Source organism: Flavobacteriales bacterium (genome assembly GCA_016716605.1).
Lineage (GTDB): Bacteria > Bacteroidota > Bacteroidia > Flavobacteriales_F > PHOS-HE28 > PHOS-HE28.
In genome coordinates this window covers 2,617,042-2,732,384 of record JADJWA010000001.1, presented here as the reverse complement: position 1 = coordinate 2,732,384, position 115,343 = coordinate 2,617,042, and the positions used below count along the sequence as shown (strand labels likewise).

Annotated in this window: 91 protein-coding genes and 2 pseudogenes (2 of these 93 only partly in view); 43 read left to right on the top strand and 50 right to left on the bottom strand. The window is 62.3% G+C overall.

The window, feature by feature from the left end:
• Positions 1–1,137 carry the 5' portion of a hypothetical protein gene (locus IPM12_11000; GenBank protein ID MBK9148326.1) on the bottom strand. Its footprint begins 948 nt before the window's first position, so only the first 1,137 of its 2,085 coding nucleotides appear in the window; it begins with the start codon at positions 1,135–1,137; its stop codon lies beyond the left edge, outside the window.
• A 354-nt stretch (positions 1,138–1,491) separates the two neighbouring features.
• On the opposite strand from IPM12_11000, the gene IPM12_10995 reads away from it, so the two are divergent.
• Positions 1,492–1,806, top strand: a complete 315-nt coding sequence (locus IPM12_10995) for a nucleotidyltransferase family protein (protein ID MBK9148325.1) — start codon at positions 1,492–1,494, stop codon at positions 1,804–1,806.
• 37 nt (positions 1,807–1,843) lie between these two features.
• Positions 1,844–2,131: a DUF86 domain-containing protein gene (locus IPM12_10990; protein MBK9148324.1), complete on the top strand. Its 288-nt coding sequence runs from the start codon at positions 1,844–1,846 to the stop codon at positions 2,129–2,131.
• 83 nt (positions 2,132–2,214) lie between these two features.
• Here the strand turns inward: IPM12_10990 and fabG are convergent, their stop codons facing one another.
• From fabG to IPM12_10965, 5 genes are all read right to left on the bottom strand, one after another.
• A complete protein-coding gene (gene fabG, locus IPM12_10985) occupies positions 2,215–2,964 on the bottom strand; it encodes a 3-oxoacyl-[acyl-carrier-protein] reductase (protein ID MBK9148323.1) in 750 nt (249 codons plus the stop codon).
• Between the two features lie 75 nt (positions 2,965–3,039).
• Entirely contained in the window at positions 3,040–4,233 is a 1,194-nt protein-coding gene (locus tag IPM12_10980) for a GlmU family protein (GenBank protein ID MBK9148322.1), read from the bottom strand.
• Positions 4,234–4,263: 30 nt separating this feature from the next.
• Positions 4,264–5,397 (bottom strand): inorganic phosphate transporter, encoded by a 1,134-nt coding sequence (locus tag IPM12_10975; GenBank protein ID MBK9148321.1) that lies wholly within the window; start codon positions 5,395–5,397, stop codon positions 4,264–4,266.
• Positions 5,398–5,401: 4 nt separating this feature from the next.
• The gene (locus tag IPM12_10970; protein MBK9148320.1) at positions 5,402–6,049 is read right to left on the bottom strand and encodes a DUF47 family protein; all 648 of its coding nucleotides are present in this window, start codon (positions 6,047–6,049) and stop codon (positions 5,402–5,404) included.
• Between the two features lie 95 nt (positions 6,050–6,144).
• The gene (locus IPM12_10965) at positions 6,145–7,308 is read right to left on the bottom strand and encodes a porin (protein ID MBK9148319.1); all 1,164 of its coding nucleotides are present in this window, start codon (positions 7,306–7,308) and stop codon (positions 6,145–6,147) included.
• Positions 7,309–7,451: 143 nt separating this feature from the next.
• On the opposite strand from IPM12_10965, the gene IPM12_10960 reads away from it, so the two are divergent.
• The 3 genes from IPM12_10960 to IPM12_10950 all read left to right on the top strand — a co-directional run bounded on the left by IPM12_10960 (position 7,452) and on the right by IPM12_10950 (position 10,388).
• Positions 7,452–8,045 carry a transferase hexapeptide repeat family protein gene (locus IPM12_10960; protein MBK9148318.1) on the top strand — a complete coding sequence of 198 codons (594 nt, stop codon included), beginning with the start codon at positions 7,452–7,454 and terminating at the stop codon, positions 8,043–8,045.
• A 156-nt stretch (positions 8,046–8,201) separates the two neighbouring features.
• Entirely contained in the window at positions 8,202–8,909 is a 708-nt protein-coding gene (locus tag IPM12_10955) for a C40 family peptidase (GenBank protein MBK9148317.1), read from the top strand.
• A 51-nt stretch (positions 8,910–8,960) separates the two neighbouring features.
• The gene (locus tag IPM12_10950; GenBank protein ID MBK9148316.1) at positions 8,961–10,388 is read left to right on the top strand and encodes an MBL fold metallo-hydrolase; all 1,428 of its coding nucleotides are present in this window, start codon (positions 8,961–8,963) and stop codon (positions 10,386–10,388) included.
• Positions 10,389–10,442: 54 nt separating this feature from the next.
• Here IPM12_10950 and IPM12_10945 read toward each other — a convergent pair whose 3' ends face one another.
• The 7 genes from IPM12_10945 to IPM12_10915 all read right to left on the bottom strand — a co-directional run bounded on the left by IPM12_10945 (position 10,443) and on the right by IPM12_10915 (position 22,429).
• The gene (locus IPM12_10945; protein MBK9148315.1) at positions 10,443–10,862 is read right to left on the bottom strand and encodes a hypothetical protein; all 420 of its coding nucleotides are present in this window, start codon (positions 10,860–10,862) and stop codon (positions 10,443–10,445) included.
• A gap of 79 nt (positions 10,863–10,941) precedes the next feature.
• The gene (locus tag IPM12_10940) at positions 10,942–13,266 is read right to left on the bottom strand and encodes a TonB-dependent receptor (GenBank protein ID MBK9148314.1); all 2,325 of its coding nucleotides are present in this window, start codon (positions 13,264–13,266) and stop codon (positions 10,942–10,944) included.
• Between the two features lie 127 nt (positions 13,267–13,393).
• On the bottom strand, positions 13,394–15,490 hold the full coding sequence (locus IPM12_10935; protein MBK9148313.1) for a hypothetical protein: 2,097 nt from the start codon (positions 15,488–15,490) through the stop codon (positions 13,394–13,396).
• Positions 15,474–16,523: a FecR domain-containing protein gene (locus IPM12_10930; GenBank protein ID MBK9148312.1), complete on the bottom strand. Its 1,050-nt coding sequence runs from the start codon at positions 16,521–16,523 to the stop codon at positions 15,474–15,476. Before IPM12_10930 ends, IPM12_10935 begins: the two co-directional genes overlap by 17 nt.
• A gap of 36 nt (positions 16,524–16,559) precedes the next feature.
• The gene (locus IPM12_10925) at positions 16,560–17,123 is read right to left on the bottom strand and encodes an RNA polymerase sigma-70 factor (GenBank protein MBK9148311.1); all 564 of its coding nucleotides are present in this window, start codon (positions 17,121–17,123) and stop codon (positions 16,560–16,562) included.
• Between the two features lie 20 nt (positions 17,124–17,143).
• A complete protein-coding gene (locus IPM12_10920) occupies positions 17,144–22,147 on the bottom strand; it encodes a gliding motility-associated C-terminal domain-containing protein (GenBank protein ID MBK9148310.1) in 5,004 nt (1,667 codons plus the stop codon).
• A 78-nt stretch (positions 22,148–22,225) separates the two neighbouring features.
• A complete protein-coding gene (locus IPM12_10915; GenBank protein MBK9148309.1) occupies positions 22,226–22,429 on the bottom strand; it encodes a hypothetical protein in 204 nt (67 codons plus the stop codon).
• A gap of 221 nt (positions 22,430–22,650) precedes the next feature.
• On the opposite strand from IPM12_10915, the gene clpB reads away from it, so the two are divergent.
• The 6 genes and pseudogenes from clpB (at position 22,651) to IPM12_10885 (ending at position 27,425) form a co-directional block, all read left to right on the top strand.
• Positions 22,651–25,293: an ATP-dependent chaperone ClpB gene (clpB, locus tag IPM12_10910; protein ID MBK9148308.1), complete on the top strand. Its 2,643-nt coding sequence runs from the start codon at positions 22,651–22,653 to the stop codon at positions 25,291–25,293.
• A gap of 228 nt (positions 25,294–25,521) precedes the next feature.
• Positions 25,522–25,962 carry a hypothetical protein gene (locus tag IPM12_10905; GenBank protein ID MBK9148307.1) on the top strand — a complete coding sequence of 147 codons (441 nt, stop codon included), beginning with the start codon at positions 25,522–25,524 and terminating at the stop codon, positions 25,960–25,962.
• 122 nt (positions 25,963–26,084) lie between these two features.
• On the top strand, positions 26,085–26,489 hold the full coding sequence (locus IPM12_10900; GenBank protein MBK9148306.1) for a hypothetical protein: 405 nt from the start codon (positions 26,085–26,087) through the stop codon (positions 26,487–26,489).
• Positions 26,490–26,513: 24 nt separating this feature from the next.
• The gene (locus IPM12_10895; GenBank protein MBK9148305.1) at positions 26,514–26,813 is read left to right on the top strand and encodes a hypothetical protein; all 300 of its coding nucleotides are present in this window, start codon (positions 26,514–26,516) and stop codon (positions 26,811–26,813) included.
• A 104-nt stretch (positions 26,814–26,917) separates the two neighbouring features.
• Positions 26,918–27,151 carry a hypothetical protein gene (locus IPM12_10890; protein MBK9148304.1) on the top strand — a complete coding sequence of 78 codons (234 nt, stop codon included), beginning with the start codon at positions 26,918–26,920 and terminating at the stop codon, positions 27,149–27,151.
• Positions 27,152–27,183: 32 nt separating this feature from the next.
• Positions 27,184–27,425, top strand: a pseudogene (locus tag IPM12_10885) (cell filamentation protein Fic).
• Between the two features lie 99 nt (positions 27,426–27,524).
• Here IPM12_10885 and IPM12_10880 read toward each other — a convergent pair.
• A complete protein-coding gene (locus tag IPM12_10880) occupies positions 27,525–28,109 on the bottom strand; it encodes a hypothetical protein (protein MBK9148303.1) in 585 nt (194 codons plus the stop codon).
• A gap of 93 nt (positions 28,110–28,202) precedes the next feature.
• Entirely contained in the window at positions 28,203–29,300 is a 1,098-nt protein-coding gene (locus IPM12_10875) for a choice-of-anchor L domain-containing protein (GenBank protein MBK9148302.1), read from the bottom strand.
• Positions 29,301–29,596: 296 nt separating this feature from the next.
• Here IPM12_10875 and IPM12_10870 point away from each other — a divergent pair, with 296 nt between their 5' ends.
• The 3 genes from IPM12_10870 (at position 29,597) to IPM12_10860 (ending at position 33,344) form a co-directional block, all read left to right on the top strand.
• Positions 29,597–31,300: a peptide MFS transporter gene (locus IPM12_10870; protein MBK9148301.1), complete on the top strand. Its 1,704-nt coding sequence runs from the start codon at positions 29,597–29,599 to the stop codon at positions 31,298–31,300.
• Between the two features lie 42 nt (positions 31,301–31,342).
• On the top strand, positions 31,343–31,918 hold the full coding sequence (locus tag IPM12_10865; protein ID MBK9148300.1) for a thioredoxin family protein: 576 nt from the start codon (positions 31,343–31,345) through the stop codon (positions 31,916–31,918).
• 136 nt (positions 31,919–32,054) lie between these two features.
• Positions 32,055–33,344, top strand: a complete 1,290-nt coding sequence (locus IPM12_10860; protein MBK9148299.1) for a citrate synthase — start codon at positions 32,055–32,057, stop codon at positions 33,342–33,344.
• A gap of 82 nt (positions 33,345–33,426) precedes the next feature.
• Here the strand turns inward: IPM12_10860 and IPM12_10855 are convergent, their stop codons facing one another.
• Both IPM12_10855 and IPM12_10850 read right to left on the bottom strand, forming a co-directional pair.
• Positions 33,427–34,650, bottom strand: coding sequence for an NAD(P)/FAD-dependent oxidoreductase (locus IPM12_10855; protein ID MBK9148298.1), 1,224 nt, complete (start codon positions 34,648–34,650; stop codon positions 33,427–33,429).
• 73 nt (positions 34,651–34,723) lie between these two features.
• Positions 34,724–35,069, bottom strand: a pseudogene (locus IPM12_10850) (ribose-5-phosphate isomerase).
• 185 nt (positions 35,070–35,254) lie between these two features.
• On the opposite strand from IPM12_10850, the gene IPM12_10845 reads away from it, so the two are divergent.
• Positions 35,255–36,235: a c-type cytochrome gene (locus IPM12_10845; GenBank protein ID MBK9148297.1), complete on the top strand. Its 981-nt coding sequence runs from the start codon at positions 35,255–35,257 to the stop codon at positions 36,233–36,235.
• Positions 36,236–36,315: 80 nt separating this feature from the next.
• Here IPM12_10845 and IPM12_10840 read toward each other — a convergent pair whose 3' ends face one another.
• Complete coding sequence (locus IPM12_10840; protein ID MBK9148296.1) at positions 36,316–37,134, bottom strand: SDR family oxidoreductase; 819 nt, start codon at positions 37,132–37,134, stop codon at positions 36,316–36,318.
• Between the two features lie 111 nt (positions 37,135–37,245).
• On the opposite strand from IPM12_10840, the gene IPM12_10835 reads away from it, so the two are divergent.
• From IPM12_10835 to IPM12_10825, 3 genes are all read left to right on the top strand, one after another.
• Positions 37,246–40,782, top strand: a complete 3,537-nt coding sequence (locus IPM12_10835; protein ID MBK9148295.1) for a hypothetical protein — start codon at positions 37,246–37,248, stop codon at positions 40,780–40,782.
• Positions 40,783–40,812: 30 nt separating this feature from the next.
• Positions 40,813–43,491, top strand: coding sequence for a trypsin-like peptidase domain-containing protein (locus IPM12_10830; GenBank protein MBK9148294.1), 2,679 nt, complete (start codon positions 40,813–40,815; stop codon positions 43,489–43,491).
• Between the two features lie 119 nt (positions 43,492–43,610).
• The gene (locus IPM12_10825) at positions 43,611–45,962 is read left to right on the top strand and encodes a hypothetical protein (protein MBK9148293.1); all 2,352 of its coding nucleotides are present in this window, start codon (positions 43,611–43,613) and stop codon (positions 45,960–45,962) included.
• On the opposite strand, the gene recN is transcribed toward IPM12_10825, so the two are convergent.
• The 5 genes from recN to bamD are packed head-to-tail and all read right to left on the bottom strand — an operon-like array spanning position 45,959 to position 51,022.
• Positions 45,959–47,611, bottom strand: coding sequence for a DNA repair protein RecN (gene recN, locus IPM12_10820; protein ID MBK9148292.1), 1,653 nt, complete (start codon positions 47,609–47,611; stop codon positions 45,959–45,961). The two genes, IPM12_10825 and recN, sit on opposite strands and share 4 nt — an antisense overlap.
• Positions 47,612–47,652: 41 nt before the next feature.
• Complete coding sequence (locus IPM12_10815) at positions 47,653–48,546, bottom strand: DUF4835 family protein (GenBank protein MBK9148291.1); 894 nt, start codon at positions 48,544–48,546, stop codon at positions 47,653–47,655.
• Positions 48,547–48,549: 3 nt separating this feature from the next.
• The gene (gene coaBC, locus IPM12_10810; GenBank protein MBK9148290.1) at positions 48,550–49,761 is read right to left on the bottom strand and encodes a bifunctional phosphopantothenoylcysteine decarboxylase/phosphopantothenate--cysteine ligase CoaBC; all 1,212 of its coding nucleotides are present in this window, start codon (positions 49,759–49,761) and stop codon (positions 48,550–48,552) included.
• A gap of 23 nt (positions 49,762–49,784) precedes the next feature.
• Positions 49,785–50,135: a DNA-directed RNA polymerase subunit omega gene (locus IPM12_10805; protein MBK9148289.1), complete on the bottom strand. Its 351-nt coding sequence runs from the start codon at positions 50,133–50,135 to the stop codon at positions 49,785–49,787.
• Positions 50,132–51,022, bottom strand: a complete 891-nt coding sequence (gene bamD, locus IPM12_10800; protein ID MBK9148288.1) for an outer membrane protein assembly factor BamD — start codon at positions 51,020–51,022, stop codon at positions 50,132–50,134. The genes IPM12_10805 and bamD overlap by 4 nt, the downstream gene beginning before the upstream one ends.
• 121 nt (positions 51,023–51,143) lie before the next feature.
• Here bamD and IPM12_10795 point away from each other — a divergent pair, with 121 nt between their 5' ends.
• Complete coding sequence (locus IPM12_10795; protein ID MBK9148287.1) at positions 51,144–52,388, top strand: aminotransferase class I/II-fold pyridoxal phosphate-dependent enzyme; 1,245 nt, start codon at positions 51,144–51,146, stop codon at positions 52,386–52,388.
• Between the two features lie 6 nt (positions 52,389–52,394).
• On the opposite strand, the gene IPM12_10790 is transcribed toward IPM12_10795, so the two are convergent.
• A complete protein-coding gene (locus tag IPM12_10790; protein ID MBK9148286.1) occupies positions 52,395–53,543 on the bottom strand; it encodes a prolyl oligopeptidase family serine peptidase in 1,149 nt (382 codons plus the stop codon).
• Between the two features lie 76 nt (positions 53,544–53,619).
• Here IPM12_10790 and IPM12_10785 point away from each other — a divergent pair, with 76 nt between their 5' ends.
• Together IPM12_10785 and IPM12_10780 are read left to right on the top strand one after the other, a co-directional pair.
• On the top strand, positions 53,620–54,153 hold the full coding sequence (locus tag IPM12_10785) for a TIGR00730 family Rossman fold protein (protein ID MBK9148285.1): 534 nt from the start codon (positions 53,620–53,622) through the stop codon (positions 54,151–54,153).
• Between the two features lie 64 nt (positions 54,154–54,217).
• Positions 54,218–55,771 carry a T9SS type A sorting domain-containing protein gene (locus tag IPM12_10780; GenBank protein MBK9148284.1) on the top strand — a complete coding sequence of 518 codons (1,554 nt, stop codon included), beginning with the start codon at positions 54,218–54,220 and terminating at the stop codon, positions 55,769–55,771.
• Positions 55,772–55,831: 60 nt separating this feature from the next.
• On the opposite strand, the gene IPM12_10775 is transcribed toward IPM12_10780, so the two are convergent.
• The 3 genes from IPM12_10775 to IPM12_10765 form a co-directional block, all read right to left on the bottom strand.
• Complete coding sequence (locus tag IPM12_10775; GenBank protein MBK9148283.1) at positions 55,832–56,935, bottom strand: DGQHR domain-containing protein; 1,104 nt, start codon at positions 56,933–56,935, stop codon at positions 55,832–55,834.
• 88 nt (positions 56,936–57,023) lie between these two features.
• A complete protein-coding gene (locus IPM12_10770) occupies positions 57,024–59,786 on the bottom strand; it encodes a VCBS repeat-containing protein (GenBank protein ID MBK9148282.1) in 2,763 nt (920 codons plus the stop codon).
• Positions 59,787–59,856: 70 nt separating this feature from the next.
• Positions 59,857–60,645: a universal stress protein gene (locus IPM12_10765; GenBank protein ID MBK9148281.1), complete on the bottom strand. Its 789-nt coding sequence runs from the start codon at positions 60,643–60,645 to the stop codon at positions 59,857–59,859.
• A gap of 133 nt (positions 60,646–60,778) precedes the next feature.
• Here IPM12_10765 and IPM12_10760 point away from each other — a divergent pair, with 133 nt between their 5' ends.
• Positions 60,779–63,154: a choice-of-anchor B family protein gene (locus IPM12_10760; protein ID MBK9148280.1), complete on the top strand. Its 2,376-nt coding sequence runs from the start codon at positions 60,779–60,781 to the stop codon at positions 63,152–63,154.
• On the opposite strand, the gene IPM12_10755 is transcribed toward IPM12_10760, so the two are convergent.
• The 5 genes from IPM12_10755 to IPM12_10735 all read right to left on the bottom strand — a co-directional run bounded on the left by IPM12_10755 (position 63,151) and on the right by IPM12_10735 (position 67,139).
• Positions 63,151–64,122 carry a tetratricopeptide repeat protein gene (locus tag IPM12_10755; GenBank protein ID MBK9148279.1) on the bottom strand — a complete coding sequence of 324 codons (972 nt, stop codon included), beginning with the start codon at positions 64,120–64,122 and terminating at the stop codon, positions 63,151–63,153. The genes IPM12_10760 and IPM12_10755 overlap by 4 nt on opposite strands.
• A 42-nt stretch (positions 64,123–64,164) precedes the next feature.
• Entirely contained in the window at positions 64,165–64,944 is a 780-nt protein-coding gene (locus IPM12_10750; protein ID MBK9148278.1) for a TPM domain-containing protein, read from the bottom strand.
• The gene (locus tag IPM12_10745) at positions 64,941–65,387 is read right to left on the bottom strand and encodes a TPM domain-containing protein (protein MBK9148277.1); all 447 of its coding nucleotides are present in this window, start codon (positions 65,385–65,387) and stop codon (positions 64,941–64,943) included. The genes IPM12_10750 and IPM12_10745 overlap by 4 nt, the downstream gene beginning before the upstream one ends.
• Entirely contained in the window at positions 65,384–65,968 is a 585-nt protein-coding gene (locus IPM12_10740) for a LemA family protein (GenBank protein ID MBK9148276.1), read from the bottom strand. The genes IPM12_10745 and IPM12_10740 overlap by 4 nt, the downstream gene beginning before the upstream one ends.
• Positions 65,969–66,083: 115 nt before the next feature.
• Positions 66,084–67,139 carry a T9SS type A sorting domain-containing protein gene (locus IPM12_10735; GenBank protein MBK9148275.1) on the bottom strand — a complete coding sequence of 352 codons (1,056 nt, stop codon included), beginning with the start codon at positions 67,137–67,139 and terminating at the stop codon, positions 66,084–66,086.
• Between the two features lie 89 nt (positions 67,140–67,228).
• On the opposite strand from IPM12_10735, the gene IPM12_10730 reads away from it, so the two are divergent.
• Entirely contained in the window at positions 67,229–67,849 is a 621-nt protein-coding gene (locus IPM12_10730; GenBank protein ID MBK9148274.1) for a carboxypeptidase-like regulatory domain-containing protein, read from the top strand.
• Positions 67,850–67,856: 7 nt separating this feature from the next.
• Here the strand turns inward: IPM12_10730 and IPM12_10725 are convergent, their stop codons facing one another.
• The 5 genes from IPM12_10725 to IPM12_10705 form a co-directional block, all read right to left on the bottom strand.
• Entirely contained in the window at positions 67,857–68,537 is a 681-nt protein-coding gene (locus IPM12_10725) for a hypothetical protein (protein ID MBK9148273.1), read from the bottom strand.
• 210 nt (positions 68,538–68,747) lie between these two features.
• Positions 68,748–70,715 (bottom strand): VCBS repeat-containing protein, encoded by a 1,968-nt coding sequence (locus IPM12_10720; protein ID MBK9148272.1) that lies wholly within the window; start codon positions 70,713–70,715, stop codon positions 68,748–68,750.
• Positions 70,716–70,819: 104 nt separating this feature from the next.
• Positions 70,820–71,683 carry a hypothetical protein gene (locus IPM12_10715; protein ID MBK9148271.1) on the bottom strand — a complete coding sequence of 288 codons (864 nt, stop codon included), beginning with the start codon at positions 71,681–71,683 and terminating at the stop codon, positions 70,820–70,822.
• Positions 71,680–73,548, bottom strand: a complete 1,869-nt coding sequence (locus IPM12_10710; GenBank protein MBK9148270.1) for an LTA synthase family protein — start codon at positions 73,546–73,548, stop codon at positions 71,680–71,682. Before IPM12_10710 ends, IPM12_10715 begins: the two co-directional genes overlap by 4 nt.
• A 23-nt stretch (positions 73,549–73,571) precedes the next feature.
• Complete coding sequence (locus IPM12_10705) at positions 73,572–75,035, bottom strand: hypothetical protein (protein MBK9148269.1); 1,464 nt, start codon at positions 75,033–75,035, stop codon at positions 73,572–73,574.
• A gap of 138 nt (positions 75,036–75,173) precedes the next feature.
• Here IPM12_10705 and IPM12_10700 point away from each other — a divergent pair, with 138 nt between their 5' ends.
• The 7 genes from IPM12_10700 to IPM12_10670 all read left to right on the top strand — a co-directional run bounded on the left by IPM12_10700 (position 75,174) and on the right by IPM12_10670 (position 82,329).
• Positions 75,174–77,222 (top strand): dehydrogenase E1 component subunit alpha/beta, encoded by a 2,049-nt coding sequence (locus IPM12_10700; protein MBK9148268.1) that lies wholly within the window; start codon positions 75,174–75,176, stop codon positions 77,220–77,222.
• A gap of 184 nt (positions 77,223–77,406) precedes the next feature.
• Positions 77,407–77,811 carry a TfoX/Sxy family protein gene (locus tag IPM12_10695; protein ID MBK9148267.1) on the top strand — a complete coding sequence of 135 codons (405 nt, stop codon included), beginning with the start codon at positions 77,407–77,409 and terminating at the stop codon, positions 77,809–77,811.
• A 9-nt stretch (positions 77,812–77,820) separates the two neighbouring features.
• Positions 77,821–78,681 carry a lamin tail domain-containing protein gene (locus tag IPM12_10690; protein ID MBK9148266.1) on the top strand — a complete coding sequence of 287 codons (861 nt, stop codon included), beginning with the start codon at positions 77,821–77,823 and terminating at the stop codon, positions 78,679–78,681.
• Positions 78,682–78,755: 74 nt separating this feature from the next.
• The gene (locus tag IPM12_10685) at positions 78,756–80,258 is read left to right on the top strand and encodes a serine hydrolase (protein MBK9148265.1); all 1,503 of its coding nucleotides are present in this window, start codon (positions 78,756–78,758) and stop codon (positions 80,256–80,258) included.
• Positions 80,259–80,316: 58 nt separating this feature from the next.
• Positions 80,317–80,631 (top strand): hypothetical protein, encoded by a 315-nt coding sequence (locus IPM12_10680; GenBank protein MBK9148264.1) that lies wholly within the window; start codon positions 80,317–80,319, stop codon positions 80,629–80,631.
• Between the two features lie 4 nt (positions 80,632–80,635).
• On the top strand, positions 80,636–81,601 hold the full coding sequence (locus tag IPM12_10675; protein MBK9148263.1) for a DUF368 domain-containing protein: 966 nt from the start codon (positions 80,636–80,638) through the stop codon (positions 81,599–81,601).
• Complete coding sequence (locus IPM12_10670) at positions 81,598–82,329, top strand: shikimate dehydrogenase (protein ID MBK9148262.1); 732 nt, start codon at positions 81,598–81,600, stop codon at positions 82,327–82,329. The genes IPM12_10675 and IPM12_10670 overlap by 4 nt, the downstream gene beginning before the upstream one ends.
• A gap of 243 nt (positions 82,330–82,572) precedes the next feature.
• Here IPM12_10670 and IPM12_10665 read toward each other — a convergent pair whose 3' ends face one another.
• Together IPM12_10665 and IPM12_10660 are read right to left on the bottom strand one after the other, a co-directional pair.
• On the bottom strand, positions 82,573–82,734 hold the full coding sequence (locus IPM12_10665; protein MBK9148261.1) for a hypothetical protein: 162 nt from the start codon (positions 82,732–82,734) through the stop codon (positions 82,573–82,575).
• A 197-nt stretch (positions 82,735–82,931) separates the two neighbouring features.
• Positions 82,932–84,317, bottom strand: a complete 1,386-nt coding sequence (locus IPM12_10660; GenBank protein MBK9148260.1) for an MATE family efflux transporter — start codon at positions 84,315–84,317, stop codon at positions 82,932–82,934.
• Between the two features lie 216 nt (positions 84,318–84,533).
• Here IPM12_10660 and scpA point away from each other — a divergent pair, with 216 nt between their 5' ends.
• The 5 genes from scpA (at position 84,534) to IPM12_10635 (ending at position 91,877) form a co-directional block, all read left to right on the top strand.
• Positions 84,534–87,689, top strand: a complete 3,156-nt coding sequence (gene scpA / locus IPM12_10655; GenBank protein MBK9148259.1) for a methylmalonyl-CoA mutase — start codon at positions 84,534–84,536, stop codon at positions 87,687–87,689.
• Between the two features lie 37 nt (positions 87,690–87,726).
• Entirely contained in the window at positions 87,727–89,145 is a 1,419-nt protein-coding gene (locus IPM12_10650) for a T9SS type A sorting domain-containing protein (GenBank protein MBK9148258.1), read from the top strand.
• A 385-nt stretch (positions 89,146–89,530) separates the two neighbouring features.
• Positions 89,531–89,896: a helix-turn-helix transcriptional regulator gene (locus IPM12_10645; protein ID MBK9148257.1), complete on the top strand. Its 366-nt coding sequence runs from the start codon at positions 89,531–89,533 to the stop codon at positions 89,894–89,896.
• Entirely contained in the window at positions 89,890–91,200 is a 1,311-nt protein-coding gene (locus tag IPM12_10640; protein MBK9148256.1) for a type II toxin-antitoxin system HipA family toxin, read from the top strand. The genes IPM12_10645 and IPM12_10640 overlap by 7 nt, the downstream gene beginning before the upstream one ends.
• A gap of 128 nt (positions 91,201–91,328) precedes the next feature.
• Positions 91,329–91,877 (top strand): hypothetical protein, encoded by a 549-nt coding sequence (locus IPM12_10635; GenBank protein ID MBK9148255.1) that lies wholly within the window; start codon positions 91,329–91,331, stop codon positions 91,875–91,877.
• Here the strand turns inward: IPM12_10635 and IPM12_10630 are convergent.
• The 5 genes from IPM12_10630 to IPM12_10610 are packed head-to-tail and all read right to left on the bottom strand — an operon-like array spanning position 91,874 to position 98,330.
• Positions 91,874–92,179, bottom strand: a complete 306-nt coding sequence (locus IPM12_10630; protein MBK9148254.1) for a hypothetical protein — start codon at positions 92,177–92,179, stop codon at positions 91,874–91,876. The two genes, IPM12_10635 and IPM12_10630, sit on opposite strands and share 4 nt — an antisense overlap.
• Positions 92,179–92,454 (bottom strand): hypothetical protein, encoded by a 276-nt coding sequence (locus IPM12_10625; GenBank protein MBK9148253.1) that lies wholly within the window; start codon positions 92,452–92,454, stop codon positions 92,179–92,181. The genes IPM12_10630 and IPM12_10625 overlap by 1 nt, the downstream gene beginning before the upstream one ends.
• A complete protein-coding gene (locus tag IPM12_10620; protein ID MBK9148252.1) occupies positions 92,454–93,854 on the bottom strand; it encodes a radical SAM protein in 1,401 nt (466 codons plus the stop codon). The genes IPM12_10625 and IPM12_10620 overlap by 1 nt, the downstream gene beginning before the upstream one ends.
• Positions 93,855–93,899: 45 nt before the next feature.
• Entirely contained in the window at positions 93,900–94,622 is a 723-nt protein-coding gene (locus tag IPM12_10615; GenBank protein MBK9148251.1) for a prolipoprotein diacylglyceryl transferase, read from the bottom strand.
• A gap of 15 nt (positions 94,623–94,637) precedes the next feature.
• Positions 94,638–98,330, bottom strand: a complete 3,693-nt coding sequence (locus IPM12_10610) for a gliding motility-associated C-terminal domain-containing protein (GenBank protein ID MBK9148250.1) — start codon at positions 98,328–98,330, stop codon at positions 94,638–94,640.
• 62 nt (positions 98,331–98,392) lie between these two features.
• Here IPM12_10610 and IPM12_10605 point away from each other — a divergent pair, with 62 nt between their 5' ends.
• Positions 98,393–98,728 carry a DHCW motif cupin fold protein gene (locus tag IPM12_10605; GenBank protein ID MBK9148249.1) on the top strand — a complete coding sequence of 112 codons (336 nt, stop codon included), beginning with the start codon at positions 98,393–98,395 and terminating at the stop codon, positions 98,726–98,728.
• Positions 98,729–98,804: 76 nt separating this feature from the next.
• Here the strand turns inward: IPM12_10605 and IPM12_10600 are convergent, their stop codons facing one another.
• On the bottom strand, positions 98,805–99,887 hold the full coding sequence (locus IPM12_10600; GenBank protein MBK9148248.1) for an iron-containing alcohol dehydrogenase: 1,083 nt from the start codon (positions 99,885–99,887) through the stop codon (positions 98,805–98,807).
• Positions 99,888–99,981: 94 nt separating this feature from the next.
• Here IPM12_10600 and IPM12_10595 point away from each other — a divergent pair, with 94 nt between their 5' ends.
• The 5 genes from IPM12_10595 (at position 99,982) to IPM12_10575 (ending at position 108,726) form a co-directional block, all read left to right on the top strand.
• Positions 99,982–102,393 (top strand): CotH kinase family protein, encoded by a 2,412-nt coding sequence (locus tag IPM12_10595; protein ID MBK9148247.1) that lies wholly within the window; start codon positions 99,982–99,984, stop codon positions 102,391–102,393.
• A 108-nt stretch (positions 102,394–102,501) separates the two neighbouring features.
• On the top strand, positions 102,502–104,547 hold the full coding sequence (locus IPM12_10590) for a dihydrofolate reductase (protein ID MBK9148246.1): 2,046 nt from the start codon (positions 102,502–102,504) through the stop codon (positions 104,545–104,547).
• An 868-nt stretch (positions 104,548–105,415) separates the two neighbouring features.
• Positions 105,416–106,033: a fibronectin type III domain-containing protein gene (locus IPM12_10585; GenBank protein ID MBK9148245.1), complete on the top strand. Its 618-nt coding sequence runs from the start codon at positions 105,416–105,418 to the stop codon at positions 106,031–106,033.
• 299 nt (positions 106,034–106,332) lie between these two features.
• The gene (locus IPM12_10580; GenBank protein ID MBK9148244.1) at positions 106,333–107,514 is read left to right on the top strand and encodes a site-specific integrase; all 1,182 of its coding nucleotides are present in this window, start codon (positions 106,333–106,335) and stop codon (positions 107,512–107,514) included.
• Positions 107,515–107,850: 336 nt separating this feature from the next.
• Positions 107,851–108,726, top strand: a complete 876-nt coding sequence (locus tag IPM12_10575) for a hypothetical protein (protein MBK9148243.1) — start codon at positions 107,851–107,853, stop codon at positions 108,724–108,726.
• Positions 108,727–109,010: 284 nt separating this feature from the next.
• Here IPM12_10575 and IPM12_10570 read toward each other — a convergent pair whose 3' ends face one another.
• Positions 109,011–109,685 carry an aminotransferase class III-fold pyridoxal phosphate-dependent enzyme gene (locus tag IPM12_10570; protein MBK9148242.1) on the bottom strand — a complete coding sequence of 225 codons (675 nt, stop codon included), beginning with the start codon at positions 109,683–109,685 and terminating at the stop codon, positions 109,011–109,013.
• A gap of 379 nt (positions 109,686–110,064) precedes the next feature.
• Between IPM12_10570 and IPM12_10565 the strand changes: the two genes are divergently transcribed.
• Complete coding sequence (locus IPM12_10565; protein ID MBK9148241.1) at positions 110,065–110,445, top strand: four helix bundle protein; 381 nt, start codon at positions 110,065–110,067, stop codon at positions 110,443–110,445.
• Positions 110,446–110,579: 134 nt separating this feature from the next.
• Positions 110,580–111,920 carry a signal recognition particle protein gene (gene ffh, locus IPM12_10560; protein MBK9148240.1) on the top strand — a complete coding sequence of 447 codons (1,341 nt, stop codon included), beginning with the start codon at positions 110,580–110,582 and terminating at the stop codon, positions 111,918–111,920.
• 396 nt (positions 111,921–112,316) lie between these two features.
• Here the strand turns inward: ffh and IPM12_10555 are convergent, their stop codons facing one another.
• From IPM12_10555 to IPM12_10540, 4 genes are all read right to left on the bottom strand, one after another.
• Complete coding sequence (locus IPM12_10555; protein ID MBK9148239.1) at positions 112,317–112,643, bottom strand: multidrug efflux SMR transporter; 327 nt, start codon at positions 112,641–112,643, stop codon at positions 112,317–112,319.
• Between the two features lie 4 nt (positions 112,644–112,647).
• Entirely contained in the window at positions 112,648–113,343 is a 696-nt protein-coding gene (gene lepB / locus IPM12_10550) for a signal peptidase I (protein ID MBK9148238.1), read from the bottom strand.
• A complete protein-coding gene (locus tag IPM12_10545) occupies positions 113,343–114,482 on the bottom strand; it encodes a hypothetical protein (GenBank protein ID MBK9148237.1) in 1,140 nt (379 codons plus the stop codon). The genes lepB and IPM12_10545 overlap by 1 nt, the downstream gene beginning before the upstream one ends.
• Before the next feature lie 106 nt (positions 114,483–114,588).
• On the bottom strand, positions 114,589–115,343 hold the 3' end of the coding sequence (locus IPM12_10540) for a hypothetical protein (GenBank protein MBK9148236.1). 859 nt of this gene lie beyond the right edge of the window; the window shows 755 of its 1,614 coding nt (coding positions 860–1,614); the start codon falls outside the window, past its right edge; it ends in the stop codon at positions 114,589–114,591.

The following is a 115,343-nucleotide window of genomic DNA, read 5'->3' as shown; positions in this document are numbered from 1 at the left end:
CATGCCGATCACGTGCAGCAGGGGGATCCCTTTCGCCTGCGCGCTGGCGATGAAAGCGCCCGCATCGGCCTTGTTGCCGGGCAGCTGGTGCAGCACGATCAGGTCGTACGCCGCAGCGGCGCCGTTGAATCCGTCGGCGTAGGCCAGCTCCACCTCATGGCCTTCCACACCGCTGAGGGCGGCGCGCAGGGCGGCGAGGTCGGGGTGCGGCGCGGCGGCCAGGATCAGCAGCTTCTGCCGCGCATCGAGCACTTCGATGAAGAAGTCCTGCTCGTTGTTCGCGCGGCCGCTCTCCCCATCGACGGCTTCGGCCTCCACGGTATAGCGCTGCGTGCCGGGCTTGTCGGCCTTCACGCTGAAGGCGACCTCGGTCACGAAAGGGTCGGTTGTGATGGCCAGGGACTGGCTGGCCAGCACCTCGCCGCCGCGCTTGATCAGCACGCGGGAGCCTGCGCCCTTCAGGTGCTGCGCCGTGAGGCGCACGCGCACGGGGAACTCATTGCCCAGGAAGCAGATGCGGTTGTGCTCCACGGACCGCACGGCCAGATCGGGCCGCACGGTGGTATCGCCCAAGGCTATGGTGAAGACCGGCACCTGCAAGCGCTCGGCATCGTAGCGCGGGTCGCGGCCTCGGTTCACGATGCCATCGCCATCGAGGATCACGGCGGCGAGGTCGGGTCCGCTGAAGCGGTCGTAAAGCTCGCGCAGCGCCTGGCTCAGGTCGGAGGCCGTGCCGCGCTGCTCCAGGTCGAGGCCCTCGGTGACCTGATCGCCGTAGGTGAAGGCGCGCACGGTGAAGCGCTCGCCCAGTTCGGACTCCAGGCGCTTGAGGCGCTCCGCATAGGATCCGCGCAGCGCGGCCGTATCGCCGGCGAGCAGCAGCGATCGCGAGCCGTCGTGCAGCAGGGCCACCACCGGCTTGCGCACCTCGCGCACCAGGATGCGCAGCATGGGCTCCAGCAGGAAGAAGGCGATGATGGCCACGGCCACCGCGCGCAGCACGGCCAGCAACCAGTTCACGCGCGGCGGGAAGCCCTCCTTCCCTTGCTGCCTGCGGTACAGGCACCACGCCAAGGCCGCGCCCAGCAGCACGCACAAGGGCGCGAGCCAGAGGGAATGGGCCGTGGTGAGGTGCATGGGGCGCGAAGATGGGAAGCGGAAGGGCGGCCGGTAGTGTCTCAGTTTGCGAAGGCTCAATGCCGAGTCTCATTTCCACCTTTCCCTTGATGGAAAGGTGGAGCCATCCCTTCGCCTGCGGCTCGGGAGCGACCACGGCCAAAGCCGCAGTCCCGGCTCGCACAATGCCCTCGGCACAGGCTGTCCGAGCCGGGCGCGGCCCTGCCTACCGCAGGCAGGCGCGCTGGCCGTGAACACCTACCGCACGTGGTTTCTGAACCGCTCTACCCTTGCCGCTAGCTGGTCTGCATCAACCCTGCGATTGGCTCGAACTGAGACACTACCAACCAAACACTCGCCCCCTACCTTCGCCACATGCCCACCGTGCACAACCGCGCTGAGTTGCTCCAGGCCTTGCAGGCCAACGCTACGCAGATACAAGGCTATGGTGTTGCGCGACTCGGCGTATTCGGCTCATTTGCGCGTGATGCCGCCACCCCGCACAGCGATGTGGACCTCTTCGTGGAGTTCGCACCTGAGCGCAAGACCTTGAAGAACCTGGTGGGCCTATCGCGCTTCTTAGAGTCCCAGTTGGGCCGCAAGGTGGAGCTGGTCACGCCCGCTTCGCTGAATGCCTTCATCGGCAAGCACATCCTGCAAGAAGTGCAATATGTCGCCCTCGCTGCTTGATTTCCTGCGGCACATCGCGCACGAGTGCGTTTAGCTGATGGCCTTGAAAGAAGGCAAGGGCTGGACTGAATTATTGGACGACCCTACGAACAGCCGCGCCATTGTGCGCAGCTTGGAGGTGATCGGCGAGGCCGTAAAGAAGCTGCCACATGAATTGCGGGCTAAGTATCCGCAAGTGGTCTGGTCTGACATGGCCGGCATGCGCGATGTGCTGATCCACCACTACTTCGGGATCGACTATGACATCGTGTGGGGCGTGCTCCAGAACGAGATCCCGACGCTGAGCCATGAGCTCCGCCGCATCATTGCGCTTGAAGGCGGGTAGGTCGTGCCATCCACCAAGCAACCTGCGGCACTGCACAGAGGCAAGTCGTTGAGCGCTGCGCACTCCGCGCGTCGTCCTCCCCCCTACGTCGTCATCCCCCCGCACACATGCAATGTCTGTCCGGTGATGTAGCTGCTGAGGTCGCTGCCGAGGAAGACGCAGGCGTTGGCCACATCGGTGGGGGTGCCGCCGCGCTTCAGGGGGATTCCTTCGCGCCATTGCTCCACCACCTTGGGGTCGAGGGCGCCGGTCATCTCCGTTTCGATGAAGCCGGGGGCGATGGCGTTGCTGCGGATGCTGCGGCTGCCGAGCTCCAGGGCCACGCTCTTGGTGAAGCCGATGATGCCGGCCTTGCTGGCGGCGTAGTTGGCCTGTCCGGCGTTGCCCTTCACCCCCACCACGCTGCTCATGTTGATGATGCTGCCGCTGCGCTGCTTCAGCATGGTGCGCATCACGGCCTTGGTCATGTTGAAGACGCTCTTGAGGTTGGTGGCGATCACCGCGTCCCAATCGGCCTCGCTCATGCGCATGAGCAATTGGTCCTTGGTGATGCCCGCGTTGTTCACCAGCACATCGAGCCTGCCCCAGGCGGCCACCACCTGGTCCACGGCGGCCTGGGCGCTGTTGAAGTCGGCGGCATCGCTCTGGATGGCGAGCACCAGGCGGCCGCTCTTCGCCTTCAGCTCCTCGGCCACGGCGTTGGCTTTGTCGGGGCTGCTCACGTAGGTGAAGGCCACGTCGGCGCCTTCTTCCAGGAAGCGTTCCACGATGCCGCGGCCGATGCCGCGCGAACCGCCGGTGATGAGGGCGGTTTTTCCGGTAAGTAGTGCCATGCGGCGAATGTAGAAGCACCTTTCCTATTCCCCGTGGGGCTGCGCATCCGATGCCCAAGGGCAGCCGATCAGCGATCAGCCCCCGCCCTGCTCCAGCGCGAACACATGCCGCAGGATGGCTTCGGCTGGCGCGGTGAGCACTTGATCGCGACGCGCCAGCACGCGTTTGGCGGCATCGATGGCCCGCTCGATGTCGTAGGTATCGAGGCCATCGGCCCCGCCCCATGCGAACGAGGGGATGCGCTTGGGCGGAAAGCCGCCGCCGAATACGTTGGCCGATACGCCCACCGCCGTGCCCGTATTGAACATGGTGTTGATGCCGCTCTTGCTGTGATCGCCCATGAAGAGCCCGCAGAACTGCAGGCCCGTGCCCACCTCCTGGCCTTCGGCGTGGCTGTACACCTTCACCTCGCCATAGGTGTTCTTCAGGTTGCTGTTGTTGGTGTCGGCGCCCAGGTTGCACCATTCGCCCAGCACGCTATTGCCGAGGAAGCCATCGTGGCCCTTGTTGCTGAAGCCGAACATGACGCTGTTGTTCACCTCGCCGCCCACGCGGCATTCGGGCCCGAAGGCTGATGGGCCATAGACCTTCGCGCCCATCTTCAGTTGGGCGTGATTGCCCAGCGCGATGGGTCCGCGTAGCAAGCAGCCCTCCATCACTTCCGCGCCGCGACCGATGTAGATGGGGCCTCCCTTGGTATTGAGGATGCTCGCCTCGCACACGGCGCCTTCTTCCAGGAAGATGAGCGAGGGGTCACCGAGCACCGTATTCAAGGCGCTCAGCGGCTGTGATCGCCTTCCTTCGGTGAGCAGTTGGAAGTCGTGCGCGATGGCTTGGCCGCACTGCTGGAAGAGATGCCAGGGCCGCGTGAAGGAGATCACCTCACCCGCGAATGGGACTTGCTGCTCATAGGCCGGCGGGTTCGACCAAGCGGCGGCATCCGGCGCTTCACTCCCGGCGATGCCGAAGGCCAGGGCGCGACCGTCCTTGACCAGCGCTTCGCCCGGCTTCAGATCCAGCACGGCTTCCACCAGATCATCCGTGGGGAACAAGGTGCCGTCCACTTCATAGCGCGGGCCTTCACCGGCGAGCAAGGGGAAGCCCGCCTGCAGGTAGCTCTCCGTGCGATAGCCGATGGGCAGCTCGCTGCGCAATTGCCAGCCCTCGCTGATGCGCAGGATGCCGGGGCGCAGCTGCGCCACCGGACGCGTGAAGGTGAGGGGCAGCAGGTGCGCGTGATGGCCCGCGTCGGAAAGGATGATCGCCATGCGGACGAAGGTAGAAGAGCGCTGGCAGCGCTACTCCATGCCGAAGAGGCCGCACACCCACCAGGCCAGGGCCGCGAGCACAGCGCTCACCGGGATGGTGAGGATCCAGGCCCAGAGCAGGCGCACGGTCACGCCCCAGCGCACGGCGCTCACGCGCTTGGTGGTGCCCACGCCGATGATGCTGCCGGTGATGGTGTGCGTGGTGCTCACGGGGATGCCCATCTGCTCGGTCATGTAGAGCGTCATGGCACCGGCGCTCTCGGCGCACACGCCTTCGAGCGGGCTCACCTTGGTGATGCGCGTGCCCATGGTCTTCACGATCTTCCAGCCGCCGCTGAGCGTGCCCAGGCCGATGGCGGAATAGCAGGCGAGCGGGATCCAGGCCGGCATGTGATCGAGGCCCTCTGCCTGTCCGCTGGCCACCATGGCCACCATGATGATGCCCATCACCTTCTGCGCATCGTTGCCGCCGTGGCCGATGCTGAACGCAGCGGAACTCAGCAGTTGCAGCCGTTTGTAGAGGTTGGACGTGCGCAGCGCGCTGGGTGCCTTGCTCAGGTCAACGGCATAGGTGAGCATGAACACGAGCGAGAACAGCGCCAGGCCGATGCGCAGATCATTGTTCTTCAGGATGAAGATGCTGGTGATGGCCGTGGCCAGGGCGATGATGAGCAGGCGCAGCCAGAGCTTGCTCACGAGGGTGACCAGCGTGATGAAGATGCTGATGATCATACCGACCACCGGGGCCAGGAGGATGAACGCGGCCACCAGTCCGATCTTGGAGAGGTTCACGCTGCCCAGGTCGAAGCCAGCGCCGGCCAAAGCGGCCCCTGCGAATCCGCCGATGAGGGTGTGCGAACTGCTGCTGGGGATGCCGTACCACCAGGTGAGCAGGTTCCAGGCGATGGCGGCGATGAGGCCCGCGAGCACCACGCGCAGGGTGATGAATTCCTCGTGCACCGTCTTGGCCACCGTGTTCGCGACGTGATGGTCGCTGAAGATGAAGAAGGCGATGAAGTTGAAGGCCGCGGCCCAGATCACGGCCTGCACGGGCGTGAGCACCTTGGTGCTGACGATCGTGGCGATGGAGTTCGCCGCGTCGTGGAAGCCGTTGATGTAGTCGAAGATCAGCGCTAACGCGATGATCACGATGAGCAGCGTCATGGGCTCAGGCGTACTTGAGCATGATGGACTCGAGCACATTGCCCACGTCCTCGCACTTGTCCGTGGCCAATTCCAAGGTGCTGTACAGGTCGCGCAGCTTGATCAGCGCGATGGGATCCTTCTCATTGGCGAAGAGCTTCTGGATGGCCCGGTCATAGACCTCATCGGCCTGATTCTCCATGCTGTTGATCTGCACCACGAATTCCATGTGGGCATTGCTCTTATGCATGCGCCGGAGGTTCTGCACGGCCAGCTGCACGATGTGAGCACCCTCGTTCACCAGTCGGGCCAGCTCGGAACAGGTCTGGTCGGGCTTGCCGATGCCGAAGAGCTCGAGGTTCTTGGCGCTGGCCAGGATGAAGTCGGCCACGTCGTCGAGGCTGGTGGCCAGGCTGTGGATGTCTTCCCGGTCGATCGGCGTGATGAAGTTGCGCGCCAGGTCGGTGAAGATGGTGTGCGTGAGGTCGTCGTTGGCGCGCTCGGCGATCTCGAGCCGCTCCAGCAAGGCGGTGCGCTGTGAGCCCGGCTCGGTTTGCATGATGGCCATCAGGTCCTCGCTCATCTTGAGCACGTTCGCGGCACTGGCCTCGAAATGGTAGAAGAACACGCGGTCTCGTGGCTTGAAGATGCTCAGGAGTTGGTCGAGCGCCATGGGGCTTTGATTGGGGTGGGCAAATGTATCCGGGGAGCTTAGCGCGAAGCTGCTCTTGCGGATTGGTAACCCTAGGTTAACATGATCATGGATCGTCAGATCCCGAACTCAACTTGGAACAAGGTGGTCCAACTGTTCCCATTGTGATCGAAGGCGGCCATGCCATCAATCCAGCGGTAGCCTGCGTACCACTGCAGCTTGATACGATGGCCGTTGAGGTAGCGATTGATCCCGAGCAGGGACTCCTCGGTGCGAGCGCGCAGTAAGGTCACTTCGCCGGTAGGCCGGACAATGGTGTAGCGCGATGCGATTTCCCAGTGGCTGCGGAAATGCTTGCTCAATTGCACATTCAGCCCTTGTCCAGCGGTCACGAAGCGCACCGCGCCCGCTTCACTGGTGGTTATTGGCCTGTCGCTGTCGCGCTGGAAAGCTTCGGCAGACAGCGCCCAACCTTGATACTTGAGGACCGCATCGGCGATGAAGGTGCCTATATCCGTTGGCGCGAAGAGCTCCGTCCCCAATTGGCCGCCCGTTCGCATAGCGCCATCGTTGTACGAATAACCCGCTGCCACCGAGAGCCTCGGGCGCGATTCCATCTCCAGATCGCCCTCGCTGAAGTCGCCGCTGTTCGCGAATGCCCCGAACGGCAACCACTCCAAACGGCTGGTGTAGCAGATGCCATTGTTGCCCACCAGCGCGCCCCTTCCCTCGCCGCTGGTCAGCGCGCCTTTCAGTTGAACGAGCTGCTCACCGAGGGGGATGGTCCAGTATGCGAACATGCCCACATCACGGTCCAAGGTGAAAGCTGCATTGGCGATGGAACGGTCGGGGAACTGCTGATTGCCGGAGCTGATCACCCGTTGGCGATTGCCAGGCAGCTTGCCCTGCCCGAAGCCCACATACAAGTTCGGGTTGAAGTAGTAGTAAACCAAGGCGTCGCGCAGGGGCTGAGCGATCACATCCCCCTCCAGGTCCAAGTCCGCGCGGCTGAAATTGAGTTGCACATAGTACCGGAGCTTACGCGCGAGCACGTGGCCGTCGAGCCGGAGCCGGAGCCTGCGGATGCGCAGATCCACGGCATCCACGCTCAAGTCGTCACCGCCTGCGGTAGTGATTCCCGCACGGCTCTGCATGCGGAAGCGCAAGTTCAGGGCGAATACCGAATCCTTGGAGAATGAAAGGCCATTGCGCACATCGATCAAAGGAGCCTCGTCTCGCTCGTTCTGAGCGAACAGCAAGGCAGGCACAGCGAGCAGCATGGCTGCCGCCAAGCATCGTGGTAGTCTCCGGTACATCGCGGCGCGAAGCAGCGTTCGACCTGTTAATTGAATGTTACCATGCCGGAAACTGACCTTGAACGTTATGAAGAATCAGGAATGCACCTTTGCGGCGAAACGGGAACATGCTTTACGAATTCAATGGTTATCGGCCGGTTGTGCACCCCACGGCCTTCGTGCATCCGCAAGCAGCGGTTACGGGCAACGTGGTCATCGGGGCGGACGTGTACATCGGTCCCGGCGCGGCGCTTCGCGGAGATTGGGGCGAGATCGTGGTGAAGGACGGCTGCAACGTGCAGGAGAATTGCACCATCCATATGTTCCCCGGGGTGAAGGTGGTGCTGCACCCCGGCGCGCACATCGGGCACGGCGCCATCATCCACGGCGCCACCATCGGACCCAACTGCCTGGTGGGCATGAATGCGGTGATCATGGACGATGTGCAGCTCGGCGAGGGCTGCATCGTAGGCGCTCTGGCCTTCCTGCCCGAAGGGAGCATCTGGGAGGCCCGGCAGGTGATCGTGGGCAATCCGGCCAAGGCGGTGAAAGCGGTAAGCGATGAAATGCTTGCTTGGAAGTCCGAAGGCACGCGTCTTTACCAATCACTTCCTGCGCAATTGCACGCGACGCTCAAGCCCTGCGAGCCGCTGCGCGAAGTGGATCGCAGCAGGCCGCCCATCACTGCGGCATACAGCACGTGGAAGAGAACGCGCAGTTGAATCGGAGCCTACCTTCGGCCACGAGAACCCTGCGACTCCCTAACCCAGCGCCTCCGCGAAGGCACTCAACCTTCAACCTTCCGACCCATCGTGAACGCCGTCATCTGCCCCCTCTCCATCGTCCCCGTGCGCGCCGAGCCGAGCGATCGCGCCGAGATGGTCACCCAATGGCTCTTCGGCGAGACCGCGCAAGTGGTGGACACCGAAGGCAACTGGAGCCGTTTGCGATTCGACCACGACGGGTATGAAGGCTGGGTGGACCAGAAGCAGCTCGCCCCCTGCCCCACGCCCAACTTCGATCCCGACCTGCGCGTGATCGATCAGAGCACCATCGTTGATCTCGGCGAGCGGCAAGTGCCCCTCACCTATGGCGCCGTGCTGCCGTTCTACGAGGAGGGCACGATCCTCTGGGGCAAGCATCGCGTGCCGGTTCAGGCCGTCACCAACCACAAGCCCGATCTGGAGCGCGCCGAGCTGCTCGAGCTCTACATGCATCCCTTCCTCGGGGCGCCCTACCTCTGGGGCGGCCGCACGCCATGGGGCGTCGATTGCAGCGGGCTCGTCCAGATGATCTTCATCCTCATGGGGATCTACCTGCCGCGCGATGCGGGCCAGCAGGCCGAGGAGGGCGACATGGTGGAGCTGCTTGACCTGTGCGAGCCCGGCGACCTGGCTTTCTTCGACAACGCTGAGGGACGCATCACGCACGTGGGGATCGTCCTCACCCGCAATGAGGACGACGACCTTCGCATCATCCACAGCAGCGGTCGGGTGCGCATCGATAAGCTCGATCAACAGGGCATCTACAACGCCGAGGAGGCGCGCTACACGCACAAGCTGCGGCTGATGCGACGGGTGCTCTGAGAACGACGAACCGATCTCGAGCGCCCCGCCCGACCTTTGCGGCGCATGCCCATCGCAATCACCTTTCACGGCGCCGCCGGAACCGTTACCGGAAGCAAGCACCTGCTTGAACTCACACGCACCGATGGCAGCACCGCCCGCGTGCTGCTCGATTGCGGCATGTTCCAGGGCGAGGCCCTCGCGAACAGCAATGGGAAGGACCGCAACCGGCGCTTCGGCTTCGATCCAGAATCGATTGATGCCGTGGTGCTGAGCCATGCGCACATCGATCACAGCGGCCTGCTGCCCCGATTGGTGGCCGAGGGCTTCAAAGGCACCATCTGGAGCACGCCGGCCACCCGCGACCTCTGCGCCATCATGCTCGAGGACAGCGCGCGGATCCAGGAATACGACTTCACGGATGCGGTGCGACGCGCGGAGAAGCGCGGCAAGGCCGCTCCCACCGAAGGACCGCTGTACACCGTGGACGATGTGCAGCCCGCCATGGCGCTCTTCCAAACGGCGGCCTATCAGGAGCGCATCGAGGTCTTGCCCGGCATCGAGCTCACCTATTCCGATGCCGGGCATATCCTGGGAAGCGCGGCCGTGCACCTATCCATCGACGATGGCGAGCGCAGCCTGCGCCTCTCCTTCACCGGCGATGTGGGCCGATACGTGGACCGCTTACTGCCTGCGCCTGCACCTTTCCCGCAGGCCGATGCGATCATCTGCGAGAGCACCTACGGCGACCGCGACCATGCCGACATCGCCGAAGCCGAGGATGAACTGCTGCGGCACGTCACTGAGGTCTGCGTGAAGCGTCGCGGGCGATTGATCATCCCGGCGTTCAGCATCGGCAAGACCCAGGAGATCCTGTACACCCTGAACGCGCTCAGCAACGCCGGCCGCTTGCCGCGCGTCCCGGTCTTCGTGGACAGCCCCTTGGCCATCAGCGCCACTGATATCGTCCGCCGGCATGCTGCGCTCTTCCGGCCCGAAGTGCGCGAGGAATTGCATCGCGACCCCGACCTCTTCTCCTTTCCCGGAGTATCGTTCGTAAGGGAATCGGAGCAGAGCAAGCGCCTGAACGGATCGAAGGAGCCCTGCATCATCATCAGCGCCAGCGGCATGATGGAGGCCGGCCGCGTGCGCCACCACTTGCTCCATGCCCTGCCGAATGCGGACAACGCCGTGCTGGCGGTGGGCTTCTGCGCACCGGGAACACTCGGTCACGAACTGCTCAATGGCGCGCGCGAGGTGCGGATCTTCGGTGAGCATGTGCCGGTGAATGCCGAGGTGCTGCGCATGGAATTCTACAGCGCGCACGGCGACCGCAAGGAATTGCTCCATTATCTCGAATGCCAGGACCCCGCTCGCGTGCGCACCCTCTTCCTGGTGCATGGCGAGGAAGGGCCGCGCACGGCCTTGGCCGGGGAATTCAGGCAACGCGGCTTCGCTGACGTGAAGCTGCCGAAGCTTCGCGAGCGGTTCGAGCTGTGAGCGCCCCTTGGTGCAACCCGCATGCTGGCCCGATCAGCGCAGCGGTCAGCGCGATCAGCTCCCCGTGAGCGCGATCTCCTTCAATTGCGCTGCGAGCCAGGTGCGCGCCTCGGCCTCATCATCGGTCACGAGTATCCGCTGCAATTGCGGGAAGTAGGAGAAATAGAGCTTCGTCATCATCTCGATCATGCTGGCCTTCGCGACCACGGCGCTGGCCAGGACCTGGCTCTCCGTGCGGTCCGCTTTGCCCTGATCCACATGCATCGCCTCCATCCGGTAATCGACATCCTCCGGGATGACCGTGAGGGTCGCATAAGCGCGCGTGCCCATGACCTTGCGCCGCAGCATCTGCACTTCCGCCACACTCTTCAGGTCGAAGACGATGCCTTCGTGGTAGTGGATCTCCAGCAACTGGGGGGCGGCCACGATCAAGGTGGCGATGCTGGCGTGATGCTCCTGGGGCTCGATGGTCATGGCTTGATCCGTTACCGGAGGGGCAAGGTAGTCGAGCCCGCAACAGCCACGCCGCCCCAGCCCCTTGTGCCTCTCCGACTCAGAACCGCAGCGTGTACCCCATCACGGGCAGGATGGCCAATTGCGAGGCGCCTTCAATCCGCTTGATGCTGCTGTTGTAGTAGGAGTACACCACGGTCTGCGCGTTGAGCACGTTCTGCACATCGGCCTTGAACTCGTGGCTCACCTTGGCGCGGCCCACGCGGTATGCCAGCACCAGATCGAGCTTGTGGATGGGATCGCCCTTGAAGCTCATGAGCGCCGTGCTCTCCAACTCATAGCCAGCGGCGATGCTCGCTTCAGCATCAAGCGGTGTTTGCCATTGCCCACCCTGCACGCTGTAGCGTGCTCCGGTGGTGAGCACCTTATCCTTATCGGCCTTGCCCACCTTCCATTCCTTGCCTGCGAGCGCATTGGCCACCGCGCCCAAGCCGAAGCGCGCGTTGTACCAGGTGCCATCAGCCGCGCGGTAGCGCGACTCGAATACCGAGAGCGTGGCCAAGGCATGCCAGCCGCGCGTGAAGAACTTCTCGATGCTGATCTCCACGCCCGCATTATAGCCGATGCCCTTGCTCACCAACGGCTTGTCGGTGTACCACTCCTGCGTATTGCCGAGCCAGAACGCGCTGCCTGCCGCATCCTCCACGGGTTGGCTATAGAGGTACTGATGGTAAGCTTCGGCTTTGAACTGCACATCCTCCGTGATGAGCTGCTCATAGCCGAGCACCACATGCGCCGCGCGGCTGAGGCCCAGGCCCCGGTTGCGCTGCACGGTGCGGCCTTCGGCATCAGTGGTGCGCACCAGATGGTTCATCAGGCTCTCTGTCTTGCTGTGCAGGCCTGCGCCAAAGGTGAAGGCACGGGCAGGCGTGCGCTGGTAACGGAGCGCGGCGCGCGGTTCCACGCTGCTGGCTCCATTGAGCGCATAATGCAGGAAGTGGACTCCGCTGGTGAGGCTCCACTGCTCGTTCCAGCGCCACTTCCAGCTGGTGAAGGCCTGCACGGTCGTCGCCTCGCCCCGCTGGTCCAGGTTCACTTTCATCACGCTATCGGCGCGATCGAAGGTATTGGCGTACATCCGGAAGCGGTCGAGCGAGAAGATGACCCCGGTGCGCAGCTTGTGGCTGGCATTGATGCGCGTATTGAGCGTGGTCGAAGCGCGCAAGGTCGTCCGGGCGAAGTCGGTCTCATGCCGCATCACCAGCGGCGATTCGCCGGGCGCTGGCGATTCGAAGTAGTCCACGCCGCTGCCGTTGCCGCTGAGGCTGGCGGTGGTGTACAGGAAGTTGTTGCTTCCCAGCAGCAGCGTATGCGTGATGCCGGCGACGCCCATGCGCGACCCATACTGGGCCGTTGCGAAGAGCGTATCGCCCAATTCGCTCTCCTCCTTCTGGTCGATGCTGCTGCGCCCCCCGATGCCGAAGAGCGAGAAGGTGCCGGCCTTGGCCGTGGGGAGCTTGAGCTTGAAGGCGGCATCGGTGTACTTCGGGACACCCTGGTAATCGACGATGCCGGCTTGATCGAGCAGCGATAGCGTGCTGTAACGGTAGTTCGCCAGATAACTGCCGCCCTGCACACCGGGAACCGGTCCTTCGGCGGTGAGGTCGGTGCCGAGCACGCCGGCCTTCAATGTGTACTCCCGCTTGCGGTCATTGCCGTCGCGCAACTTCATGTCGAAGACCGCGCTGGTGACGTTGCCGTACTCGGCTGCGAAAGCGCCGGTGTAGAAATCGCTGTTGTCCACCACATCGCTGTTGAGCACGTTGATGGGGCCGCCCGTGGTGCCATCGTCGGCGAAGTGGTTGGGGTTGGGGATCTCCATGCCTTCGAGGCGCCAGAGCACGCCCTTGGGCGAGTTGCCGCGCACGATGATGGTGTTGTTGCCCGTGGGGTCGCCCGATACGCCGGGGAAAACGGTGACCATGCGCGCAGGATCGTTGATGCCTCCGGCGATGCGCGAGGTCTCTTCCACGCTGATCTTGCGCGCGCTCATCACGGCCATGTCGTTGCGCACTTCGCCGTGGCCCTTCTTCCCACTGACCTCCACCTCCTCAAGCTTCACGAGCGACTCCTGCAGGCGCACATCGAGCACCAGTTCCTTGGCTGAGTTCACCAAGAGGTTGGCGAGTGTCTGCTCCTCGTAGCCGAGCATGCGCACCTGAAGGGCGATGCGCCCTGCGGGGACCTTCTCAAGCATGAAGCGGCCATCGAGGTCGGTGGTGGCGCCGATCAGCGGGTCGCTGCCGATCAGGATCACGGTGGCGCCGATCAAGGGCTGGCGGGTGTCGGCATCGACGATGGTGCCGCGCACGGATTGGGTCTGCACCTGCGCCATGAGATGGCCGGCAAGGGCAATGAGCATCATGACGAATGCTGCACGAAGGCTGGCGGAATGCATGGGGAATCTGCTGTTGTTTCCCCTGTGACAGGGAACGCCTTCGATACCCCTATCCGGATCCATCAAAAAATGCGGCGGTGATCCCGGTTCCACCTCAGAACCGCACCCCCACGCTCGCCTTCCACCCCAGCCAACCGCTCAAGCGCAACTCATCCTCCTGGTGGGAGTAGGACAACTCCGACGGCGGAATCGCGCTCCTATACAGCCCGGTGAAGGCGTCGCGCCAATCGCTCACGAAGAGGTTCGCTAACGGTCCGGCGCTGATGGCGATGCGGTCCTTGATGAGCACGCCGGGCGCGATGCTGAAACGCCCGAGGATGTTCACGGCGTCCACCCATTCGCGCTGCTCCACGATCTGCTCCGCCGTGAGGTCGATGTTGGCGAAAAGGTGCTTCCCGAAGCGTGGCTCGAATCCGAAGCCATAGAGGAAGCCCCAACGCTCGGTGCTGTCAACCGGGGGTGAATAGCCCAGGATGTTGTGGAAGACCCGGGTGCCGGTGCGGAATTGCACGCTCAGCGGGATCACGTCACCGCTGACTGCATCGATGCGGTGATAGCCTTTCAGGGAAAACGAGAACAGGCCCACCGCTCCGCCGCTGAGCGAATCGCTGAGGTTGATGAATCCCACCTGCCCTCCGAATACTCGTCGGCCGAAATTGAGCGCGCCCACCTGGCCGCCTCGGACCGTGCCGGGCACCACGTTCAGTCCGAAGGAGAACTGACCGCCTTCCGCATTTCCAGCGTAATTCAATCCGAAGCCCACCTGCCCCTTCGACACCGAACCGGGCACCACGTTGGCGCCGAAGCTGAATTGACCACCGGTGACATGGCCTGCGTAATTCAAGCCGAAGCCCACCTGCCCACCGCTCACCGCGCCCGGCGCCACATTGGCCCCGAATGTCACCTGGCCGCCCGTGACGCTTCCCGCGTAGTTGGCACCGAAACCGACCTGCCCTCCGCCCACCTCGCCCAAAGAGACGTTCACGCCGCCGCTCACTTGGCCGCCTTTCACGGCTTTGGCGTAGTTGATCGCACCGCTCACTTGCGCCTTGTTCACCACGCCCGTAGCGGCATTCAATCCACCGCTCACCTGGACGCCATCGAGATCGCCGATGGCCACGTTGGCCGCACCGCTCACCTGGGTGCCCGCCATGCCGCGCTTCACCACGTTCACCCCGCCGGCCACCTGCACGCCGATCAGCGTATCCCAGACCGTGTTGCTGATGCCCGCCACCTGCATGCCCTTCATGGCGCGCATGCTGTGGTTCACGCCGCCCGCCAACTGCAGACCGCGCACCGTGCCGCCCACGAGATTGCCGATGCCCGCAACCTGCGCGCCTTTCATGTCGTGGCTGAGCACGTTGGCCCCGCCACCGATCTCCAGGCCGTCGAGCCCGCGCGCGTAGCCCGCAAGGATGTTCACGGAGACTTCATTCACCACCGCCCCGGCAATCGGACCATTGGTGCTCACGCCCGGCACCAGCGAGAGCTGGATCGCCCTTCGCTCCGCGTAGCCGAGGTTCTCCGCTAACTGCATGCGCGAAGCGGGCACGAGCAGCCGTGCCGTGCCGAGGTCCTCCACGCCGCAACGGTCCCACGCGCAGATGGGATCGATGCGCTCGATGGGCGGGATCGGTCGAAGCGCGATGCGCATCGCCTCTCCGCGTTCCACGAAGACCACGGTATCCTGGTATCCGCTGCGGGCGATGAGCAAGGGCGTGCGCTCCAACTCGCCGCTGAGCGCGATGCGGAAAGCGCCCTTCGCGTCGGTGGCCACCGCGTTGCTCTTGCGCAGCTCGAATACCGTTGCACCGGGAACAGGAACGCCGTTCGTTCCATCGCTGATCGCGCCCTCGATCTCGAAGCGCTGCTTTCGGCCGGGCGCTGCGGTGATGATGAGGTGATTGCCGCTCTCCTTCCACGGCAGGCCCTTCGGCAGAACGGTGCGCAGGGCGCGTTGCACGGTCCAATCAGCTGCGTGCAGGCTCACCGCGCTATCAGCCGGAACGGCAGCGGCGTTGTAGCTCATGCGGAAAGCGCCATCCTTCGCGATCAGCGTGAGCACATTGCCCAATCGCGCGTTCTCGGCATGCACGGTGATGCGGCGCTCGAGGATGCCTTGGGCGTTGGCGGCCCACGCTCCGAGCGAAAGGCACACGATCAGCGCGAAGCGCTCAGCACCCTTCTCCATCAAGTGCATAGCTGTTACCGTTGCGGGTGAGCGTTAGGCTGAAGGTGTCGGCGATCACGCCGAGGATGGCCTCGATGGGCTCATCGTCGAACTCGGCGGTGAGCGTGCAGCGCGCGAGACGGGGATTGGTGAAGACGACGTCCACCTTGTAGATGCGCTCCAATTGACGGGCGACCTCATCGAGCGGGGCGCGATCGAAGTGGATGATGCGCCAGCCCCAGACCTCTGCGGGCGGCGCCGGGGCGCGCTCGAGCACGTGCCGCGACTTCCGGTACCGCGCGTGCTGGCCGGCGCTGAGCGTGAGCGTGTCCATGCCCGCTTCCACATGCACGCGGCCGCTGCGCACGCGCACCTCCACGATGTCCGCCGTATCGTACGCCGACACGGTGAACGCCGTGCCCAGCACCGTGACCTGCACATCACCGGCGGCAATCACGAAGGGGCGGGCTTCATCGCGCCGCACATCGAAGTAAGCCTCGCCTTCCAGGTTGATGGCACGCGTCCGGCCCATGCGCGCCTCGATGGAGGAAGCGGGCGAAAGGGTCACGGAGCTGCTATCCTTCAGCCTCGCTTCCAGTACCTCGCCGGCGGATGCATAATGATCGGCCCTCGGCTGAATGAACCAGCGCGCGGCGAGGAGGACACCGCCCACGATCGCTGCTGCCGCTGCCCAGCGCTGCCAGCGGACCCTGTTCAATGGAATCACGCGCCCTTGTCCTTCAGCTTCAGCGATGTGGCCCTGCACCTTGGCCCAGGCGAGGTCTTCCATGAGCCGGGCCTGAGCTTCGGCCTCCGCTCCAATAGCCCAGGCACGACGCTCGGCCTCAGCGCCCTGCGCCCATGCCCGCTCTTCCGCAGCCTGAGCCTCAAAGCCCGCCACGCTGTACGACCAGATGCGCTGCCAGCGATCGAGCTCCTGCGCGTTCCCCGCGTCCATTCGCACCCAAGCCTCCACTTGAGCCCGCTGAAGCGCATTGGCCTCACCGGCCACGTACCGCGCCAACAGGTTGCTATCGATGCTGTTCTGATCCACGTTCCCGTAGTGTGACAACCGTGCCTACGAATACCCCTATCCGCCCCCATCGCTCAGCAAGAACAGCCAGGGCAGCAGAGGCACCAGGTCCTTCAGTTCGCTGCGCAGGGTCTTCAGCGCGCTGCCCATCTGGTTCTCCACGGTCTTCACGGAGATGCCCATCCGCGCGGCGATCTCGTGGTACTTCAGGCCTTCGTAGCGGCTCAGCTTGAAGACCTTCCTCCGCTCTTCCGGCAACGATTCGATCGCGGCCTGCACGCGCGCGATCCGCTCAGTGTGCTCATCCTCGGTGCGCTCCAACTCCTCCAAGCGATCGTCCACGTCTTCGTTCAACGCGCGCAGCTTGGCGCCGGACTTCATGGCATTGAGGCAGCGGTTGCGCACCGATGCATAGAGGTAGGCCTTCACGCTGGTGGTCACCTGCACCTTCTCGCGGTCGAGCCAGAGGCGGAAGAAGAGGTCCTGCACGAGGTCCTCGGCCTTGTCAGCATCCTTCAGGTAGCCGCTGGCGAATGCGCAGAGCGCGCGGTAGTGCAGGCGGAACAGGGCCTCGAAGGCCGTGCGGTCGCTTGCGGCGATGGGCGCGAATTCGGCGTGCATCGGCGCCGAAAGTAGAAGTGCTAGCGTTGAAGGGTCAGGTGGCCGGTGTAGGGCTTCACCGCACCGTTGGCGCGCGTGAGCAGCAACTCGTAATAGTAGGTGCCTTCGCTCAGGGGCTCTCCATTGCGGTGCTCGCCGCGGAAGGCGCCGCTGGTGGCATCGCCCTCCCAGACCAACTGCCCCCAACGGTTCCACACGCGCAGCTGTGCGCTCACATAGCCGCCCGAGGGCAACCTGAAGCCATCGTTCCAGCCGTCGCCGTTGGGGGTGATCACATTGGGGATCATTGGATCGCAATGCACGAGGTCGATCACCGCCGCAGCTGTGACCGCGCATCCTTGCGCATCGAAGGCGCTCAGCGACCAGGTGCCCGCGGTGAACACCGTGATGCTATTCCCCTCGGTTCCATCGCTCCAGATCACCGTGCTATATGCCGATGGGATGCCCAGCACGATGCTGCCGCCTTCGCACAGCGTGGTATCGGCTAGTGATGGCGGTTGTGGAGCGAGCACCTCGATGGTGATCGAAAGCGTGTCACCAGCGCAGGCGCCCAGGAAGGGCACCACGGTGTACATCCCAGCGCTTGCCCCAGTAGCAGATGCCACCTCGTAGGCGGGACCGGTGTAGTCGCCCAAAGGCGTAAGCCAAATGCCCGAGGGATCGCCCGTGCCCGTGAGCCACAGCCCGAACGGCGCGCCCAGGCAGACCGGGTCGGGCGCATTCAGCACCGCATCGTTCGGAACGGGCACCACATTCAGCGCTACAGGCACGATGGCCCCGCTGCAATCACCTTCGACCTGCTGCACATAGAAGATGGCGCTGTCCGCTGGCTGCGCGATCGACCAGGAATTCCCGGCATGCACCAGCTGCATCAACGATCCATCAGCGAACCAGGAGATCGTTCCCGAACCGTTGGCGAGGAGCAACGCATCCTGCCCCAGGCAGATGGTGGCGCCGGTCACGGTGAGCGGATCGGTGAATGCGAAGACCGAGACGAGCGCGGTATCGCTGGCAAAGCAGCCGGTGGCGTCGGAGGCGATCAGGATCACCTCGCCAGGGGAACCGGTGTTGAAGGTCGTTTGGGAGGATCCATCGGACCAGCTTGGTGACGCAAAGCCCGCAGGAACGGTGAAGGAGGCGGTGCCGCCCGGGCAGATCAAGGTGTCGTCGCCGATGAAGAGCGTGCCCGCCGCATTCACGGTGAACACGAAAGAAGCGCTCGTTGGCGCACAGCCGGGATTGACCGCCCACACGGTGTACTCGCCATCCGCAGCGAAGGTGACCGGATCGATCACGAGCGGATTCCCGGCCACAGTGCCCGTCGGAGTGGTCCACGAATAGAGCATGGCTCCCGGATTCACCGGAGCGATGCTGACGCTGTCGCCCACGCAGCCGCTGAACGGTCCGATGATCACCGGGACATCCGGTGGCTCGCTCACGATCAGGTTCACTTGAATCAATCCGCTTCCGCATTGCCCCACGATCTGCTCCACCCACACGGTCATGCCCTGTTGCGCGGTACCCAGGTTGAGCGTGTTGCCCGCGCCGATCACTTGCGTCTGTGCCGCGTCGGCGTACCACGTGATCTGCGGGACACCGCTCACTGCGGCGATCATGGGATCACCGGCGCAGAAAGCCGTGTCAACCAGTGCGAGCGCATCGAATTCCGGCAGCACCTCGACCGTGGTGTACAATGAATCGCGGCAGCCGTTGGGATCGGCCACCACCAGCAGGAAGGTGCCGGCGGTATCCACCGTGATGGACTGGCTGAAGATGAGCCCGGGCTCCCAGTAGTAAATGGCGTTGCCGCCGGTGGCCATCAAGGCGACCTCATCGCCGGGACAGAGGGTGAAGGGGCCGGGCACCACCAGGTCCGCGCTTGCCGTGTTGCCGTAGATCTCGACGCTGAGCACCGTGGTGATCCCGCATGCGTTCACCTCGCAGGTGTAGATACCGGGCTGCGTCACGGTCTGTTGGGTGGCGGTGCTGCCCGCGAAAGGCGCCCACCACTGCAGGGTGGACTCACTGGTGGTGACCACTTGAAGGGTGCTGGTCTCGCCGGGCTCGCAGATCACATTGTCCGGGATCACGTTCAGGAAGGGTGTTGCGTAATCGGTGACCAGGATCGGGTTGCTGGTGACGCGGCAGCCGAGCGTATCGGTCATCTCCAGGTAATAGAAGCCCTGCTGCGAGGTGTGGATGCTGTCGTTGTACTGGCTGAGCGGACCCAGCGGGCCGAACCATTGCCAATCGCTGCCGGGCGCATCGGTCCAGATGAGCGCCGAATCATCGGGGCAGATGATGCCGTCGAGCGGATCCACGAAGAGCGGCGGGAGCGGATTCCAGGACACGGCCACGCTGGTCTGGCCGAAGCCGATGCACCCTTGCGGGGAGATGGTGCTGCCCGTGTAGTAGTAATCGCCAGCCATCACCACCCAGGCGGTATCGCCGCTGAGGGCCACGATTCCGAGCCCGGTCCATGCGGTGGTGGTGCAATTCGCGCAGCTTCCCGTGATCGCGAGGGTATCGCCCGGGCAGATGAGGGCGCCGGGCGAGACATCGATCACCGGCTCGGTGCTCTCGTACGGGATCACATACACGCTATCGATGCCGGTCACGAACAGGGTATCCTCTCCGCAGGGCGCGTTGGTGAGCATGAACCCGAATTCGTTCACGTACCATCCTTCGCCCTGCACCGTGTAGTTGCAGTTGAAGCCCAGCAGATCGTTCACGGTCGGCGTCCAAGCCCCGGGCTGGGTGCACCGATAGAACGGCTTCACGCCGTAGGTGAGGCCCGACGGTTGTCCGTTCAGCGTGAGTTGCGCCTCCACCAGCAGCAGCAGGGACACTCCGGGGCACATGCTGATCGTATCGTTCTGGTCGATGTCCTGCGGGTAATTGGAGATCAGATCGATATCGAAGGGCGGCAAGGGCCCCACGGGATTGATCACTACGCTCACCGAAGCGAATCGTTGGCAGCCGTTGGGCGAAGTGGCGATCACCACATAGAGCCCGCTGGCCACGGCCTGCGCCGAATCGGAATCGGAGAGCACGCCGCCCTGCAGGATCCATTGCACCGTATTGCCCGGCTCCAGCCCGGTGGCCCAGAGCCAGGGCTGCTGCGGCTCGCACACTTCGATGGGCATCGCGTCGAAGGCTTCGGCGTTCACCACCACATCGTCGCTGATCAAGGGCTTGGGCGGATTGGGCTCCACGCTGATATGCACCGAATCGCGCCAGGTGTAGCACTGCAGCCCGATGCTCACATCGACCCAGTACCAGCCGCTGACCGAGGTGACGATCTCGTGCGTGGTGGCGCCCGTGCTCCAGAGGAAGCGGTAATCCGGCGCGTTGTGCCTCACCGAGGTATCGGGATCGAAGGCGGTGAAGGTGTGCGCCTTGAGCGTCGCCTGAACGCATGCATGGATCGAATCCGGGCCCAACTCGCCCTGCTCACCCCTGCGGATCACGGGCAGCCTGAAGCTGCGGTCGCAATCGGTGCCGCTGCGCTCATACGGATCGTGCGGCTCGCGTCCATCGAGGTAGGCGCGCGCGATGAAGCCGTCCTTGAGCGCTGAGCCGCGCAGGAAACTGTAATTCGGATAATTGGCATCGGTGCAATAGCCCGGTGGCGCCCCGGCCGATTCGCCGCCTGCGATGGGCCAGATGGAGAAAAGGCCATCCGAGGGGAGGCTCAGCACATGCTCGAAGGACCCCGCGAAGACCGGCTCCCCATCGCCAGCGTGAACGATGCCGCCGGGCACCTTCTCCCCGATGCCTGCGAACTGCTGGGCCTGCTTGAAGTCGAGGTCGCTGGTCTGGAAGCGCGCGATGTACAGGTCCCAGATGCCGGAGGAAAGGAAGCTGCTCTCACCGTACGGGCTGATGAAGCCGGTGAGCTGGCACGTGAAGCGGCCGAACACGGCCACATCCTCATCCTGCACGGAGAGCGCCCGCGTGTTCAGGGCATACTGGCTGCCCCAGGTGGTCTGCGCGATGAACTCGCCATCGAGGCCCACCTTCAGGAGAAAGGAGCTGCGCGGCTCAACCGGCGTGAAAAGGTCGGGCTGCGAATCGAGGAAGATCACCGTGCCTTGCACGTCGCCCACGAGCATCAGGTAACTGTCGGCCACCAACTGCATCTCGAACACCTGGTTGTAGGTGCCGCCACCGAATGCACGGAACCATTCCTCCTCACCCGACGGGCTGAATCGCGCGAGGAAGACCGCGCTGAACATGGCGTTCTCATGCACGTTGCCCGCCAGCGTCAGCGTATCGGTGAACTGGCCGGTGAGGTACACGTTGCCGTCCGCATCGTGCTCCACGTCCATGCCGCGGTCCGCGAACTCGGCGGCGCCATGCACGATCCAGAGCGGCGTGCCATCCCCCGCATAGTAGGCCAGGAAGATGTCCACGCTCGGCAGTCCGGTGTCCGGGTCCGTGGCGCTGGTGAGGCTGCCTTGATCGAATAACGCCGCGCCACGGAACTCGCCGGCCATCGCAATGCTGCCATCGGGGCCTACGCTCACGCCATTCGGCTGGTCCACGCCATCGGGACTTCCACCGCCGCGCGCCCAGATCACTGCGCCATCGCTCTGTGCGAGCTTCAGCACGAAGCAATCCTGCGTGCCGTTCTGCGAGACCAGGCCCGATCCGCCGAAATCCACCGCTCCCATGAACTGCCCTACCACGGCGAGGTGGCCATCGGCGGTGAGCTCCAGCTTGATCGCACGGTCGAGGCCAGCGCCTCCGAAGCTCTGCGCCCAGAGCAAGGATCCATCGGCGCTGTACTTCGCCACCACGGCATCGAGGCTCCCGTTGCTGATGAGCGTGGCGCCTGCCAGGTTGATGTTGCCGCCGAACTCGCCTGCCACATACAGATTGCCATCAAGGTCGACCGCAACATCGCTGAAGGCATCGTTGCTCCAGGCTCCCACGCGGCGCGCCCAATGGTCCTGGCCAACAACGCTCAATGCAGCGAGCACCAGCTTGGTCAGCACAAGGAGGGTCAGTGACTTGGACATCGGCATCCGCAGGGTGAAGATACCCGAAGGACGCTAATTGCTGCCTGCTCTGAGCGAGGCTATCGGCAATCGGCCGCCTCACTCATTCACATAGGCCCAGCGCAGCACTTCCCATTCATTGCTCAACCAGCTGCGATCGGGGAATACCCAATGGCTGCGCGCATACTTCGCCAGGAAGAGCCGCAGCTCCGAGGTCTTGAAGTGCCGCACCTGGAGCAAGCAGCGGCGCTTCGGATCATCGGGCACCTCGAAGGGCGGCATCCAAGGGCCGGCGGCATTCATGCGGGCAAGGATAGTCCATCGGTCATTCCTTCAGTCAACTCCTGAACTCCTGGACGTTCTGGCGCAACGCACGAACTTCACCTGCCAGAAGCGCCGTTATCGTGCGGCGGTGCAAGCATTGATAGGCGGAGAGTCTCCAACAGGAACGCAAGACCGCTTCGCATCGCCCTCCTCCGGAGGACGTGCTCGCGGTGACCAACTACGAAAACAAGACCTCAACCATGGACCTCAACAAATTCACCATCCGCTCCCAGCAGGCCATCCAACAGGCGCAGACCATCGCCACCGGATACGGCCAGCAGATGCTCGAGAACGGCCACCTGCTCAAGGGCATCCTGGAGGTGGACCCCGACGTGTCGCCTTTCCTGCTGAAGAAGCTCAACGTGAACGTGGGCGCCATGACGCAGGCGCTCGACCGCATCGTTCAGGGCTATCCGAAAGTGAGCGGCGGACAGATCTCGCTGTCACGCTACAGCAGCGATGCGCTCACCAAGGCCCTCGCCGCGCTGAAAGAGTTCGGCGATGAGTTCGCCAGCGTGGAGCACATGCTCATCGGCATCCTCGACAGCGGCGATACCGTGAGCCAACTGCTCAAGGACAATGGCGTCACGAAGAAGGACCTGATCGCGGCCATCAAGGACCTGCGCAAGGGCAGCAAGGTGACCAGCCAGAGCCAGGAGGAGACCTACAACGCGTTGAACAAGTACGCCAAGAACCTCAACCAGCTCGCCAAGGACAACAAGCTCGATCCGGTCATCGGCCGCGACGAGGAGATTCGTCGCGTGCTGCAGATTCTCAGCCGCCGCACCAAGAACAACCCGATCCTGATCGGTGAGCCCGGCGTGGGCAAGACCGCCATCGCCGAGGGCATCGCGCAGCGCATCGTCAGCGGCGACATCCCCGAGGACCTCAAAGGCAAGCAGGTGTACAGCCTGGACATCTCCGCGCTCATCGCGGGCGCCAAGTACAAAGGCGAGTTCGAGGAGCGTTTGAAAGCCGTGGTGAAAGAGGTGATCAGCGCCGAGGGCAGCATCATCCTCTTCATCGACGAGATACACACGCTTGTTGGTGCGGGCGGTGGCGAGGGCGCCATGGACGCCGCGAACATCCTGAAGCCCGCCCTCGCACGTGGCGAACTGCGCAGCATCGGCGCCACCACGCTCAACGAATACCAGAAGTATTTCGAGAAGGACAAGGCCCTGGAACGCCGCTTCCAAAAAGTGATGGTGGACGAACCCAACCGCGAGGACGCCATCTCCATCCTGCGAGGCCTGAAGGAGAAGTACGAAAGCCACCACAAGGTGCTGATCAAGGACGCCGCGATCATCGCCGCCGTGGAACTGAGCACGCGCTACATCGCCGATCGTTTCCTGCCGGACAAGGCCATCGACCTGATCGACGAGGCCGCCAGCAAGCTGCGCATGGAGATCAACTCCAAGCCCGAGGAGCTCGATGAGATCGACCGCCGCATCATGCAGTTGGAGATCGAACGCGAGGCCATCAAGCGCGAGAACGACGAGGCCAAGCTCGCCGAGCTGAACAAGGAACTCGCGGAACTCAGCGGCCAGCGCGATGGATTCAAAGCCCGCTGGGAAAGCGAGCGCGCGTTGGTGGAGCGCATCAACAGCGCCAAGGACCAGATCGAGGACCTGAAGCACCAGGCCGCGCAGTACGAGCGCGAGGGCGACTTCGGCAAGGTGGCGGAGATCCGCTATGGCCGCATCCAGGAGACCGAGAAGGAACTACTCGCCGCCAAGGACGAATTACTCCTGATGCAGGCCGACAGCAAATTGATCAAGGAGGAAGTGGACGTGGAAGAGATCGCCGCCGTGGTGAGCCGCTGGACCGGAGTACCCGTCACGCGCATGCTCGAAGCCGAACGTACCAAGCTCCTGAAATTGGAGGACGAACTACACAAGCGCGTGATCGGTCAAAACGAAGCCGTGCGCGCCGTGGCCGATGCCGTGCGCCGCAACCGTGCCGGCATGGGCGATGAGAAACGCCCTATCGGTTCCTTCATCTTCCTCGGCACCACGGGTGTCGGTAAGACCGAACTGGCGAAAGCGCTCAGCGAGATCCTCTTCAACGACGAGCACGCCATGACGCGCATCGACATGAGCGAGTACCAGGAGCGCCACAGCGTTTCACGGCTCGTAGGTGCGCCCCCCGGCTACGTGGGCTACGACGAGGGCGGCCAACTCACCGAGGCCGTGCGCCGCAAGCCCTACAGCGTGGTGCTGCTGGACGAGATCGAGAAGGCCCACCCCGACGTGTGGAACATCCTGCTGCAGGTGCTCGACGATGGCCGCCTCACCGACAACAAGGGCCGGGTGGTGAACTTCAAGAACACCATCGTGATCATGACGAGCAACATCGGCTCGCACATCATTCAGGAGAACTTCGAGGGCCTCGAGCGTAAGAACCTTGAAGAGGTGATCGAGAAGACCCAACGAGAAGTGATGGACCTGCTGCGCAAGACCGTGCGCCCCGAGTTCCTCAACCGCGTCGATGAGCTGATCATGTTCCGCCCGCTGAGCCAGGGGGATGTGAGGGAGATCGTGAAGTTGCAACTGCACATGCTCCTTCAGAAGCTGGAGGAAAAGGACATCCACCTCATCCCCAGCGAGGAGCTCATCGCCCACATCAGCACCCAGGGCTTCGACCCGCAGTTCGGCGCGCGCCCGATCAAGCGCATGATCCAGAAGGAACTGCTGAACGAGCTCAGCAAGCAGATCATCGCCGGCACGCTGGAAACGGGAAAACCGATGGTGATGGATGTGTTCGACGGGAAGATCGTATTAAGGAAGCCGATTGATGAGAAGGAGAGCAATGGGAAGGCGAAGAGGTCGAAAGCGGAAGTGTAAGTGAGTGGGGCGTGTCCCCTATCGCATCAACCGCCGCAGCCTGCTTTGCACAGAGCACGGTGACCCTTCCTCGCAACGCCATCACTGCTTTGCATGGATCACGTTATTCGATCGATCCTCGCGTGACCCGGACCGTGTATTTTTTATACCATTGTGATACACTAGGCATCCGTGATCAAACGATGCATGGTGCGTTCCTGTTATCTTACCACCCAAACTCCCGTTATCATGAACAAGTTCCAGACCCGTTGGGCCTTTGGTGTACTGCTCACACTCTTCCTGACCACTCCGCTACTGGCACAGGAGACCGCGGAACCCAAGAAGCTGGATGACCCGCAATGGCGTAGTGTGGTCATGGTCAAGTTCCATTCCGGCAAGATGGGACGTGCCATGGAGATCATCGATGAATTCCAAAAGGTGACTGCAAAAGCCGGCACACCTGCACCCGAACTCCAAGTGCTCATGGCCACCGGCGAGTGGGACATGATGGTCGTGTGGCGCATGGAAGGCGGCATCGCGGATATGGACTGGGACACAAGCCCGAACAACATCAAATGGCGCAAAGCCGCGATCGAGCACTTTGGCAACGAGGACGAGATGAAGGCCATCTGGGCGGAATACCGGAGCCTCATCATGGAGTCCGAGCGGGATATCGCACGCCGACGCTGAGCGCTGGAACACTTGACCGGTTCAAAAGGAAAGCCTCCATCCCGGAGGCTTTCCTTTTGAATGCTCAATGGATCCATGAACAACGAATGGTCATCCCGGCCACCCGCTCCTCCACAGCAGCGATGCACCTCTTTCGCAAAACCACGCTGCCCACATTCTTCAACCGCGTGGACGAGCTGATCATGTTCCGCCCGCTCAGCCAGGGCGACGTGCGCGAGATCGTGAAGCTTCAGCTGCACCAGTTGCTCGCCAAGCTCGAAGAGAAAGGCTACCAGCTCATCCCGAGCGAAGAGCTGATCGAGCACATCGGCTCAGCCGGCTTCGACCCGCAATTCGGTGCGCGTCCGGTGAAGCGCTTGATCCAGAAAGAGCTTCTGAACGAAATGAGCCGCCAGATCATCGCGGGCACCCTGGAGCCCGGCGTGGAGCAGGTGATCGATGTGTTCGACGGGAAGATCGTGTTGAGGAAACCAGTTGGGGAGAAGGAGAAGAACGGGAAGACGAAGAAGAGCAAGGTGGAGGTATAGACCCACGCCTATCTTTGATTCATCATGCATGGGGATAGCATCAGGCACGAGCTCATTGCGTGGATCAGCAAACTGGAGGACCAGGGCCTCTTGAAGGCGCTCTGGGGCTTCAAGAAGCTGCTACAAGGCACGACCAAAGCGGAGCCACTCACCAACGAGGAGCGCCAAGCCATCGCTGCACGCATCCAAGATGAGGCGCATGATGCCGACCGCGAATTCTGGCAGCGCATCGGCGCCATGGGGCTTTCGCGGGCCTACAGTGACAGTGAGCCGGACATCAGCGGCATCACCTTGCTCGAGCCCAATCCGGAATACGGCAAGTGAGAGCCGGGGATGTTGTTCGTGTGGCGCTGCCGCAAAGCGATGGCTTGAACAAGCCTCGTCCAGCTGTGCTGGTCGCGTCATTCCCACCTTTCGGTGACTTCCTCGTGGTCGGGATCAGCGGCAGCATCGGCCTTGCCGTACCAGACCTTGAAATCGTCATCGATCAAGCGCATCCTTCGTTCGCCACAGCGCGTCTCGGTTTCCCCGGGGTCATCCGGATCGGGCATGCACATGTGCTGCCCACCGGGTGGATCGAGGGTCGCATCGGTTCGGTCGAATCGGAAACCTTGAGACTGATCCGCGAACGACTGGCAGCGCACATCCTGCGCGGTGGTTAGCACGGTTCGAGCAAACTCCTGCCACTAAACCCATGAGCCGAATCCCCATCCGCTTCTTCGACGATCGCGAGTTGGGCGCCGTGTGGGAAGAAGAGCAGGCCATGTGGTGGTTCTCGGTGCTGGACATCGTGGCCGTGCTGACCGACCAGGACGACTACAAGAAGAACGCAACTATTGGAAATACCTCAAGGCCAAACTGAAGCAGGAGGATAGCGAAGCGGTAAGTGCCACTATCCAGTTGAAACTACTCGCGCCGGATGGCAAGAAGCGCCTGGTGGTGCATTGAGTGAGTCGGCCGCAACGAGCATGGGTGGCGGCCTGATCCCCTTTTCTGCGCGCACGATGCGCGTTTCGGCCCTTCCAGGCCGTTCACCTACCGGGCCATCCTCGATCGCGCAACCTGATTGCTCAAGCAGGCCGCCCATTCCTGGATCCGCCGTTTGTTGCGGTCGCCGAAGCGAAGCATGAACTGCGATTGCACTCGCGGATCCCGCGGGTGAGAGCTCACGTGGATGGAATCGACTACCACCGTGGATAGCGTGGCGAGGGCCTCAGCCTCCAACGGATAGAAAGCAATCGACTGGTCCTTGAGGCCAGGGAAATCCGAGAGGCACGCTGCGCCCAAGGTGGCGCCGTTGGCCAGGTGAATGACCAGGGCATCACCTGTCTTCATGTCCCGCGGCTCCTTCATCCGGTTCTGCTGCACCCACAAATACAGGTAGGGCTTGCCGTCCGCCTCCACGAAGGCGCAATACACCACCATGAAGAAGGGGATCTCATATACCAGCGAGGGTTTGGTGGTGTACGTGATCGCTGTGGGTTGCTCGATCGTATGCCTGACCCGCAGCAGCTTCGAGAGCCAGCCGATGGGACCTGGATTGCATTGGGCGCGCGTCTGCTCGAATGAGAATGCGAGCAGGAATGCCAGGAGGAGTTGAAGGAACTTGGGGTTACGCATAAGGTGGAGGGTTTAGGCTGATGCTTTTCGCGCACGGTGAAAGTATCCGTTCGCACGATCCACGACGCTCGTGGCCGTTCGCCCTCCCCAGCCCTACTCCACCACCACCCTCCCGCTCACCACGGCTCCTTTCTGCACCGCGCGGATGGCATAACAGCCCGCAGCCAATGCCATCGGAGCGCGCCACGCCACGCCATCGGGGCTTGCATTCGCCCGCGCCACGCAACGCCCCGCCGCATCGAAGGCCTGCACTTCAACACGGCCACCATTCAATGAAGGACCGCGCAGCACCACTTCACCTGTTGCGTCCGCGTACCACACGCCTGCGGTGACGGGCGCTGCTGCATCCATGCCGGTGCTCAACTCCGACGTGAGGCTGCCCGCTTCGAGGAACACAGCAGAGTCATACACCCCATCGTGCGCGTCGGCGATGGCGATCTTGAGTTGATAGACCGCGCCCAGCTGCACGGCCGCCTTCGCGGTGAGCACTTCGGTATAGCCATCGAGCCCGCAGTTGGGGCCGAAGAAATTGTCCACGTAATGCACCGTGTCCATCTGCCAGTTCGGATAGGCCCAGCAAAGCCCGCTGCCCTCGCTGCCGGGCACGCCAAGGTTCACCGTGTTCACGCACACGGGTAATCCGGTGGCGGGCAGGGTGGCCATGTTGATGCCGTCGTTGGTGAATGAGCCATCGATGCCGGGGCCGGAGAGGAAGATGCCCATGACATCGTTCTTGATGGAGCACACGTACTCATCGTACTCCTCGCTGCCGAACACGAAGCGCAGCTGAAGCGAATCGCCCGCGGGGATGAGATCGATGGTGAGGATGGCAGCATCCCATTGCGGGGCCGGTGGAACCAGCAACTGCAGCAGGTCGGCATCGGATTGTCCACTCACGAGGCCGGCCATGGTGGTGCTTTGCGAGAGATTGGGCGCTTCGATCACATGCACCAGCCCGGTGGCCAGCACTAATCCGCCGCTCATGCCGATGCTTGCCATGGTATCGGTGAAGGTGCCGATGGCGTATGGAAGGAACTGAAAGCCGGCGCTGAGAACGGTGACGCCCTGTCCGGCCAGATGATCATTCACGAGCGCGGTGTAATCCGGACTGGCGGGCAGCATTGTGGCGTGCGTTTGCCCAAGCGACGCAGCGCTCCAAGAGAGCAGGATCGAAAGCATGATGCAGCGCATGGAGGCAAGGTAGGAGGATCGCGCGAGCTCCAATGCAGTCACAGGAGCTGATGCGCAACTCCAGCTCCATAGCGCCCTGGCACCCCGAGTCCGGATCGGCAGCCCAGTGCCTTCGCATCAAGACGCCGTGATCCAGGTCGGCGGAGAGCCTTGCCGCTCACATCTGCCTGTCATGGCGCGTCCCGTTCAGCGCTCCCGCAAGCTGGCCCGCCATGCGTGCATCGGCCATCCGGCTATATTGGCCCGCCATCCGGCAGCTCCCTTGGGCAGCCGGGCATAAACCCCAAACCTTCAGCATGAACGCGACTGCTGCCGCCGAGGTGCCCAAGAAGCACCCGAAAGGACTGTACGTGCTCTTCACCACCGAGATGTGGGAGCGCTTCAACTTCTACGGGATGCGCGCCATCCTCTCTCTCTTCATCGCCGAGGCGCTGGCCTACGGCTCGAAGGAATCGGCCATCATCTACGGCGGCTTCCTCGGGCTCTGCTACCTCACCCCCATGCTCGGCGGCTACATCAGCGACCGCTTCCTGGGCAACCGCAACTGCATCATGCTGGGCGGGCTGCTCATGGCCATCGGGCAGATGCTGCTCTTCTTCAGCGCCTCGCTGTACTCGGATAACCTGGAGCTGGCGCGCACCATGCTCTGGGTGGCGCTGCTCACGATCATCTTCGGCAACGGCTTCTTCAAGCCGAACATCTCCTCGATGGTGGGCTCCCTGTACCCGAGCAACGACAACCGGCTCGATGCCGCCTTCACCATCTTCTACATGGGCATCAACATCGGGGCCTTCCTGGGCAATTTCATCTGCAGCACCGTGGGCGACATCAAGGTGGATGGGGTCCGTGACCTGAGCGCGTTCAAGTGGGGCTTCATGGCAGCTGGCGTGGCCATGCTGCTGGCCACGGCCATCTTCTATGCCCTGAAGAACAAATACATCGTTACGCCGGAAGGCGCGCCCATCGGCAACAAGCCCATCTTCAGCAATGCGCCCTTGGCCGAAGGCGCTGAGAGCGAGAAGGCGCATTTCAGCACGGCCTCCATCCTCATCACCGTGCTGATGACCGTGGGCCTCACCTTCCTATTCCACTACCTGAATCTCGACCCGACTGCCGAAGTGCAGAACCCCATCAAGGTGTGGCTCTATCCGTTCATCTATGCCGCTGGCCTGGCCCTGGCTTACTTGATCATCGCAGACAAGACCATCACGCGGATCGAGCGCGACCGCATCCTTGTGCTGTATGTGGTGTGCTTCTTCGTGATCTTCTTCTGGGCCTGCTTCGAGCAGGCGGGCAGTTCGCTCACCTTCATCGCCGATCAGCAGACGGACACCAACCTGTTCGGCTGGAACATGCCGCCGAGCCAGGTGCAGAACTTCAACGCCATCTTCATCATCCTCTTCGCATTCCCCTTCAGCTGGCTGTGGGTGCAACTGGGCAAGCGCGATCCCATCGCCCCGGTGAAGCAGGCCATCGGCCTATTGCTCATGGCCGTGGGATACTTCATCCTCGCGCAGGCCGTCGATGGCCTCTCGAACACCGCCAAGATCAGCATCTGGACCTTGGTGATCATGTACCTCTTCCACACTTGGGGCGAGCTCTGCCTATCGCCCATCGGCCTCTCGTTGGTGAGCAAGCTCTCGCCGAAGCGCTTCGCCAGCATGCTCATGGGCGTGTGGTTCGTGAGCAGCGCGGCGGGCTATGCGCTCACCGGCACACTGGGTTCGTTGTTGCCGCCCACCGGTCCCAAGTACATCGAGGCCGAGGCTGCAGGCATCGACCTCAAGGGGATCCTGGAGAAGACCGTGGTGGCCACCCCGGAGCAACTGGCCGTGCTGAAGGAAATGAAGATCGCCGAGGTGTACCCGAGCTTTGCGGGATTCACGATCACCAACCTCTACGATTTCGTGATGATGTTCGTGATGCTCTCCTTGATCGCGGGCCTTCTGCTGCTGGCCTTGAGCCCGATCCTGAAGCGCATGATGCACGGCCGCGGTTGACCCGGCACGGTCATTGATCTGCGCAACCCGCAACTCAACCGCATGCAAACCCGCATCATCACCCTCGCCCTCACGGGCCTGTTGGCCACCAGCCTCATCGCTCAGGACCCGAAGCCCGCGCCAGCAGGCGGCATCCAATGGATGAGCATGGAGCAGGCCCAAGCCGCCGCCAAGAAGAGCCCCAAGCCGCTGTTCGTGGATGTGTACACCAGCTGGTGCGGCCCCTGCCGCATGCTCGATGCCCGCACCTTCAGCGATGCCCGCGTGGCCGATTACGTGAACAAGCACTTCTATCCGGTGAAGTTCAATGCCGAGAGCGGCGACCCGGTGACCTTCAAAGGGCAGAAGTTCGAGAACCCGGACTACAACCCGGCCATGAGGCAGGGACGCAACGGCACCCACCAGCTCACCATGGCCATCGCCAATGTGCAGGGCCGCATCGCCTACCCCACGATCGTTTACCTGGACAGCGACCTCAATGTGCTGGCGCCGGTGCAGGGGCTGATGGACCCGCCGCAGATCGAGCCCATCCTGCACTACTTCGGCGAAGGCCACTACAAGGCCCAGGAGTACCAGGCCTTCCTGAGCGGCTTCAAGGCCAAGTGGGCGGCGCCCTGAGGGCCACGGCCTCACTCTTGGAAGTCCCGCCGATGCGGGGCTTCCGCGTTTCATGCGAACCACCTGCGAAGGGTGCATGTCCGGAGGCTACATTAGCGGCCATTCAATAAACACCCACCCCTTTCACTTAGCGGCGATGAGCGAGAAGGCGCAGATCATCCTCAACGGCAAGACCTACGAGTTCCCTGTATTCACCGGCAGCGAAGGCGAGAAGGCCATCGATATCAGCAAACTGCGCGACGAGACCGGCTACATCACGCTCGACTTCGGCTATAAGAACACCGGCGCCACCACCAGCGCCATCACCTTCCTCGATGGCGAGGAGGGCATCCTGAGCTACCGCGGCTACCCCATCGAGCAACTGGCCGAGAAAGCGAGCTTCGTCGAGGTGAGCTACCTGTTGCTCTTCGGTGAGCTTCCGAACAAGAAGCAGCTCGATGAGTTCGAGGGAAACATCCGCTACCACTCGCTGGTGCACGAGGACATGAAGCACTTCTTCGAGTTCTTCCCGAGCAATGCCCACCCCATGGGCATCCTCTCGGCGATGGTGAACTCGCTGAGCACATTCTACCCGCGCAGCCAGGACCCGCACCGGCCGCAGCCGCAGGTGATGCGCACCATTTACCGGCTCATCGCCAAGATGCCGACGCTGGCGGCCATCAGCTACAAGAACAACCTTGGCCACCCCTACATGTACCCCAACAACAAATTGGGCTACGTGGAGAACTTCCTGCACATGATGTTCGCCCTGCCCACCGAGGATTACAAGGTGGATCCCGTGGTGGCCAACGCGCTGAACACGCTGCTGATCCTGCATGCTGACCATGAGCAGAACTGCAGCACCAGCACGGTGCGCATCGTGGGCAGCAGCCAGGCCAACCTCTACAGTGCCGTGAGCGCGGGCATCGCGGCACTCTGGGGACCATTGCACGGCGGCGCCAACCAGGAAGTGATCGAGATGCTCGAGACCATCCGCAACGATGGCGGCGACATCCAGAAGTGGGTGGACAAGGCCAAGGACAAGAATGACCCTTTCCGCCTCTTCGGCTTCGGGCACCGCGTGTACAAGAACTTCGACCCGCGCGCCAAGATCATCAAGAAGAGCTGCGATGAGGTGCTGAAGAAGATGGGCGTGAATGACCCCGTGCTCGAGATCGCCAAGCAATTGGAGGAGATTGCGCTGAAGGACGATTACTTCATCAGCCGCAAGCTCTACCCGAATGTCGATTTCTACAGCGGCATCATCTACCGCGCCATCGGGATCCCCACCCGCATGTTCACCGTGATGTTCGCGCTCGGACGCCTGCCCGGCTGGATCGCGCAATGGATGGAGATGGTGCAGAACAAGGAGCCCATCGGCCGCCCGCGCCAGATCTATACCGGTGCCACCAAGCGCGATTACGTCGCCCTGAAGGACCGGAAGTAGGGCATTGCCGCCCCGAAATCCTGAAGGGTTCCGTGAGGCGGGGCCCTTCTCCTTGACCACGGGGGCAAGTGTGCTTGCGAACTCAAGCGCCCTGGGCCGCCGCACGCCCCGCCAGCCAGCCCGTGCTCCACGCCGCCTGGAAGTTGAAGCCGCCGGTGATGCCGTCGATGTCCAGCACCTCGCCGGCAAAGTGCAGGTGCGGTTGCAGGGTGCTTCGCAGCGTGAGCGGGTCCACCTGCGCGAGAGAAATGCCACCGGCGGTGACAAACTCCTCCTTGAAGGTCGTCTTACCCTGAGCGGCGTAACGGTCGTTGGTGAGCACATCGAACAGCCGCGATTGTTGCCGCGTCCCCAGTTCGCCCAGCGGCTTGTCGAGCGGGAGACCCGAACGCTGCACCAGGAAGGCCCACAGCCGGGCAGGCAAGCCGAAACCTGCTGCGTTTGCGAGCTGCCGCCTGGGGTGCGTGGCCGCTTCGCCCAATAAAAGCGTACGTGCTGCGTCCTCCTTCAGCTTGCTGTCCCAATTCACGCGCACGGTGTAGGCATAGTCGCGCTCGTGCAAGATGCGCGCGCCGAATGCGCTGAGGCGCAGCACAGCCGGGCCGCTGAAGCCCCAGTGCGTCACGAGCAGCGGGCCGGTGCTCTCCAGTGCGGTGCCCTCGATGCGCAGACGGGCGTTCGGCGCCACCACGCCCATCAGCTCGCGGATGCCCTTATCGGACAGGTTGAAGGTGAAGAGCGATGGCACAGGAGCAACTACCTCGTGCCCCAGCGCGCGCAGCCACTCCAGCCCTTCTGCTTTCGGCGAACCGCCCGAGGCCACCACGACGCGATCAACCTGGACTTGGCCCTGCGACGTATCGAGCAACCAGGCATCACCTATTCGTTCGAGACGCGACACACCGCAATTCATACGGACGCATACGCCGAGCGCATCGGCTGCACCGCTCAACGCTTCGATCACGGTGCGCGAATCGTCGGAGGTCGGGAACATGCGGCCATCGGCTTCGGTCTTCAGCTTCACGCCTTGCTGCTCGAACCAATGAATGGCCTCCGGCTGTCCCCACGCGGTGAACACCTTGCGGAGGAAGGCCTCGCCGCGCGGATAATGGCGCGCCAGCTTGCGCGGCTCGGGGCAGGCGTGCGTCAAGTTGCAGCGCCCGCCCCCGCTGATGCGCACCTTGGCCAGCCGCTTGCCGCTCTTCTCCAGCAGAAGCACATCGGTCTCAGGGCGGTGCGTTTTCACGCTGATGGCCGCCATGAAGCCCGCAGCGCCTCCTCCAATGACCGCGATGCGCGGATGCATGGCGCAAGGTGCGGGTTAAGCGTGAGTACTGATCGCAGAATTCCCGGAACTGAATCGGCCGACCTTCATTCACTCATCCCCACCACACCGCATACCCCTTTCCTCCGCAGCTCCAGCGCCAGTCCCTTCTCCACTTCCAGTGCCTCTGCGCGGCTCAATGGACCGATGTGCTGGTACAAGCTGGGCCGGAGGTACCTACCGTACTTCCGCACGATATCGCTGCTGAGCTTATGGCCCTTCGCGCTCCGGGCGCCGCTCTTGTGCTGCGCGAATCGAACCTTCAGGTCCTTGCTGGTCTATCCCACGAACCAGGATTCAAGCGCCCCGTTATGCTGCGGTTTGGCCTCGCGGAACCGGCGATGCCCGGTGAACGCCATCTGCGAAAGCTCGATCACATAGACGGCATGGACGATTGGCATGGGCTACGAGGGAAACGCAGGCGCAGCTGAAGGCGGCGGATTCCCGGATGTCGCCGCGCGATGCATCCGCGCCTCAAGCAGGATCATGGTCCACGTCCGGATGCCTTGTGGGTAAGGCCATCTGGCGAACCCGCTTGCCAATTCACTGGATCCTACTAGTTTCATGCTCCCAAACCCTTCCCATCATGAAACTGATCAAGCGCACCCTTGCCGTACTCGCAGTCATCGTGTTGGCCTTCGTGGTCTTCGTTCAGCTGAGCTGGAACAAGAGCTACTCCGATACGCCATACCCGGATCTCAAGGCCAGCACCGACTCCGCCTTGATCGCGCGCGGGCGCTACCTGGCCTACGGGCCTGCGCACTGCGCCACCTGCCACATGCCCATGGACCGCATCATTGCCGTTGAGGGCGGTGCCACCGACCCGCTGAGCGGCGGATGGGAACTCAGCATCCCGCCGGGAACATTCCGCGCGCCGAACCTCACGCCGCACGCCACCGGCATCGGACAGCGCACCGATGCGGAACTGGCGCGCGCGATGCGCCACATGGTGGGCCATGACGGGCGCGGCATGATGCCCTTCATGCCGTTCCAAGGGCTGAGTGATGAGGACCTGGTGGCCGTGCTCTCGTTCTTGCGCAGTCAAGTGCCGGTGGAGAATGCGATCGTACCGCAGGAATTCACCTTCATGGGCAAGGCGATCCTGGCCATGGGCCTGATCAAGCCTGAAGGCCCCAAGGAACCGCCGCCAGCGCGTGTCGAGCAGGACAGCACAGCGGCTTACGGCCATTACCTCGCCAACTACGTGGCCAATTGCGTGGGCTGCCACACCGAGCGAGACATGAAGACGGGCGCCTTCATCGGGACACCGTTCGCAGGCGGCATGTACTTCGAGCCGGATGCGTTCAGTGAAGGCTGGTCCTACCTGAGCCCAAACCTGACGCCGGATGCCGCCACAGGCGTTATGGCTGATTGGGACGAGAGCACCTTCGTGAACCGCTTCAAGAACGGGCGCTTACTCCCGGGCTCGCCCATGCCATGGGGCGCGTACAGCCGCATGGATACCGTGGACCTCAAAGCGCTCTACCGGTACCTGAAGAGCCTGCCGCCAACGGAGAATGCCATCGCGAAGACCAGCTACAAGCCCGGTGAATCGATGCCGCAATAGGTGGAATCGACGGGTCGCTCAGGCAAAGCCGGGTAAGGCGGAACGTGAAACCGCTGCATGAAGCGGCTCGCGCGGCTGAATTACCCCTCCTTCACGAACTTGGCCATGACATCGGGGGTGACCCCCGTGCTGCTGAAGCCGCCGTCGTGGAAGAGGTTCTGCATGGTGATGAAGCGGGTGTAATCGCTGAAGAGCGCGAGGCAGAATCGGGCGCAATCCTCAGCAGGTGCATTGCCCAATGGGCTCATCTCCTGTGCGAAGCCGAAAAACCCATCGAAGCCCTTGATGCCCGTACCGGCGGTGGTCATGGTAGGACTCTGGCTCACCGTGTTCACCCGGATTCCTTTCGCCTTGCCCAAGCGGTAGCCCCAGCCCCTTCCGATGCTCTCCAGCAGGGCCTTGGCATCGGCCATATCACCGTAGTCGGGGAACACGCGCTGCGCGGCGATGTAGCTCAAGGCGACCACTGATCCTCCTTGGGCAATGGCATCGGCCTTGTGCGCCGCCTGGAGCATGCGGTGGAAGCTCATGGCGCTCACATCGAGGGTCTGCTTGTACCATTCGTAGTTCAGGTCGTCGTACTTGCGGCCCTTGCGCACGTTGGGGCTCATGCCGATGCTGTGCAGCACGAAATCCACCGGGCCACCCAGTTCTGCGGTGGCTCCGGCGAAGAGCTTCTCGAGATCGGCGTCGTTGGTGGCATCGGCTCCGATCACCGCGCTCCCAGTGGCTTCGGCCAGCTTGTTGATCTCTCCCATGCGCATGGCCACGGGCGCGTTGGTGAGCACGAATCGGGCGCCCTCGGCGTGGGCCAGCTCGGCCACTTTCCACGCGATGCTCATGTCATTGAGTGCGCCGCTGATGATGCCGCGCTTGCCGTTGAGGAGTCCGATGGCCATTGGGATTCTGGGTATGCGGCGAAGATAGGAGCGCATCCCCGCGCGAATCCGTCGATCGCCATTGCGGGTCATTCCTCAGCACCCTACTTTGCACGATCAGAACGCAGCACCATGAACCTGAAGCCCTTACTCCCGATCGTACTGGCATGCGCCCCGGCCCTTTCTTCGGCACAGTGCATCACCAGCTTCCCACACAACCAGCCGTTCACCAGCGGTACCGTGGGCACGCCCGGAACGCTGCCCACCAATTGGACCAACCTGAGCGGTGACGACCTAGAGTGGAACGTGGACAATAACGGCACCAACGGCAGCACCATCCTCGGCACTGGCCCTTGGACCGATCACACGCTGAACAATACCACGGGCAATGCGAAATACATGTACGTGGAGAGCGCCGGCGCCGGCAACACGCCGAGCAAGACGGCGACCCTCGAATCGCCGTGCTTCAACATCAGCGGGCTCAGCAGCCCCTACCTCACCTTCTGGTACCACATGCGGGGAAGCCAGATGGGCAGCCTGCACGTGGATGTGAATGCCAATGGATCGGTGAGCACGAGCCTTTGGAGCCAGAGCGGCGACAAGGGCATCTATTGGAAGCAAGGCTGGTTGAGCCTCGCTCCCTATGCCGGGCAGACCAATCTGAAGATCCGCTTCCGCGCCGTCACGGGCAGCGGGCAGCTGAGCGACATTGCCATCGACGATGTGTTCGTGGGCAACCTAACACCTGTCTTCGGCTGCAATGAGGCCACCGCTGCGAATTATAGCGCGAGCGTGAATGTGAATAATGGGACATGCGACTACGGCTGCCCGGCCGGCCAGAGCCGGGTGCGCATCGACATCTTCCACGACAGCTACCCTGGCGAGACCAGCTGGACGCTGAAGAACGCGAGCACAGGAGCAACGCTGGCCAACGGCACCACCAGCAGCAGCGTGTGCGTGCCACAGGGCACCTGCCTCGTGTTCCGGATCAACGATTCGGCGAACGACGGCATCTGGCACAACACCTACGGCTACGGACAGTACTTCGTATGGCTCGATGGCGCGCTCGTGAAACAGGGCGGGCAATTCGGCAGTTTCGAGGAGACCACGTTCAACTGCCCGCCGGGCTTCGCGTGCAGCACGGCCATCCCCATCACGCTCGCCACGCTCACGGGCAGTTATCCGCAGACGCTCGCAACGGTGACCACTGATTTCCTGGAGCAGTGGTACAGCTTCACCCCACCGCAGAGCGGGCAGTACCAGATCACCACCTGCGGCGCCAACACCTGCGACACACGGTTGTGGGTGTACGATATGGCCTGCGGAAGCATCGTGCTGAGCGACGGCGTGGAGGGGGCCACCTTCGCCGATGACAACGATGGCGGCTGCGGCATGCAGGCCGTGATCAGCGCCAACATGCCCGGGGGCACCCTGCACCGGCTGCGCGTAGGCCACAATGCCGCCACCTCGGCCTGCGGCAATGCGGTGAGCGTGAGCATCATCTACTTGGGACCCGCCGTGGGCTGCATGCTCCCCATTGCCTGCAATTACGACCCGCTGGCAACGGTGCCCTGCAACGATTGCTGCATGTACTACCCGAACGTGAATTGCCCGAACGGGCCGGACCTGCAGCTGAACCAGGCCCGCTTGCAGAGCACCCTGGTCCTGAACACGTACACCACCACCAGCAACTGCGCCGTGGTGGAAGGCTGCGTGCGCGCCACCGGAACGCGCTACGTGCTGCGCTTCGCCACCCGCATCGACAACCTCGGCGGCACCGACTACTACATCGGCAGCCCCAGTTCTCAGCCGCAGATGTTCAGCTTCAACAACTGCCACGGGCATGCACACTACGAAGGCTACGCCGATTACCTCCTTTTCGATCAACAGAACAACCTCATCCCCGTGGGCTTCAAGAACGGCTTCTGCGTGATCGATGTGGGCTGCTATCCGGGCGGCACCGGCCAGTTCGGCTGCAGCAACATGGGCATCAGCAAACAGTGCTTTGATGAATACGGCACTGGCACCACCTGCAACTGGATCGACATCACGGATGTGCCCGAAGGCACCTACACGCTTGTGGTGCGCACCAATTGGCAGCACGCGCCCGATGCGCTGGGCCGGCACGAGACCGACTACACGAACAACTACGCGCAGGCCTGCATCAGCATCACGCGCAACGCGCAGAACGTGCCCAGCTTCTCCCTGGTGCCCACGTGCCCGATCTGGACCGATTGCCTGGGCCAGGCGTATGGCGATGCGCGCCTCGATTGCAACGGGGTGTGCAACGGACCGACGAAGCGCGGCGATCTCACCGGCGAGGGCCAGCAGAACCAGGCCGACGCGATGGAGTACGTCTCCGCGATCCTCGGGAATGACATTACGCCCTCGAGCTGCAATGACCTGAACGATGATGGCGAGGTGACCGTGACCGACGCGGCATTGATGGTTTACGCCTACACCTCGCAGGCCACGCACGATGCCACCGGCCATGTGCTCCACTACCACCCGTGGTTCGACTTCCCGCGGGGATTCACCACCAGCGAGGTGGCTGAACTGGCGCTGGCGAACTTCAATCCCGTGGCCAAGACCGTGGATGTGATGATCCGCAATCCCGATGCGCGCGTGATGGGCTATGAGTTCACCCTCAGCGGACTCACGATCCAGAGCGCCGCCAACCTGGCGCCGAATCTCTCAGGCGACATCAGCATGAACACCACGCTCGGCGGTAACAAGGTGATCGGCATCTGCTACCAGGACAGCTCGTTGATCAAGAACAGCGGCTTCGTGCCGTTGGCCCGGATCACCTACGTGTCCTTGACCGGCGCGGAGATCTGCATCAGCTCCATCGAGGACATCGTCAACCCCGACGGCAATAACATGCTCGCCGGCGTGAGCGGCGGATGCCTGGCCGTGCCCAATACCGTGGCGCTGCGTCCGCAGCTCTGGCTCGAAGGCCCCTTTGATGCCACGGTTACGCCGAACCTGATGCGGGATGACCTGCGCGCAGGCGGATACTTGCCGGCGCTGGAGCCATATACAGCCCTGGGTTATGCGCATGTGAACGGCGGCGGTGGCGAGCAGATCGCCACGGGCGTGCTCAGCGTGAGCGGCCCCAACGCCATTGTGGACTATGTCGTGGTGGAATTGCGATCCGCGAGCATGCCGGCCCAAGTGGTTGGCACGCGCACAGCCTTGCTGCAGCGCGACGGCGATGTGGTGGGCATGGATGGGGCATCGCCCGTGCTGCTGCAGGTGCCGCCGGGGAACTACCACGTGGCCGTGCGCCACCGCAATCACCTTGGGGCCATGACCGCAGCCCCACTCCCCATCGGCACCGCGCCTATCACGGTCGATTTCCGTGCGGCCGAGACCGCCGCTTACGGCACCGAGGCGCGGAAGAGCGAGGACGGCACCCTGAAGCTCTGGGCTGGCAACGTGATCAGCAGCAACCCGATCAAGTACGTGGGCGAGGACAACGACCGCGACCCGATCCTGGTGCGCATCGGTGGCAATGTGCCCACCGCCATCGCGAATGGCTACTACGTGGAGGATGTGAACCTGAGCGGAGTGGTGAAGTACACCGGGGCGGCGAACGACCGCGACCCGATCCTGATGAACATCGGTGGGGTCGTGCCCACGGCCGTGCGGCAGGAGCAGCTACCTTGATCGCCCTAGAACAACTTCATTCCTTCAACCATGAACAGGCTCAGAATCGCGGCGCTTCCATTCGTGATCCTCGCCGTCCTGAACGCGCCCGCTCAGATCGGGCATGGCGGAACACCGCTGACCATCGCGCGCAGCAACGAGCTCCCACCGATAGAAGGCACCACCTTGCCTGCGCCGAACCTTGCTGAGCTCGCCGCACAGGACGCCGTGAACGATCAGGACAAGGGCATCCCCTACCGTTTCGGCTTCAACCACGCGGTCGATTTCGACCTTGGGAACAGCGGCACCTGGGGCTTGCTCGAGGATGGCACACGCGTGTGGCGCATGGAGATCGAATGCCCGGGCGCGCTGAGCATCAATTTCGAATTCCACGATTACCACCTGCCCTTGGGTGCGCGCGTGTTCGTGATCAATGGCCGCGGGGAGCACATCGGTGCCTTCACGCATGAGAACAGCGTGGGCGGCGTGCTGGGCGTGCAGCCGATGCGCGGCGATTGGATCGTAGTGGAGTACCAGGTCCCGGCGAAGGGCCCCATCGGCCGCTTGCGCATCGGGCAGGTCACGCACGGCTACCGCGATGTGTTCGGCTACGCGCGCGGCCTGGGCGACAGCGGCAGCTGCAACAACAATGTGGTGTGCCCCGAAGGCGACCCCTGGGATGATCAGATCCGCAGCGTGGCCATGATCGTGGTGAGCGGCAGCGGCATCTGCACCGGCACCCTGCTGAACAACTGCGCACAGAACGGAACCCCCTATTTCCTCACCGCACGGCACTGCCTGCCGAATCCGGTCACCAATGTGAGCACCTGGGTCTTCCGCTTCAATTGGCAGAGCTCCGTTTGCGGCCAGAACCTCAACGGGCCAACCAACCAGACCGTGAGCGGCGCCACGCACCTGGTGAACAGTTCAGGCAGTGACGTGGCCCTGCTGCAGCTGAGCAGCGCGCCCCCCGCGAGCTATGGCGTTTACTACAGCGGCTGGGACCGGAGCGGCACGGCACCCACCAGCAGCACCTGCATCCACCACCCCAGCGGCGACATCAAGAAGATCAGCTTCGACGTGAATGCCGCCACGACCGCCACTTACGGCGGGGCCACAACCTGGCGGATCCTGAACTGGGAGGATGGCACCACAGAGCCCGGCAGCAGCGGCAGCGGATTGTGGAACCAGGATAAGCGCATCATCGGCCAGCTCTACGGCGGCGATGCGAATTGCAGCAACAATGTGAACGACTACTTCGGCAAGTTCTCCACGAGTTGGACTTCGCTCTCGACCTACCTGGGAAGCTGCGGCAACACGCTCGACGGCTGGGACCCGAACGCCGCCACGCTCGCCCTCGATGCGCAGGTTACCGCGATCAATGGCGCGAGCGGCAACAATTGCTCTGGCAGCATCAGCCCCACCGTAACCGTGCGCAATGGCGGCCTCACCACGCTCACCAGCTTCCAGCTGGCATGGTCCATCAGCGGCGGGGCCTCGGGCAGCATCCCATGGACAGGCAGCCTCGTGAGCGGCGCCAGCACCAACTTGGCCATTGGCGCGGTGAGCCTGCCCAACGGCTACCTCACCTTCACAGCCACGGTGAGCGCGCCCAACGGCGGCACCGACCAGAACCTGGCGAACAACACCGGCACAAGCGACATCACCCACGGCCCGAACACGCTCACGCTGCAACTGAACCTGGACCGCTACGGATCCGAGACCACATGGGTGATCCGCAACGGATCGAACATCTTGGCCAGCGGCGGGCCTTACACCACGCAAGCCTCGAATGGCGTGTACCCGCTGCCGCCAATCACGGTGTGCGTGCCCAACGGCTGCCACGAACTGGTGGTATATGATAGCTGGGGCGATGGCATCTGCTGCGCCTATGGGGCGGGCAGCTTCACGCTGCGCGATTCTCAGAACAACATCCTGGTGAGCAATGCCAATTTCACCGGGTCCTCCACCACCCACCCCTTCTGCGTCACGCAAGCGATCCTGGTGGCCCCGAAGCTCTTCCTCGAAGGACCTTACGGCACCGGTCCGATCATGAGCGATGCCCTGCGGACGGCTGCGCTGATCCCCGGCACCGAACCCTACACCGCGCTCGGCTTCACGCACGTGGGCAGCGGTGGCGAGGCGATCAATGCGAACGTGCTGAACACCACCGGCAACAACGCCATCGTCGATTGGGTGTTCGTGCAGCTGCGGAATGCGACCGCTGGATACCCGGTGATCGCAACGCGTTGCGCATTGGTGCAGCGCGATGGCGATGTGGTGGACATGGACGGATCGAGCGCCGTCGCGTTCACGGCCCCTGCCGGCAGCTACCACGTGGCCGTTCTGCATCGCAACCACCTCGGCGCCATGACGGCCACCACGCGCGCGCTCAGCGGCACGGCCACGGTGGTCGATTTCACCGCATCAGGCACCACCACTTTCGGCATTGAGGCACGCAAGGCCGTGGGATCGGCGCAGGTGCTTTGGGCCGGCAACTGCAACGCGGATAACATGCTGGCCTACACGGGCAACCCCAACGACCGCGACCCGATCCTGGTGCGCATCGGCGGAAGCGTGCCCACCAGCACCGTGAGCGGCTACTACCCGGAGGATGTGAATCTGGATGGGATCGTGAGCTATACCGGCACGCTCAATGATCGCGACCCCATCCTGGTGAACATCGGTGGATCAGTGCCCACGAGCACCCGGGCTCAACAGCTCCCTTAGCGCGATCGGCAGCCGATCATGACGCAGCCGCTTGGGTGACCAAGCGCCGCCGGTCGAATTGCATTGCCTGTATCGGGTCAATTGAACGATTTTCGCACGCCGAAACCAATCCGATCAGCATGACAAGGACCGCCCTCCTCTTCACCACCCTGTTGGCCTCGTTCATCAGCAGCCTCCACGCGCAGGAATTCAAGGAATACCGCAATGCCGAGGTTCAGGACATGGTCTTCTTCGGGGAGACCGTTGCCTACCGCGATTGGGATGCCGCGCGCGTCTTTCCCAATGAGCCGGTGCGCGACGAGATGGGATTGCTCATCAGCACCGGAAGGCCACCAGGCCTGAAGGCATCGCGCCTGCACCAGAAGGTGAATCCGAATGCGCTCCCGTTAGGCGAAGATCCCGCTTGGCAACGTGAGTTCGGCGATCGGGACAAGGACCGTGCGCTCGACATCACCGTCAATGGCCAGGGCTACACGAGCTTGAACCCCGCCGACCCCTGCCTCGATGTGGGCCCGAACCACGTGATCCAGATGATCAATGGCGGCAGCGGCGCGTACTTCCGCATCTACGACAAGAACGGCACGGCCCTCGGCGCACAGGTCTACTTGGACAACTTCGTGAATGCCATCGGCGGCATCAGCAGCTACGGCGGGCTGGGCGACCCCATCGTGCTCTATGATGCGATCGCCGACCGCTGGCTCATGAGCGAGTTCAGCAGCAGCGGGAATCGCATGATCGTGGCCGTTTCCTCCTCGCCGGACCCCACAGGCACCTGGTATGCGTACAGCTTCACGGCGCCCAGCTTCCCCGACTATCCGAAGTACGGCGTGTGGAACTCCATGTACCTGATCACCACCAATGAGTCGCAGTCCGCCACCTATGCGCTCGATCGCACGCGGATGCTGCAGGGCCTCAGCGCCACCGCGCAGCGCTTCACGGTGCCCGATGTGCCGACTATTGGCTTCCAGGCCACCACGCCAATCACGCACGATGGCGGCCCCGCGCCACCGGTTGGTGCCCCCGGTATGTTCATGCGCATGGCCGATGACGGCTGGGGGGCCTCGATCCCCAATGATCGGCTCGAACTGTGGTCGCTGACGGTCGATTTCACCACGCCCGCGAACTCGGTCCTCTCCGGACCGGTATTGCTCGCCACCCAGTCCTTCGATACCGAGCTCTGCGGTTATCAATCGTTCAGTTGCATCCCGCAGCCGGGCACCACCACACGGCTCGACCCCTTGCGCGAGGTGATCATGAACAGGGCGATCTATCGCAATTTCGGGACGCACGAGGCCATCGCCTGCAGCCATGTGACCGACGTGACCGGCACCGACCGCGCGGGAGTGCGCTGGTACGAATTGCGCCGTACCGCGCTGGCGAATCCGTGGAGCATCCATCAGCAGGGCACCTACTCGCCCGATGCCGCCAACCGATGGATGTCGAGCATCGCGATCAATGCCAATGGCGATATCGGCCTGGCATACAATGTTTCCAGCTCCTCGGTGTACCCGAGCATCCGCTATACCGGCCGCTATGCGAGCGATCCGTTGGGGCAGATGACCTTCGCCGAGACGAGCATCGTGGCTGGCACAAGCCGTAACGCCAGCAACCGCTATGGCGATTACAACTCGCTCGATGTGGACCCCGCCGACCAGAGCTTCTGGGGAACGGCCAAGTTCAACACCAGTACCAGCTGGAGCACGCGAATCTTCAAGTTCTCCTTCACGCCGCAGAATGTGAGCGTGTCGCCTCGCGTCCTTCTGGAAGGCCCTTACGACCCAAGCGGCCTGATGAACGATGGGCTGCGCAGCGCGGGCCTCATCCCATTGGCGCAGCCCTTCACGAGCATGGGCTATAGCTTCACGAACGGCGGCGGTGGTGAGACGACCACTGCTCCTGTATTGAGCATCACAGGCGGCAATGCCATCGTTGACTGGGTGATCGTGGAGCTGCGCAGCACTTCGAATCCGGCCACCACCATCACCAGTCGTGCGGCTCTGCTGCAACGCGACGGCGATGTGGTGGAGGTGAATGGCACCGGTGCCGTGGTGATGAACGCGCCACCCGGGAATTACCATGTGGCCATCCGCCATCGCAACCACTTGGGCATCATGACCGCCTCGTCCGTGACGCTCAGCGCTGCACCCGCCACGGTGAATTTCACCGCCGCTGCCACCGCCACCTATGGCACCGATGCGCGAAAGGACCTCGGCGGCGTTCTGGCGATGTGGTCCGGGAACACCGATTTCAGCAGCCAACTGGCATACACCGGAAATCCGAACGACCGCGACCCTATCCTGGTACGAATCGGCGGCACGGTGCCCACCAACACCGTGAACGGCTACTTCAACGAGGATGTGAACATGGATGGCGTGGTGCGCTACACCGGCGACCCCAACGACCGCGACCCCATCCTGGTGAACATCGGAGGCAGCGTCCCCACGAACACCCGCGTGCAGCAGCTGCCTTAGGCCTGCGCCAGCAGCACGCGCGCGTTCTCCAGCGCTTGCTCCGTGACCTTGCGCCCGCTGAGCATGCGCGCGATGGCACCGATGCGCTCTTCGTGCACCAGCGGTGCAATCGAGGTCCTCACCCGATCGCCATCGGCATTCTTGGTCACTTGCAGGTGATGCGCGGCCTTGCTCGCGATCTGCGGCAGATGCGTGATGGCGATCACCTGGCGCTCCTTCCCCATCGCCGACAGCAGCGCACCGACGCGGTCGGCCACTTCGCCGCTCACGCCGGTATCGATCTCATCGAAGACCACCACGGGCAGATCACGCGAACCGGCAGCGAGCGAGATCATGGCGAGCATCACGCGGCTCAGCTCACCGCCGCTGGCCACTTTGTCCAAGGGCGCCGGCGCGCGGTCCTTGTTGGCGGTGAAGAGCGCGCGCACCTGATCGATGCCATAGGGTCCCGGATCGCCGGTGCGGTGATCGAATTGGAACACGGCGTGCGGCATGCCGAGTTGATGCAGCAGCGCCTCGACCTTGTTCGATAGGGGCTTGATCGCCTTGGTGCGGGCCAACGATATTGCCTTGGCCATCTTCGTGTAAGCATCAGCGTGCCGCTTCGTTTCCTTCTCAAGCGCTGAGCAACGCTCGCTGAGGTCCTCGACGGAGGCAACACGGTGCCGGAGCTCCGCGAGGATCGTGAGCAGGCCAGCCTCATCGGGCACGCGGTGCTTCTGCTGGAGGCGGATGAGCAGGTCGATGCGATCACGGAGCTGCTCGGCACGTGCCGGATCGACCTCCACCGAAGCGGCCAGCCGTGCTGCCTCTGAACCGATATCCTTCAACTCGATGGCCGCTCCTTCGATGCGTTGCAACAGACCGGCAAGTTCCGGATCGATGCGGGCCGCCTTTGAGACCAGGGCGCGCAATCGCTGCAACAGCACGGCTGCGCCCTGATCCCCCGATGCGCCTTCCTCGATGGAGCGATAGGCTTCGGCGCGCTCGCCGGCATGCTCCGCCAAGCGCAGCTTCTCCTCGACGCGCGCTTGCTCACCCTCGGTGATGGCGGCCTGCTCCAGTTCTTCCAGTTGGAAGCGCACGAAGTCGGCCTCGGCCAGTGCGCCCTGCTGCTCGGCGCGAGCCTGATCCAACGCGCGTTGCGCTTCGCGCGAATCGGCGAACAGGACGCCAAGCTCCTTCACGGCTCCTTCTTGACCGGCCAATTGATCAACCAAACCGAGTTGGAAGCGCGCATCGTTCAGCAGCAAGGTGTGGTGCTGGCTGTGGATATGGATGAGGCGCTCGCCCAATTCACGCAATTGCTCGAGGCGAACGGGCGTGTCATTCACGAAGGCGCGGGAGCGGCCGCCCGGATCCAGTTGACGGCGCAGCAATGCGCGTTCCTCGAAGGGAAGCTCATTCGATGCGAACCAGGGTTCCAAGCCAAGACCGCTGAGATCCACTTCCAACTCAATCACGCAGCGCTTGGCTGAATCACGCATGAGCCCGGCATCAGCTCGAGCGCCCAAGGTCAGCTCCAGTGCCCCGATCAGGATGCTTTTGCCGCTGCCCGTCTCGCCGGTTATTGCCGTGAGGCCCTGCTGCCATTCGAGCTCCAGGGAGTCGATCAGCAGGTAATTGGTGATGGCGATGCGGGTGAGCATGGGGCGAAGATGCTGGTCGCAAAGGCCATATTGGTTCGCCGCTACCCCCGCATCATGTTCTGGTACTGCCCGATGTGCCCGGGATCGATGATCTGCAGGGTATTGAAGAGCTTGGTCTTCTCGCTGGGGTCGGCGGGCTTGAAGAGCTCCACGAGCTCGTTGTATTTGGCGTTGAAGATCACCTGCAGGTTGTAGCTGGCGGGCTTGGCTTGGTGCACGGTCTTGAGCTTCTCGATGCTAGCGGCGATCTTCCTGCGGGCGGCCGCGGCGTCCTCCGTCATGGTGTCCATGCCCTGGCGGTGGTAGTCGTAGAGCAGTTCGCGCAGGGGGCGGAACACGGCCTGCAGCTGGTTATCGAGCAGCCAATACCGATTTCGCTGCGCCTCGAATGCGCGCCATCCATCCTCACCGCTGTTCTGCGCATTGTTCACCACCTGCTGGGCCTGCGTGTAGAACTCAGCGCCGCCGAGCGGGGAGAACGTGTCTCCATCGAGGCCGAGGATGAAGTAGGCATAGAAGCCGAGCAAGGAGCTGAGGTTGTTGATGTAGCGATCGGGCGAGAATTCGATCTGGGTGTTCTCAAGGAAGTTGAACTTCACCTGTTCATCCACGAGGTCGAGGATCGGGCTGTTGTAGTCGGTACCGAAGACGGGCCGTGCATAAATCACCTGCAATGTGCCCTCGAAGCGGTCGGGCGCCGGTTGGTTGCTGATGGTGAGCAGCAGGTTGAGGTCCACGCGCTCCGCCGGCGCGTAGTTGTAATTGGTGAAGCGCCTTGTATTGAAGAACTCCTTGATGGCGAGCTCCATGCTCCGGATGACGCCGGTTTGCGCTTGGGCGATCTGCGGGGCGATCACGCTCACCTGGCAGTTGAATTCCTGGGCGCGAAGCGCAGGCGGCAGGAGCAAGAGCAGGAGGCAGACGTGGCGAAGCATGGGTCAGAGAAGTTCTTCGAGGCGGTCCAAGATAGCGCGGGCCGCGTGGTGCTTGCTCATCAACGGCAGGACCTGCGGATCCTTGCCCGGCGCCAGCAGCGTGACCTTGTTGGTATCGGATCCGAAGCCAGCGCCGGGATCGCGCAGGCTGTTGAGCACGAGCAGATCGAGATTCTTCCGCACCAGCTTGTCCTTGGCGTTCGCCAATTCATTGTCGGTCTCGAGCGCGAAGCCTACGAGCCGCTGGCCATCGGCTTTGTGTGCGCCCATCCAGGCGAGGATGTCCTCGGTGGGCTCCAGTTCAATGCGGAGCGTTGCCTCCTTCTTCTTCAACTTTTGATCGGCAGCGGATGCCGGGCGGTAATCGGCTACCGCGGCGCACATGATCACGGCATCGGTATGCGGTGCTCGCTGCTTGCAGGCCAGGGCCATCTCCGCCGCGCTGGTCACATCGGTGCGGCGGATGCCGTGCCTTTTCGGCTCAGACCGTACGGCGCCGCAGACGAGTTCCACCTCTGCGCCGCGCAAGGCTGCCTCTTCGGCCAGGGCGAATCCCATCTTGCCGCTGCTGCGGTTTCCGATGTAGCGCACGGGATCAATGGCCTCCTGAGTGCCCCCTGCTGTCACCAGGATGCGCTTGCCCATCAATCGGCTCGTGCCGATAAGCGATTCGTGCAGGGCCCCGATGATCGCTTCGGGCTCGGTCATGCGCCCTTCACCGGTGAGGCCGCTCGCCAGCTCACCGCTTTCCGGGCCGATCATGCGCACACCACGCTCCTGCAGCAAGGCGAGGTTGCCCAGGGTGGCGGGATCCTTCCACATCTCCAGATCCATGGCGGGCGCGGCGAAGACCGGGGTGCTTTGCGGCGTGCTCATCCAGCAGGCCAGCAGGAGGTTGTCGCACAACCCGCGGGCCATCTTGCCCATGGTGTTCGCCGTGGCCGGCGCGATCACCATCACATCGGCCCAGCGCGCGAGCTGCACATGATCATTCCAGGCGCCGCTGCCATCGCGAACGAAGAAATCGGTGAGCACGGGACGCTTGCTCAGGGTCGAGAGCGTGAGCGGTGTCACGAAATCATGGGCCGATGGGGTCATCACCACCTGCACTTCGCAACCGGCCTTCACCAGCAGCCTGACCAACGACGCTGATTTATACGCCGAGATGCCACCCGTGACACCGAGCAGCACCTTGCGGTTCAAGAGGATCTCCACGGAAGCGGAGGATCAAAGGCCGTTCACGCCTTCGGGGCGGGGTCCGCAGCCGGAGCCTCTTCGCCTCCGCGCCTCCAATAGAGCTTGCCCTCCTGGAGCTCCTGGATGGCCATGGCGCCGGGCTTGGGCATGCGCTCGTAGTGCTTGCTCACCTCGATCTGCTCGCGGTTCTCATACACCTCTTCGATGTTCTCTCCACTCATGGCGAACTCTTCGAGCTTGGTGCTCAATTCCTCTTTGATTCGCACGCTGATCTGGTCTGCGCGCCGGCCGAGGATGGCCACGGCCTCATAGACATTGCCGGTCTCGGCATCGAGCTTGGCGACGTCCCGCGTGACGGTGGTCTTGGCGGCTGTGGTGGGTTTGTTGCTCATGGTACGGGGGTGTTCTTCGTGGTCTTTTCGAGTTCGCTCTCCAGTTCCTTGCGCAGCCGTTCGGCTTGATCGCGCTCCACGCCGGCCGGATAGGCGTCGGCGAAATTACGGTATGAGCTCAATGCCTCCCGGATGCGCTCTGCGCGCTTGGCCTCCACGCTGTTGAGTGCCAGTGCGTGGTCGGCTCGAAGGATGCGCAGCATGGCGTCCTCCCGGTAATCGCTGTTGGGGTATTGCCGCATGAATTCCTTGAAGGCCATGCTGGCGGCCTGGTATTGGCGCATATGGAAGTACTGCTCCCCGGCGTGATAGGCCTTCACTTCCAGCTTCGATCGGAGCAGGTCGATCATGTTATTCGTGCTGTCGCGAAGGCCGGTATTGGGGAACCGCACGAGGAACAGCTGGAAACGGTCGATCGCGGTCCGGGTATCCACCTGGTCGAGCTCGTAATTGGGGCTGTTATGGTAATAGCACAAGGCATCGAGGAATGCGCATTCCTCGGCGTGGCGCCCTGTCGGGAAGGTGCGCACGTAGTTCTCGAGGAAATACGAGGCCATCGTATAATCCTTCATCCTGTAATGCGCTGTGGCGTGCAGGTAGGACACCTCCTCGAACTCGGCCGTGCCGCGCTTGAGAAGGATCATCTCCTCGAGCAAGGGGATGGCACGGTCATACGACTTCTTATCGTAGAATTTCTGGGCCACACGCTGCTTCATAGCCAAGCCGGCGGAATCGCCGGGGGCTTTCAGGGCACGATTGAATTCGCTGCAGCCCGCCAATGCGCCCCCACCGAATAAGCCGACCACCACCCAGAGCGCACCGCCCAACAGGCTGGCGCCGAAGAGCATTGGCCTTGGAGCGATTCGGTGGCCTTGGGTCCAGGTCATTCGGGCGGGGCGCGAATATAGCCGCACCGCCTTCACCGCCAGCCGGTTGAAAGCTCCTGATCAACATCCCTTGGCCCTGAAAGGCCCCCGCTACATTTGGCCAGCTTTTCCAGCGCACCCCATGAACGACATCTTCGACAAGCTCCGCAAGGACCTGGGCCATATCGGCCGCCACGCCAAGGACAGCCACGGCTATTTCAGCTTCCCGAAGCTCGAGGGCGAGCTCGGCCCCCACATGACCTTTCGCGGAAAGCGCGTACTGGTCTGGAGCCTCAACAATTACCTCGGGCTGGCCAACCATCCGGAGATCCGCGAAGTGGATGCCCAAGCTGCCAAGGATTGGGGCATGGCCTACCCTATGGGCGCCCGCATGATGAGCGGTCAGACCAAGTACCACGAGCAACTGGAGGATGAGCTGAGCGAATTCATGGGCAAGGAGGACACCTTCCTCCTGAACTACGGCTACCAAGGCTGCATGAGCGCCATTGAAGCGCTGCTCTCCCGGCACGATGTGCTCGTTTACGACAGTGAATGCCACGCCTGCATGATCGACGGCGCGCGCCTGCACATGGGCAAGCGCTTCGTGTTCCAGCACAACGACATGGCCAGCCTGGACAAGCAGCTCGAGAACGCCCGCAAAGTGGTGGCCCAGACCGGAGGCGGCATCATGGTGATGACCGAAGGCGTCTTCGGCATGGCCGGCGACCAAGGCAAGCTGAAGGAGATCGCGGAGCGCAAGGCGAAGTACAACTTCCGCTTGTTCGTCGATGATGCCCATGGCTTCGGCATGGTGGGCCGTGATGGCCGTGGCACCGCGGACGCCCAAGGCGTGCAGGACCAGGTGGATGTGTACTTCGGCACCTTCGCCAAGGCCATGGCCACCATCGGGGCCTTCGTGAGCGGGCCGGAGGATGTGGTCATGTACCTGCGCTACAACATGCGCAGCCAGACCTTCGCCAAGAGCCTGCCCATGCCCGTGGTGATCGGCGCGCTCAAGCGCTTGGAGATGATCCGCACCCGCCCTGAACTGAGCCAGAAGCTCTGGCAGATCACCAAAGCGCTGCAGAGCGGGCTGAAGGAGGCCGGGCTCGACATCGGCGTGACCAACAGCTGCGTGACGCCCGTGCTGATGCATGGCAGCATCCCGGAGGCCACCAATGTGGTGCTCGACCTGCGCGAGAACCACGGCATTTTCTGCAGCATCGTGGTTTACCCGGTTGTACCGAAGGACACCATCCTGCTGCGCCTGATCCCCACCGCCGCGCATACGCTTGAAGATGTGCAGCGCACGATTGACAGCTTCAAAGAGGTGAAGAAGAAGCTGGAGGCCGGGGCGTATAAGGCTGAAAGGGTGGCAGCGATGTAGCAGGAGCTACAATACCAGCACACGTCCCGTCCGGATCGTTCCGTTCTCGAGCACAGAAACGGAATAAACCCCGCTTCCATCCATTTGGAACTCGAGCACGGGATCGGCGGTGCGCTCTTCGGAAATCAACCTCCCCATTGCATCCATCACAGTGATCATCCTCAGCTGCGCATCCACGAACCGCAGTTGGAAGCTGCCCTCGCTCGGATTCGGGCCGATGCTGAAAGAAGGTGCATCTGATGCAGGATCAGGAACACCGGTGAGCATCCCCAGATCATACTGTCGGAAGAATCGCCAGATCTCCTTGCTCGCGCTGAAGTCCTGATTGGTGACCCCGATGGTGAAGGCCGCGCCGGGCCAAGTGTGTCCGCCGTCAAGGACCTTGTAGAACTCCACCGAGCTGCCAGCATCGCCGCCGGTGTACGCGTAATGCTCGGCGGTGCAGCCGTCCGTGGTGCTCACGTTCTGCACAGCGGTGAAACTCGGCGTGGGATTGCAGTTGTTGAACTGCACCCAGCTCGCCACCAGAGGCTCGATCGCGGAGACGCCCGCGCTGCCGTTGTAGATCACCGTAGGATCGGCCGTGCCGTGGATCTGCATCACGGGCATGGGGTGCGCAGGGTCGCATGTGGCCAAACTGACCACATTCATGGTGCCGGTCACGGAGGCGATGGCCGCGAAGCGCTCGCTGCGGAAGCAGGCCAGCTCGTAGCTCATGAAGCCGCCATTGCTCATGCCGGTGCTATAGATCCGGTCAGCGTCGATGCTGTACCCCGAGCTGATGCTATCGATGAGGGCGGTGATGAAGCCGAGGTCATCGGGCGCGGCTAGCCCGAAGGCGTTCCAGAAGCGGTTCCCCTGGCCATCGAGTGTGCCATTGGGCAGCGCCAGGATGAAATCAGCGGTGTCAGCGATCAGGCGGAAGTCGCCGTAGTAGAGCTGCTGCAGGTTGTTGCTGGTATAGCCATGCAGGTTGAAGACCAGGGGCACCGGTGTGCCCGGGCTGTAGATCGCAGGAACATAAAGGATGTAATCCCTTTGAATGCCGCCGTGCTGGATGCTACCGTTGACGATGGTTTGCGCTTCAGCGCGATAAGGCATCGACAGCGCCAATAGCGCTGCAAGGATTGAGGCGTAGGAGATCGAGGGCCGCATCGCCAGTAAGGATTGTCTGGCCAAGTTAGGCCAAGGGGTCGAGCCTACCTTGCACGCGGCTCTCGTAGTCGAAATGATCATGCGCATCGCCGTGTTCTGCGGGGCCAGTGCTGGCCGCGACCCTTTCATCATCCAAGCGGCCAAGGAAATGGGCCGGGCCATCGCCCTGCGTGGCATGGGCGTGGTTTACGGCGGCGGGCATGTGGGCCTCATGGGGGCCGTTGCCGATGCTGCGCTCGAAGCGGGTGGCGAAGTGATCGGCGTGATACCTGGCTTCATGGTGAAGAAGGAGCTCGCGCACACCGGTCTCACGGACCTGATCATCGTGCGCGATATGCACGAGCGGAAAATGCGCATGCACGAGCTCAGCCAAGCCGTGGTGGCACTGCCCGGCGGATTCGGCACCATGGACGAACTCTTCGAACTGCTCACGTGGCGGCAATTGGGCATCCACGCCAAGGCCGTGGGGATACTGAACGTGAATGGCTTCTACGACCCGTTGCTGGCCCAAGCCGCGCGCATGAAAGCCGATGGATTCCTGCATGGCCCCACGCGGATCATCGCAGGATCCGAGGTCGCCCCCCTGCTCGATTCGTTGCTCGCCAACTGAACCAGGTGACGGATAGAGGCGGTTGGTACGCATCTTCGCCATCCGCTTCCGAACCCCTGCAACCATGACCCCTCGTTACGTGTCGCTCCTGTCAGCCGCTTTCCTCTGCGGCGGTGCAATCGCCCAGTCGGGCACCCTTGATCCCTCCTTCGGCAATGCCGGCATCGCCACGCTCCAGCCAGGCAGCCTTCACGATGTAGCCAATGATGTGATCGCGCTGGATGACAATACTTCGCTGATATGCGGCGTGGCCCGTGTCGGGGACCGCAATTCGATCTTCATCGCCCACCTGCTGGAGGATGGCTCGCTTGACCAGGCTTTCGGCACGGACAACGGCTACACCTTCTTCACCATCGGCGAAGAGGCCTATGGTTACGCCATGGCGCGCGACAGCCAGGGCAGCATCTACGTCACCGGGCTGGCTTATCCCACATTCGCGCAGGCCGTGGTCCCATTGGTGCGCACGGACGCCGCGGGCCAGCCTGACGCTTCTTTCGGGAACAACGGTGTGATGACCTACGCCATCAGCGATTCGGAAGCCGAGGCCCGCGGAATCGCCGTGATCGCCGGGGACCGCGTGGTACTGGCCGGAAGCCTCATCGATTCAGGCTTCGACCGCGACGCCTTCATCATGCGCGTGATGGCTGATGGCACGCCCGACGCCAGCTTTGGCGATAGTGGCCTTGCCGTGAACGACAATCATGAAGGCGAGGACCTGCTCACCTGCCTCACCATACTCGACAATGGGAACGCAGTGGGCGCTGGGCATGCCAATGTGAATTTCGAGATGAAGGCCATGCTCTTCATGGTGGACGATCTCGGGGTCCCGGAGAATGCTTTCGGGTTGAATGGCATGGTGATGCCTCCTGTGGGCACTGGGGACCACGCCGCGTGGGGGATCACCGCCGATGAAACGCTCATCTACATCACCGGCTGGTCTGAGTCGGCCACAGGCATCGACCTCCTCTTGTCCGCGATCCGTTCAGATGGCGTGCTCCACCCGTTCTTCAGCGGCGATGGGATCGTCACGCTCAGCGTGAATCCTGTGAATTACGGGTATGACATCAAGCGCTACGGCAATGGCGACCTGGTGGTGTGCGGCACTACCGGGGAGGGCGGCTTCGCTGCTCCGCGTGATTTCATCGTGGCACGCTATACGAGCTTGGGGGATCCGGTCATGTCTTTCGGCACGAACGGCGCCACGGTCACTTCCATCGATGTGGACTTCGACGATGCCAACGCCCTGGACATACAACCAGATGGAAAGCTCCTGCTTGCCGGCTTCACGTCCGGGTTCACGGCTGCAACGGACAACGATATTGCCCTGGTGCGATATGACGTGGATTGGACGCTCGGCGCGAGCCAACCATCGGCCTTTTCGATCTCTCTGAGCCCGAATCCGAGTTTCGGTGACCGCATCACGGTCATGCATTCCTCAATTGGAGCTGCCCAGGCGGTGCTGCTCGATGCGGCCGGTCGAGAGGCCAGGATCTATCGAAGCATCCAACCGAATGCCCAAGTGACCCTGTCGGTTGCGGGTCTGGCTGAGGGCAGGTACACCCTGCGTCTGCAGACCGATGGCCAGGTGCAGCACCATGCACTGGTCGTAGCTCGATGATCCAGGCAATGAGAGGGCCGGCTCGTGCGAGCCGGCCCTTTTCATTCGGGCTGTGCCGGATTATAGTCCAAGCTTCCCGCTAAGGTACTTGTGCACTTTGCCCACGCGCTCCACCTGCCCTTTGGCGGCGAATCGCTCATAGAAGCCGTCGTCGCGGAATTCGCGCTTCTCGTCGCTCCACGCATTGGTGAGGCGCTGGGTCCAGCGCTGCAGGCGGGTATCCTCATCACCACGATCGCGCGCATTGAGGTCGGCGCAAACACGGATGAGCGCTTTGAGCGTGACCGGCTTGGTGACGTGGTAGCGGGGATCGCCCCAGGTATCGCCGAAGGCGGCTTTGGCGGCCTTGAAGAACTCCTGCAGGATCCGGTAGCGCTTCATCACGTTGGCATCGTTCACCTTCTCCCCTTTCTCGAATCCGCGCGCCACCCAGCGGTGCACCTCGTTGAAGAGCTCCGCCTGCATGATCCACTTCTCCTGCTTGCTGCGGTTGCCCAAGCGATTGATGCGGTACTGGAGAGGGCTGCTATCCTCGCTGTATAGGCGCTCGATCACCTTGGCGGCCATGCGCTTGTCGGGCCGTTCCCAGCTCACGCGCTCATACAAGTCGATCAGGTGGCTCTTGTTGATGCGCGTGGGAGTGCTGTTGATGATCACGAACATCTCGGCGGCGAAATCCTCGCTCTCGCCATCGAAGATGATGCAGGGCACATGGATGGTCTTGGCCTCCTGAGGATGCGAGCGCATGTAGAACTCGAGCGCGGCCAGTCGGTGCTGGCCATCGATGATCAGGTACTTGTCCTTTGGCTCCTTCAGGTCGCCGATGTTCTTGGTGTTGCCGATGGGCGAGAAATCGAGGATGTCGCTGCTGAATAGCAGCACCGTGCCGGGGATCGGCGGCTGGGCCACGGCTGTTTCGTAGAAGTTCCGGATCGCCTTGATCTTGCCATGCGACATGGTGCGCTGGAAGGCGGCGTCGCTGCGCTCGATCTTCTGGATGAACCCGGCGATGTCGTCGCCTTTCTTGGCTTCCTCCGGTGCGATGCTCTTTTCCCCTTCGGCATAGAATCGGCTGATGAAGCGGACGCGACGAAGGATATCCTCGGCGGGGTATGAGACGAAGTAGAAGCTGGCGTCTTTCTGGCGGATCTGGGTGGCGATCATGGCAGGTTGTTTACAAGTCGGTTCCGAAAGTAAGTGGCTGGGCGATCCGGCCAAATCAGATGGGCGAAATAGGGCTTCGCCCTGAGGCTCAGAGCCTCACAATCCGCAGGCGCTGAACCACCCCGGATTCGGCCTCCAGCTGAAGGGAATAGATGCCAGCGGGAGCGGATCGCTGCTCAACCAGCAAAAGCGTGCCGGCGGGCTGAGGGCCCCAGCTCTCGACGATGCGCCCGGCAGCATCCAGCAGATGCAGGCTGCGGAGCGCCTGTGCGCCGACCTGTAGGTGCAACTGACCCGGATGCGGGTTCGGCCAGGCTTCGGCCAGCAGATCCGTTTGCCCATACAACCCGGTGCAGACCTCAACGATTAATTCGACCGTGCTGCTGCCGGTGCATTGTCCAGCAGCGGTAGCAGTGAGGGTGATCGGCCAGCTGCCCGGACCCAAAGCCGCGGGGTTCACCGCCACGAAATCGCCTTCGCCCTGGGCCGCGCCGGTCCATGTGCCAGCTGGGCTACCAATGACCAGCACCTCCGTGAGGTTGTCGCACAGGATGCCGGTCGATTCAATCTCCACCGTGGTGGCGGGCAGTACGGTAATGGACTGCTCCAGTGCCATCAGCTGGCAGCCATCGGCTCCGGTCCAGAGATAGCTCACGTAGTGTGTGCCGACCCCCGCCGTCATCGGGTCGAATGCGCCATCACTGGCGATCGGCGCCCCCCATTCCCCTCCTTCGGGAAAGCCGGTGAAGAGCACCGGGTCATCCGTGGGGCATAGTTCCAGGTTATTGCCCGGGACCACCTCCGCCGCATCGAACACCTTGATGGCCGCTACTTCCGATCCGAGGCACCCGGCCATACTCGCGGTATAGGTGATCAAGTAGGCGCCAGCCGCCACCGAACCCGGATCAAAGCTCGACCCCACAATGCCAGGGCCAGCCCAGATTCCCCCCTCGGGCAACACCAGTGGCACCAAATCGAGTGGATCGCTGGTAGCACAGAGTATCGGAAGCTCCTCAATCTCAATATCCGGGAACTGGTCGTTCACCACTATGTACAGCGTATCGAAGCCAGAGCATTGCGTGGGAACGATCGGGTCAGCAATCATCACCACAGCATAAGTGCCCGCGCCTTGGGCCGGCAGGAAGGTGGCCCCGGATGAGTTCCATGAAGCGATATCGCCGGACCAGTAAGGGAACGGGTTGACCGTGCTGCCCGTGATCAACTGCGGTCCGCTGTTCACGCAGAATGGCCCGACCGGATCAATGCTCACCGGAACCGGGATCTGCATCTGAATCGGGAAGGACTCGAACATGCAGCTCTCGCCGGTATGATCCGTGAACATGGCCCCAACGATGCCACCAGGAAAGATGGCGGGATCGAAGACCCCATCTGGTCCGGCGCCGAACCAAGTGACGCCTGCGGGCGCTGAGGTGAGTTGGATCGGCGGCTCATTGCGGCAATATGCATCGCCGAGGGAGGGGCTCACGGTGGGTTCTTCCACAACCATGATCAAGGCCAGATCGCCCACAGCGCACCCACCCGGATCGTAACCGGTGTATGCGAGGGTGAAAGTGCCGGAGCCGACCAGCATCTGCCGCAACAACTCATTCTGGAACACTCCTGGGCCAAACCATTGTCCGCTAGGAGGTTGTGCTTCTGGCAAAGGCACCTCATTCCCGAATTTGCACAAGGGCTCCAAGGCGGGCAGCAGGGCGGGGGCAGCAGCTGGCTGAACAGTGTTGAGGAGCAGCAGCCAATCTTCGTCGAAGCGCATCACCAGATCGTCCTGGCCGTCTGCATTGAAATCGGCCAGGATCAAATCCGCTCCGCGTGGCATTTCGGGCAATTCCTGGCGATGGCTGATCGCCCCGACGTTAGCGACCCAATGGGCATAGCGCGGCTGAGCACCCGGGTTGTTGGGCACACACACATAACCGGCGCCGGACCCGCAACCCAAGTTGCCGAATGCCGCCGGGCCTGCAGTGGTCCAAGGCTCCAACTCGTGCAGTGGCCAAGCTCCCCATGTTCCGCCTTCTTCCAGCGGATTCTCCCGCCAGAACAAGATGTTCGTGAAGCCCGTTTCCACGATATCGAGGTCACCATCGCCATCCAAGTCGATCAGGCGCGCTTCCATGAACCAGTCGGGCGCATCGAAGAGCATAAGCGTGTCCGCTAGCCAGGCCGTTCCGTCACCGTCCACGTTGCGCAGCACGATCACTGCATTGCTCCCATCCTGCACCACAAGATCATTTCCGCCTTCCAGATCCATATCACCGCTCGCCACAAAGGCAGGCAGCGCACCGGTAACCAGGGGTCCGATGGGGTTGAGCACGCCGAAAGCGCCTCCGGTGTTCGTTGCCAAGAACAGTTGCTTCTCCTCGATTCCGGGTGCGGCCGCTACCACGATATCATTCAATCCATCGCCCGTGAGCTCAGCCAGCTCAATGCGCAATGCATCAAGCCCCTGCGATGCGTGGTCCCAAAGCGCGACCGGAGGCGAGAATCCCCCGGAGCCATTGTTAATGGAACATGAGAGCGAACCATTTGAACTGAAGGCCAGGTCCGGCGAGCCATCACCGGTAAGGTCGCCCATGGCCCACGTTGAAACGCTTCCAGCTTCCGACAAGAGCACGGCAGCGGCTCCAAATGCGCCGAGGCCATCAGCATTCGGGTACATCACGAAGCCGAGCCCGGATTCAACCCGCACCAGGTCCAGGCTCCCGTCGTGGTTGGCATCGATGGCCCGGAATGCCTCGAAGCCTCCATTTGGGACCACGATCTCAGGCGCGGCGAATTGGGCTGTGGATAAGCCGGGGAATAGGCCCAAAGGCATTAGAAAGGTGGCGCGCATCTGGGGTGGCTAAGGGTGCCGATTGGCTCTGGACCACGAATATACCGGCCTTGGCCTATCGGCCACCCAGTCAGGCGCAGATCACCGGGATCCGGGCCTCATTCGCGAGGATCCGCTCCTTCTCTGGATCCGCGATATAGCGGAACTCGTCGCTGGCCATGGCCATGACGGCGATCGCGCCGGCGCCGACGCGCTGGGCGTACTCAATGGTTGCCTTGGCGAAGCCCACGCTGAACGAGGTGGATGGCTCGTTGACCTCAGCGTGGCGAATCCCGTCAGACTCGAGGCGCTCAAGCATGTGCAGCTTGTTCCTCAGCAGCTCATCACTGGGCTGCTCTCCTGGCCTTACGAGCTGGAACACATCGACCTCAGCGGCCCAAGCCTTGGCGAGGACGCACACGATGTCGATCAAGCGCTCGATATCCTGATGGCTGGCTACCGGCATCACGATCCGGGTGAGCTCCTTATCGAGTGGGGCCTCCGCCTGCACCACATAGCATGGCACGGCCGATCGCCTGACAAGCTTCAGGATATCCGCACCGAAGATCGATTGGCGCAAGCCCTTGGGCCCGTGGGTGCCCATCACCAGCAGCTGATGGCCGCGGCGGCTCTCTGCGGCGATCTCCTCCATGAAATCGCCATCGGGGAGCAGGATCCTGGGCTCGCCGACGCCGGCTTGGTCGAGAGTTTCGCGGATCGCTTGCTCCACCTTCGACTTCGCTTCCGGATCGCGTTGGCCTTTCCCGACCACGTGCAGCACGCTCACGCGAGCCCCCAAACGATTTCCCATGGCGCAAGCGTGGTGCAACGCCGCATCTGAAGCCGGCGTGAGGTCGGTGGTGCAGAGGATATCAGCCATGGCGAATGTGCGGGCCAAGATACCCGTACGGCTCGTCGCTGGGGCATCAGGCTTCATCGCAACCCACGGATCCTGAGCCGATGGTCTTCAACGCGCAAGGCTTTAGCGCATACTTTGGCGCGATCCGATCCCCATGAGAACCACTCTTTTCGCCGTTGCGATGCTCACCGGACTTGGCACCCAAGCCCAGTTGAACATCGATTTCGTAGGCCAACTCAACTACCAGACGCTCCGCAACAGCAACCTCAGCAACCTCTGGGGCTACACGGACGAGTTCGGCAACGAGTACGCGCTCATGGGCGTTTGCGGCACCAATGCACAGAACCCAGGCGGCCTCAGCGTGGTGAGCCTGGCCGACCCTACCGACCCGCAGGAGGTCTTCTTCTTTCCCGGCCCGCCCAGCATCTGGCGCGAGATCAAGGTGTGGGGGGATCACGCCTACGTGACCACCGAAGCCGAAGACGGTGAATTGGTCATCGTTGACCTCAGCCCGCTTCCACAGAGCACCGACCTCCCGGCCATCGTGTGGGACGCGCCCACCTGGAGCACCTCGCATTCGCTCTTCATCGACGAGAACGGCCGCTTGTACATCCATGGGGCCAACACCGGCAACGGCGGCGTGATCATGTACGACCTCACCCAAGACCCGATGAACCCGGTGCAGGTGGGCCAATTCGACAACTGGTACTGCCACGACAGCTTCGCGCGCGGCGACACGCTCTACGCAGCGCACATCTATGACGGGTTCTTCTCCATCGTGGATGTGTCCGACCCTGCGGCTCCCGTGCTGCTGGGCACCAAGAGCACCCCGAGCGATTTCACCCACAACACCTGGCTCGATTCGAGCGGTGATTACCTATTCACCACCGATGAGCGCACCAATGCCTACGTGGGCGCCTACGATGTGAGTGACCCCACGGACATCACCGAAGTGGACCGGCTGCGAAGCGACAACGGGTCCGGCGCCATCCCGCACAACACCTATTGGCTCAATGGCTACGCCGTCACCTCCTATTACACCTTCGGTGTCACCATCTACGATGTGAGCGACCCGCACAACATGGTGGAAGTGGGGAACTACGACACTTCTCCGCTCACCGGCGATGGCTTCAACGGGGCGTGGGGCGTTTACCCCTACTTCCCATCGGGCAATCTGATCATCTCCGACATGCAATTGGGCCTGTTCGTGCTGGCGCCCACCTACGTGCAAGCCTGTTGGCTGGAAGGCCCGGTGACCAACTCGCTGACCTCGGCACCGGTGGCCAACGCAACGGTGCAGATCACGGGGACCTCCTCCGAGGATATCACCGGGGTCGACGGCCAGTACGCCACCGGCTACCACACCGCCGGGACCTATTCGGTGACCGCCACCGCTCCGGGCTATCTCCCGACCACGATCAACGGGGTGACGCTGGTGAACGGGCAGGTGACCGTGCAGCCCATTGAGCTCGAGCCCTTGGTGCCGTTCGATGTCACGGTCAACGTTTCCACATTGGGTAGCGGCCTTCCCGTTGAAGGAGCCACCGTTCAGATCACGAGCGGTACTTATGCGTACAGCGGCGCCACCGGCCCTGATGGCAATTGCACCCTACAAGGGGTCTTCGCCGACGACTATTCCATCACCGCAGGTCGATGGGGGTGGCATACCGGGTGCCCAGCGCCTGTGGCCATGAACCCGGGCAGCAGCAGCTTCCAAGTGCAGCTCGAACCGGGCTATGCCGATGATTTCGCGCTCGATCTGGGCTGGACGTTGATGGGTGATGCCAGCTCCGGCCAATGGGAACGGGGCGCTCCGGTGGCAACGACCCTGGGCAATGATCCGAGCAATCCTGGCGCTGACGTGCCCGGCGACTGCGGCGCGAACGCATACGTGACCGGCCTCAGCGGCGGCGGCGCCGGGGACAACGATGTGGATGGCGGCAGCACATCGCTGACCTCTCCGCTGTTCGATGCCGTCGGTGCAGGCATTGCCCACGTGCGGTATCGCCGGTGGTTCGTCAATGGCGGGGGCAGTGGTAGCCCGAATGATGAGTTGACCTTAAGGCTTGACAACGGTGCAAGCACCGTGACGCTTGAGACGGTGACCGAAAGCAGCACGGGGAACGGCTCTTGGTTGCCCCGCGACTTCCGGATCGACGACTTCCTCCCACCCACCGCGACCATGCGTTTCATCGCTTCAACCGCGGATGAAAGCCCGGGTCATGTGGTGGAAGCCGGCCTCGATCTGTTTGAGTTGTACTTCGTGGATGATACGGGCATCGAAGAACTGGAGCGCGGCGTGATGGCCTCGCCGAACCCCAGCGCTGGCCCTGTTGTGCTGCGCGCCACCGGCTTCGTGCCCGCCTATGTCCAAGTGCTCGATCAGTCCGGCCGCATAGTGGCCCAGCAGTCTTGGATGGGATCCGGGACGCTCGAAGCCGATTGGGGATTGGCGCCCGGAGCGTACCTGCTGATCGTGCGCGATGGCATCGGACGCCAAGCGCGTGATCGGCTCGTGATCGAGCGTTAGCGCTTTTCCTCCGCCCCAGCGCAGTGCTCCAGGATCATCTGGTCCACCTCTGGGATTTCCGCCATCGCTTTGGCCAGGCTCAGATCGTCGCACGCCTTGGCGCGCTCGCCTTTACGAAGCCTCAGGACGGCCCGCGTGCGCAGCGTAAAGGGATTGCTCGGGTAATTGCGCAGGCTCCGCTCGAGTGCGGCCCAAGCCTCATCATCGCGCCCGAGCTTGGTGTAGGCGTAGGCCTTATGACCCAGCGAGTAGGGTTCGTCCTTGTCGGAGGAGAGCGCACGATCAGCCATGGTGATCGCCTCCTCGTAACGGCCAAGCATGTTCAGCTCGTTCGCGCGATTGGCCCAATTGCCCATATCGCCGGGATCCAGTTCGCATAACCGTTCCAGCACCCGCAAGGCTTCTGCGTGCTGCCCCTCGCCGTCGTACAGCCCTGCGAGGGTCCGCAAGGCGGCAATGTCCTCGAGCCCCAAGGCCCAGGCCTGCGCAAGATCGGCGGCGGCTTCGGCGTAGTGCTTCCGTTCGGCGCGAGCCTCGCCGCGCACGTTGAGGGCCTTGGCCTTGCTGCGGTCGTTGCGCGCATATTGGATTGCACGGGCCCCGTGGAATTCGGCCCGGTCGCTGTCGTTGGCCTGCAGGGAATAGATCCCGCGCTGGAAATGCGCCTCGCCATTCGTGCTGTCCAAGCGGAGCGCGCGGTCGATGTCCTGCACGAAGCGCTCCATGCGATCGAGTTTGTAATAGGCGCGTGATCGAGCGATCAGCGTGGCCGGGGTGGCCTCGCGCTTCACCGCCTCATCGAAGATGGCCAGTGCCCTCTGGGGCTTGTCAGCATCGAGGAGTGAATCGCCCCGGATCAGCAGGAGCTGCACGCTTTGCGCGTCCGCCCGGGGCGGAATGCCGCACGCTATGGCCAGCATTGAAACCAGAACGAGGGTGCGCGGGCCGGGCTTCACATGATGCTTCATCCGGCGTCTAATGTAAAGGGAGCGAGCCGCCATTGCTCGGGGTCACCAACTGCCGCCTGCCCCGCCACCGCCGAATCCGCCGCCACCGAATCCGCCGAAACCGCTCCCGCCCGAGAACCCGCCGCCGCGATGCCCCCCGCCCGAGCGGTTCATCTGGCTCAAGAGCCACATCGCGGTCCAGAAATCAATCCGGTTCGTGCGCGCGTACCGGTTCACCCGCCCGCGCCAGGCCAGTACCATGATCAGCACGATCACGAGCATCACGACGAATGCACCCCAAGGGATTCTGCTGCGGCCGTAGTGCGCATGATCGTATTCGCCTTTGGCCAAGGGGAAGATCACATCAAGCGCCGCTTCGATGCCCGCCGCGAATTCGCCTTGCTTGAAATGCGGCAGCACCTCCTGCTCGATGATCCGCCGGCAAGTGGCATCGGGGATGGCACCCTCAAGCCCGTAACCGGTTGCGATGAAGACCTTGCGTGTGCCTGCGCTGCCGGTGGGCTTGATCAGGAAGACAATGCCGTTATCGAATCCGTTATGCCCGATGCCCCAGCGATGCCCTATGCCCGTGGCCAGTGCGGCTGGCTCCTCGCCACAAAGAGTATCCACGATGAGTACCAGCACTTGATTGCTCGTCTCACGGGCAAAGGCCGTTAGTCGCCCGTTGATGCGCTCCTGCTCCTCCGAGCTCAGGATGGGCGCATAGGCCCAGAGCAAGCGGTCCTGCTCACCGGCTGTTGGCGCCTGCGCATCGCAGGGGAAATTGGCTGCGCTCAGCGCGACCGGAGCCACCACGCCCAGTGCGAGCAGCAGCGCTTTCATCGGCGGAAGCTCACTTCGTTGCTCAACTCATTCCGGTCATCGCGCTGCAGCGGATGCAAGTCGCGCAGCTTCTCTCCGACGAGCATGACCGCCTCGCAAAGCCCCTCGGCATGGCGGCCGGCCGCGAAGTGAAGCCGCAACACGCCGAGCACGTCGTGCCAGAAGCGCTCCGGCACATGGTCGTTGATGCCCTTGTCGCCGATCACGGCTGCTTTGTGATCGGCCACGCTCACGTAGATGAGCACGCCATTGCGGTCCTTGGTGCGTTGCATGCCCAGTTCCTCGAATACAAAGGCCGCATGATCCAGAACATCCTCTTCGATGTGGTCCTCGAGGTGAACCCTGATCTCTCCGCTGGTTCGCCGCTCCGCTTCGATGATTGCCGCAGCCACCAGTTCCCGCTCACCGGCGGTGAGGAATTCCTCGGCGGTGTTGGCGCTCACTGGAAGGAGATGTCCGGGGCGTTCTCCGTGCCTTCCTGGGCCGAGAAGCCCTCCTTCGGCGTGAAGCCCATCCAATTGGCGATGATGCTCCCCGGGAACATGGCGATCCGGGTGTTGTAATCGGCCACGGCTTCGTTGAAGCGCCCCCTTTCTGTGGCGATGCGGTTCTCCATGCCCTCATACTGCGCTTGGAAATCCCTGAAGCTCTCCACTGCCTTCAAGGTTGGGTAGTTCTCAACCAGCAAACGTCCGATGGCACCGCCCAGATCGCGCTGCGCCTGCTCAAAGGCCTTGATCTTCTCCGGGGTAAGGTCATTGGCGTCCACCTTCAATTCAATGGCCCGTTGGCGGGCAGCTACCACGTCCTTCAAGGTCTGGCTCTCGTAATCGGCGGCCCCTTTCACGATTTCCAGCAGGTTCTTCGTCTTGTCCGCACGGGCTTGGTACGCCACTTCAACCTGCCCCCACTGCTTGGTGATGGCGATGTTCGCGCGCTTCATTCCGTTGCTGGCGCTGATGGCCCATATCAGGACGATGCCGATCAGGCCGCCGACAATGATCAATCCAAGGTACTTCCTCATGGTTATTGCTCGTTTGCGCGGCGAATGTACCTGCGCATGATGGCAGCTTGGCCGCAGTCCGGGCTGGCCAATGACCAACGGCAATCCCGCCGGACAATTGGAACCGCAGAGCGGATCAGTGGATCAGCAGCCGTGCGGTGCTCCGGCCGGATGGACCGCATAAGGCCACCGAATACGCCCCAGAATCCAGCCCGCGCAGAACCAACTCTGCCGCGCCCGGGCCCAAAGCGCCCTGAGCACGCACCAAACGCCCGCCCATATCGCGCAATTCAATCCGCTGCCATGTGCCTTCGGGGACCATTACCTGCACGGATCCCTTGGCCGGATTCGGGAACACGAGCAGCTCCGCGCGGCTGCGATCCGTGATGCCATTGACGATATCGGTCGGCGAATAGTGGAAGCGTGCGGTTGCGACCTGCCCAGCCACTGCGGTGATCTGCAGCACGGGCAGGTCCATGCCCAGCGCGATCCACTTGTACTCGATGGTCTCCGGCTCCGGGAAGGTGAAGCCTTGTCCGAATTGCTCCACATAGGCACTGTCCGTGCGCTGCAAGGTGCTCTTCACGCGCAGCACTTCGAAGGTGTCAGCGGGCAGGTACAGGGTGCCCCATCCATCCGCCTCGTTGTAGCGCCATTGCCGCTGGGTGAAGCTGAACAGTGTGGGAACGGTGAGTTCGAACTCACTGAAACTGGTGTCCATGTCACCGTACTCCAAGGGGAACCGATGGACCCAATCCACAGGTATGCGTCGTGTGCTGGTAGGAACTCCGTTCACGTTTGCGCCGAAGCCCACGTTGCGGAAGCCGGCTGTGTCCTTCTTGAAATAGTCGCGTACATCGCTCACTGTCAGCACCTGGAAATCGAAGCTCTGGCCGCGCACTGCATAATCCGCGCGATGCTGCGGGTACAGCACCGGGTTATTGAAGAAGAACTGGTAGGCGAAGGGGGTGCTGGCAACGGTCACGCAGGTGTCCGCACCCTCAGGCCCGATTTCGAGCATGCTGAAGTCCCATATGAAGCCGGCCTCGGTCTCGGCGGGGTCGAACCCGGCTGCTGACGAGGTCACATAGCGCACCGTATCGCCAGCGCTGGGCATATCGGGCAAGCCGATGATGATCTGGGCAAAGGCTGGTGCTGGCAGCAGGGAAACCAGGAGTAGGGTCGAACGCATGGAGGCCGGTTGTGCGGGCTAAGCTACCGAGCGGAGAACATGCGTGGGATCAGTATTCCCCCCTGCCCTCCCGCCTACCTTTGGCGCCCATGCGATTCCTGCCTCTCCTCCTATTGCTGATTTGTGCCCTGAATGGCCATGGCCAAGCGGAGAAACCCAAGCTGGTGCAGTTCAGCGGCGTGGTGGTCACGGACAGCCTCCAACCGGTGCCCTTCACGAATATTCTAGTCAAGGACACCTACCACGGTACCATGAGTGATGTGTATGGCTATTTCAGCTTCGTGGCGCAGGAGGGCGATACGGTGCTGTTCAGCGCGCTGGGCTTCATGCGCTCGAGCTACATGATTCCGTTGGGCCTTCCGGAGAATCGGTATTCGATGATCCACGTGATGAGCCGTGATACGGTTTGGCTGAAGGAACAAGTGGTGGTACCCTGGCCGTCGAAGGAGCAATTCGCCGATGCCTTCCTGAATCTGAACCTCCCGGCCGACGACTACCAGCTCACCATGCGCAACCTATCACCGGCCGAGATGATGCAGCGCATGGAGAACCTCGGGCCCGACGGGGCGCAGAGCTTCAACTACCAGATGGCGCTGGATCAGACGCGGCTCTATTACAGCGGCGGCACACCTGCCATCAACCTGTTCAATCCTATTGCCTGGGCGCAGTTCATCCAGGCCTGGAAGAGCGGGAAGCTGAAGAAGCAGTAAGGATCGGCTAGGGCAGCTCGCACCAGTAGGCGGCGCGCTCGGGGTCACATCGCTGCAGCAACGGGAGCTCCATGCCGGGCTTCACCAATAGCAGCTCCCACGGGTTGCGCGCTTCGAGGTAGCGCTGGCCCTCCTTGGTCAGCTCTATGGCAAGCGCATGCTCATGCGGCCGTTCATTGCGCGGCTTGGCCAACTCGAGCCGGAGCAGCACGCCCTCCCCTATGCTCGTGCGCGCGCTGAAGGCCTTGAAATCCATGAAGCCATGTAGCAAAGCTTCATTCCAATGCTCGGCACGCTGTGCCCGCCAGGGGTCGCGACCAGCGTGATCGCGCTGTGCGCGCCATTGATCGAACTGCGGCTTGGTGGGCTCGGCATAGGTGGGCTTGAATACCGACTTGGGCGCCGGATCCTTCTTCAAGGCAGTGAAAAGAGCGCCCGTTAGCCCCGGCTTCACCAGGATCAGCTCCTTCTCGGCGATGTAGAGCAGGAACTCATCACCGGCCGGTGTGGGCACATAGCCGTGGTAGCGCTGGAACTCGCTGTTCACCTCCCGCCGCCGCAACAGCCCCAGGCGCACCAGCGGCCCCAAGTCATATCGGCGACCGAGGAAATCGGAGAGTTCCTCATAGCCCTGCTCGCGCGAACGCAGGATCCGGTTATAGCGCGCCTCGAACACCGCCGCTGTCATGCCGCCAAGATCCGATGGGGCCATGCGCAGCAACGGAGAGGCGCTAACGGATCACCAACGATGCCGTGTTGATCGGATTGGGCGGTGCACAAGGAAGCCAATGCCCGCAAGGGTTCCAGCGCGGTCAATCACAGCTGCTCAGGTTATGAACAAGTCAGGGAGGCATTTCGCCTCCCTGACTTGCAGAACAAGAAACCTGTCTGCCCTGCGCTATTGCAGGACGAAGCGCGCCGTGCGCAACCGGCCCTGTTCGATGATCCGGGCCACATAGGCGCCCGCTTCAAGGTCACCGATCATCAGGGTACCCGACTGCAAGCGCCTGTTCAGCACCAGCTTGCCGGTGGCATCGAGCACTTCAATCTGAGCATTGGGCGCAACGCCTGTGAGGCTGATGCGGTCCTGTGCCGGATTCGGGTAGAGCCCGAATGGTACGACGGCGGCTTCTTCAGCCGAGGTGAAGGTGCCCTGGACCACTTCATGCACTGTGTTGATCGCAGGCGCCTCGATGACCTCTTCCTCGCAGTCCGACCAGCGGATCCTGACCTCCAGCACCTCTTCATCCTGGCCCAAGCCGAAGTGCGCGCCGATGAAGCTCATGTACCGGAAGCCATCGCCCGCCCGGATATCCCGTATCTGGGTGCCAAGCGAACTGGTGATGGTGACGCGCGCCCCGATGCCGTCCCGATTGCTGATGGTGCCCTTCGGGTTGATCCGGATCCAGTTGTTGTCGTTGCCCTCATTGCGGTGGTAGCCGCTGCTACGGCCGATGTCGAGGAAGCCATCGTTGTTGAAATCGCCGATGCAATGATTGCCGGGCGCGGTCACGTCGTGGCTGAAGGTCCAATCGCCGTTGTTGTAATGGATGGCGCCGCCGCCCATGATGTCGATCCAGCCGTCGTTGTTGAAGTCGTGGGCGGTCCACTCGATGCTCTGGCCCGTGAACGCGTCCATGCCGCTGCCCGCGGTGGCGGCCTCAAAGGTCCCGTCGCCGTTGTTGCGCATCAGCTTATGCACCACGCCGCTGCTCGCGCCGATCAGCACGTCCATGTCGCCGTCGTTGTCATAGTCGCCCCAAGCGCTGCTCCAGCTCTGGTGGCCATCGGCCAAGCCCAAGCCAGGGGCCATGTTGGTGAAACCGCCGATGCCGTTGTTCAGCATGAGCAGGTCCTGCGGGTCGCAGCCGCACTTGGCCACGAAGAGGTCCACGCTGCAGTCGTTGTTGATATCGGTGAAGATGCTTCCGTAATTGCCGCAAGTGGTGCCGTAGGGGCCCTGCGTGTGGGTCAGCGATCCCGCTCCATTGTTCAGGAAGGACACGTTGGCATCCACATCGTGGCAAACGAAGGCATCAAGGTGCCCATCGTTGTTCAGGTCCACGAAATTGGTGCGCTGGCAGAAGATGTACTGGGGCGGGCTGAACTCCGTATAGGCGGTGCCGTTGGCATTGGCTGTCATGAAGGTGGCACCGCTGCCACCGCCGTAGAGCAGGTCGCGGAAGCCGTTGCTGTCCCAATCACCCACGGCGAAGCTCCAGGAGGCCGTGTTGTCCGCGTTGGTGGTGGGGAAGTTCACCACGTTGTACGCCCCGCCAACGCCTTGATAAGCCACGTTGAAGCTCGCTGATCCGGGCATCACCAGATCATCCTGGCCATCATCGTTCATATCGACTCCGCCCTGCACGCCTCCGACCCCAGGCACAGTGACGCTGGTGAAGAGCACCATGTTCCCGGGAGGCGGCGGAATCACCGTCTCCAGCACCGTGAACGTGAATCCGTTCGCGGTCCAATAGCTATCCCAAACGAACATGTAGCTGGTGCCGGCCGTGGCATTGAAGGAGTAGATCGAGGTGTAGCCGGGGCCGGTGTCATCATCGCCGCCGATGCACACGAGCGAACCGCAGCTGCCAACGAACACATTCAGCCGGGTATCCACAGTGGGGTTCCCTTCCACGTAGCTGCTCACGGTGATGGACATGGCTGAAGGAGCCGTGAACTGGTACCAGTGCGCGGCGCTGCCCGACTGCCCGCCAATGCATTGCGTGGCTGCGGGCGTACCGGCGAGGGCCGGGGACACATGCGTGCCCAGACCGATTGTTGTTGCCGTCCCACAGTTGGCCTGCGCGCGCACCAGTTGGGGCACAAGGGCAGCGGTGATGATGGAGAGCCGAATCAGGTTCATGGTGCTGGTTTGGGTTGTAAATGAAGGGAGGAGCGGCGTGCGCGTGACAATGGGTAGGGTCGCAATATTGACAGCCTTTGAAGGCCAAGCGTTGCTTAAGGGCATCAGGCCACCACCCAGAGCCGATTCGCCGCAAGCCTGAAATGCAGCTCATGGCCCAATTCCACGGGCTCCCCGTCGAGATGCGCCCATAGGCCCTCTTGCCGCACGTCCGCTTCGGTGCAGGTCAGGCCGAGCAGGTTCGGGTTGCGGTCAGCGCGGTGCATGTACACATCGAAGAGCGCCTTGAGCAACTGCGGCAATGGCGGCTTGCGCACGATCCGCAACTCGGCCAGACCGTCATCGGGCCGGCTGCCAGGGCTGATGTCGGCGCCGTTCCCGAACTCGCGGGTATTACAGAATACCAGCATGAGCACCTGATGCTCGGAGCTTGCGCCGTGCACCTTGATCGCCACGCGCATGGGCTTGGCGCCGAGGATCTCCTGCGCCACGATCCGCGCATAGCCGAACATGCCGCGACTTGCGCTGCGATCGAATCGATAGGCCACCCGGGCATCGAAACCGATGCCGGCATTGCCTAAGAAGAGCCGGTCGTTGAGGTAGCACACGTCCATGCGCTTCGGCGCAGCCATGACCGCGTGCCGGAGCGCTGCCTCCGGTTCAAGGGGCAGGCCGATGCTGCGGGCATAACCGTTGCCGCTGCCCATGGCCACGATGCCCAGCGGCGCGTCGGTGCCCACCAGCGCTTGCCCAATGGCGTTGTTGGTGCCATCGCCGCCCACGCTGATCACGCGATCCGCGCCCATTTCCAGCGCGCGCCGCGCCAGTTCGGTGCCGTGTCCGGGGCCTTGCACCTCGAACAGTTCGAGCGCCGCACCGGTCTCGCGCCCGATCCGCGCGGCAATCTCGATGATCGCGCGCGCTTTCCGCTTGCCTGACTTCGGATTGAAGATGATGGCCGCCTTCATTCGAGAGATGGCGATGTGACCAGCCGATTGGACGCCATGCGCGTGGTGAACTGCTGGATGGCCGCCTTCAACCGGCGCGCCTCAGGCCCATCCTCGCGGATGATCAGCGGGTCGCGCACGGATGCCGGCGAGAGCCGCTCACCCTCGAAGCAGAAATTCCCTTCGTCCAGGAATGCGAACCAGAAGCCCAAGGAACGCACCACGGCCATGCCGCGTCCTTCGCCATCAGACACGCTGGCACCAAGGCTGAAATGCGGTTTCCCATAGCCGACGATGTCGAGTATGGTTGGCATGATATCGATGTGCTGCACCACATGCCCTGATTGAAGCGGCGCGATGGACTTGGGCCAATAGAAGACCAGCGGCACCCAGTAATCCGTGGCCTCGGAATAATGCTGCCCGCTGCGATCCAGGTCGGCGGTATGGTCCGCAGTGATCACGAACAGGGTATTCTCGAACCAGGGCTGGGCGCGGGCCGAAGCGAAGAACCGCCGCAAGGCATCGTCAGCGTAACGCAAGGTGGGCTCGATGCCGTGGCTGGCATCGCCGAAGCGCTTCTCCTCTCCGGGCGGCAGGCTGTAAGGATGGTGCGAGCTCAGGGTGAAGAGCACGCTGTGGAAGGGCTGCTCTTCGTTTGCCAGCTCCTGCACGAACCACTGCAGGTAGGGCCGATCCCAGATTCCCCAAGTGCCGTCGTAGTCATCGGTCCGCGGATATTGATCCATGCCCGAATAGCGCGAGTAGCCGGCAGCGCTCGCATAGGTATCGAAGCCCATGGTGCCGTTTCGGCCTCCGTGGTAGAAGCTCGTGGCATAGCCCTCGGCGCGCAGCAGGCCGCCCAAGGCGGTGAATGGCGCCTGGGCGTAAGGGGAGGTGATGAAGGCCTCGTCCATCCATTCGGGGATGGACGCGGTAACGGCCGGGATGCCATCGATGCTTCGCCTTCCATTGGCATACGCGCGCGAGAAGCTCAGCCCCTGCCCCATTAGCGAATCGAGGAAGGGCATGCAATCCGCGCCGCCGTTGAGCCTCTGGCTGAATGCCGCGGAAAAACTCTCGAGGACGATCACCACCACGTTCGGCTTAGCCACAATGGTGGAGTCGAGCGCTCGTGCGCCTTGCCTCTTCGCATCCGGCACATGCTCAACGGGCCATAGCGAATCGGCTTCATGCTGCGGCATGTAGGTGCGGGCTTGCAGCACAGGCTTGCCTAGGCTGGTGAGCAAGGTGAATGGCGTGTTGAGCGCCACGAGCGTGTACGGCGGAGGCGCGTACTCCGCAGCCGTGACCACTCCGATGGGGATGAGCTGCACGCCGCCGCGCGAGCCGAGCACGAAGAAGGCGATTGCGCAGAGCCGCCACGCCACAGCGGGCAGCCAACGCGGATCGCGCTCGCGAAGCAGGCCGGCCGCCTTCCGATAAGCCCACCAGGCCAGCCAAAGACACGCTAGGAAGATCAGCACGATGTACCAGAAGTCCTTCGCGAACCCGGGGATCAACCGAAGGGTATCGCCGCCGCCGGCCATGATGCTGAACAGGTCCGCAGTGCTCCGTTTCAAGGTGAATCGGTAGTACTCGATGTCAACGCACGCGAAGAAGAGCCCGACCGCATTCACGGCCATGAAGGCAATACGCTTCGCGCGCGCGAAGGGCCCTTGCTCCGCCGCGCTGATCATGCAGAGCACCACCCAGGGCAGGTTGAGCCAGGCCAATGCGCTGAGGTCGAACCGAAGGCCGCCGAGGTAGGCGCTGAAGGGCACCTCCGGGAAGCTATCGGCATTGCGCAGCGCGAAGGCCAGCCGCAGCAACGTGTAGATGACCATGAGCGCACCGATCCGGCTGAAGATGACAAGAAGGGGCTTCATCGGTGCGTGCGCGCCAAAGATGGTCACAGGCCCCGGCTTGGAAGGGCCAGCACGTGGCGGCCTTCCTCCTCCAGGACCGGTTGCAACGGAGCCCATTCGCGTCCCAGGAAGCGGAGCGTATCCATTGGCGCGTCACTGATCACGAAGCGCACCGCGCCTTCATCCATCATCCGGAAGAAGGCTGAGCGATCGAACACCTCACCGACGCTCCATGCAATGACATCCTTCTGCGCCAGCAGGCCCTGGCCATTCAGCAACAGCTCCAGATGCCCGCGGTAGGTCACCAGCACGTGCTCTTGCGGCATCAGCCCCAAGCGGCCGACCAGCTCGCCATGCACGGCACGGTCAGCAAGGAGCGCAGCAGCATGCGCCTTACGTTCATCGGCTGTGCCTGAACGGTGATCGAGCAAGCGCGTGCGGTACGTACCGAAACCGAGTGCGAACAGCATAGCGAAAGGGCCGGCCACGCCGCTTGCACCGCCGATCCAGCGCGCCACCCCGATGGCCGCCAGCGCATTGGACTCGAATAGGTAATTGAGATTGCTGCCGCTCTTCAGTCCGGTGATGAGCCCGAAAGCCAACGAAGCACCTGCGGCCGTGGCCAGGAAAAGGTCGGTGCGATCGTTTCTGCGGATGGCCCGGAGGATGAGGAGCACGATGGCCACATGGAACAGCACATAGTACTTGTAGGTGGGTGGATCGAAGAGCTCGCGGTACATCGCCGGGGAGATCCCGTTGGCCAATCCCTGCACGGTGTTCTTCAGGAAGAAAGGACCCGATGCGCTCAAGGCGATCAGCATCGCGCCGATCGCCATGGGCACGGCCACCTGGAACGCGAACCGGCCTGCGATTCGCCACGCGCCTTGCAGGAGAAGGTCGAGGCCAATGATGCCGATCACGAGCATGCCGCTCTGCTTGGCAGCCACGCTGAGCACCGCGAGCATGGCGGCGAGCATCAGCAGCGACCCTCGCCCATCGCGCTGCTGCCACCGGGCGTAGGCCAGGAGCGCGCCGACGAAGAGCAAGGCATAGAGCGCATCACCACGACCGTAGAAATGCTCCGTGAACACCGTGAACACGAGCGCCGAGACGGCAATGGATGGCCAAGTCCGGCAACCCACCGTGCGGCAGAGCGCGAAGACCGAAAGGCAGGTGAGCAGATTCAGGGCCAGCGCCACCGAACGGCTCAGGATGAATAATCCGTGCGTCTCGCGATGATCCACGGAGAATACGCGCGCCAAGCCGGCGAGGAGGCCGTAATGCAGCGGCGTGTACTGGATCACATCGAAGGGCGGCTGTTCAGGGTCCTCGTACAGCGGCCGACCCATGAGGACCTTCTGCATGCCATAGATCACGTTGATCTCCGCTCCGCCGAGGTCAACGCGCGCATCCGGGATGAGCCGTAGCCGGAGAACCAGGTGCCACGCTGCCACTGCCAGCAGCAGGGCCAGCAGTATTCGCGGAACCCAGGTCACGGCGTAGCGCATGGCCGCCGAATGTACCGGCGCCATGCGCACCAGGAGCCGAGCAGCGCTGTTGGCAACCTGCATCCCGCAACCGCATCAACCCTCAACCTGAAAATACCTTCGCCCCCGCCCGCCATTGGCACGGCCGCACCCGAGCGCATGTCACCACGCACCACCGAGGACCGCCAGCTCCATTTCGAGCGCGGCAACTGCACCGACGCATTCCTGATCGGCACCTACGAGAAGCTCGTCTTCCCGCGCATCATCGAGGAGAAGATGCTCAGCCTGCTGCGGCAAGGCAAGATCAGCAAATGGTTCAGCGGCATCGGGCAGGAGGCCATCAGCGTGGGCGCGGCCATGGTGCTGCAAGAGGATGAGTACATCCTGCCCATGCACCGCAACCTCGGTGTCTTCACCACCCGCGGCATGCCCTTCGCGAAGCTCTTCGCGCAATGGCAGGGCAAGGCCACTGGCTACAGCAAGGGCCGCGAGCGCAGCTTCCACTTCGGTAGCCAGGAGCACAAGGTCGTTGGCATGATCAGCCACCTCGGCCCGCAGATGGGCATCGCCGATGGCATCGCGCTGGCGCACAAGCTGAAGAAGGAGAACCGCTGCACCATCGTCTTCACCGGCGATGGCGCCACCAGCGAGGGCGACTTCCACGAGAGCGTGAACGTGGCGGCGGTGTGGGACCTGCCGGTGCTCTTCATCATCGAGAACAACGGCTACGGACTCAGCACGCCCAGCAGCGAGCAGTTCCGCATGAAGAGCTTTGTGGACAAGGCCATCGGTTATGGCATCGAAGGCGTGCAGATCGCCGGCAACAACATCCTGGAGGTGTACGACAACCTCGTGAAGCTGGCCGACAGCGTGCGCGAGAACCCGCGTCCGATCCTGGTGGAGTGCATGACCTTCCGGATGCGTGGCCACGAAGAGGCGAGCGGCACCAAGTACGTCCCGAAGGAGCTCTTCGAGGTTTGGGGCAAGAAGGACCCCGTGATGAACTACGAAGCCTGGCTTCTGAAGCAGGGCATCTTGTCCATCGCAAAGCGCGACGAGATCCGCACGCGACTGAAGGATGGCATCGAGGCCGATCTGAAGCACGCATTCGAGGAACCGGAGCCCATCCCCATAGAAGCCGTTGAGGTTGGTGACGTTTATGCTCCAATGGCCAAGGGCCTCGAGCCGCTAGCCACGAACCACGAGCTAGAAACTCAAGGCTCGAAGCTCGAGGCTCGTGAGATAAGGATGATCGACGCGATAAGCGAGGGGCTCGCGCAGAGCATGCAAAGGCATTCCAACCTGGTGCTCATGGGCCAGGACATCGCGGAATACGGCGGCGCGTTCAAGATCACCGAAGGATTCGTGGAGCGCTTCGGCAAGGACCGTGTGCGCAACACGCCCCTTTGCGAGAGCGCCATCCTCGGAGCATCGCTGGGCCTCAGCATCAAGGGCATGAAGGCCATGATGGAGATGCAGTTCGCCGATTTCGTCAGCGAGGGCATCACGCAGATCTGCAACAACTTCGCGAAGATCCACTACCGCTGGGGGCAGAACGCCGATGTGGTGGTTCGCATGCCGACAGGAGCGGGCGTGGGCGCAGGGCCCTTCCACAGCCAGAGCAACGAGATGTGGTTCGTGAAGACACCGGGTCTGAAAGTGGTGTACCCGAGCAACCCCTACGACGCGAAGGGCCTGCTCATGACCGCATTCGACGACCCGAACCCCGTGATGTTCTTCGAGCACAAGGCCATGTACCGCAGCATCAGCGGTGTGGTGCCCGAGCAGCCCTACAGCATTCCCTTCGGTAAGGCGCGCTTGGTGCGCGAGGGCTCAGCGCTCACGATCATCACCTACGGCATGGGGGTGCATTGGGCAACAGAGCTTGCGGATGAGATGATCACAGCGAACGGAGTGAAGCTGGAGATCATCGATCTGCGCACGCTGGTTCCGCTCGATGCGGAGACGATCCTCACCAGCGTGAAGAAGACCGGCAAGGCGCTGCTGCTGCATGAGGACACGCTGACCGCCGGCTTCGGCGGCGAATTGGCGGCCATCATCGCGGAGCATGCATTCGAGCATCTGGATGCACCGATCGTGCGCGTGGCATCATGGGATACGCCCGTGCCTTTCGCAATCCCTCTAGAGAACGGTTTCCTACCGAAGGGGAGATTAAAGGAAGCGGTGGAGAGGTTGGCGGGGTATTGATCCTAGGTCGGCGAGGTACAGGAACTTCACCGTGCCGAAGAACTTGTAGGACACGGCGCGCATGACCTCCAAACGGCCAACGCCACCGGCCTTGAACGCTTTGCTGCGGTGCGCCCCCCTCACCATCCATTTGGAAAAATGACTCCCTGATGCACCTTTGGACTATACATCCTCTAGACCAACCATGCCCCACGATCCCCTCTTCGAGCAGCAGATCCACGATGCCCTGGTTTCCGAAGGCGCCAGGCCCGAGCACAAGAAGATGTTCGGCGGCGTGGCCTTCATGGTGAAGGGACACATGAGCGTGGGCATCACCAACAAGGGCGATTTCATGGCGCGATTCAACCCGGAGCGGCACGATGAGGTGCTCCAATGGCCGGGCGCCAAGCCCATGACCTTCGGACATAAGAACATGAAGGGCTTCGTGTTCGTGGACGCCGATGCCGTTGGCGACAAGCGGTCGCTAGGCCGCTGGGTGAAGCTCAGCCTCGCACACATCGCCACCTTGCCCAGCAAGAGCGCCAAGAAGCCGATGAAGAAAACGGTGAAGGCACCAGCGAAGAAGACCAGCCGCCACGCTTCGAATTAGAATACGATCATGATCAAACAACTCGCCCCGATCCTGATGCCACTGATGGTCGGCACGGCAAGCGCCCAAGTGGTGATCAACGAAGTGGATTATGACCAGCCGGGCACCGACAATGCCGAGTACATCGAGATCCTCAATACGGGATCATCCGCATTCCCCATGCAATACCTGCAAGTGGTGCTGGTGAACGGCAATGCGGGCGGCAGCGCGGTATATGCCACGCTGGAGAATGTGAGCTGGCCTGCGCTTCCGGCGGGCGAGTTCTTCGTGATCTGCGCCAATGCTGGCACGCCGAATTGCGATGCGGTGGTGACACCCGCCACGAACCTGATACAGAACGGATCGCCGGATGCCATCGCCTTGGTGATCACCCAGCCCGAGCCGATGGTGCTCGATGCGCTCAGCTACGGCGGCAGCGTGCCGGGTTATACCGAAGGCACCGGCACCTCACAGGAGGACAGCAACCTCACGAACGGCATCAGCATCGGGCGCCTCCCCGATGGTACGGACACCGGCGATAACGATGCCGACTTCCAGCGCATGTGCAGCACACCAGGCACAGCCAACCTGATCGACCCGCTGGCTTGCGACATCGATATATCCGTGCTGGAGAACAGTGCGGCAAGCCCATCCTTCATCGTGATGCCTTCGCCAGATGGGCAGGGCCTGCTCGCCTTCGACCCCAACCTCGCATCGGAACCAATCACCTTCCAGCTGCTCTCGGCCAGCGGCGCGCTCATCGCAGAAAGCACGGCCGCTTCACCACGCGCGTCTTGGCACGTTGGCCTCAGTGCGCTGCACGGGCATTTGCTCCTGGTGCGCCTCAGCACGCCCACCCGCCAAGAGGTGCGCCGCTTCATCCTGCCCTGACCGCAATAGAGCAGAGCGAACCGGGCAGCACGTCCGGCTGTGCTGGGCTGAAGCGCGATGGCTACACTTGCCCCATGATCCGCCACGCCCTTCTCTCCTTCCTCGTGCTGCCGCTGCTGCTGCATGCCCAGCAACCTGACCTCAAGGCCCTCGATGCCTACATCGCCGATGCCCTCATCAGCTTCGATCAGCCCGGCCTCGCCGTCGGCATCGTGAAGGATGGGCAACTGGTGTTCGCCCAGGGCTACGGCAAGCTCGACATCGACAAGCCAGAGCCCGTCACACCGAACAGCGTGTTCTACTGCGCCAGCATCAGCAAGGCCTTCACCGCGTGCGCCATCGGACTGCTCGCCGACGAAGGCAAGCTGAGCTTCGATGATCCCGTGCGCAAGCACCTGCCCGCCTTCAAGACGCCTGACCCCTTCATCACGGAGCAGATGACCATCGCCGACCTGCTCTGCCACCGTGCCGGCTGGGGCACCTTCGATGGCGACCTGCTCTGGTACGGCACGGCCTACACGCCCGATGAGATCCTCGCCCGTCATTCGAGTGAGCCCTTCACCTATCCCTTCCGCACGCAGTTCGGTTACAGCAACCTCATGTACATCGCAGCGGCGCGCGTGGTGGAGCAGGTGAGCGCCATGAGCTGGGACCAGTTCATCACCACGCGCATCTTCAAGCCGCTGGGCATGGAGCGCAGTCGCGTGGAGACCGCCGACCTGGCCGGCATGAGCGATGTGGCCTTGCCCCATGTGCGCAAGGGACAGGATCCGAAATCGCCGCAGAAGAGCATGCCCTACCAAGCGCTGCGCGGAGCCGATGGCGCCTGCGGGGTGCTCAGCACGGTGAATGACCTTGCGAAGTGGGATGCGATGTGGGCCGATGAAGGCAAGGCGAATGGAAAGGCATTCCTCAGTCCGGCCAGCTACAACCGCATCACGGCCATGCACCTGCCCATGGGCGGACGCCGCGATGGCGCTGCGCTTGGCTGGTTCCTCGAGACCGATCACAACGAAACGGTGATCACGCACAGCGGCGGCATGCCGGGCTTCATCCTCAACCATGCGGTGGCGCCCGACAAGGACCTCGCCGTGATCTGCCTCGGCAACGGCGAGTCGTACAGCGTGTTCGCCATCACCGCCGAGATCCTCGACCTCTACCTGGGCGATGGCAAGGCTGATCCCGTGGCCGACATGCTGCCGCGCCTCGCCAAGCGCCAGGAGCGTGAAGCCAAGCGCGTAGCCGATCGCCTTTCAGCGCGCGCGCCGAAGACCAAGCCCTCGCTGGCCGCCGCCGCCTATGCCGGCACGTACACCGACAAGATCTACGGTGATGCGGTGATCACCGACAAGGACGGCAAGCTTTCGTTATCACTGAAGCCAGCGCCCGAGCTCTTCACCGGCGGGCTCTCGCATTGGCACTTCGACACCTTCCAATGGCAGCACCAGGACCCCTTCCTCGAGCCCGGCTACATCACCTTCAGCTTCGATGCCGACCACAAGGTCACCGGCTTCCGGATCGAATTGCACAGCCCCGATTTCCATTTCCACAAGCTCGATTTCAAACGCAAGGGCTAGCGCGCAACCAGCGGGAGGGCCGTTGGACACTATCCTTGCGCTGGCGAAGAAGCACGGCATGATAGAGATCGATTGTTCGGAACTGAAGCGGATGCGCGCGAGCGGGGCGCCGCACCAGCTCATTGATGTGCGCGAACCCTATGAGGCCGAAGCTTGCAGCATCGGCGGCACGCTGATCCCGATGGGTGAGATCATCGAGCGGCTGACCGAGATCCGGCGCGATGTGCCCGTGATCCTGCATTGCAAGAGCGGCAATCGGTCGGCCGCGGTGATCCAGGCCCTTGAATCGCGTTACAGCTTCAGCGGACTGATGAGCCTCAAGGGCGGCATACAGGCCTGGAGCGCCGAGGTGGAACCGCTGAACTGCGATTGACATGATGAACCTCCGCGAGCGGGTGAAGCTCTTCCTGAAAGGGATGTCGATGGGCGCTGCCGACGTGGTGCCCGGGGTCTCCGGCGGCACCATTGCTTTCATCTCCGGCATCTATGAGGAACTGCTGCGCTCGATCAAGGGCATCGGCCCGGATACGCTCAAGGCCTTGCGGCAAGGCGGACTCAAAGGCGCGTGGCAGCAGGCGAACGCCGACTTCCTGGTAACGCTCGTCGCGGGCATCGGCACCAGCATCCTGCTGCTCGTGCGCCCCATCACCTGGGCGCTCAGCGAGCATCCCGTGCTCATCTGGGGATTCTTCTTCGGATTGATCGCCACCAGCGTGTGGCTCTGCGGCAAGCTGGTGAAGCGCTGGGCCGCGTGGCCCGTATTCGGCATGCTCGCGGGCACGGCCATCGCGCTGTTCATCGGCCTGGCTGAGCCTGGCACCGCCAGTGATTCGCTTCCCTTCTACTTCATGGCCGGTGCCATCGCCATCTGCGCCATGATCCTGCCGGGCATCAGCGGCTCCTTCATCCTGCTGCTCATGGGCGCTTACCTGCCGGTCATGACCGCGATCAAAGGATTCGATGTCCCGGTGATCGCCGTGTTCGGCGCGGGCTGTGTGTTCGGACTGATGGCCTTCTCGCGCCTGCTGAATTGGATGTTCACGCGCCTGCACGACCTCACCGTGGCCACGCTCACCGGATTCCTGCTCGGTTCGCTCTACATCGTGTGGCCTTGGAAGCGGGTGCTCAGCACGCGCACGGTGCACCCGGGCAAGCCCGACGAGCACCTGGAGCCCTTCATCACGCGCAGCGTTTGGCCGGGCGACTATGCCATTATCACTGAGATCGATGCCGCCCTGGGCATCACCGCGAAGGAACCGCACATACTTGGCGCGGTGGTGCTCGCGTTGGTCGGCGCATCGCTGCTGCTCTTCCTTGAGCGCTTCGCCCCACCGCGCGCATGATCCGCTATGGCCTTATCGGCAAGCCCCTCTCACACTCCTTCAGCCAGCGCTATTTCACGGAGAAGTTCGAGCGCGAAGGGCTGCGTGATCACCGCTACGACCTCTTCGAGCTGAGCAGCGCCGACGAGTTGCGCGCCTTGGTCCGCGATACGCCGGGCCTGCGCGGATTGAATGTCACGATCCCGCACAAGCAAGCGGTGATGCCCTTGCTCGATGCCGTTGATCCATTGGCCGCCGCCGTGGGCGCGGTGAACACCATCCGCATCGATGGCGACCAGCTCATCGGCCACAACACCGACGTGGAAGGATTCCGCCAAACGCTGAACCCTTTGCTCCAAGGCAAGAAACCGCGCGCGTTAGTGCTGGGCAGCGGCGGTGCGAGCCGTGCCGTGGCCTTCGTGCTGAAGGAGCGCGGCATCAAGTTCCGCGTGGTGAGCCGCAGCCGCGAGCGCGGCGACATGACCTACGACCTCGTGGAGCCGATCGTGGTGGACGTTTGCACGCTCATCATCAACACCACCCCGCTGGGCATGCATCCGGATGCTGATTCGATGCCGCCGATCCCCTACGAGGCCCTGGGGGGGAAGCATGTGCTGATCGACCTGGTGTACAACCCGGCCGTGACGGCTTTCCTGCAAGAAGGGAGGAAGCGTGGCGCTGTGATCGCCAACGGCCTTGACATGCTGCACGCGCAGGCGGAGGCAAGCTGGCGGATCTGGAACGGCTAGAACCCTTTCAGGTCCAGGTCCACGTACTCGCTGAGCACCTCGGTGTTGCGCGCCACTTCGATCCACTCCGCCTGATCCCAGCCCAAGCGCATCCAAACTTCGCAGAAGAAGCCATCCATTCGATACAGATGCACGCGATGGCCTCCATGAACCCGAGATCCGAGGTACTCCCCCTCCGCACGAACCGCATCCAAACGGCCTACGCGATCCAGTCGGATGAAACCGGCCTCCTGCATGATCGCGCTATTTGCTGAGCGCGCGCACCACCATTACCGTTACGCACAACAGGAACAGCAGGATGCTGATCCGGTTGATGCCGTGCATGAAACGCAGGTTGAAGTCCGGGTTGGGCTTGCCGAAGAGCGTAAGAGGATTCAGGTAGTAGAACAGGCGCTTGAGGAACATGCTTGGCCGGGTTTGGATGTCTCAGGTTGAAACACCGGAAGGTTGAGGGTTGTTCCGATGCTCGAAGGTAGCGTCTCAGGTGGCTGAAGTGAACATCAGCACCACTTGGATATGGCATTTGCGATTGGCCAGGCTCAGCCGTCCACTTGGAAGATGGCCCAACCTTCAGCCCGCGCACCCAGCGCAACCGGCAACACTTACACTTTCGCCAACCTCCACCTGCCGCGCTGGAAGAGAATGCCGCTGAGCACCGCGAGGATGCTCTCACTGATGGCCACGGAGGCGAAAACGCCCGCAGGTCCCAACCCTGCGGTGATGGCGAGCAGGTAGGCCAATGGGATCTCGATGGCCCAGAAGCAAACGGCATTGAGCCAGGTGGGCGTCAGGCTGTCGCCGGCGCCGTTGAAGGCCTGCGCGAGCACCATGCCGTAGCCGTAGAAGAAGTAGCCGCAACTCACGATGCGCAGGGCCGTGATCGCCGTGGAATCGGCTTCCGCGCTCTGCGCGAAGAAGGAGACGATCCACGGTGCGCCGATCCAGAAGAACAAGGTGACCAGCACCATGAACACCATATTGTAGTGCCCGCAGAGCCACACGCTGCGCTGCGCGCGATCGGGTTGCTCTGCTCCGAGGTTCTGTCCCACCAAGGTGGCAGCGGCATTGGCCATGCCCCAGGCTGGCAGCAACGCGACGATGATGATGCGCACGGCCACCGTATAGCCGCTCACTGCGGCCGTCCCGAAATCGGCCACGATTCGCACAAGGAAGATCCAGCTCGCACTCGCGATGAGGAATTGCCCGATGCCGCCGATGGACACTTTGATGATGTTGCCCAGCACTGCCGCAACGGGCCGCAAATCGGGCAGCACCACTGCGAACGAACCGCCAACCTTGAACAGATTCCATAGCAGATAGGCCACACCAATGCCTCGGCCGATGGTGGTGGCAATAGCCGCGCCCTGCACGCCCAGCTCTGGGAACGGGCCGATTCCGAAGATGAACAACGGGTCGAGGATGCAATTGATGCCGTTGGCGATGACCAGCGTGCGCAGAGCGATGCCCGCATTGCCCGCGCCGCGGAACACGGCGTTCATCGCGAAGAGCAGCGTGACGATCAGGTTGCTCGCCAGCATCAGGCGCGCATACGGCACCGCGCTCTCCATCACCTCCGGGGCGGCCCCCATCAGGCGCAGCAGCTCCGGCGCGAAAACCGACGATGGCACGGCCAGCGCAACGCCGATCACCAGCGCGATGAACAGGCTCTGCCCCGCTGAGACACGAGCGCCCTCCTTGTTCTTTTCGCCCGTGCGCCGCGCGACCACGGCCGTGATGCCCATGCCGAGGCCCCAGGCGATGGAATACACCGGAACCATGAGCGTCTCTGTGAGGCCGACCGTGGCTGTTGCCGCATCGCCGAGCTTGCTCACGAAGAAGGTATCGACCAATGCGAAGAGCGCCTCCATGCCCATTTCCATGATCATGGGGATGCTGAGCAGCACGATGGCGCGGCGCACGCCCATGGTCGTATAGTCGCGCTCCTCGCCGTCGAGGGCCTCGAGGATGATCTTGTACAAGCGGCGCATGGAAGGCGGAGGACGAAGACGGTAAAGCCGCCGTTGCCCGGCGGGCAAGATGCGAATGAGGAGCATCAAGAACCAAAAGGCCTGCAAGTCAGCCACGCAACGATCTTCGCAGCGATGGCCAGCCAGAAACTCTTCGGCGCCTTCCCCCCCGCCACGCGCGAGCAATGGGAGGCCGTGATCAAGAAAGAACTCAAGGACAAGGACCCCTCCTCCTTGATGGTGAAGGTCGATGGCGCTGACCTGTGGCCATTTCGTATGCTGGCCGATGGCCAACCGAACGGGGTACGCCGACGTGGCGTGAAACGCACCGGCAATCCCTGGCGTGCGACCGTGGCCATTGATGCCAGTGCATTAGAAGCCAACCAGCTGGCGCTGGAAGCCCTCATGGGCGGAAGCGATGCGCTGGAGATCTACGGCAAGCCTTCTGACCTGAGTGCGATGCTGAAGGATGTGTGGGTGGGCGCGATCGACCTGGCCGTAGATGGCGATGCGGTCCTGCTGGAGCAACTCCTTGCCCTGCACCAAGACCAGAACACACCCGCCGAGGAAGTGAGTTTTTGTCTGGGCCTGCCGCACGATGCTGATGTGAGCGCACTGAAGGACCGCATCGCTAAACATCCTAGGGTCCGCCTTTTCAGCGTGAGCGATGGCGCTTCGCGGAACACACAGGACGCGCTTGAGCAAGGCCGGATACTCCTGCAGCGCCTTCTAGGCCAAGGCTTCGCCATCGATGACGCCTCTGCCCGTCTCCAGTTCCGCCTGCATCTCAGCGACGACCTGTTCCACGAAGTGGCCCGCCTGCGCGCCTTCCGTGAAGCTTGGGCCGCCGTGGTGGATGAATTCAAGCCGGAGCACGATTGCTCGCACAACACATGGATCCAGGCCATCGTCTCCTACCCCGCCAAGACGAATTCAGCTCACGAAAACCTGATCCGCGCCACGTTGCAAGCTGTCTCGGCCATCACCGGCGGCTGCGACGGGCTCACCATCCCCGCTCCTGACCTGCCCGAAGGCGATGTGCTCGCCCGTCGAATCGTGCGCAACATCCACAACCTGCTCCGCGACGAGAGCTTCCTCGGGCGTGTGGCGGATCCGATCGGGGGCTCGTACACCGTGGAAAAGCTGACGGATGTGCTCGTGGCAGAATTGGGTAATGGAGGTGAAGAAAGCGATGGGGGTAAGGGAGGCTTGCTTCCCTCTCTTTCCTTACCTCCATCTCCTCCAATACCAAACCTTTCCAACCGCGAAGAGATCCCTCTCAAATCCTTCTACACCGCGGAGGACACAAAGGAACTCGAGCACCTGCACTACGCTGCCGGCATCCCGCCCTACCTGCGCGGGCCCTACGGCAGCATGTACGCCATCCGCCCGTGGACCATCCGCCAGTACGCCGGCTTCAGCACAGCGGAAGCGAGCAACGCCTTCTACCGTCGCAACCTCGCCGCTGGGCAGATGGGATTGAGCGTAGCCTTCGACCTGGCCACGCACCGCGGCTACGACAGCGATCACCCGCGCGTGAAAGGCGACGTGGGCAAGGCCGGTGTGGCCATCAGCAGCGTGGAGGACATGAAGATCCTCTTCGACAGCATCCCGCTGGACAAGATGAGCGTGAGCATGACCATGAACGGCGCCGTGCTGCCCATCATGGCCTTCTTCATCGTTGCAGCAGAAGAGCAGGGCGTGAAACCGGAGGATCTGCAAGGCACCATCCAGAACGACATCCTCAAGGAGTTCATGGTGCGCAACACCTACATCTATCCGCCCGGGCCCAGCATGCGCATCGTGGGCGACATCTTCAGCTATTGCGCGAAGAAGATGCCCAAGTTCAACAGCATCAGCATCAGCGGCTACCACATGCACGAGGCGGGTGCGCCTGCGGATCTGGAGCTCGCCTACACATTGGCCGACGGCATAGAGTACGTGCGCACCGGCATCGCAGCGGGCATGAAGGTGGACGAGTTCGCCGGTCGCCTCAGCTTCTTCTGGGGCATCGGTATGGACCTCTTCATGGAAGTGGCCAAGATGCGCGCCGCACGGATGCTCTGGGCGAAGATGCTCAAGGAGGTGGGCGCCACCAATGCGAAGAGCCTCGCACTGCGCACGCATTGCCAGACCAGCGGCTGGAGCCTCACCGCGCAGGATCCCTTCAACAACATCGCGCGCACCACGGTGGAAGCCCTGGCGGCCGTCCTCGGTGGAACACAATCGCTACACACCAACTCGCTGGACGAAGCCATCGCGTTGCCCACCGACTTCAGCGCCAAGATCGCCCGCGACACGCAACTCTACCTGCAGAAGAACAGCGGCATCACCAAGTGGATCGATCCGCTCGGTGGCAGCTACTACATGGAAAGCCTCACGCACGAACTGGTCCACAAGGCTTGGGCGCGCATCAAGGAGGTGGAGGAGCTCGGCGGCATGAGCAAGGCCATCGAGACCGGTCTGCCGAAGATGCGCATCGAGGAAGCCGCCGCGAAACGCCAGGCGCGCATCGACACCGGCAAGGACAAGATCATCGGCGTGAACGCTTTTGTGACCGAGGATGAGACGAAGATGGAATTGCTGGAGGTGGACAACAGCGCGGTGCGGGAGTCACAGATCGCGAGGTTGAAGGCGATGAAGGCGGCGCGGGACGAGGGCAAGGTGAAGGAAGCTTTGGATGCGTTGAGCGAAGCGGCGAAGGGTACGAGGTCTATGGTCTCTGGTCTATGGCCTGAAACCGGATCCGGTTCAGGCCATAGACCAACGACCTCGGACCATAGACCCGAATTTCACGACAACCTCCTCGAACTCGCCGTCATCGCCGCAAGGCACCGCGCTACGCTGGGAGAGATCAGCGACGCCCTCGAAAAAGCATTCGGCCGATACAGCGCCACCATCCGCAGCATCAGCGGTGTTTACTCAGCGGAAAGCATGCAGGATCCCGAGATGAAGGAGGCCATGCGCCTCGCCGATGAATTCGCGAAAGCGGAAGGCCGTCGCCCGCGCATCCTTGTGGCCAAGATGGGCCAGGACGGACACGACCGCGGCGCCAAGGTGATCGCCACCAGCTTCGCCGATATCGGCTTCGACGTGGACATCGGCCCGCTGTTCCAGACACCGCAGGAAGTGGCCAAGCAGGCCATCGAGAACGACGTGCACGTACTGGGCATCAGCAGCCTCGCCGGTGGTCACAAGACCCTGGTGCCCGAGGTGATCAAGGAACTGCGCGAGACCTACAAGCGGCCCGACATCCTGGTGGTGGCCGGTGGCGTGATCCCGCCGAACGACTACGATCTCCTGAAGCATGCCGGCTGTTTTGATGTGTACGGGCCGGGGACGCGGATACCGGTGGCGGCGAAGGGGATCATTGAGGCGTTGATGGCAAGGTGAACGCTTACCTTTCTGCTGGTTCCGAAACACATTGCCCATGGTCCATCGTTCCATTCTTCTATCCGTCGCCGTCCTTTCCATGGAAGCGGGATACTCACAATGCACGGCCAGCTTCAGCCACGTAGCGAACTGGGATACTGTAACGTTCACGAACCAGTCATCGGTGAGCAATGCCCACTACTACTGGAATTTCGGCGACGGCTCCACATCCTACGAGAGCGACCCGGTGCATGTCTTCATCGAAGCCGGAACCTTCCACGTGACTTTGCATGCGCTGGATACCGTGGATCAGTGCCATAGCTTCCATGAGGAGTGGATGTCCGTATCGCGCCCCCTTGATTTGGTGTGCGAGCCGTACATGACCGATTCGCAGTTCACGTATAACGGGTCAGATTACGTCGAGGTCTTTGATGAAGCCGTCGGCTGCACAGGCATGTGGCGCCATATCGATTGCATGGGCGCACAGAACTTCTCACCAGGTAACTGGTTCAACCTGACCGGTTGGGAGCACGCATTGACCATGGCTCGGCTGCGCTATACCTCACACGATTCGATCAATGGGACTGTATTCCGCCGGGCGTACTACCGCACGATACCGTACGAACAAGATCCGGCCAGTAGCTATGACACTTGTTCCGCTGACTTCGAGTACGTGCTCGACTATCAACCTGGCGGAGCAGTGGCAACCTTCAAACCGCTCGGGCCACCCGGCGCTGATACCGTCTGGGTCACTGGTTTTGGAAATCCTATACCCTTGGTCGGTCCGGTCTCCACGTTCACATTCCCCTACTATGGTGGTCCTGCAGGGAAGTGGCAGAATGTGTGGCGGCGAAACAATGATCCGAGCTTTGGATGCCAGAACAGACAGGCACACACGCTGATCATCAAGGACCCCTACTACGTGGCGCCCGCTTCTTGCCTGATCGATCCACAACCGCAGGATGCCATGGTGTACCAGAACGGCACGGCGCTATTCATCATAGCGACAGAGCCAGGGAGCATCAAACAATGGCAGCAGAACGCCGGATTAGGTTGGCAAGACCTATTCGATGCTGGACCGTACTCAGGCGTGAACACGGATACTCTATCCGTTGCCAACTGCCAGAACTGGTGGAGCAATTACCAGTATCGTTGCATTGTCACTGCCCTAGGGAGTTCGTGCCACAACACGAGCGAGGTTGTACTACTGACGGTAGCTGTCGGGATAGACGAATTGGTGGATGCGGGGATCATCCTTTACCCCAACCCGGTAACGGACCTGCTCAACCTGCAATGGGCTCGATCCTTCGGCACTTCGCAGATCTCCATAACTGATGCGCTCGGTCAGGTGGTCAATACGAGCACCGCTTCCGGCACGTCCATCGCAATCGATGTCGCAAGTCTTAGTCAGGGGGTCTACCTCCTATCCATCCACTTCGGTGAACGCAAAGTTCAAGGCAGGTTCATCAAGCAATGAACCTTACCAGCTCGTGAGTAGGCTCTCGCATTTCGCGTGACGGATTGGACCGGAAAGCCCGCAAGCGAGGAGGAACGACGAGTGCGGACTTGGAGGGGAAAGCCGGACCCGAGGCTTTGCGAGGGGGCACGCCCAAAGACCAATCAGATAATGAGGGGATCAGAAAATCAGACAATGACCGGACCCTCCCCGCCCGCCAGGCATTCCATTCTCTGATCTTCTAATCGTCTGATTGTCTCATACTTAGTGTTTCTTACTAGCATCACTGTTAGCAACTTTTTGCCTATATGATGCTCATGGACATCATTGGGATGCAACAGAATCGGAGAAAAGACGTACAATTGTGGGGTGAAAGCCGCGTTATTGAACTGAAACACCATTTACGATGGCTGCAAGCAACATCAACTTGAAGGTCATGAACGATGCCGCTGTGGTGGCGCAACTGGGGAAAGAGTTGCGGCGCATGCGGCTGGAACGCAACCAGAGCCAGGCCGAGGTGGCCGAGCGCGCGGGCTTGGACCGCACCACCGTGGTGAAGCTGGAGGCCGGTCGCGCCGCCACGCTGCAAACCCTTGTGCAGGTGCTGCGCGCCATGGATCGCCTGGAGCTGCTCGATGCCTTCCACCAGGAGCCGCAGCCCACGCCCTACATGCTGGTGGAGGCGCAAGAGAAGTACCTGAAGAAGCAGCGCAAGCGCGCGGGGCGCAAGCAGCCGGATGTGACGCCGCCCAAACCGAAGAGCACATGGTAACCCACGCGACAGTAAAGCTGTGGGGCAAGCCCGTGGGCCTGGTGGTGTGGAACGACCGCGAACACCGCGCGGAGTTCCAGTACGACCGCACGTTCGCACGCGGCCGGCTTGATGTGGCTCCGCTGATGATGCCGCTGCGCGATGCGAACGGCGGCGAACACGTCTTCGCCTTCGGGAATCTGCGCGACGAGACCTTCCGCGGGCTGCCGGGCCTGTTGGCGGACAGCCTGCCCGATCGTTTCGGCGATCAGTTGATGAACGCATGGCTGACGAGCCAGGGCCGGCAGCCGGGCACGGCGAACCCCGTGGAGCGGCTGTGCTATACCGGCGTGCGCGGCATGGGCGCGTTGGAATTCGAGCCGGCACACCACGAGCTGGAGGCACCGGGCGAATCGTTGGAAGTGGAGGAACTCGTGAACATGGCAGGGCAGGTGCTGGATACGCGCAAGCAATTCGTGACGCGGAAGTCGAAAGGCAAAGAGGAGGCGCTGTTGGACATCATCCGCGTTGGCACCTCGGCGGGTGGCGCGCGGGCCAAGGCGATCGTGGCGTTCAACGCGAAGACCGGCGAAGTGCGCAGCGGTCAGGTGGAAGGGCTGGAAGGCTTCACATATTGTCTGATCAAGTTCGATGGTGTGACGGCCGATGCCTTGCGCGACCCCGTGGGCTTCGGCCGGATCGAGTACGCCTACCACTTGATGGCCGTCGCATGCGGCGTGGAGATGATGCCGTGTCGGTTGCTGGAGGAGCACGGTCGTGCGCACTTCCTCACGCAGCGTTTCGACCGCGTGCTCGATGCCAAGGGCACCATTCACAAGCTGCACATGGCCACGCTCTGCGGCATCGCGCACATGGACTACAATGATCCGCTGGCGCACAGCTACGAGGTTGCCTTCGGTGTGATGCGCCAGCTGGGACTGCCCTACCCCGCCGCCGCGCAACTGTTCCGCCGCATGTGCTTCAACGCCATCGCGCGCAACCACGACGACCACACGAAGAACATCTCCTTCCTGATGGACCCGCAGGGCGAGTGGCACCTCGCGCCCGCCTACGACGTGACCTTTGCCTACAACCCCGGCAGCATCTGGCTGAAGCAGCACCAGATGAGCATCAACGGAAAGCGGCTGGGCATAACGCGTGCGGATCTGTTGGCAGTGGCCAAGGATATGAACATCAAGAAGGCCGAGGCGATCATCGATGAGGTGAAGGCGGGCGTGAAGACCTGGAAGACGTTTGCCAAGAAGGCGGAGGTGAACGCGAAGCAGGTGGAGGCGATCGGGAAGTTGCACTTGATCCGAATCTGACGGGTGCGGCCCAGCCGGAACAACCACATGGGGCGGTTGAGCGACGCCTGCCGTGCCGTGAACGGACCTCGTGCCGCTCTTCGCCATGCGCATCCGCTCCATCGAAAGCATGTCGATAGCTTAGCCGCATGAGGCATCTACTTCCGCTCGCGCTATTCGCACTGCTCTGGGCGGCGTGCGGCACATCCCCTTCTCCTGACAGCGATGAAGCACCGGACAAGCCGCGAACGGACAGCATGAGCATACGCTTCGGCGATCTGGTGCTGAAGCTCATGGGCGCGTGGACTGATTCCGTGAGTGAGCCAGGCGCGCTGGTGCATGAGATCTGGCGTCGCACCGATGATGCATTCTGCTCCGGCCTCGGCTTCGTGATGGTAGAGAATGACACGGTCTTCATCGAGCACATCTGGCTGGCACCGGACGACAGCACCGGTGCTGTGAGCTACAACGTGCGCGTGCCCTCGCAGAACGATGGCGGCACCGTGCGCTTCGCGCTCACCGCATGCGCTGGCGATAGCATGGTGTTCGAGAACCCGGCGCACGATTTCCCGCAGCGCATCGTGTACGCCTTTCAAGCCAATGGCGAATGGATCGCGCGCGTGAGCGGCCAGGGCAAGGATGGAGCATCGCGCGGCTTCAGCTACCGCTTCAAGCGGGTAGCGTTCGATCAGCCCTAATGGAAGCTTGCCGAGCCGTTGATGCCCTCGGCCACCGAAGCGCCGCCCCAACATAGGCCGAAGCCGATCACGCCCACCAGCAACGCGCTCAGGGCCCATTGACCGGCCTTCGGGGCTTCGCCGTTCAGCAGGATGATGAGCGCGCCCAGCAAGAGCCCGCCGAAGTGAGCCGCCACGGCGATCATCATGAAGATGAGCACGATCATGGCGGCATCGCGGCCATTGACCAGGCCGATCAGCTCGATGAGCAGCGCATAGCCGAGCAGGAGCAAGAGGTTGTTGCGGTGGAGCTTGAGGTTCATCAGTGCGCATTGAAGTTGACGAGGCCGTTGAAGAAGCACAGGCCGTGGCCGATGATGGCCACAAGGATGGAGGCGAGTATGTATTTCCAGGCATTGCGCTGGTGATCGCCCTTGAAGAAGCGCGCGATCCCGAAGACCATCAAGCCGGCCGCATGAGCGATGATGACCGCCCAATGCAATTCGATGCCCACATCGCCGGCGGATCCCGAAACGAAGATGAAGAGCAGCGAGTACGCCAGCATCAGCCACAGATTGAGGATCAACGGATCTCTCATCAGACAGAGGTTCGCTGTAATTCCGATAACCGCTTCCGCTGCGCCTCTCCGCGGTAGAAAAGGTTCATGGTCTCAAAGGGGATCGCGTGCATGGTGCGCGGGTCGATGATGTGCACGCAGCTGCGCTTGATGGCCCGCACGTCGAAGTCGTACGCGTCGATGAAGCGCATGATGATGATGCGGAAGAGGTTCTCGTACCTCAGCTCGGGCGCATCGATGCCGGGCAGGCAGCACATGATCCGGTGCAACGTTTCGTGCGCCTTGTCGCTGGGGGTGCCCGTGCTGAATAGCTTCACCATGTGCTCCTTCAGCCGCGCGTCCTGCTCATACACGATGGTGTTGCGGCTGTTGTTCAGCAGGTCGTCCGGATCGATCATGCGCGTGAGCGGGAACACCTCGCCATTCAGCTTCAGGGCATAGCCCATGGCCAGCGCATCGGGGTTGCAGGGCACGGGCACGATGTCCTCTGGGGTGAAGAGCGGGCTCTGATCGAGGATGGCCTGGCGGACCTCGGTGAGGGTGATGCGGTCGGTGGCGGGATCGTAGTGCTCCGTGCGTCCGGCGGCCTGCACGGGCTGGAAGGTAACGCCGCGCACGCAGGGCTGCTTCAGCGCGAAGTCGATGATGGCACCGATCTCATCATCATTCACGCCCTTCTCCACCGTGACCACGAGCGTGGTGCTCAGATTGAATTCGCTCAAGTGCTCCAGCGCCTTCATCCGCATGGCGGAGAGGTCCTCACCGCGCAAGCGCTTCAGCACATCGGGACGGAACGAATCGAACTGCAGGTAGAGCTCGAAGTCGGGCATGTACGAGGAGAGCCGCTCCGCGAAGGCCCTGTCCTTGGCGATGCGGATGCCGTTGGTGTTCACCATCAGGTGGCGGATGGGCCTGCGCTTGGAGGCATCGAGGATCTCGAAGAACTGCGGATGCACCGTGGGCTCTCCGCCGCTCAGCTGCACCACATCAGGCTCTCCCTCGTTGCGCACGCAGGCGTCGAGCATGCGCTCCACTTCCACCAAGCTGCGATGCTGGCCGTGCATCGGCCCGCTGCTCGCGTAGCAGATCGGACACTGCAGATTGCAACGGTCCGTGACCTCGATCAAGGTGAGACAGCCGTGCTGCTCGTGATCGGGGCAGATGCCGCAATCGTACGGGCATCCGAAATGGGTCTTCGTGTTGAAGGTGCGCACCATCTCGCCGGGCTTCAGGTAATGGCGGCATCGCTTGTAGTACTCCACGTCGGTGGCGATGAGCACCTTCTGCGCACCATGCTCCGGGCAGCGCTTCAGCATGAACACGCGCTCGTCCTCGAAGACGATCTTGGCATCGATGCGGCGCAGGCACGCAGGGCACAGGCTCAGCGTGAAGTCGTAGTAGGTGTAAGGGCGCTCAGGCATGGGTTGAATTTGCCACGGATCGACACGGATGATGGCGCTCCATAGTTAGCCAGAACGTGCAATGAGCGAACGCGGCGTCGACCACACGCGGAAGTAATAAGCCAACCCGGCCATGCAGGCGCATTGGATTGCAGTCAGGCCTAGCCAAACGATCGGCTGCGGCTTAATGGATTCCACCGCGAGCCGGAACAGCAGGTACAGCACCATGAATAGCTTGAAGCGCCCACCGTTCACCAAGGTGAAGCGCCGCTCGATGCCGATCAGGGCAAGCCACGTGAGGCCAAGCCAGGCGATCTCGTACAGATTCGTCGGATGCCTTCGCACCCCATCACCGAGGTCGATGCCCCAGGGCAGCGCAGTAGCGACGCCGTAGGTATTGTCCTCCAAACCGCCGAGCAGGCAGCCGATGCGGCCCACCATCATGCCCAGGATCAAGGGGTAGGTGAAGAGGTCGCCGGTGCTGGAGCGTACACCGATGATCTTCTTGGTGAGCTCCACACCGATGAGGCCGCCGAGCAAACCACCAACGACCGTGCGGTTGTTGAAGGCCGCGAATAGCGAGCGCCAATCCAATCGGAGCACAGCCGGATCTTCAAGCGCTCCGAGCAGCCGAGAACCGACCAAGGCTCCTGCCGCCGCTCCGATGATCACCCACACGCGCTTGTCCTCCACGACGGCATCGCCCTGCTGCGCCCGCAGCTTGGCGAAGTAGGCGTAGCCGCTGGCGAAGGCGCCCACCTCGAAGAGCAGGTGGAGGAAATGGTGCATGGACGCGATGGACGGCTAGCGCAAGAGCGTCAGGTGCCCAGTGAACTCACGCCCGTCATCGAGCCTCAGCACGTAGTAGTAGGTGCCATCGGGCTGATCGGCGCCGCGCCAGGTGTTGCGGTAATCGCGCGTCTCGAGGACCACTGTGCCCCAACGGTTGAAGATCGCCAGCTCGTTGCCGAAGAACTCGATGTCGGGGATCACGAAGAAGTCGTTCATGCCATCGCCATTCGGGCTGATGACGTTGGGGATCTCGATATCGACCGGGCGGATGACGTACTCAGCCGAGATGGTGTCCGTGCAGCCGTTCGCCGTGGCGATCACCCAGAGGATGGTGTACACGCCCGGATCGTCATACATCCAAGAAGCGGATTGCCCGCTGCCTATGGCGCCCATCATACCGAGGCTCCACCACCACGAAGTGATTGTGCCTCCGCCGCCACTCGAGGCGTCGTTGAACGCCACTTCGGTGCCCGGCAATTGCGGCGAGGGCGGATCGGCGGTGAAAGCGGATTGCGGATCCTCGAACTGCACCGCGTAAGGCGCCGAAGTGCCGGTGCAGCCATTCGCGTCTGTTACGGTCACCGTGTAGTTCCCGCTGGCGGTGACCGATTGGGTGGCCGCACTCCCGCCGGGCTGCCACGCGTAGGATACGAAAGGCTCCGTGGTGCTGAGGACGATCGTATCGCCCGCGCAGGCCCATTGCGGGCCGGTGATCACCGGCAACGGAGACGCGGGTGGCGTGATCGTGGCAGTTGCCGTGGCGGTGCATCCATTGGCATCAAGCACCACCACGGTGTAGGTGCCTGCGGCAAGGCTGGTGAACACACTGGCCGCTTGATACGTGCTCCCACCGTCGATGCTGTATTGCAGGCCATTGCCGGCTGCCGTAATGGTGATGGTCCCGGTGGGCGCGTCGCAATTCGATGGCGTCACGGCCACGGTCGCGAGCGCAGGGCCTGCCGTCTGCGTGACTTGCGCGGTGGCTTGCTCCGCGCAGCCATTCGCGTCAGTTACCGATACCGTGTAGCTGCCTGCCGCAAGCCCTGAAGCCGTTGCAACATTTCCGCCGCTCGGCGACCAACTGTAGCTCAGTGCTCCGGTGCCGCCACTAGCGCTGGCCGTGGCCGTTCCATCGTTGCCATTGCAGCTCACCGGCGTGGTGCCCGTGATCGAGACCGAAACCGCGGATGACGGTTGGTTCACCTGCACCACCGCCGCGCCCGTGCAGCCATCAGCGTCGGTGGCCGTTACCGTGTAGCTGCCCGCAGCAAGACCGGTCACGCTTGAGCCGGTCGCTCCGCCAGGCGACCAATTGTACGTGTAGGGTGCTGTGCCACCACTGGCCTGCACGCTCGCAGAGCCCGTGCTGGTGCCGAAGCAGAGCACATCGACCACATCCATCGCCTGCACAACGATCGGCGGGCATGGAGAGCACACGGGCACTTCTGCAGCGGAGTTGATGATGATGCTCGTGCCGGTGGCATCGATCACCTGGATCGGATAATTCGGCGGAGCGCTGGCGCTGGTGCCTGTGGCCCAGGTGGTCCAGCCGGTCACGTTCACGGCGCAGCCAGGCGGGAAGAAGCAGGCGAGGATGCATGCGCTGCAATCCTGCGTGGTGGTCTGGTGCTGCCATGTGTAGGGGCCTACGCCGTTCGCTGCGGAGAGCGTGCCGTCATCGTTCACGCACACGCTCAACGGCGCGCAGGGGCTCACCACCAATTGCAGCGTGTCCGATCCGCAAGGCGCGGGCGCGGGCAGCGTGTAGGTGATCACATGAACGCCTGCGCCGGCTGATGCTGGCGTGAACGTGCCGAGCAGCGGATCGGTGATGCCTGGCCCGCTCCATATGCCACCCGCAATGCTCGCACTGAGCGTGGTGAATGGATCATCAGCGCAAAAGGTGCCTGACCCGGTGAGCTCGAGGCAGGTGAGGCATTCACGTGGGGGCGGCGCGCAGGAACCGATGGCGAGGGACACGAGGAAACCGTTGCCGCAGGCCACCACCTCGCCGTTGTGGTTCACGGCCACATCGTACACTGCGCCGGGCGTGGCTACCGAGCTCACCAACTGCAGGTCAGGGGTGAACTTGTGAACGGCGTTCCCGCTTCCCACATAAACGAATCCGCAGCTATCGAGCACCAGTCCGCTATTCTCCGCGCTGTTGGCGCCGAGCTGGCTCGTGGTGTTGCCGCCGGGTATGGTGGCCGTGGTGATGATGGTGCCGGTCTGGATGTCGCGGCGATGCACCGTGCTGCCATTCTGCGTGTAGATCTCGTTGGCCGTGGCCGCGATGCCGTTGATGCCCATGTTCGTGGGGCCATATCCGGCCACCGAATAGCTGAAGGCATACGAATTGTTGCGCCGGTAAGGGATGCCCAGGTCCGCATTGAGGGCCCCGATGGTATCGAGCGTCATGAAGTAGTACTTGCCGTTGGCGGAGGCGGCCAGTGCGCGGATCTCGTTCGGATTGTTGATGAGGAAGGACGGCGAGACCGCTGCGACATCCGTTGAATTCAGCACGGAGCCGTTAGACATATCAATCTCGAAGGCGCGCCCATAGCCGATCGGGAAGAGCGAAGGACCGAGCGTGAGGCGCGTGCCGCCGAGCATGAGTTGCGTGGCGTTGCAGTTGAGCGCCATGCGCCAATACTCGTCGAAGAATCCGCCATCCTCGCTCCAGATCTGGTTGCCCGCCGTGCTGATGCGCGCGATCCGCGGATCGGTGCCCGCGGTGATGAAGCAATCGCCGCCAGGATGCGCGATCATGGACCCGAGCCAGTAGTTCGCCGTGTCCCATGCCGTGGTGTAGGTCCATTGCAGCGCGCCGCTGGGATCGTACTTCCGCAGGCGCAAGGGGGAATCGCCGCCGTAGATGTACACATTGGCGTTGTCATCCACCTCCACGTCCCAGATGCGGTTGGTGTTGGGGAATGCCGGTGTCACGGTCCACGGGTCGATGATGACGGGCCGTGATGCATCGTATGGCGCCAGCTCGAATCCGGCAGCATTGCCCTTCAGGCTGAAGCGCACTTCAATGGGCTCCTTGGCGCCATCGGCATAGTGCGCGATCGGCGCGTGGTCCACGATCTCACCGAAATCCGTGGCGATGTGCAATTCCCCATCGGGTCCCATGCGTACGGCATGGGCATCATCCCAGCGCATGCGGATCATCGCAGCATCGGCTGCGGGCCGCAAGTGCAGCGCATACTTGATCCCGCGCTCCGGATGGATGGTATACACGGCATCGATGCCCGGATACAAGCGCTCGTACCGGAGCTCTTCATATCCCGCGATACCTGTGCGGTCGCTCGTCCCGCCATCGCCATTGAGGTAGGCGTAGCCGTGGTGGTCGCTTTTCATACCGCTCACGACTCGATGCTCGCTGCTGCTTCCCTCCCATCGCATCACGGCCAGGTCCTGTCGCACGATGGTACGTGGCTTGTCGCGCTCGCCGCGCTTGCGGTAATGGTTCTTCTCCTTCTCATGCAAATGGAAGCCCACGGCCTCCGGCGCGAAGAGGATGCGCACGGCACCTTCGTCGACCGCGTATTCAACACGATCAACGCCAAGGGCCTCGAACTGGCCCTTGTTCTCGATGAAGGAGCGGTCTGCGGTGAAACTGGCCGACCAGCGGACGGGTGCCAATTGCGCGGAAGAGGCAACAGCCATCAAGGCGAATGAAGAAGCAAGCGATGAGCGCATGATAGGCATGTTCGGGGGCGACCGAAACTAGGGGAAAGCGGCTGATGTAGGTTCGCAGGGCCATGAAGCTCCCCTTCGAGGCCATCGACTGGTCGCAATTGCCAGTCACCACCGTGCCGGGTACCACGGGCACCGCAACCATGCGCAGCATACAGCACGATGGCCTGCGCATCCGCATGGTGGAATACTCAGCCGATTACCTCGCCGACCATTGGTGCCAGCTTGGCCACTTGGTCTTCGTGCTCGAAGGCGAATTGATCAACGAGCACGAGGACGGCGCCGTGAACGTGCTCACCGCCGGCATGAGCTACCACGTGAGCGACGGGCTCAGTTCGCACCGCTCACGGACGAAGGGGCCGGTGAGGATGATCGTGGTGGATGGGGAGTTCCTAGGTTGATCAGAAAATCAAGAGATGAAAGTCAAACGAGCGTCCATCATCGGATTGGCCAATCATGTGATCTTCTGATCATCACTCACATCCTCCTATACCACCCCTTGATCCGCTCGCGATCGAGCACCTGCTGCCAGTCGGAGCCGAAGGCGTGGTCCCACATGTGCGGCAGGTTGTAGGCCACTTCGGCCATGGCGCTGATGGTATCCTCGCTCCAATCCTTGGCGAGGCCTTGCGGGATGTGCACCTTGTTGTGCTTCACCATGCCCTTGAACTCCTGCACGTAGTCGCCATAGACATCGTCCAGTTTATCGAATGCGATGCAATTGGCGATGCAGTGGTGGATCTCCAGCACCTTGCCCAAGCCATAGCTGAGCGCGTGGCAGACGCCCACTTCGCTGTAGGTGAGGCTGAGGCCGCCCATGTAGCTGGCCACCATCAGTGATTCATCGCTCTTCGGGTCGCGACGGTCCATGCGCAGGAAGACCTCGCGGCAGAGGTCCAGGCTTTTCTCGCTGTACGCTTCAGCGAACGTGTTCTTCTTGGTGCCGGTGATGGCCTCCACGCTGTGGATGTAGGTATCCATGCCGGTGTAGAACCACTGGTCCGTGGGCACGGTGGCGATGAGGTCCGGGTCGAGCACGATCTGATCGAACACGGTCCAGTCGCACTTGAGGCCGAGCTTCTTCACGGGACCGGTGAGCACGGCGGTCATGCTCACTTCGGCCCCCGTGCCGCTGATGGTGGGCACGCCGCAATGGTAGATGCCCGGCTTCTTGATCAGGTTGAGGCCCTGGTATTGCACGCTGCTGCCCTCGTTGGTGAACATGAGCGAGAGCGCCTTGGCCACGTCCATCACGTTGCCGCCGCCGATGCCGATCACACCGGCGGGCAGCCCGCGGCGCGCGAGGATGTCGTCGCGCAGCCCGTCGATCTGCTCCGTGCTGGGCTCCTTCGCCGTGCTGCAGAAGATGAACTCATCCCCGGCCCGCTTGGGAATGCGTGCGATGAATTCGGTTTTGCCCTCGAAATAGTGATCGATGAGGAAGACAAAGAAGCCCTGGTGCTGGTCGCGGTGCGGCTCCAGGATCTCGCCGAGCTTGCCGAAGCTGCCGCGGCCGTAACACGTCTTGGTGACCGACTTGAAATTGCGGAAGAGGTTCATGCGGGTGCGTTGGGCGCAAAGGAAACCGAGGAGTGTCAATAGTGTGGAGATTGCTTGTGATAAGCCGCAATGCCGTGCCGGTACCTTCGCGGCCATGCCGCAGCGAGCACCCTTCCACGGAGCCTTGCTCTTAGCGCTGTGCTGCTGCTCGGTTCCGGCCTTGGCCCAGTTGCGGATCAATGAGGTCTGCTCCAACAACCAAGGCATCGATGTGGGCGCCGGCGATGCGCACCCGGATTGGATCGAACTGGTGAATGAGGGCAGCGCCCCCCTCGACCTCAGCACCTTCTACCTCAGCGACAAGCCGAGCCAGCCCGCGCAATGGCCATTGCCGCTGATCGCTCTGGCGCCCGGCGAATACGCGCTGATCACACGCGGGGATCAGCCCTGGCAATTCCCCTTCGGCATCGACGCAACCGGTGAACGCATCGTGCTCAGCGATGCCGCGCTGCAACCCGTGCAGGTGCTCGATGTGCCACGGCTGCGCGCTGACCATAGCGCAGGCTTCGTGGCAGGCGAGCTGCGCTACTTCGATGCGCCCACGCCTGGAGCGCCGAATACCAGCACGCCCTATCTCGGCTATGCACCCGTTCCTATTCTCTCACCGAGCGGCGGCTTCTATCCGAACGGCGCCACGGCCAGCGCATCCGCGCCCTTCGGAACCGTTCATTGGAGCACCACAGGGCGCGCACCGGATGAATCCTCTCCGATCGCGTCGGGTACACTCTCGATCGGCGGCACCACCACCGTGCAAGCGCGCAACTACGCAGCAGGCTATCTGCCCTCCGATGCCGCATCGGCCACCTACATCGTAGGCAGCGGGCGCGGGCTGCCCATCGTGGCGCTCGCTGTTGACCCCGATAGCATGTTCCATGAGGAGTTCGGCCTGTACATGCCCGGCCCCAACGCCAGTCCGGAGTGGCCGCACTACGGCGCCAACTACTGGGCGGAGCGCGAATTGCCCGCCCGCTTCGAGTTCTTTGAGGCCAACGGCACGCGTGGCATCGCGCAGGATGTGGGCGTGAGCATCCATGGCGGCAGGCGCTCGCGCACCAACGCCCAACGTCCGCTGCGGCTCACGGCGCGCGGCTCGCTCGGGCCCGAGACCATCCGCTATCCCCTGTTCCCGGAGCGCCCTGAGGTGCGCGATTTCAAGCGCGTGATCCTGCGCAACAGCGGCGGCGATTGGTGCCTCTCGAATTTCCGCGACGGCCTATTCCACCAGATCGCCTTCCACAACGGGCTCGACATCGATGCGCTCGGCTTCCGGCCCGCAGAATGCTACATCAATGGCGAGTACTGGGGGCTGGTGGAGGTCCGCGAGCGCATCGACGCCGACCACCTGCACTACAATTACGGCGCCGACGCCGATAGTCTGCTGCTCATGGAAGAGGAGAACTGGAGCATCCAGGGCGACACCTCGTACTCACGGGCGCTGCGCGAATTCATCCGCACCGCCGACCTCAACGATGAGGCCAATTGGAGCCACGTGGAGGCGCAGCTCGACCTGCACAGCCTCATGGACTACTTCGCGCTGGAGATGATCGCCGGCAACGTGGATTGGCCCAGCAACAACGTGAAGTACTGGAAGTCCTCGGCCGAACAGGGCAAGTGGCGCTACCTGATGTACGACCTCGACGCCACCATGGTGCTCTACGGCTGGATCGAAGAGGACATCGACATGATGTACTGGACCTTCACGCACCGCGCGGGATCCTTTCACACCGAGCTGCTGCGCGGCTTGATGGGCCGCGATGAGTTCAGGCGCCTCTTCCTCAACCGCAAGGCCGACCTGATGAACACCGTGTTCAGTCCCGCACGCTTCCAAGCCGAAGTGGACCGCATCACCACCGCCTTCGCGCCGGTGATCGACCATCACTTCAGCCGCTGGCAATGCTGGCACCAGGCCTACCTCGACCACGCCTTCGGAATCATCCCCCACTTCGCCGCCTTCCGCGACTCGCACATCCGCCAGCACGTGATCGACTGGTACGGCTTCCCCAACGCGGCACTCCTGCGCTTCGAGTCCTTCCCGCCCGCTGGCGGCACCCTGCAGATCAACACCATCACGCCCGAGCTGCCCTTCGATGGCTGGTATTGGAACGGCAACGACATCGATGTGACGGCCGTGCCCGCCGATGGCTACACCTTCAGCCATTGGACCTACGCCGATGACGGCACGCGCGCCACCGATCCGTACCTGCGCCGCTCCTTCCCCATCGATGGCAATTTGGTGGCGCACTTCCGTCCGATCGATGGCAGCATGAGCGTGTTCCCGAATCCCACCGATGGAACGGTGAGCCTAGGCTTCGAAGCCATTGAAGCAGGCAGCGCCCGCATCCGCGTCACCGATCCCGCCGGACGCGTGGTGCTCGAAGGCAGCGTGGCCGTTGGCGAAGGCGTGAACCGGGCCAGCATCGACCTGAGCGCCATGCCCGCCGGGGTTTACCTCGTTGCTGTGGAAGCCGATGGCGGGCGGAAGCTCGCACGCGTCGTACGGCAGTGAGGCCAAACTGACGGCCCCGTGCGCAGCTCCATGCACGGCCCGCCACAACGCCGCGCCGCGCAAAGCCCCCCGGCTATCTTCGCCGACCTCAGAACCAACCCCTTCGCCATGATTCGTTCGCGCCTGTTCCTTCCCTTGATCGTTGCCCTGCCACTGCTGCATGCATGCGGCGGCGAGAAAGCCGATCAACCCGTCGCCATTGAGACCGTCTCCCCCAACGACTCCGGCTTCTATGAGGCCGATGAGTTCGCTGACATCCGCGTGCTGCGCTACCAGATCCCCGGCTGGGACCAGCTCAGCTTGCAACAGAAGCAGCTCTGCTACTACCTCAACATGGCCGGACTCGCTGGCCGCGACATCATGTGGGACCAGAACTACCGCCACAACCTGCGCATCCGCCGGGCACTGGAGGCCCTGCTGCTCAACTATCCGGGCTCGCGCGACAGCACGGAATGGAAGAGCTTCGAGACCTACGCCAAGCAGGTCTTCTTCAGCAACGGCATCCACCACCACTACAGCAACGACAAGCACGAGCCCGCTTTTTCGCGCGCGTGGTTCGAGAAGGCGCTTGCCGATAGCAAAGGCGCGCTCACGCCTGAGGCGATGGAGGCCATCTTCAATCCGGCCGTCGATGCCAAGAAAGTGAGCCTCGATGCCAGCAAGGACCTGGTGCTGGCCAGCGCCGTGAACTTCTACGGCGACGATGTGAGCCAAGGCGAAGTGGAGGCGTTCTACGCACCGAAGGAGTCGATCGAAAGCGATGAACCCCTGAGCTACGGACTCAACAGCAAGCTGGTGCGCAACGCCAACGGTCAGCTGGAGGAGCGCGTGTACAAGGTGGGCGGCCTCTACGGCCCGGCGCTCGAAGAGAGCGTGAAGTGGCTGGAGAAGGCCGTGGGCGTGGCCGAGAACGATGCGCAAAAGAAGGCGCTGGAGCTGCTGATCCAGTACTACCGCACCGGCGACCTCAAGACCTGGGACGACTTCAACGTGGCATGGGTGAAGGACGTGAACAGCACCGTCGATTACATCCTCGGCTTCGTGGAGGTGTACAACGACCCCATGGGCAAGCGCGGCAGCTACGAGGCCATCGTGGAGGTGAACGACCCCGAGGCCACCAGGAACATGGCCGTGATCATGCAGAACGCGCAGTGGTTCGAGGACAACAGCCCGCTGCTGCCTGAGCACAAGAAGAAGAACGTGGTGGGCATCACCTACCGCTTCATCAACACCGTGGGTGAGGCCGGCGATGCCGCACCGAGCACGCCCATCGGCGTGAACCTGCCCAACGCCAACTGGATCCGCGCCGCCCACGGCAGCAAGAGCGTGAGCCTGGGCAACATCAGCGATGCCTACGACAAGAGCAGCGGCAGCAGCAGCCTGGATGTCTTCTGCCACGACTCCACCGAGATCGCCCTGGCCAAGGCGCACGGCGCGCTGGCCGGCAAGCTGCACACCGCCCTGCACGAGGTGGTGGGCCATGCCAGCGGCCAATTGGAGCCGGGCATCGGCGAGACCGACGCCACCCTGAAGAGCTACGCCAGCACCTTGGAGGAAGGCCGCGCCGACCTCGTGGCCCTCTACTACATCATGGACCCCAAGCTCGTGGAACTGGGCGTGATGCCCAGCCTCGAAGTGGGCCACGCCGAATACGACAGCTACATCCGCAACGGCCTGCTGGTGCAATTGCGCCGCATCAAGCCGGGCAAGGATGTGGAAGAGGCGCACATGCGCAACCGGATGTGGGTGAGCGCCTGGGCCTACGAGCGCGGCAAGGCCGACAGCGTGATCGTGAAGGTGAACCGCGATGGCGGCACCTACTACGACATCCGCGACTACAACAAGCTGCGCGGCATCTTCGGCGAGCTGCTGCGCGAGGTGCAGCGCATCAAGAGCCAGGGCGATTACAAGGCCTGCCAAGCGCTGGTTGAAGGCTATGGCGTGAAGGTGGATCAGGCCTTGCACGCCGAAGTGCTGCGCCGCGCAGAGAAGATCAAGACCAAGCCCTACGCCGGCTTCATCCAGCCCGAGATGGAAGCCGTGACGGACAAGGACGGCAACATCACCGATGTGAAGGTGAGCTACCCGAAGGACTTCCTGGGCCAGATGCTGCGCTACGGCAAGCAATACAGCCACTTGCCGGACGAGAACTGATCGAGCGCTATTTGGAATACGAAAGGGCGGCCAGCTGGCCGCCCTTTCGCATGGCCGAACTGCATGGAACCAGCGAGCGGCTCGTTAGCCCATGCTTGGTCGTCCTTGCGATTCGAATTGAGATAGGTCCGGCGCGCATGCCATCCTGTACCCTTGGCCCTGCATGCCAAGCGTGCAAAAGCGGTTGCCTGCCGCACGAAAGGGCATTCCTTCTGTTCACGGGCTCCTGCCTTTTGTGTTCGGGCTCATCAGCTTTGTGAGCAGGGCCATGGATCCTGCTCTGGGATCCATGCCTTTTGCGCCGAACGTCATGGGGTTTGGGGCAAAGTCCATGAACTAAGGGCCAAGCTTCATGGGCTTCAGGCCAGAAGCCATGGCTTTCGGCCTGGAAGCCATGCGGTTCGGGCCTGGGCTCATGGCTTTTGGGCGAAAAGGCATGAGGCAAGCGGCAAAGGCCATGGCCCCAAGCCTGGAGTTCATGAGGTCCGTGGCAAAACCCATGAGGATGGTCGCGAACCGCATGAGCTCCGGCCCAAAGGCCATGAGGCGCACCACGAACCTGATCAGCTCCGCCACGAACCTGATCAGCTTTGTCACAAAGCTCATGAGGAAATGCACGGTTCGTCACAGATTGAGCCGTGGTGCCCTGGCAACGCGCAGCGCGATTCCGCCAACGGCAGCGCGGATCGCAGGAGCAGCAGCGGAGGCACGCCAGCGGCGGCACGAACTTGAGCAACGGCGCTGGTGGCTGAGCACGAAAGGCCCGCGCAGCAAGGCTTCCAGGAGGCCTGCGTGCAATAAGCCCCGCCAATAGGGCATTCTAGATCTAGTGCAGGCGCAAACCACTCGTTTGCACGGACTTTCAGCCATGAAGACCATCAAGGTTGGATTGGACGGCCTGAGCGCCCTGGAGAAGGTGGCCAAGGCCTTGTACATCGAGGGGAAGCTCACGGCGAACCCGGACTTCGCCACCCCAACGCCGCCCGTGGCGGCCATCACCGCCGCCCGCCTGAAGCTGGAAGCAGCCATCGCGGCGGCGCTGAACGGAGGCAAGGACGCCACCTTCGCGAAGAACGAGGCCGAAGCCGAACTGGACGAGCTGATCGTGCAGGAGGCCGGTTACGTGGTGAGCGTGGCTGGCGGCAATGAGGCGCTGATCCTGAGCGCGGGCTTCGAGGTGCGCAAGCCGGGCAGCCCCATCGGACCGCTGCCCAAGGTGGAGAACCTGCGCGCCGACCTCACCGACCAGCTGGGCGAGGTCCTGGCCGATTGGGACCCGATGCACGGCGCGCACGAGTTCGAGGTGCAGCGCAACAGCGGCGACCCGGCCGTTGAGGCGGGCTGGAGCGTGGTGGCCTTCACCACCAAGAGCAAGTACCTGGATAAAGGCCTTGCCAGCGGCAGCACGCATTGGTACCGCGTGCGGGCACGCGGCACGGCGGGCGACAGCCCCTTCAGCGATCCGGCGAAGGCCATGGCGCGGTAACCATGGCAGCAATAGCAGCGGCGGCCCCGGGAAACCGGGGCCGCTGGCGTTTCTGCCCGAACGGCCGGACCATGCACACATGGCCGTGCTTGAGCACCCCGTATGAGCCATGGCATTCCTGGAAGCCTGGACACCGATGTCACCGAAGAGCCCATCCATGCCTGCCTAGGGTTCGCTAAGGATCGTGAGCGGCGTGTGATAAGAATAGCTTGTTCGAGCGCTGCTGCCCCGAGGATGGGAAATCCGGATGGGGTTCAACTGCCCGGGAATCACCGCCCCGCGTTATTTTGGCATGGCGAATGGCAAGATCCACCAGCGCCAAGGAGAAGTCCGTGAAGCTCGAGCATCTGGTCCATAAGGACCAGCGCTGCATAGCGCTGCACTTCCCATACGACTCCGCCTTGATCGCCGCAGCCAAGCGGGCCAAGGCCACCTGGAGCGGCACGCACCGGTGCTGGTACCTGCCCAACACGCCAGAGAACCTCAAGGGCATCTTCGATGCCTTCAAGGGCCTTGCCTGGGTGGACATGAATCCACTGCGGGCGAAACCAGGACCGGTGCAGCCCACGAAGCCGGTCAAGCCGAGCACGAAGCCTGCAAGCCTAAGCGGGAGCAAGCCCAAGCCAAGCGCAGCAACGCCCATACAGCAGGAAGCCTTGGCGGCCATGCGCCGCAAGCTGGAAGTGGCTCGATACAGCCCGCGCAGCATCGCGGTCTACCTCAATGCCGTGAAGCAGCTCTTCGCGCATTACCCGCAGAAGCACCCCAACGACATCCGCACCGAGGACATTGAAGCATATCAGCACCACTTGGCCACGGCGCGCAAGGCGAGCAACAGCTATCTGAACCAAGTGGTGAATGCGGTGCGCTACTACTACATGAATGTGGTGGGCGATGCAAAGCGCGTCACCTTCATCGAACGGCCGCGTCCTGAGCGGAAACTGCCGGCAGTGCTCAGTGAGGCGGAAGTGACGGCGATCCTGCGCTCAGTGGGCAACCTGAAGCATCAGTGCATCCTCATGCTCATCTACTCGGCAGGCCTGCGGCTCAGCGAGTTGATCAACCTTCGGCGCACCGACATCAATCCGGACCGGAAGCAAGTGGTGATCCGCGGCGGTAAAGGCCGCAAGGACAGGATCACGCTCCTTAGCACCAAAGTGCTCACCAAGCTCGATGCGTACGTGGAGGAATACAGGCCCAAGCTCTTCCTTTTCGAAGGCCAGAGCGGTGGGGCCTATTCCGATACCAGTGTCCAAGCCATCTTCAAGCAGGCCAAGGCGAAGGCGGGCATCACCGCCCCCGCCACCGTGCACACCCTCAGGCACTCCTTCGCCACGCACCTCTTGGAGAAGGGCACCGACCTGCGCTATATTCAAACCCTGCTAGGCCACAGTTCCTCGAAGACCACGGAGATCTACACCCATGTCAGCACCAAAGCCATTGGCAAGATCAGGAGCCCCTTGGATGACCTCGACCTGTGACGAAAAGTTGGGCTTTTGCTCCCCTATTGGCATCATTGAACCAACTCCTCACTCCGCCCAAGGCCGGAAATAAACCCAACAGTGGGCACAACCGACTAGTTGGTGGCAATTACAATGAAAGCAAGCACGGGCCAGATAACAGTAAGTCTATTGTTGCCCTTATTGTGGTCATGCAGTCAACCGAATCTCGACGGACACTATCACCTTGTATGGAATAATAAAGGCCAACAATTTCAAACATGGAATATTCGAGACAACCGAATGGTAATTAACGACACTGTTTGCCAAAATCCGGACAGTTGTTTTGCATCCTTCATTAGCTTCAAAGGAAATATCATGACCATTGACCCTTGGGTCGATAATACGTTCAGCACGAATTATATCATAGACGATAACGGGACTGTGACAATGTACGGTGAGGGTGATACCTTATGGCTAATACCTCACCGCGATTGTGTCACAGCAGAAACGTACTTCAACAACAGGACGAGAAATCTTACCTCAGATTTTCAACTTACAGAAAAGGTATCCAGCAGTACAGGTATACATCAATTCCCCAGTGCTTTTGAGCATGAACTCATTATTGGCGGTTCAAAGGATTCTTTATTTTACCTTTTCAATAACCATGTAGTAAGAAAATCAGACGATGGAATTTTCGGGTTCAGTGAAGCTCATGGACAGATTGTATGGTTACACGTGGACAGTCGAACACCATTGGGAATGGTTGCGCCTGTCATGGCAGAATTATTTGACAAAGGCTACGTGATTCAATGCTCAACATTGGAGACCAACGAGAACGACGAGCAGGTCATACTATTAAAACGGCCAATCACGCATATCAACAAGTATGACGGCACCATCGAAATTGAAACTTGCGACCATTGTGAAAAATATCCACTAGATATCCCAGATGAGATAATATCTGTCAAAATGCTAGGGGCGGATTCATTCGTTTTAAATGGAGATACGAATGACCTGTTTCAAACAAGGAACGGTCTGGTTAGGTACATCGGACGCAACAGATCAACACGGCTGAGATCGCAATTTCAAATTGAAATTAGTAGAGATACTCAATTTTCGGATTACTTGGAATTAATCGACGAACTGCTATGGATACATACGGAAGTGAGCGGCATCGTTTACTACAAAGGCAATGATGACAACGACGCCGAATGGATCGAGAAAGAAACAGGGAGATTTTCAAGCCTTTGAGGTAGCCGCGGAGTTTCCCATAAGGGTAAAAGAGATCATAAAATAACTGCCACCAACATGCGCTTGCCGCAAGCCGCCCTCGTACCGGTGACAACTCCCGTTGAAGCATGATAACTTCGTCCAGGTACAAGATCACGAAAGGCGGCCTGCGGCAAGCGCAGGCCCGTTGAACGCCATTGCGCGCATTGCTTCGCAGAGCCTCGCAAGCGCGCAACAGCGTCCAACAACGAATGACCACCGCTTATAGGCAGCACGCGGCGCTGCTCATCTGCCTCCGGAATTCGTCACGCGAACTGCCTTACGCTGAGCGCGATGATGGCACAGGCTTCCAGCACTTGCTCTTCGGTGATCACCAGCGGCGGAGCGAAACGGATGATGTCGCCGTGCGTGGGCTTGGCCAGCAGGCCATTGTCGCGCAGCAAGAGGCAGAGCTCCCAAGCGGTCTTCGGTGATCCATCGGGCGCGGTGCGCGCTTCGATCACCAGCGCGTTCAGCAGGCCCTTGCCGCGCACCCCCTTCACGAAGGGATAGGCATCCACCAGCTTCTGCATCTCCGCGCGGAAGAGCTTGCCGAGGCGATCGGCGTTGGACGTGAGGCCTTCTTCCTGCACGATGGCCAGGGCTTCCATGGCGATGCGCGCGCCCATGGGATTGCCGCCGTAGGTGCTGCCGTGCGTGCCGGGCGTGAACACGCCCATGACCTCGTCGCTCGCGAGCACGGCGCTCACCGGGTACATGCCGCCGCTGAGGGCCTTGGCCAGGATCACCGCATCGGGGCGGCGGGCGGCATCCTTCTCTTCATCGGGCACGCTGCAGAGCAAACGCCCGGTACGCGCGATGCCGGTCTGGATCTCGTCGGCGATGAAGAGCACCTTGCGGGCCTTGCACGCGGAGATGGCCTTCGGGATGTAGTCGTCGGCGGGCACGTACACGCCCTTCTCGCCCTGGATCGGCTCCACGAGGAAGGCGCATACGTTCGGTCTCGCGCTTTTCCATCTGCTTCAGGTAGCGGAAGATCACTTGGATCTTGCCGCCATGCTCTTTGGAGGTGTTGCGCAGCTTCTCCAGTTCCAAGAGCAGGTCCTTGTGGGTGAGGAGCATTTCGCGGGTGTGGAGAATGAGCAATGAGCAAGGCGCAAGTCCGAATGAGCAAATGGGATCCGCATTTCCTTGCGACTTGCTTATTGCTCTTTTCTTATTGCTCATTCGCCTTTCATCAATCAAGGCCTAAAATGAGAGAGGCGCAATGAGCATGTTGGATCCGTATTCCTTGCCACTTGCTCATTGCACATTCAGCATTGAGCCTTTCCTTAGGCCTAGAACACAGCCCCATCAACCATGCCGACCCCAGCCGCACCCCGCAAGTACGATCTCGAAGAGCGCCTCATAGACTTCGCCGTCATGATCATTGACCTTGAGGAAGGTCTGCCCTCAACGAAGGCGGCCAATCACCTTGGCGGTCAATTGCTCCGTTCGGGCACGTCGCCAGCCTTGAACTACGGCGAGGCGCAAGCAGCGGAGTCGAAGAAGGACTTCATCCACAAGATCAAGATCGTGCTCAAAGAACTGCGTGAGTCGCACATCTGCATTCGCATCATGGAGCGCAAGGGAATGCACAAGGATGGAGCGGTGATAGCAAGGGTGAAGGGCGAGTGCCAGGAACTGGTCCGGATCTTCATCAAAAGCGTTGGAACTGCCACCCAAGCGAGCAAGGCCTGAAATGAGCAATGAGTAATGAGCAATTCTGAATGAGCAAGTAGGCGAGGGTCGCTCGTCAGCACTTGCGCCTTGCTCATTGCGCCTTGCTCATTGCTCATTCCCTCCCTCTACCTTCGCGCTCCACTTTCTATATCATGTTCGAGAACTTAAGTGACAAGCTGGAGCGGGCCTTCAAGGTCCTCAAGGGCCAGGGGCAGATCACGGAGATCAATGTGGCGGAGACCACCAAGGAGATCCGCCGCGCGCTGCTGGATGCCGACGTGAACTTCAAGACGGCGAAGGATTTCACCGATCGCGTGAAAGCCAAGGCGCTGGGCCAGAACGTGCTCACCACGGTGAGCCCCGGCCAGTTGCTCACCAAGATCACCCACGACGAGCTGGCCGAGCTGATGGGCGGGCAGAGCGCGGGCATCAACCTGGGCGGCAACCCCACGGTGGTGCTGATGAGCGGCCTGCAGGGTTCAGGTAAGACCACCTTCAGCGGCAAGCTGGCCAACTACATCCGCAAAAAGGGCAAGCGCGTATTGCTCACCGCTGCCGACGTGTACCGCCCTGCGGCCATCGACCAGCTGGAGACGCTGGGCAAGCAGTTGGAGATCGAGGTCTACAGCGAGCGCGAGAATAAGGACCCCGTGAGCATCGCGAAGAACGCGATCGCGCATGCCAAGCAGCATGGCTTCACGGCCGTGATCATCGACACCGCCGGCCGCCTGGCGATCGATGAGAAGATGATGGACGAGATCGCCGCGATCAAGAAGGCGATCAACCCGCAGGAGACGCTCTTCGTGGTGGACGCCATGACCGGTCAGGATGCGGTGAACACGGCCAAGGCCTTCAACGAGCGCCTGAACATCGACGGCGTGGTGCTGACCAAGCTCGATGGCGATGCGCGCGGCGGTGCTGCCCTTTCGATCCGCAGCGTGGTGGACAAGCCGATCAAGTTCATCGGCACCGGCGAGAAGATGGATGCGCTGGACGAGTTCCACCCGGAGCGCATGGCAGGCCGCATCCTGGGCATGGGCGACGTGGTCTCGCTGGTGGAGAAGGCACAGGAGCAGTTCGATGAGAAGGCCGCACGCGAGCTGAACAAGAAGATCGCGAAGGACCAGTTCGGCTTCGACGATTTTTTAGAGCAGATCGGCCAGATCAAGAAGATGGGGAACATGAAGGACCTCATGGGCATGATCCCCGGCGTGGGCAAGGCGATGAAGAACATCGACATCCCCGACGACGCCTTCAAGGGCATCGAGGCGATCATCAAGAGCATGACGCCGGAGGAGCGGAAGAACCCATCGGTGATCAACGGCAGCCGACGGGCCCGATTGGCCATGGGCAGCGGCCGCGGCATCGAGGAAGTGAACAAGCTGATGAAGCAGTTCGAGGAGATGCGGAAGATGATGAAGATGATGGGCGACAAGACCAAGATGCAGAACATGATGCGGCAGATGCAGGCCGCACAAGGCATGCGCAGGTAGGCGCAGGCATTGTGTGCCCGGTATGGGCGGAACATGCTCCGCCCGCAGATGCGGGAGCAAGACGATGGCTCGATGAACGAACCTGAGATCGAACCAGCCTACGCCGTTTAATTCCTAGGATATCGATACCTCGCCAGAGGACCCGAGGCCACCGGTTTTGGCGGTGTTTGGCATCGAAGCGAGCGATTGTTCTTCCGATGGATCAAGTGCGCGCAATGATGCCTTCCATGCAAAGCACAAATTGGCGGTGCCCGTGCCGATCAATGGACGTGCATGTGGTCCATGACAGGTGCGGGTCAGTATTCGGAGATCGGAACGTTCCTGTTCACGAACGGCTATAGGCGAAGCTGGGGTAATCGCAATCGTTGGCATGCATGGAGTGCAGAATTCGGTTCCTCACCGGGTCACCGCCTTCAAGCCGACGATGGAGGCGATGAGCGTGAAGAGGAAGAAGAGCCGCCAGAAATCCGCAGGCTCCCTGAAGAGCACCATGCCCACGATGGCCGTGCCCGCCGCACCGATGCCGGTCCACACCGCGTACGCCGTGCCGATGGGAAGGGATTGAGATGCCTTGTAGAGCAGCAGCATGCTCACCGTGAGGCAAATGATGAAACCGACGAGCCATGCCACGCGTGTGGGACCTTCTGCGAGCTTGGCCTGACCCAAGCACGAGGCGAAACCCACTTCGAAGAGGCCAGCGATGATGAGCAGGAGCCAGGGCATGCTGCTACCTGATCACATGAAAGACTGTGCCCATGAAGTCGGATTGCGCGATAAAACCGATGTAGCGAGAATCAACGCTTGCGTTTCGGTTGTCGCCGAGCATGAACCAATGCCCGTCTGGAACGACCGTCTCGGGTATCTCATCTTCCTGCCAACCGGGCGCGTGGAAAACGGAATCGGGAATGAAGCCCTGCAAGCGCAGGAGGCCCATGCGCTCCGCAGCAGCATCGATCATGAATACAGCGATGCTGTCCGAACCGATGGGAAAGTGATCGTCGGGATGCATGTCGCCTTGCTGCACGAGCCGATTCAACATCGAAGAATGCGCGCGGTACCGGTGCTTCAGGCTGAAAGCGGCATCGGCCTCTTCGCTATTCACTGACAGACGTCCTGCACGGACCATGATGGTGTCTCCTGGGAGGCCGCACAAGCGCTGCAACCAGACTTCCTTGCGCCCGCCGACGTCGTGCATGAAGCAGATGATATCGAAGCGCTTCGGTGCGATCCAGTCCGAAGCAAGGACATGCGCCCCGCGAGGAATGCCGGGCTCGCAGCCAGCGGTTGGAACGACATAGAACTGCAGATGACCAGTGATGCGCGCGTAGGCGAAGGAGCAAACAGCCAGTGCCGCGAGGCCGCCTCCGATGATCCCGGCGATCATCCAGCCTTTCAATCCGCGTTCAGGTCGATGATCGGCCATCAGAGAGCATGGGCCAAGTGAAGAATCACCCCTGCGCCGCGCGTGCGCTGCGTGAAGAAGGCTGGCAGATGCGGCGTGGCCATGGTGATCAGCCAGCGGTCCTTGATCACATGCGTTGCGCTGGCACCGAGCCGCAATCCGCCGAATCCGCCCATGCTCAGCGTGAGGCCCGCTTCGGAACGCGCACCCAGCATGCTCTCCGCAGCGAAGGCCACCGCCGGCACATAGCCAGGCAGGTTCCGCTGATCCACGGTGATCGAACCCTTCCACCGCTCGCTGAGCCTGCCCCGCATCCGCGCGCTGAGGCGGAAAGGAAGCCAGGTCGAATAGGCCGAGGTCCTGAATCGGATCCCTAGCGTATCGAGCACCTGGTCCTCTCCGAGCACCGCTTGATCGAGCTCAAGGATGTTCTCCACGGTGATGCCCTCGAACACCAGTGCGGTATCGCGCTCCAAGCGTTGTCCGGTGCGGTCCCATGAGCAGAAGCCGAGGTCCTGTGCCTCGAGCTCGATGAGCAGGCCGCGATGCGGGCGCAAGAGCGGGAGCTGCCAGCGACCGGACAGGGCGAGGCCAAGGCCCTGCAGCGATCCGGGTGCGGCCTCGATGCTATCGCTGCGCTGGTAACGGCCGTTGACGTTGGCGCGCAGCACACGGCCATCGGGGCCGGTGTACAGATCCGCCCAACGGATGTCGGCGGCGGCGTGGCTCTCGCCCATCACCAGGTCGATGCGGGCGTAATGTGATTGCCGCGCATGCCGAACGCCCACGCCGATGGTCTGATAGCGCATCCGGGTGAAGCGGGCAGGCCCGAGATCCGCCCTTCGCTCCTCATAGCCGGCATTCCCGAAGAAGGTGATGTTGAACAGGTCGGCGGGGAAGCGCACGCCCATGTGCTCATGGTGCGCCACGCTCACCTCCGGCCGCCAGCGCTCCTGCACCGGGCCTGCGTAGGTGATGCGCGCATCGATGAGGTAGCCAGCGCTGTTCCGCACGCGCAGGGCATCACGCGAGCGTCCGCGGAGCTCGCGGTCCAGGTAGGCGCCGCGAAACAAGGCCACCGGCAATTCATTCAGGAGGCTGTTCGCGTTGAAGTCGAAGGCACCCTCGAGGATCAGGGCGCGCTCATGCCCGGAAATCATGGTATGGAGCCGATCGGGTGGCACCGTCGCCGATGGGTCACGGGGCAAAGCGTGCTGGGCGGAAGCACCCATGGCCCAGAATGACAGCACAACGAGCGCTCCGCTCCTATTCATCCCCATTCACCAGGTAATTGGCCGCCAGCGTAACCTGAAGGTCGAGCGCGTAGGTATCAAGCAGCCTTAAGTGCTGGCTCTGGTCGGCGGTGGTAAAGGCCACGCGCGTGCGCAGACGGGCACCGGTGTAGAGCAGGTCCACCAGCGCTTCATCCAATTCCGCCGTGAGCAGGCTATGGGTTCGTTGCACCACGAGGCCCTCCGAGCCAAGGATGCCCGGATCAGCGATGCCATCCACCGGTATGCTGCCGATCACTTCGCCCTCACCGTCGATGAGGTCGAGCACGATCCGCGCACTCATTGGGAAGCCGTTGGTGGCGAAGAGCCGCAAGGTTCCGCTGCGCAGGGCATGCCCTTCGGCCGTGCCAGGCAGATCGGGCAGGCTGATGCTCTGCAAGGTGAGCTCGTTCGCGATGAGCCGCAGCGGCACTTCCAGGTCGATGCTCGCCCTGAGCTTGCTGCTGTGATAGAGGAAATCGTGGCCGTTGCTGATGTCGCCGAGCGGGTTCAGCGAGAGGTCAAGCTCGTAGCGCGCGCGATCAGGGAGCGTCTCAATGAACTCCGTGAGGTTGCTGTTGCCCACGTTGAACGTGCGCTCCACGAAGGTGGGCTGCGGGCCCGTGCCCGAATCGAGCGCCCGCGTGAGGTTCAGCGGGCCGTTGAAGAGCGCATGCGCGAGCGGGACCTCAGTGCCCGTTCGCGTGTTGATCGCTGTGAGCTCCCGCATGCGCAGCTGCAGGTCCACCC

Excerpts from the sequence above, each read along its gene's own strand:
- IPM12_10995 (MBK9148325.1), top strand. The coding sequence starts at position 1,492 with ATGCCCACCGTGCACAACCGCGCTGAGTTGCTCCAGGCCTTGCAGGCC.
- IPM12_10990 (MBK9148324.1), top strand. The coding sequence starts at position 1,844 with ATGGCCTTGAAAGAAGGCAAGGGCTGGACTGAATTATTGGACGACCCT.
- fabG (MBK9148323.1), bottom strand. The coding sequence starts at position 2,964 with ATGGCACTACTTACCGGAAAAACCGCCCTCATCACCGGCGGTTCGCGC.
- IPM12_10980 (MBK9148322.1), bottom strand. The coding sequence starts at position 4,233 with ATGGCGATCATCCTTTCCGACGCGGGCCATCACGCGCACCTGCTGCCC.
- IPM12_10975 (MBK9148321.1), bottom strand. The coding sequence starts at position 5,397 with ATGACGCTGCTCATCGTGATCATCGCGTTAGCGCTGATCTTCGACTAC.
- IPM12_10970 (MBK9148320.1), bottom strand. The coding sequence starts at position 6,049 with ATGGCGCTCGACCAACTCCTGAGCATCTTCAAGCCACGAGACCGCGTG.
- IPM12_10965 (MBK9148319.1), bottom strand. The coding sequence starts at position 7,308 with ATGCTGCTCGCTGTGCCTGCCTTGCTGTTCGCTCAGAACGAGCGAGAC.
- IPM12_10960 (MBK9148318.1), top strand. The coding sequence starts at position 7,452 with ATGCTTTACGAATTCAATGGTTATCGGCCGGTTGTGCACCCCACGGCC.
- IPM12_10955 (MBK9148317.1), top strand. The coding sequence starts at position 8,202 with ATGGTCACCCAATGGCTCTTCGGCGAGACCGCGCAAGTGGTGGACACC.
- IPM12_10945 (MBK9148315.1), bottom strand. The coding sequence starts at position 10,862 with ATGACCATCGAGCCCCAGGAGCATCACGCCAGCATCGCCACCTTGATC.
- IPM12_10940 (MBK9148314.1), bottom strand. The coding sequence starts at position 13,266 with ATGATGCTCATTGCCCTTGCCGGCCATCTCATGGCGCAGGTGCAGACC.
- IPM12_10935 (MBK9148313.1), bottom strand. The coding sequence starts at position 15,490 with ATGGAGAAGGGTGCTGAGCGCTTCGCGCTGATCGTGTGCCTTTCGCTC.
- IPM12_10925 (MBK9148311.1), bottom strand. The coding sequence starts at position 17,123 with ATGCACGCCGAATTCGCGCCCATCGCCGCAAGCGACCGCACGGCCTTC.
- IPM12_10920 (MBK9148310.1), bottom strand. The coding sequence starts at position 22,147 with ATGTCCAAGTCACTGACCCTCCTTGTGCTGACCAAGCTGGTGCTCGCT.
- IPM12_10915 (MBK9148309.1), bottom strand. The coding sequence starts at position 22,429 with ATGAATGCCGCCGGCCCTTGGATGCCGCCCTTCGAGGTGCCCGATGAT.
- clpB (MBK9148308.1), top strand. The coding sequence starts at position 22,651 with ATGGACCTCAACAAATTCACCATCCGCTCCCAGCAGGCCATCCAACAG.
- IPM12_10905 (MBK9148307.1), top strand. The coding sequence starts at position 25,522 with ATGAACAAGTTCCAGACCCGTTGGGCCTTTGGTGTACTGCTCACACTC.
- IPM12_10900 (MBK9148306.1), top strand. The coding sequence starts at position 26,085 with ATGCACCTCTTTCGCAAAACCACGCTGCCCACATTCTTCAACCGCGTG.
- IPM12_10895 (MBK9148305.1), top strand. The coding sequence starts at position 26,514 with ATGCATGGGGATAGCATCAGGCACGAGCTCATTGCGTGGATCAGCAAA.
- IPM12_10880 (MBK9148303.1), bottom strand. The coding sequence starts at position 28,109 with ATGCGTAACCCCAAGTTCCTTCAACTCCTCCTGGCATTCCTGCTCGCA.
- IPM12_10875 (MBK9148302.1), bottom strand. The coding sequence starts at position 29,300 with ATGCGCTGCATCATGCTTTCGATCCTGCTCTCTTGGAGCGCTGCGTCG.
- IPM12_10870 (MBK9148301.1), top strand. The coding sequence starts at position 29,597 with ATGAACGCGACTGCTGCCGCCGAGGTGCCCAAGAAGCACCCGAAAGGA.
- IPM12_10865 (MBK9148300.1), top strand. The coding sequence starts at position 31,343 with ATGCAAACCCGCATCATCACCCTCGCCCTCACGGGCCTGTTGGCCACC.
- IPM12_10860 (MBK9148299.1), top strand. The coding sequence starts at position 32,055 with ATGAGCGAGAAGGCGCAGATCATCCTCAACGGCAAGACCTACGAGTTC.
- IPM12_10855 (MBK9148298.1), bottom strand. The coding sequence starts at position 34,650 with ATGCATCCGCGCATCGCGGTCATTGGAGGAGGCGCTGCGGGCTTCATG.
- IPM12_10845 (MBK9148297.1), top strand. The coding sequence starts at position 35,255 with ATGAAACTGATCAAGCGCACCCTTGCCGTACTCGCAGTCATCGTGTTG.
- IPM12_10840 (MBK9148296.1), bottom strand. The coding sequence starts at position 37,134 with ATGGCCATCGGACTCCTCAACGGCAAGCGCGGCATCATCAGCGGCGCA.
- IPM12_10835 (MBK9148295.1), top strand. The coding sequence starts at position 37,246 with ATGAACCTGAAGCCCTTACTCCCGATCGTACTGGCATGCGCCCCGGCC.
- IPM12_10830 (MBK9148294.1), top strand. The coding sequence starts at position 40,813 with ATGAACAGGCTCAGAATCGCGGCGCTTCCATTCGTGATCCTCGCCGTC.
- IPM12_10825 (MBK9148293.1), top strand. The coding sequence starts at position 43,611 with ATGACAAGGACCGCCCTCCTCTTCACCACCCTGTTGGCCTCGTTCATC.
- recN (MBK9148292.1), bottom strand. The coding sequence starts at position 47,611 with ATGCTCACCCGCATCGCCATCACCAATTACCTGCTGATCGACTCCCTG.
- IPM12_10815 (MBK9148291.1), bottom strand. The coding sequence starts at position 48,546 with ATGCTTCGCCACGTCTGCCTCCTGCTCTTGCTCCTGCCGCCTGCGCTT.
- IPM12_10805 (MBK9148289.1), bottom strand. The coding sequence starts at position 50,135 with ATGAGCAACAAACCCACCACAGCCGCCAAGACCACCGTCACGCGGGAC.
- bamD (MBK9148288.1), bottom strand. The coding sequence starts at position 51,022 with ATGACCTGGACCCAAGGCCACCGAATCGCTCCAAGGCCAATGCTCTTC.
- IPM12_10795 (MBK9148287.1), top strand. The coding sequence starts at position 51,144 with ATGAACGACATCTTCGACAAGCTCCGCAAGGACCTGGGCCATATCGGC.
- IPM12_10790 (MBK9148286.1), bottom strand. The coding sequence starts at position 53,543 with ATGCGGCCCTCGATCTCCTACGCCTCAATCCTTGCAGCGCTATTGGCG.
- IPM12_10780 (MBK9148284.1), top strand. The coding sequence starts at position 54,218 with ATGACCCCTCGTTACGTGTCGCTCCTGTCAGCCGCTTTCCTCTGCGGC.
- IPM12_10775 (MBK9148283.1), bottom strand. The coding sequence starts at position 56,935 with ATGATCGCCACCCAGATCCGCCAGAAAGACGCCAGCTTCTACTTCGTC.
- IPM12_10770 (MBK9148282.1), bottom strand. The coding sequence starts at position 59,786 with ATGCGCGCCACCTTTCTAATGCCTTTGGGCCTATTCCCCGGCTTATCC.
- IPM12_10765 (MBK9148281.1), bottom strand. The coding sequence starts at position 60,645 with ATGGCTGATATCCTCTGCACCACCGACCTCACGCCGGCTTCAGATGCG.
- IPM12_10760 (MBK9148280.1), top strand. The coding sequence starts at position 60,779 with ATGAGAACCACTCTTTTCGCCGTTGCGATGCTCACCGGACTTGGCACC.
- IPM12_10755 (MBK9148279.1), bottom strand. The coding sequence starts at position 64,122 with ATGAAGCATCATGTGAAGCCCGGCCCGCGCACCCTCGTTCTGGTTTCA.
- IPM12_10750 (MBK9148278.1), bottom strand. The coding sequence starts at position 64,944 with ATGAAAGCGCTGCTGCTCGCACTGGGCGTGGTGGCTCCGGTCGCGCTG.
- IPM12_10740 (MBK9148276.1), bottom strand. The coding sequence starts at position 65,968 with ATGAGGAAGTACCTTGGATTGATCATTGTCGGCGGCCTGATCGGCATC.
- IPM12_10735 (MBK9148275.1), bottom strand. The coding sequence starts at position 67,139 with ATGCGTTCGACCCTACTCCTGGTTTCCCTGCTGCCAGCACCAGCCTTT.
- IPM12_10730 (MBK9148274.1), top strand. The coding sequence starts at position 67,229 with ATGCGATTCCTGCCTCTCCTCCTATTGCTGATTTGTGCCCTGAATGGC.
- IPM12_10725 (MBK9148273.1), bottom strand. The coding sequence starts at position 68,537 with ATGACAGCGGCGGTGTTCGAGGCGCGCTATAACCGGATCCTGCGTTCG.
- IPM12_10720 (MBK9148272.1), bottom strand. The coding sequence starts at position 70,715 with ATGAACCTGATTCGGCTCTCCATCATCACCGCTGCCCTTGTGCCCCAA.
- IPM12_10715 (MBK9148271.1), bottom strand. The coding sequence starts at position 71,683 with ATGAAGGCGGCCATCATCTTCAATCCGAAGTCAGGCAAGCGGAAAGCG.
- IPM12_10710 (MBK9148270.1), bottom strand. The coding sequence starts at position 73,548 with ATGAAGCCCCTTCTTGTCATCTTCAGCCGGATCGGTGCGCTCATGGTC.
- IPM12_10705 (MBK9148269.1), bottom strand. The coding sequence starts at position 75,035 with ATGCGCTACGCCGTGACCTGGGTTCCGCGAATACTGCTGGCCCTGCTG.
- IPM12_10700 (MBK9148268.1), top strand. The coding sequence starts at position 75,174 with ATGTCACCACGCACCACCGAGGACCGCCAGCTCCATTTCGAGCGCGGC.
- IPM12_10695 (MBK9148267.1), top strand. The coding sequence starts at position 77,407 with ATGCCCCACGATCCCCTCTTCGAGCAGCAGATCCACGATGCCCTGGTT.
- IPM12_10690 (MBK9148266.1), top strand. The coding sequence starts at position 77,821 with ATGATCAAACAACTCGCCCCGATCCTGATGCCACTGATGGTCGGCACG.
- IPM12_10685 (MBK9148265.1), top strand. The coding sequence starts at position 78,756 with ATGATCCGCCACGCCCTTCTCTCCTTCCTCGTGCTGCCGCTGCTGCTG.
- IPM12_10680 (MBK9148264.1), top strand. The coding sequence starts at position 80,317 with ATGATAGAGATCGATTGTTCGGAACTGAAGCGGATGCGCGCGAGCGGG.
- IPM12_10675 (MBK9148263.1), top strand. The coding sequence starts at position 80,636 with ATGAACCTCCGCGAGCGGGTGAAGCTCTTCCTGAAAGGGATGTCGATG.
- IPM12_10670 (MBK9148262.1), top strand. The coding sequence starts at position 81,598 with ATGATCCGCTATGGCCTTATCGGCAAGCCCCTCTCACACTCCTTCAGC.
- IPM12_10665 (MBK9148261.1), bottom strand. The coding sequence starts at position 82,734 with ATGTTCCTCAAGCGCCTGTTCTACTACCTGAATCCTCTTACGCTCTTC.
- IPM12_10660 (MBK9148260.1), bottom strand. The coding sequence starts at position 84,317 with ATGCGCCGCTTGTACAAGATCATCCTCGAGGCCCTCGACGGCGAGGAG.
- scpA (MBK9148259.1), top strand. The coding sequence starts at position 84,534 with ATGGTGAAGGTCGATGGCGCTGACCTGTGGCCATTTCGTATGCTGGCC.
- IPM12_10650 (MBK9148258.1), top strand. The coding sequence starts at position 87,727 with ATGGTCCATCGTTCCATTCTTCTATCCGTCGCCGTCCTTTCCATGGAA.
- IPM12_10645 (MBK9148257.1), top strand. The coding sequence starts at position 89,531 with ATGGCTGCAAGCAACATCAACTTGAAGGTCATGAACGATGCCGCTGTG.
- IPM12_10640 (MBK9148256.1), top strand. The coding sequence starts at position 89,890 with ATGGTAACCCACGCGACAGTAAAGCTGTGGGGCAAGCCCGTGGGCCTG.
- IPM12_10635 (MBK9148255.1), top strand. The coding sequence starts at position 91,329 with ATGAGGCATCTACTTCCGCTCGCGCTATTCGCACTGCTCTGGGCGGCG.
- IPM12_10630 (MBK9148254.1), bottom strand. The coding sequence starts at position 92,179 with ATGAACCTCAAGCTCCACCGCAACAACCTCTTGCTCCTGCTCGGCTAT.
- IPM12_10625 (MBK9148253.1), bottom strand. The coding sequence starts at position 92,454 with ATGAGAGATCCGTTGATCCTCAATCTGTGGCTGATGCTGGCGTACTCG.
- IPM12_10620 (MBK9148252.1), bottom strand. The coding sequence starts at position 93,854 with ATGCCTGAGCGCCCTTACACCTACTACGACTTCACGCTGAGCCTGTGC.
- IPM12_10615 (MBK9148251.1), bottom strand. The coding sequence starts at position 94,622 with ATGCACCATTTCCTCCACCTGCTCTTCGAGGTGGGCGCCTTCGCCAGC.
- IPM12_10610 (MBK9148250.1), bottom strand. The coding sequence starts at position 98,330 with ATGCGCTCATCGCTTGCTTCTTCATTCGCCTTGATGGCTGTTGCCTCT.
- IPM12_10605 (MBK9148249.1), top strand. The coding sequence starts at position 98,393 with ATGAAGCTCCCCTTCGAGGCCATCGACTGGTCGCAATTGCCAGTCACC.
- IPM12_10600 (MBK9148248.1), bottom strand. The coding sequence starts at position 99,887 with ATGAACCTCTTCCGCAATTTCAAGTCGGTCACCAAGACGTGTTACGGC.
- IPM12_10595 (MBK9148247.1), top strand. The coding sequence starts at position 99,982 with ATGCCGCAGCGAGCACCCTTCCACGGAGCCTTGCTCTTAGCGCTGTGC.
- IPM12_10590 (MBK9148246.1), top strand. The coding sequence starts at position 102,502 with ATGATTCGTTCGCGCCTGTTCCTTCCCTTGATCGTTGCCCTGCCACTG.
- IPM12_10585 (MBK9148245.1), top strand. The coding sequence starts at position 105,416 with ATGAAGACCATCAAGGTTGGATTGGACGGCCTGAGCGCCCTGGAGAAG.
- IPM12_10580 (MBK9148244.1), top strand. The coding sequence starts at position 106,333 with ATGGCAAGATCCACCAGCGCCAAGGAGAAGTCCGTGAAGCTCGAGCAT.
- IPM12_10575 (MBK9148243.1), top strand. The coding sequence starts at position 107,851 with ATGACCATTGACCCTTGGGTCGATAATACGTTCAGCACGAATTATATC.
- IPM12_10565 (MBK9148241.1), top strand. The coding sequence starts at position 110,065 with ATGCCGACCCCAGCCGCACCCCGCAAGTACGATCTCGAAGAGCGCCTC.
- ffh (MBK9148240.1), top strand. The coding sequence starts at position 110,580 with ATGTTCGAGAACTTAAGTGACAAGCTGGAGCGGGCCTTCAAGGTCCTC.
- IPM12_10555 (MBK9148239.1), bottom strand. The coding sequence starts at position 112,643 with ATGCCCTGGCTCCTGCTCATCATCGCTGGCCTCTTCGAAGTGGGTTTC.
- lepB (MBK9148238.1), bottom strand. The coding sequence starts at position 113,343 with ATGGCCGATCATCGACCTGAACGCGGATTGAAAGGCTGGATGATCGCC.
- IPM12_10545 (MBK9148237.1), bottom strand. The coding sequence starts at position 114,482 with ATGATTTCCGGGCATGAGCGCGCCCTGATCCTCGAGGGTGCCTTCGAC.